The following is a 115,343-nucleotide window of genomic DNA, read 5'->3' as shown; positions in this document are numbered from 1 at the left end:
GCCCAGACTTGGCTTTTGCTCGGAATTTACAGCTTTACCATTCAGGACGGCATCCATTGCATTTTTAAGGTCCGTTCCTGTAAGTGGAATTCCGTTTCCCGGTCTGGAGTCGTCCAATTGGCCGCGGTAGACCAAGGACAAATTCGCATCAAAGAGATAGAAATCGGGAGTACAGGCCGCATCGTATGCCTTTGCTGTTTCTTGTGCTTCGTCATATAAATAGGGGAACGTATAGCCTTCCTTTTTGGCTTTCTCGGTCATTAAATGCGGGGCATCTTGTGGATAGTTTTCCACATCGTTGCTGGAAATGGCCACAAAGGCAATTCCTTTTTCCTGATATTCTTGAGCCAACTTTACGATCATCGGGTTTACATGAACCACAAAAGGGCAGTGGTTACAAATAAACATTACCAAGGTCCCTTTTTCTCCTTTCAGCTCGTCCAAAGAGCGTTTTTTATCGGAAACGGTGTCCAACAGTTCAAAGTTGGGAGCCTTGGTGCCCAAAGGGAGCATGTTACTGGGAGTCCTAGCCATTGTTCTTAAATTTTAGGATTGCACAAGGTCGTATATGGTAAAAATAAAAAAACGACCTGCAAAAAATACAGGTCGTTTAATTTTTTTTAAAGGAGATGTTTTTAGATATCGTCGAAACTTACATCGGTAAAGTTGCCCGATGCAGCCCCGTTTTCACTAAAACTGTTTTCTTCCTTTTTAAAATCTTTTTGATGGCGTTCGGAGATAACCTCGGTACCTTTTTCGTCAATAATGTAATCCATCATCTCTTCCATAATCTCACGGAAAGCACTAAAATCTTCTTTGTACAGATAAATCTTGTGCTTTTTGTAGTGGAAAGAACCATCGTCGTGGGTAAACTTTTTACTTTCGGTGATGGTAAGGTAGTAATCTCCGGCCTTGGTACTTCTTACGTCAAAAAAATAGGTTCTTCTTCCTGCTCTTAAGACTTTCGAATAAATCTCTTCCTGATCCATTGTATCTTTCTGGCCCATATGGTATAGTGTATTTAGTACTATGTTGAATTATGTCATCAAAAATGTAAAAAAAAAGCTAATTCAGCAACTTTTTTATGAATCTTTACCCGAGAGTTGGTTGATGTAGAGGTCTTTGTAATACCCTTCGGTATTGTTCAATTCCTCGTGGGTACCCTCTTGAATGATGCTGCCGTTGTCCAACACTATGATTTTATCGGCATTCTTGGCAGATGATACCCTGTGACTTACAATAAGCGTGGTTTTACTTTCCGATACTCTTTTTAAATTATTGAGAATCTCTTCCTCGGTCTCAGTATCCACAGCGGATAGGCAATCATCAAAAAGATAGATTTTGGGGTCTTTTAAAAGGGCACGGGCAATGGAAACCCGTTGTTTTTGGCCACCGCTCAATGTGATGCCCCTTTCGCCCAGAACCGTATTGTATTTTTTGGCAAAGCCTTGGATATTTTTGTGTACCACAGCTTTTTTGGCTACTTCCACAATATCGTTGTGCGTAGCATTTTCATTTCCAAAACGAATATTGTTCTCAATGGTATCCGAGAACAAGAAAGCATCTTGGGGTACGGCGCCAATGGAGCTGCGTAGGCTATCAAGGTTTAGTTGTTGAACAGGAATGCCATCAATCAATACTTCTCCAGAAGAGGTGTCGTACAAGCGGGCCACCAAATCCAATATCGTTGATTTCCCTGCACCTGTTTTTCCTAAAATAGCCACAGTTTGACCGGCTTCAACAGTAAATGAAACATTTTTGAGGGCAGTTATATTGGTGTCTTCGTAGGTAAAGGTCACATTTCTGAACTCAATTCCACCAATAATCGGGGTCGGTTTTTTTACTTGGTTTTTAATGGAAGGCTCTTCCTTTAAAAATTCGTTTATTCTTTTTTGCGAAGCCTCTGCCCTTTGTACTATGGATGTAAGCCACCCCACAACGGCAACGGGCCATGTAAGCATATTTACGTAAAGAATAAACTCGGCAATGATCCCAATGGTCTCAATTTCCCCATTTATATATTGGCGTCCACCTATGTATATCACAAACACATTGCTGATACCTATCAATAAAATCATTAAAGGAAAGAACCAAGCGTTCACTTTGGCTAGGGCCATACTGGTATCTTTTCCCTCTTGCGCCAATCCACGAAGCTCTGTATTTATTCGGGGCTCAATGCTGTATGCCTTTATTACTGAAATCCCCGAAAAGGATTCTTGCGTAAAAGTGGACAGGGTGGACAAATATTCTTGGACCTTGGTGCTTCTTTTGTGGATAATTTTACTGATCTGGTAAATCAAAACAGATAAAATAGGTAACGGAAGCAAGGTATAGGCTGCCAGGGTAGGGGCCTTTATAAACATTAGGGGGACCAAGCACACAAAAAGCGTTAAGGTTTGAATACCGTACATAATGGCAGGGCCGCCATACATACGAACTTGGTTGATGTCTTCACTGATTCGGTTCATTAAATCCCCAATCCTGTTTTTTTTGTAAAAATTGAGACTAAGTAACTGATAATGGTCAAAAACCTCGTTTTTTAGGTCGTATTCAATATAGCGCGACACGTTGATGATGGTCTGGCGCATCAAAAAAGTAAAAAGTCCTGAAAGAATAGCAGCTCCAACGATAATGAGAATGTACTGTAGCAATAATCCCTTGGCATCCGAAAGGCTGATCACATCCGATGCAAAATCTTCGACTGCCTGTATGGATTTGTTCACATACGAAGGCATTACCAAGGAAAAAACACGGGCAATTATGGTAATGAGAATCCCCAAAAAAAGTTTGAGCCAATATTTTTTAAAATATTTATTTAGGTGTTTCAGTTCCTTCATAAAAAGGTAAAAAAGTGATTTTTAGGGTAAATGTACAGCGACAATCCCGCAAATATATACCATACCAAACAAAGTAAACGTTATAAAACTGATAAGAAAGTAACTTTGGTAGGTAAGATTCAAATATAAGATTACTTTTGCGGAGTGAAAGCCAAACAATGACTTTAAAAGTTCTTTAAACATGCTTACCCGAAGGCACATCAGAGTAAAAGTAATGCAGTGCATCTATGCATTGGTGCAATCCAAGGATGAATCCTTGCAAAAACAAGAAAAGTTTTTGAGAGTTAGTATAGAAAACATGTACGTTCTATACCTTTTGATTTTAAGCCTTTTGGCCGAACTCCATCGTTTGGCGGAAAAACATGTGAGCCACGCTTCCAAAAAATATGTGGCCACCGAAGAAGACAACTACCCAAACCCCGAAAAGTTTATAAAAAATCGTTTGTTGCTGCAATTGGTGAACAACGAGGTCTTGAAAAACGAGATTTCCAAGCGAAAATTGGACAATTGGTACATGAATGATGAATATGTAAAAATCATTCATAAAGAAATTATTACCAGCGATATTTATAAGGAGTATATGTCCAATGGCGAAGACAGCTATGCGGACGACCGCAATATTGTTATTCAACTGTTCAAGGAAATTATAGCGCCCAACGAAAAAATTTACGATTACTTTGAGGATGATAAGTTAACTTGGGTGGATGACTTCCCCATTGTGAACACATTTTTGGTAAAGCGTTTAAAAAAGGCCAAACCGGATTCCGGGGACCGTTTCTTTTTACCAGCTTTACTAAAAGACCAACAGGACATGGATTTTGCCAACGAACTGTTAACCAAGACATTGCTCAACGATGCCAAATGGGAAAAGGAAATCGAAGGTAAAACACCCAATTGGGACAACGACCGTATCGCAGAGATAGATTCCATTATTTTAAAAATGGCCATTTGTGAGCTGCTCAACTTCCATTCCATACCAGAAAAAGTAACCTTGAACGAGTATTTGGAGATTGCCAAAGAATACTCCACACCAAAGAGCAGCATTTTTATTAATGGTGTTTTGGACAAGTTGGTAAAAGAGTATAAATCAGATGGTAGGCTTCAAAAAATAGGTAGAGGCTTACAATAAACAATTATTCCTTAATTTTGGAAAAACAAATTTTAATCATGAAAAGAATAACAACAATTTTAAGTTTGATCATGGTAGCCGCCATAATGGGCGTATCATGCAAGGACAAAGCATCAAAAAAAATAGTTGCTGACAACGTTGAGAGTGCTGTGGACAGGGATGAAGCAGCAAAAAATGTTCCCGTAATGACCTTTGAGAAAACTGAACACGATTTCGGTACGATCCAACGGGGAACTCCACAAGAAACAACTTTTGCATTTACCAATACCGGCAACGCCCCTTTGATCATTACAAATGCTAAAAGTAGCTGTGGTTGTACCGTGCCAAACCCTCCAAAAGACCCTATTGCACCAGGAGAAACAGGAGAGTTGTTGGTTAAGTTCAACGGATCTGGTCAAAACCAGGTCACCAAAACAATTACCGTAAACGCAAATACAGCTAAAGGTTCAGAAATATTGAGAATCAAGGCATTTGTTCAAGCACCGGGAGCTACACCAGCAGGCCCTATTAAATAATTAAAAGACCTAAATGGAAAATATAGGACAGTTTTTACCGCTGATATTGATTTTTGCCGTGGCGTATTTTTTTATGATTCGCCCGCAGATGAAACGTCAGAAGGATGAGAAAAAATTCGCTTCAGAATTAAAAAAAGGTGATAAAATCATTACCAAAAGTGGGCTGCACGGCAAAATCGTGGAATTGAACGACAATGATTTTTCCTGTGTCATCGAAACCATGGCAGGCCGTTTAAAGTTCGACCGCTCAGCCATTTCTATGGAAATGAGTAAAAAATTGAACGCTCCCGCCGAAAAGAAGTAAACGAAAGTACATACATTAAATTCAAAAACGTCCCTTGAAAATTAAACTTCAAGGGACGTTTTTTTGTATCTTTTTCCAAATTTTTACAGAATATGGGAACAAGAAGACAATTTGTAAAACGTGGTGGAATGTATGTGGCAGGTTTGGGAGCATCAATGGTATTTCCTACCGAGTTATTGGCATCAATTCGGAAAAACACAAGTCCTAACGATAAAGTACAGGTTGGTCTTATAGGTTGTAAGGGTATGGGCTTTTCCGATTTAAGTTCCATGCTCCAGAACAGCGAAGTGGAAATTGTTGCCCTCTGTGATGTAGATGAAAATGTACTTCGCGAAAAAACGGCAGAACTGGAAAAAGGAGGTATCAAAAAGCCAAAATGGTATTCCGATTACCGAAAACTGCTAGAGGACAAAGATATTCACATTGCCATTATCGGAACTCCGGACCATTGGCATTGTCTACAACTTACAGATGCCATTGATGCAGGCAAAGACGTGTATTGCGAAAAGCCCATTGCCAACTCAGTAGCAGAGAGCGATGCCATGCTTGCCAAAGTAAATGCAAGTGATAGAATGGTGCAAATAGGCCAGTGGCAGCGTAGCGAGCCCCATTTTGTAGATGCGATCAATTACGTACATTCCGGTAAATTGGGGCAGATTCGCTTGGTAAAAACTTGGGCCTACCAAGGGTGGATGCAATCCATACCTGTAGTGCCAAATAGTCCCGTACCGGAGGGAGTGGATTACGATATGTGGTTGGGCCCTGCGGAAAAAAGGACATTCAATAAAAATAGGTTCCATTTTAATTTTAGATGGTTCTGGGACTATGCTGGTGGATTAATGACGGATTGGGGCGTTCACTTGATCGATTATGCTCTTTACGGCATGAAAGCCTCCACACCAAAATCCGTAATGGCGATGGGGGGCAAATTTGCTTATCCCAATGATGCCGCAGAAACACCCGATACCTTACAGACCGTATACGATTTTGGTGACTTTTCCCTCTTATGGGAACACGCCACTGGTATTGATGGTGGCAATTACGGACGAAACCACGGTATCGCCTTTATTGGCAACAATGGTACCTTGGTGCTGGACCGTGGTGGATGGGAAGTGATCCCAGAGCACGACCGCCCTCATTGGAGCAAAGATTTAGGGCCTAAAATAGAAGCCGTATCGTTACAGCAAGGAGTTGGGGAAGGGTTAGGGCTGCACACACAGAATTTTTTGGAAGCCGTAAAAACCCGAGATAAATCAATTTTGAAGGCACCAATAAAAATTGGATACGATGCAGCCGTGGTTAGCCACTTGGGCAATATTGCCTATAAAACAGGGGATCGACTTTTCTGGGATGCTAAAAACGGCAAGTTTAACCACTCAGAAGCTGATACCATGTTGAAAAATGAATACCATAACGGTTGGGAGTTTCCGAGGACATAACTTCTAGGGAGTAATTTGGATTGAAAAAATTCCAAAAGATTTGATTACTCCTTGAAAAATTTTTAAGCGTGTATTTTGCGGACTTTATTAAAGTAGTTTTCTAAAAATTAGCGAAATTGAAAAAGGAGACACTTAACCAAATACCTATTCAGTGAATGTTGAGAAGTTTCTAAAACCGCTCAAAAACACCTAAGCCAAATAGGGCAAAGTCATATTTAACAGGGTCGGTGGCATCCAATTTTCGAAGATTAATGTCGAGCTCTTTTAATGCCTTGGCATCATTTTGTTTGCGTTTGAGCAGTTTTAGTTTTCGGGCCACATTCCCCGAATGTACATCTAACGGACAGGAGAGCTTACCGGGATCGATTTTTTCCCAAAGCCCAAAATCAACTCCCGTGTCATTGTCACGAACCATCCAACGTAAAAACATATTGATACGTTTGGCGGCAGAACCTTTATTAGGGTCGGAAACATGTTTTTGGGTTCTACTTTGGTGGGGCAACTCAAAAAACACTTCCTTGAACTTGGAAATGGCAGGCTGCATGGAGTCTTTGGTCTGATACTCTGTGAAAATCGCTTCCAAACCACCGTGGTTCTTATAAATATACTTCAAACTGTTTACAAAGTAAACAAGGTCTATCCCATTAAAGGTTCGGTGTACAAAAGGCCGGAGTTCTTCGAGATCATCATCGGTATGGTTTATTACAAAATCATAAGGTGTGTTGCCCATCAACTCCATTAATTTAGAGGCGTTGTTGATAATGCTTTTGCGATTGCCCCACGCAATGGTGGCCGTTAAAAAAGCACTGATTTCAATATCTTCTTTACTAGTAAATAGGTGCGGAATCTGTATGGGGTCATCTTCCAAAAACTTTGGGTGGTTATACTCCAATACCTTGGCGTCCAAAAATTCTTTGAGTTCCGTTTTGGTCATATCAATCTTTGGAAACGATCAAACCATCGACCATGGTGAGTTTTCGGTCTGCCATGTCGGCCAACTCTAGGTTGTGGGTCACCAACACAAAGGTCTGCCCAAACTCATCACGCAATTGAAAAAAAAGTTGATGTAGATTGTCCGCACTTTCGGAATCTAGGTTTCCGCTGGGTTCATCTGCCAAGACTACAGAGGGATTGTTCATTAACGAACGGGCGACGGCAACACGTTGTTGTTCACCCCCAGAGAGGGCATTGGGTTTGTGGTCGTAACGATCCTGCAATCCTAAAAAGTCCAACAGTTCCTTGGCTCGCTTTTCAGCTTCGGCCCGTGGCGTTTTTTTAATGAAAGCTGGAATGCAAACATTTTCTAAGGCTGTAAACTCGGGCAACAATTGGTGAAACTGAAAAATAAAACCGATATGCTCGTTCCGGAACTGTGCCAAGCTCTTATCGTTAAGTTGGTTTACTTCGGTGTCGCTGATAAGAAGTGTGCTCTCTCCTTTGTTGGTAGGGGTGTCCAAGGTGCCCAAAATTTGTAATAAAGTGGTTTTTCCTGCACCCGAGGCACCAACAATGGAAACCACTTCGCCTTTTTTTATTGCCAAATCGACCCCTTTTAAAACTTTGAGGTCTCCGTAACTTTTTTGAATATTAGTGGCCTTTATCATAAATACAACTTCGTTGGTCGAAGATAATGATTACTGCTGTATCGTAAAGAATGTATTTTCTTGATGAACACCTACCAAGTTAAGTTTTTTTGGCTCAAGCCAATAAAATTGTATTGATATTTGGTATGCTCAGATGTTAGTCCTTGATGTTTTTTTGAAACAGGTACTCTAAAATGTACAACAGGTATTTTTAATACACTTTTAACTGATTTTATGCGCAATACACAAATAATCTAGTAATTTTGTAGGGTACTAATTTTTCAAACTTTAAAATCAGAAAATATATGGCAACTTTACGATTGGGAGATACTGCTCCGGATTTTACTGCAGTTACTTCGGAAGGAACACTTAATTTTTATGAATACCTTGGCGATAGTTGGGGGATTCTATTTTCTCACCCTGCTGACTTTACTCCTGTTTGCACCACCGAACTGGGTACAGCTGCCAAGTTTAAGGATGAGTTCGACAAAAGAAACGTAAAGATGATGGCATTGAGTGTTGATGGGGCAGCATCGCACATGGAATGGATCAAGGACATCAACGAGACCCAAAACACCAAGGTCAACTTCCCCATAGTTGCCGATGTGGAAAGAAAGGTTTCGGATCTATACGATATGATTCACCCCAATGCAGACGATACACTTACTGTACGATCTGTGTTTATTGTGGGTCCCGATAAAAAAATCAAACTTACATTAACATATCCTGCCTCGACCGGACGTAATTTTTACGAATTGTTGCGTGTTGTGGATTCTTTGCAATTAACGGCCAACCATAAAGTGGCTACTCCCGCCAACTGGAAAAATGGAGAAAAAGTTGTGGTAAGCCCATCTATACCTACCGAAGAGGCCAAAGGAATCTTTACCAAAGGTGTGGAAGAAATCAAGCCATACTTGCGTTTAACCCCTGATCCAACCATATAATTATTTTATTTTTAAGAAAAAAACTGATTCCCAATAAATTAAACGTACCTTTGTCGCTCAATTAATTTTTTTCAATTTATATTATGAGTAAAGGAACAGTAAAATTCTTCAATGATTCTAAAGGTTATGGATTTATCACTGAAGATGGTTCAAACACAGATCACTTCGTACACATTTCTGGTTTAATCGATGAAATTAGAGAAGGTGACGTTGTAGAATTCGAACTACAACAAGGTAAAAAAGGATTAAACGCCGTTAATGTACAAGTTGCGGATTAAGTTATAACATACTTTTTTATAGACACAAAGCCTGGGCATTGCCCAGGCTTTTTTTATTCATTTTTTCCGATTCTCACGCAACCATTTATTTTTTTACTATCTAAGCTATAAACACACTGTTCCCCACAACCATTAAATCCAATATAAATGAACACTTTTTTTGGAGTACTCTCGTTCCTTTTAATCGTAAATGCACTGCTGCTGTTGTGGAGTGTAAACGGTTCTAAAAAGTAACTAAAAAAGATTTTGGGCAATAGGTAGGGTATTTTAACGTTTGGGTGTTACGTAATAAATACGTTACAACCATGACCACTTTTTTCAGCATTCTAATTACATTGCTTGCCCTTAATCTTTGTTTGCTTTTATTGAGTGTAAATAGGGCCAAATAAAAAACTCCCATAAATGGGAGCTTTTTATTTATTCTCGAGAGTCTTGTTATTTCACGTTCACCAGTTCCACATCAAAAATAAGTGTTGCGTTCGGGGGAATAACCCCTCCTGCGCCTGTGCTTCCGTAAGCCAAATGGGATGGAATTACAAAACGGGCCTTGTCACCTACCTGCAGTAGGCTAATTCCTTCGTCCCATCCCGGTATTACCTGTCCAATACCCAAAACAAAATCAATGGGTTGGTTTCTTTTATAGGAAGAGTCAAAAATTTGTCCGTTGGTCAATGCACCTTCATAATGAACGGAAACTGTTTTACCTTTTTCAGCTTTGGCACCACTTCCCTTCTGAATCATTTTATGACGCAGCCCGCTATCTGTCTTGTCAAACCCAGCAGCCAATTTTTCCATTTCTGCCTCTGCGGCAGCTTTTTGTTCGGCAATTCGCTTTTCCCTGGCTCCTTCAAAAGCCCTAAAGGCTTCTACGGCATTCCAGTTTTTGGCATCATCTCCAACCCTCACAATTTCTATAGTTTCTATAGCATCGCCTTGGGCAATGGAATCCACAATATCCTGACCTTCTTGTACACGACCAAATATAGTATGTTTGTTATCTAGCCAAGGAGTAGCTGCATGTGTAATAAAAAACTGGCTTCCATTGGTGCCGGGCCCGGCATTGGCCATGGACAACACTCCGGGACCATCGTGTGCCAGATCGGGGTGGAACTCATCATCAAACTTATAACCTGGGTCTCCGGTTCCGGTTCCGGTTGGGCACCCGCCTTGGATCATAAAATCGGCGATTACCCTATGGAATTTTAGGCCATCATAATATGGTTTACCCTGTGGTTTTACACTGTTTTCCATATTTCCTTCAGCCAAAGCAACAAAGTTGCCAACCGTTCCCGGTGTTTTATCGTGGGTAAGTTTTACCAATATCTCCCCTTTGGTGGTATTAAATTTTGCGTAGATTCCGTTTTGCATTGTATGTTGATTAATATGTTATTAAAAACTAAATTCTCGGATTTTTACAAGGATGCAAAGGTAGGTGTTTATGGTTAAAGGCAAAAGCAGGGACTATGGTGTAAAGGGTTTACTGTCAACTATAAATTCCCACCTATCCAATTACATGGGTAAAACCTGCAATGTTGTATCAATATTTTTGTAGAATGATTCGAATATGTACCGCCCTTTTAAGTAATTGGGCAGGGAACCACGCCTTAAGATGGAAGATAACATTTTTTATACCCGGTTTCTGCTTGTAAACAGCAAAAGATAATTTTATGATAATTTCGACCAAGGATTATATAAATATTTGCTAGAATTCATTTTCTCAATCAAATATTGTTTAACTTTGAATCAAAAGATATGAACAAAAATAATTTAAAATTGGAAACCGCAATATTTGCTGGAGGGTGTTTTTGGTGCACGGAAGCTGTTTTTCAGCGACTTAATGGAGTAGAGGAGGTGGTTTCCGGTTATACGGGTGGCACCATTAAAAACCCTGCGTACAGAGAGATTGCTACAGGAAGAACAGGACATGCCGAGGGAGTAAAAATAACATTTGATGCTTCACGAATATCATATAAAGAGTTATTGGAAATTTTTTTTGCCACTCACGACCCCACAACGTTAAACCGTCAAGGAAATGATGTGGGCACGCAATATCGCAGTGAAATTTTCTATACTACCGAGGAACAAAAGGAATTGGCAGAGGACTTTATCAAACTTTTGGAAAAAGAAGAAGTGTTCGATTCCCCAATTGTAACAGCAATATCTGCTGAAAAACCCTTTTATTTGGCAGAAGAAGACCATCATAATTATTACAACCAACATAGGAAACAACCGTATTGTCAAATTATAATTGATCCCAAGATCAAAAAACTGAACAACTATTTTTCAAAAAAACTTAAGCATGGCACCCTATAGAAACCTCGAAGAGTATAATATTGAAATTACCAATGAGGTAAAAGAGCATTTCTCAAAGATAGTGGAGGATATCGGAGAGGATGTAACCCGAGAGGGGCTTTTAAAAACACCTGAACGTGCCGCAAAAGCTATGCTTTTTTTAACGCAAGGTTACAAACAGGACGCCGAAGAAATTCTGAAAGGTGCCATGTTTGCAGAGGATTATGACGATATGGTCATAATAAAGGATATTGAGCTTTATTCGCTTTGTGAGCACCACATGCTGCCATTTTTTGGCAAAGCCCATGTAGCTTACATCCCCAACGGACATATTGTAGGTTTGAGCAAAATTCCCCGTGTTGTAGATGTTTTTGCCCGTAGGTTGCAGGTGCAGGAGCGGTTGACGCACGATATTCTGGAATGCATCAACAAAACATTAAAACCCAAAGGCGTTGCCGTTGTAATAGAGGCCGCCCATATGTGTATGATGATGCGTGGTGTGCAAAAACAAAACTCTGTGACGACAACCTCTGGTTTTAGAGGACAATTTGAAAAAATTGAGACCAGAAACGAGTTTTTAAAGCTCATCAGCTCCGATTTGTCCTAAACTGCTTTTTCAATTAAGTGGGAATTGCTATTTTTCCTTTATGGCAGAAGAAAAAGATAACAAGTATCGTAATCTACTATTGGGATTATTGTTCGATGGCATTGGTATGCTATCCTTTATGATTCCAGGAATTGGAGAGTTTTCCGATGTAATCTGGGCCCCCGTTGCGGGATGGCTCATGACCAGACTTTACAAGGGCAGGGTAGGACAGGCAGCAGGTTTGGTGACTTTTGCCGAGGAGCTGGTGCCTGGTATGGACGTAATCCCTACTTTTACCTTGACTTGGATCTATACTTATCTTTTGAGCAAGAAAAAAGGCCAACCTAAAAAGGATTGACCTTAAATTTATTCTAATTTGATTTAGAATGAACTTTATTCTCGATACAATTTTCTTCGCTATACTCGAAAATTACTCGAACTGACGATTTTCAATTTATAATTTCTACCGATTTGTTATCACAACGGAACATTCAAATTGAAAGAAATGTTTCTTCCAATATTGACAATACCATCAGCTTTTAACCTGGACAAATGTGAGATGTAGTTTTTATTAAAAATGTTGTTTCCTGTAATGGAATATCCCACTTTTTGGTTGAAGATTCGTAAATCGCCTCCCACACCAACATTGAATAGATTGTATCTGGGAGTAGGAGCTTCAAAATCTGCTACTTTATTTTGGTCAAAAAAGGTTTGAAGCGTTACAAACGCATAGCATTTATAATCTTGCTTACTTTTTTTCCATTCCACTCTAAAAGTGTTTGTCCAACGGTTGGCTGGAATCAAGGGGAGATCCGATTTATCTTCCAATTCACCAAAAACAATATCGTAGCTACTTTCCAAATGGAGCCAATCAATAGGGTGGGGGTGCAGGTGGAATCCGAACTCACCACCATACAAAATGGCGTTTTGCTGTTGAAAATCATAAATTGGGTCTAATTCTCGGAATTCTCCGGTTGGCTCCAAATAAATATAGTCATTTACAATATTATAAAATGAATTAATGTAGGCCTCCAGGTGCTTGTTACCATACTCCAAAGCCAAATCCACTTGAAAGTTCTGTTCGCTTTCCAAGTCAGCATTCCCGATTTCCACTCTATTCGCTCCACTGTGCAGGCCATTTGAGGTCAATTCCGATAGGTTAGGGGCCCTAAAGCCTGTTGCCAGGTTCAAACGGCCCATTACGTTTTGGGTCAAATCCATTCGGTAACCCACAGCAGCGTTGAAACTATTGAAGTCCTTGTTCAAAGTAGGAATGTACTCTTCATCCCCTTCGATACCACTTTCTTCACCATTGATAGATCTAAGGTCGTAACGCAATCCAATTTGTAAATCACTTTTGTTGAAATGAATGTGAGAAGTGGCCAAAACACCAAAATCGTTTGTTGTAGCATTGGGCACCAACACTTCTTCCCCGAAGTTTTCATTGGTTTGATGCATTCCCTGAACCCCAAAAATGGTTGTCATTTTTCCCCATTGCGGATTAAATTGGATGTTGTAGTTGAAGGTGCTCAAACGCATGTCCAAAGCAGCTCCTTCTCCTTCTTCATGCTCTTCCTCGGCATGCTCTTCGCCTTCGTGTTCCTCACCTTCGTGCTCATCGTGATGGTGCTCCTCGAACTCTTTTCTGTCGTTTACAGTAAACCCAAAAGTGGCCTCTAAACTCGATTTTTTAAAGAAAAGGTTGTTTTTAGAACTTATAATATGTGTGGAAAGCTCTTGATAAGGCTCCAACGGATAACGATCGTTGTTCTGAACCCCAATTTCTTCAGGAATACCAAGCTCCGAAGCATTGTAATTGTATCGGAGTTCCGTCTTAAATTTAGCCGCTTGGTAGGCAAGACCGGTTTTTAAATCCGCTTCGTTAAACCTAGAATTTGTAACGCTTGTTCCGTCGCCAGTTTCATAATCGGCGTTGGTAGCGTAAGCACCGCGTACCAAAAACTTTAATTTTTCCCCGGATGTCTTAAAACCTGCATTGGCATTATACCCCATGGTATTGGTAAAATATCTCATGTTTACATCTCCTGAAGTTTCGCCAGAGGCTTCAAACTTTTCCGGATTTAAATAGAGTACACCGCCCAAGGCGTCGGAACCATACAACAAGGATGCTGGGCCTTTAATAACTTCTACACTTGCAATTCCCGCATCATTGATGCCCAAACCATGTTCACCACCAAATTGCTGGTTTTCCAGACGAACACCTTGAGTGTAAACTAGAACACGGTTAAAACTTAAACCTCGGATAACGGGTTTTCCAATTCCCACACCCGTAGAGACAGAAGAAACCCCTGGGATATTCGAAATTCCTTCGGATAGGGTTATGCCGCCTTGTTGTTTCAGTTCTTCCATGGATTTTTGTTCCACCTTCATCACGTTTTCACGCTGTAATTTGTGGAATGGTGTAGACAGTACCACTTCATCCATTTCTATGGCAGATGGTACCATTTGATAATCAAATTGGTTGTTTCCAGAGTTGATTTCTACAGAAGTTGAATAGGTTTCAAATCCTAAGTAAGATATAACGAGCTTATAGTTTCCTTCTGGAAGGTTTTTGAGGGAATAGTTCCCATTTTGGTCAGTAACCGTTCCGTTTTCCAATTGAGGTATATAAACGGAAACCTGCTCCAAGGGTTCGCCAGTTTCAGCGTCCGAAACGTTTCCCGAAAGTGTATTTTGGGAATAGGTATAAATGGATGTCAATACCAAAAGCATTGAAATATAAAATTGTTTCATTGTAATAAATAAATGGTTTAAAAATTTAAATCAATCGGTAATTACTATGAAACTGTCGGGGGCCCTCGTAAAGCCCGAAAAGAAACTTCTCTGGGCTTGTAAATAAAGTTGTAAATGGAAGTCGTGTACCAAATTTCGGGTATGTCGACCGGAATGTAGGTAAAAGAAAAATTGAAGAGTACTTTATTGACTAGGGTAAAGTCATGAAAATCACAATCCAGATTGGCATCGTGAATGTGATTAGTGCCATACGCAATACATTGCTCTTCTTGGTTGTGTTCATATAAAGCGTGTCCCAATTTTATAAAGGAGGGAGCTAAAATTGCCGCCAACATTACAAGGGAAACAAAGATGAGTATACGTTTATGGAGGTTGGTAAACATACTTCACAAAAGTAACTAAGGCACTTACTCTTTTTATGTTAAAAGAATTATAAACTATGAAAAGAAAGCACCTAACCCCATACGCTTAAGCATCTTTTTCTCAAAATCCCAAAAAAATTGATACTGACCGAATAACCAGCCAATAAAAACAAGGAGAATTTGGTAGATGGGAAAAATCAATAGGATTCGGAGTGCCCAATATATTGTAGAGTGTACATTTTCACTATCCAATCCGATCCAATGCACCAAGGGATCGGCCAATTTACCGGAAAGACTGCCTGTAATCGCAAAAACAATGAAAATGGCGATCATTTCCCATTTATAGTCCACTTTCCATTTATTTTCAACTTTTTTAAAGCACCAAATAAAGAACTTTACCAAAAAATAATACAGTATTGGTGTAGCAACAAACAGAACGGGCCACTCGTAGTTATGACCCTCAAAACCGAATGCATTTACAAATCCCTGAACAATAGCATAGGCGGTAAATAGTGTCAACATTGCACCTAAAATCGGAAATAAAAGTTGCCAATTTTTTTGGATTTCCCAGCGCTGTTTTAGTTTCTGCATCGCAAAAATTTAGAATTGCAAAAATAACACATTAAATTCTTGGGAGAAAAGGCCCTAGCCGCTGATTGTATTTTCTTTGAAAATAAATGAAGTAGTTATAGAGCTTATAGTTGACTTCGTAACCATAATCGATACTTGGGTCGTAGTTAATTTGCATTTCGTATAGGTTGGGATTCCATCTTTGGGGTTGCAGCACTCTTTGATTCCAAGTAATAACCATGATTGCATTTCTATTCTCCAAAAATGATTGGGAATAGTAGCCCTCGGGCCGGGCAATGGAGTTTAACCAAGTGTAAAAACCCGGCTCTATAATGATGATTTCGTACTCGGTTTCATCATCGGCAATCTCTACGGGTTCTTCATCCTCCGAATCAAATAGTGCCTTTTCTTCGCTTGAAACATCCAAGGTTGATTTTTGCGTGGTACAAGAAACCAGACCAAAACAAAACATCAAACAAAATAATAATGTATGTATAAGCTTCTTTTCCATCTTATTAAGATACAAAAAAAGCCACTTGAAAATTCAAATGGCTTTGTTAAATACCGTTCGCTGAATTTTTATTTTCCGAAAAGCCCGCCCAGCATTCCACCAAGACCGCCTTTGTTTTGACCTCCTCCAAGGGCCAATCCAGCTAAATCATCTATAACACTGCCATCTCCATCACTATCCAAAAAGGCTTCCACAAGGGATTGTTGTTTGGCCGCTGTTTTTCCACCACCCATTAGTCCACCCAAAAGGCCATTTAATCCTTCGGGACTGCTTACATTTTGTTGCCTGGTCTGTTTTCCCAAATAGCCCAAAATAATAGGGGCAGCAATTTTTAATATTTGTGAGACTGTACCAGCATCGATACCTGACTTGCGGCTCAAGGCATTTTCTACTTGGGGTTGTTTGGAACCAAGGATATGGCCCAAGATTCCGGCACCATCATCCATTACATTTTGGTCCACACCACCTCCGAAAAGGCCTCCCAAATCGTCCAAAATACCGCCATCGTGTTTGGAAGAGAGCGCATCCATAAGTCCTTGCGCCCCTCCCGGGGTCGATGCATTCTTCTTCATGGCACCCATTAAAAGGGGCATGGCCATGCTCAAAACATCTGCTGTTTTGCCTTCTGGTTGTCCTGTTTGACCGGCGACACCGCTGACCAATTGTTTGCCCATTGGGCTATTTATCAAATCTAGTAATCCTGACATTGTGTTAGTGTTAAGGTTAAAAAGACAATGTACAAAAAAATGGGGTTAGAAAAGAGTTTACAACCAGAACCCCATCACTTTAGCAATTTGATAACCTTTTGGGCCAATTCAATCCCGATACGTTGTTGCGCTTCAATTGTGGAACCACCGACATGGGGACTGAGAGAAATCTTGGGATTCATCAATATTTTAATCTCTGGATTGGGTTCTGACTCAAACACATCGAGTCCTGCAAAGGCCAGATGGCCGGAATCCAAAGCCTCAACCAAGGCAACTTCATCCAAAACACCACCGCGTGAGGTGTTTACAATTCCAGAGCCTGGTTTCATGAGTGCCAATTCTTTTTTTCCAATCAGGTATTTTTCTTGTGATGGTACATGCAGGCTCACAAAATCAGAATTTGCGAGCACTTCTTTTAAATCCTTGTTTTTCAAATTGAAACTAACGGATTGTCCATCAAAAAAGGTAAGATCCAAAGTGGCTTCCTTTGTATTATGGTCTGTAAATAGCACCTCCAAACCCAAAGCAAGTGCCATTTTAGCGGTAGCTTGACCAATTCTGCCAAAACCTACTATTCCCAAGGTTTTTCCGCGAAGTTCAATACCAGTTGCGTAACTCTTTTTGAGTTGCTTAAATTGACTGTCGCCCTCCAAAGGCATATTTCTGTTGGAATCGTGCAAAAAGCGGACCCCATTGAGCAAATGCGCAAAAACCAGTTCAGCTACCGATTCTGAAGATGCCTCTGGCGTGTTGAATACATGTATGCCTTTGGATTTTGCATATTTTACATCAATATTGTCCAAACCAACACCACCGCGACCAATCAATTTTAATTTTGGGCAATCATCAATGAGTTTTTTATCTACTTTGGTGGCACTGCGCACCAAAAGCGCTTCAATGTTGTTTTTGTTGATATAATTTGCCAATTGCTCTTCGGCGACCCTTGTGTTTTTTACTTCGAAACCTTCTTTTTCAAGCAAGTCGATTCCTGATTGGGCCAAGCCGTCATTCGCTAAAATATTCGCCATTAAATTTATCCTTTCTTTTCGAGTTCACTCATTATATCTACCAACACGCCTACACTTTCCAAAGGAAGTGCGTTGTACATGGAAGCACGGTAACCACCAACGGAACGGTGGCCGTTTATTCCGTTTATTCCTGCTTCTTTGCACATTTCATCAAATACATCTTTTAATTCGTCATCGGTGATGTTAAAGGTGGCGTTCATATTGGAGCGGTCTTCCTTGGCGGCAATTCCAGAAAAAACGGGGTTGAGTTCAATTTCTGAATAAATCAAGTTCGCTTTGCGTTCATTGATTTCCTCGATAGCGGCGATTCCTCCCAAATCCTTCAACCATTGCATAGTAAGCATGGAAACGTAGACCGCAAAAACAGGCGGGGTATTGAACATACTGTCCTTGGCGATGTGAATTGAGTAATCCAGCATTGATGGTATTTTTCGGGATACTTCACCTAAAATATCCTCTTTTACAACCACAAGAGTTGTTCCGGCCGGGCCCATATTTTTTTGTGCTCCTGCATAGATCAGGTCAAACTGAGAAAAATCGAGTTGTCTGGAAAAGATATCGGAACTCATATCACATACTAAGGGCACATCGGTTTTTGGAAATTTCTTAAACTGCGTTCCGTAAATGGTATTGTTGGAAGTTAGGTGCAGATAATCCAAATCGGAGGGAATACCGAACCCCTTCGGAATATGGTTGAAATTATCCTTTTGGGAAGACGCTACTTCCACAATATCACCGAACAAGCGAGCTTCCTTAATGGCTTTTTGGCTCCATGTTCCCGTGTTTACATATCCTGCCTTTTTCTCCAAAAGGTTATAGGCGGTCATTAGAAATTGCATGCTTGCCCCCCCCTGTAGGAACAAAGCTTGGTACCCTTTGCCTTCGAGTCCCAAAAGTTCCAGAGCAAGGGCTCTAGCTTTTTCCATAATGTCCACAAACGCTTTGCTGCGGTGGGAGATTTCTATAAGTGAAAGACCAATGCCATCCAGTTCCAGGACGGCTTCGGATGCCTTTTGCATTACCTCTGAGGGCAAAATACAAGGGCCTGCGCTAAAATTGTGCTTTTTCATTACCTAGGGGTTTAAGGGGTAAAGGTCTTAAAAATTGTTGGATCTATAAACGGTTCAACAGGTTGGGATTTTCTTAAAGTTGAAGTAAGAATTCCATAGTGTCGACTCCATCCGCGTAGTCGTTAAGACTTGGCTTTTGCGTTTCTCCAAATTTCACCTCGTTTCCTGTTGATTTACTTGAAACCACACATTGGATTTGTTCTTCAAGTGCTTCCAATTCTTTTCTCAAACTTGTTTCATCATCATAATATGAGTAAAACACTACAGAAATAGGGGAGGAGAGGCCTTTGTCTTCCTTTAAGACCAAGAATCCATTATCCAAAATCTTGAATTGACTCATTAAATAAACCGCCTTGTTGTAATCGTAGTTATTGGCATATTTATGTTGGTGAATAATCTCATTGTAATCATAGAGCGCTTTGAACAATGCATCAAAATCATACTCTTTTGGCACATAGATTTTGGACACGTTGCGACAACCCAAGCCATAATACCTGAAAATATCCTCGCCAAGTGATTTTAGTTCTTCTTCGGTTTCATTTCCAGTAAGGACAGCGACCGAATTTCTGTTTTTTCTTATGATGTTGGGCTTATTTCCAAAATAATATTCAAAATAACGGCCCGTATTGTTGCTTCCCGTGGCGATAACGGCATCGAAGTTTTCGAGTTTTCCCTCAACGAACCCGATCCTATCTGCGAGTGAGGGTTCCTGTTGAATCAAATATTTTGACAGGTATGGTAGCAGCACTTTATCGTTGGACGACAGTTTGGCCAACACCTTGTTTCCAGAGAGCAATACGCATAAAAAATCATGAAAACCTACTAGCGGGATGTTGCCCGCCATTACAATGCCCACTGTTTTAGGCTCACTTGTTTTGTTAAAGGTATAATGGGAAAACCAGTCTTTGAGATTTTCTTCAGTAAGTAAATCGCCCCATTGCTTTAGGGAAAACAATATGTTGTCCTCGGTAAACCACCCGTTATGGTGTCCAACCTTGGATATGATTTCCTTGAATTCAGCATCAACTTGCGTGCTTTTGGAATAACATTTATCACAAAAATCCGTTAGGTATTTTCCAAGTTTAACAAAAGCTTCTATGGTTTTAATATACGGAGCCATTAAATTTGTACACTAATTTAGTAGGGTTTATTTTTGTCAAAAGTAAGCATGCTGATAAGAATCAACCCAAAAGGAAAAGAAAATTATGGCAATTATTATAACAGATGAGTGCATAAATTGTGGTGCTTGCGAGCCAGAATGCCCAAACACAGCAATTTATGAAGGTGCGGATGAATGGAGATATAGTGATGGAACTTCGCTGACCGGCGATGTAGTTTTGCCCAATGGCAAAGAGGTCAATGCCGATGAAGTTCAAGAACCTGTTAGCGATGAGCTTTATTATATAGTTCCGGATAAATGCACGGAATGTCAAGGATTTCATGAAGAACCCCAATGTGCAGCGGTATGCCCTGTGGATTGTTGTGTTCCCGATGAAGACCACGTAGAAAGTGAAGAAGAACTATTGGGCAAGCAAAAGTTTATGCACCCCAATGGCTAAGCAATAAAAAACATTTAATTTAGCCCCGAACCAAGGTTCGGGGTTTTTTTATGCAAGAAAAAGAGAAAGTATACAACGGTATTTGGAAACAAGCGGGATGCATATTGTCCTTGATCGCCATTTTTGGCATCATAGCCTTGGTAGTGATGGGTTTCTATTTACTCATTCAAGGTTATTAGGTTCCAGTACCAAAACTTCAACTTATATTTGCAGCCTCAAAACACAAGAATTTAGATGAAAGCAGGCATTGTAGGATTACCAAACGTAGGAAAATCAACACTTTTCAACTGTTTGTCCAACGCAAAGGCACAAAGTGCCAATTTCCCTTTTTGTACCATAGAACCCAATATTGGTGTGGTTAACGTGCCCGACCAACGCTTGGAGAAATTGGAGGAATTGGTAAATCCCGAGCGTGTGATTCCCGCAACGGTAGAAATTGTGGACATTGCCGGTTTGGTAAAAGGTGCCAGCAAAGGAGAGGGACTTGGAAACCAGTTTTTGGGAAATATCCGCGAAACCGATGCCATTCTGCACGTACTTCGCTGTTTTGATAACGATAATGTAGTGCACGTTGATGGTTCCGTAGACCCGATTCGGGACAAGGAGACCATTGATATGGAATTGCAGTTAAAAGATTTGGAAAGCGTTGAGAAAAAGCTCGACAAAGTAAAGCGTGCCGCCAAAACAGGCAATAAAGAAGCCCAAAAGGAAGAAGCCGTACTTTCTGCGTTAAAAGAAGGTTTGGAAGCTGGAAAATCGGTCAGAGCCATTGAAATTGGCGAAGATGGCCGAGAAGAATTTGTAAAACCATTGCAGTTGATTACGGACAAGCCCGTAATGTATGTTTGTAATGTAGATGAAGGCTCTGCCGTTGATGGCAATGCCTATGTTGAAAAAGTAAAAAAAGTAGTGGCTGACGAAAATGCAGAGGTTATTTTTTTAGCTGTGGGCACTGAGGCCGATATTACCGAATTGGAGACCTATGAAGAGCGCCAAATGTTTTTGGAAGACCTTGGACTCTCCGAGCCCGGTTCTGCCAAATTAATTCGTGGTGCTTATAAATTACTTGATCTGGAAACCTATTTTACTGCTGGGGAGAAAGAGGTCCGCGCATGGACCATTCCCGTAGGGGCAACCGCTCCACAGGCAGCAGGTGTTATCCATACCGATTTTGAAAAGGGCTTTATCCGCGCCGAGGTTATCGCTTACGACGATTACGTAAAATATGGGAGCGAAGCTAAAGTGAAAGAAGCAGGTCGTATGCGCGTGGAAGGCAAAGAATACATTGTTAAGGACGGTGATGTGATGCACTTTAGATTTAACGTTTAAGCACTGGGCATTGTAATTCACCAATCATGTGATTTTCCAATTTATGGGCATGGAATAGCTTTGCTATATGTCCAATAAAGGTTTAGGAATTTTATATGGTATTTTGGGAGTGGTGCTATTCTCTTCCAAAGCCGTAATGGTAAAATTGGCCTACCGTTACAATGTGGATACACTTGATTTACTGTTGTTTCGGATGCTATTTTCCTTGCCGTTTTATATTATTATTCTCTTTTTGATTCGGAAAAAATCCGCAAAACCTCAAATTGAAACCAAAGATTATGCGTGGCTCTTTCTTTTTGGTTTCGTTGGCTACTATTTGGCCAGTTATTTCGATTTTTTGGGGTTGAATTACATCAAAGCAGGATTGGAGCGTATTATTTTATTTGTGTACCCGACCATTGTAGTATTCCTGAGTTGGCTTATTTTTAAACAAAAAATTACCCGAGTTCAATTTATTGCCATTGCCATTACTTATATTGGAGTGTTGATAACCTTTTGGGATGAGTTGGACGTTTCGGGCAACGAAGTTTTATGGGGAGGATTTTTGGTATTGTTAAGCGCCATCACCTACGCCTCCTATTTAGTGGGCAGTGGTTGGTTGATACCAAAATTTGGAGTACTCCGATTCACTTGCTACGCCATGATCGTATCCACCATCTGCATTGTCGTCCATTATTTGGTATCTGGCAACGGAAACTTTATGGATTATCCTTGGCCCGTTTACGTGTATGGTCTAACCATGGCCATTTTTGCCACATTGATTCCATCCTTTTTGGTTTCAGCCGCCATCGAGAGGTTAGGTGCATCCAATTTTTCAATATTGGGAAGCCTGGGCCCCATTTCCACAATTTTACTTGCCTTTGTGTTTTTGAACGAAAAACTCACGTATTGGCAGCTCGTTGGAATGATGGTTGTTATTTTTGGAGTGACCTATCTATCAATCCAAGGAAAAAGGCGGGCTAAAGGCTGATATATATTAACAATTATTGTTTCCTATTGTTGATTACTTTCTACCTTACACCCTTTTATTTTTGCTCCTAAATTTTATATTGCAATGATTAACCCTTAACTAATGGCAGATACCCAATATACTGAGGATAATATCCGTTCGCTGGACTGGAAGGAGCATATTCGTATGCGTCCGGGGATGTATATCGGAAAATTGGGCGACGGTTCCTCCGCAGATGATGGTATTTATATTCTTCTAAAAGAAGTGCTCGATAACTCCATTGATGAATTTGTGATGGGGGCGGGAAAGACCATCGAAATCAACATTAAGGACAATACCGTTCACGTTCGCGACTACGGTCGTGGCATTCCACTGGGAAAAGTGGTGGACGTGGTTTCCAAAATGAATACAGGTGGTAAGTACGATACCCGGGCGTTTAAAAAATCCGTGGGACTGAACGGGGTAGGTACCAAAGCGGTGAATGCACTTTCCTCTTATTTTAGGGTAGAATCCAACCGAGACGGCCAATCCAAATCCGCTGAGTTTGAAACAGGGAATTTGGTCAACGAAGAACTTTTGGGAGAATCTTCCAGAAGAAAGGGGACAAAAGTAAGTTTCATCCCCGACGAATCCATCTTTAAAAAATACAAGTACAGGAACGAGTATGTAGAGCGCATGCTCAAAAACTACGTCTATCTAAATCCCGGTTTGACCATTGTTTTCAATGGTGAAAAATTCCATTCGGAAAATGGTTTAAAGGATTTGTTGGAAGACAATAACAATGACGAGGATTTCCTCTACCCCATCATTCACCTAAAAGGTGATGATATTGAGGTTGCCATGACCCATAGCAAAACCCAATACAGTGAGGAGTATCATTCCTTTGTAAACGGACAGCACACCACACAAGGGGGAACACATCAATCCGCATTTAGGGAAGCCATCGTAAAAACCATTCGTGATTTCTACGGTAAAAATTATGATGCTTCGGATGTTCGGAAATCCATCATTTCCGCAGTTTCCATTAAAGTGATGGAGCCTGTATTCGAGAGCCAGACCAAAACCAAGCTGGGCTCGACCGATATGGGAGGCGATTTGCCTACCGTCCGTACCTACATCAATGATTTTATAGGCACGCATTTGGACAATTACCTCCATAAGAACCAAGCAACTGCCGACGCTCTTCAAAAGAAAATTGTTCAGGCTGAGAAAGAACGTAAAGAACTCTCGGGCATTCGAAAATTGGCCAGGGACCGCGCCAAGAAAGCCAGTCTTCATAATAAAAAGCTAAGAGATTGCCGCATCCATCTGCAGGACATGAAAAAAGACCGCCGTTTGGAGACCACCCTGTTTATTACAGAGGGGGATTCCGCATCGGGTTCCATTACCAAATCCAGGGATGTGAATACGCAGGCGGTATTCAGTTTGCGAGGCAAACCATTGAATTCCTACGGAATGTCCAAAAAAATCGTTTACGAGAACGAAGAATTCAATTTATTGCAAGCGGCACTCAATATCGAGGATTCCATGGAAGACCTCAGATATAACAATATTGTAATTGCAACGGATGCCGATGTGGACGGAATGCACATTCGATTATTGTTGATTACCTTCTTTTTACAATTTTTTCCTGAATTGATCAAAGAAAACCACTTATATATTCTGCAAACCCCATTATTTAGGGTACGTAACAAAAAAGAAACCATTTATTGTTACAGTGATGAAGAGCGAAGAAATGCCATTGAAAAACTCAGCGGAAAACCAGAAATCACCCGATTTAAGGGATTGGGAGAAATTTCTCCGGATGAGTTCAAAAATTTTATCGGTGATGATATTCGCTTGGAACCCGTAATGCTGGACAAAGCTATGAGCATTGATGCACTGCTGAAGTTTTACATGGGAAAAAATACTCCCGACAGGCAAGAATTCATCATCAACAACCTTAAAGTGGAACTTGATTTAGTGGAAGAAAACCAACTACAACCCAAATAAATGCCGACTTTCTAAATGGAAGAAAATGAAGAACTGAACGATGAGAGTTTAGAAAACCATGACGAGTCCCAAGACAGCCTGATCAAGGTAACGGGGATGTACAAGGATTGGTTTTTGGATTATGCCTCGTATGTAATATTGGAGCGTGCCGTACCTGCTATTGAGGATGGGTTTAAGCCCGTGCAGCGCAGGATCATGCATGCGCTAAAGGAACTGGACGATGGCCGATACAACAAAGTGGCCAACGTAGTCGGGCACACCATGCAATACCACCCACATGGTGATGCGAGTATCGCCGATGCCATGGTGCAAATTGGCCAAAAGGATTTACTTATCGACACCCAAGGGAACTGGGGGAACATTTTAACAGGAGACGGAGCAGCGGCACCGCGTTATATCGAGGCCAGATTGTCCAAATTTGCTTTGGAAGTGGTTTATAGTCCAAAAATTACGGAGTGGCAACTTTCTTATGATGGCAGAAAAAAAGAACCTGTAAATCTGCCCGTTAAATTTCCACTTCTTTTGGCTCAAGGAGCCGAGGGCATTGCGGTAGGCCTTTCCACAAAAATACTCCCGCACAACTTTAACGAGTTGATAGATGCATCCATAAAACACCTAAAAGGAAAAAGGTTTACCATTTATCCTGATTTTCCAACGGCAGGGGTCATTGATGTGACCAATTATAATGATGGGATGCGAGGAGGAAAAATCAGGGTGAGGGCAAAAATATCGACCTTGGACAAGAATACCTTGGTCATCAATGAGATACCCTACGGTACCAACACTTCCTCTTTAATTGACTCTATCTTAAAGGCCAATGATAAAGGGAAAATCAAAATAAAAAAGATAGAGGACAACACGGCCGCCGAAGTAGAGATTTTGGTGCATTTGCCCAACGGCATCTCTCCTGATAAAACCATTGATGCCCTCTATGCGTTCACGGCATGCGAATCGTCCATATCCCCGCTTGGCTGTGTGATTGAAGACAACAAGCCCTTATTTATCGGTATTAAGGAGATGCTTGAAAGATCCACTGACAATACTGTGGAACTACTTAAAGCAGAACTTGAAATACAGTTGGACGAGTTGGAGGAGCAATGGCACTTTTCTTCCTTGGAACGAATTTTTATCGAAAACAGGATTTATCGCGAAATAGAAGAAGAGGAAACTTGGGAAGGTGTAATCGAAGCCATAGACAAAGGCTTGAAGCCACACATTTCACATTTAAAAAGAGAGGTGAACCGGGATGATATTGTTCGTTTGACTGAAATACGAATCAAACGAATTTCAAAGTTTGATTTGGACAAGGCACAACAACTTATTGAAAGTTTGGAAGATAGGATTGCCCAGACCAAGCATCACTTGGAGCATTTGGTCGAGTTCGCCATCGACTATTTTAAGGAATTAAAGAAAAAATATGGTGCTGGACGGGAACGTAAATCAGAAATAAAGATTTTTGATGATATTGAAGCCACCAAAGTGGTCATCAGAAACACCAAACTCTATGTAAACCGCAAAGAAGGCTTTATCGGCACCTCTTTAAAGCGGGATGAATACGTTACCGATTGTAGTGATATCGACGACATTATTGTGTTTACTGAGAAAGGGGAGATGATGGTGACCAAAGTGGACTCCAAGGTGTTTGTTGGAAAAAACATTATCCATGTGGCCGTTTTCAAAAAGAAGGACAAGCGCACCACTTACAATATGATCTACAAGCTCATGAAAGGTGGGCCAAGCTACATCAAAAGGTTTAATGTCACCAGTATGACAAGGGACAAAATTTATCAACTGGCTGGGGATAAGCCATCCGCAGAAGTACTTTATTTTTCAGCAAACCCAAATGGTGAAGCTGAGGTGGTCACGGTAATGTTACGCCAATCAGGCAGTATCAAAAAATTAAAATGGGATTTGGATTTTTCCGATGTTCTAATCAAGGGAAGGGGCTCCAAAGGAAATTTAGTCACCAAATATGCCGTAAAACGCATCGAACTAAAAGAAAAAGGCGTGTCTACACTTAAACCAAGAAAAATTTGGTTCGATGATGTGGTAAGTCGCCTTAATGTGGATGGACGAGGGGAGTTGCTCGGTGAGTTCCGGGGCGACGACCTATTGTTGGTGATAGACCAGAAGGGGATTGTAAAAACCATTCCGCCAGATTTACTGACAAGATTTAATGACGATATGATCGTGTTGGAAAAGTGGAATCCCGACAAACCTATTTCGGTAGTGCACTACGTAGGTGATAAGGAACGTTTTTACTTGAAAAGGTTTTTGGTGGAAAGCCCCAACAAAGAAGAGGTGGTGATCTCCGAAGATTCAAAATCGTATTTGGAGCTGGTATCTACCGACTGGAGACCCATGTTGGAAATTGAATTTGTTAAGCCCAGAGGCAAAGACCCTAAACCAAACCAAGAAATAAACGTGGAAGAATTTATTGCCGTAAAAGGCATAAAAGCACTTGGAAATCAGCTTACTCCAGAAAAAGTGAAAAATATAAATGTTTTGGATTCCTTACCTTACGAGGAACCCGAGGAACAAAAAACCGAAGACATTGAAGTAGTGGATGAAGAGCAAATAGACAACGATGATAATGATATTGGCACTAAGAATGACAGTTCTGACCAAACCACTTTGTTTTGATGTGATTTATGGCTAATTTTCACGCGAGTTACACACTTTACAAGCAGACCGATTAATACATCTATATGGATTTTACAAACCCACTGGTATATGGTGTACCAGTATTTATTGCCTTTATTTTATTAGAATTAACTTACAGTAAAACCCATGATCACGAACACCACGATCTTTATAACTGGAAAGATTTAGCGGCCAGTGGTTTTATGGGGATTGGCTCTGCTATCCTTGGGCCTTTGTTCAAGGTTGCCTTTGCCATACTCCTTTTTGAAGGGACCTATGAGTTGTTCAATCCAGTTGTTGGAGGAGTAAGAACCAACATTATGGGGTATGAATCCTTTGGATATGCATGGTACGTTTGGATTCTTTGTCAATTGGGAGACGATTTCACCTATTATTGGTTCCATAGGGCCAATCACGAGGTCCGTATTTTATGGGCTGCACATATAGTGCATCATTCTTCCGATAATTTTAATTTAGGTACGGCGATAAGAAACGGATGGTTCACTATTTTATACAAACCCTTCTTTTACTTATGGTTGCCTGCAATTGGTTTTCCACCGGAAATGGTACTGGTATGTTTAGGGATTGAAGCATTATGGCAATTTCAATTGCACACGGTTTACGTTCCCAAACTCGGATTTTTGGAAAAAATATTCAACACACACACCATGCACCAAGTACACCACGCACAAAATGTAGAGTACCTAGATAAAAACCACGGCGGTTTCTTGAATATTTTCGATAAAATATTTGGCACATGGAAGGAGCTTGATGATGATGTCGATGTTAAGTACGGCGTAATCCATGCTCCAGAATCATACAATCCCGTAGTTATCCTTACCCACGAATTCAAGGATATTTGGAACGATGTCAAAAAATCGAAAAAACTCTCCCATAAATTAATGTACATTTTTGGCCCTCCAGGATGGAGCCACGATGGTAGCACTTTAACAGTGAAGCAACAACAGCGATTGTTCAAAAAACAAAAGGAAGCCAGCCCAGAACTTGCTTACCAAAGACCCAACTGATTTTTATAAATCCAAATTATTGAATTTGCGACTCCCTAAATCAATCTATTTTATGGGCTGTCCCTTTAAACTTGCGATTATCGCCAACTACGCTGTACTCAAAAGTGTATGAAGACTCAGTAGTGGTCAATATTTTGATGTGAATCGGTTTTTCTTCTGCCTTGTTCTTGGGGTTCAAGTTTTTTAGCACATATTCACAATCGTTTATCCAGCGAACCGATGAAGAATCCGTTTCCCCTTCAAATTCATCCACTTCCAAATCTGTGGTTCTGTTGAATGTGGTTTTCTTCTCTTCACCATTTATGATTGCGGTGAACGAAAATTTACCAGTTTTAAAATCGTTACAATTACGTTGTGGCGGCTGCCCACAGGCCAAAAACAATAGTATCATTGACCCAAAAAGAAGATGTTTTGTCATACCTACAAAGTAACGGAAAGTAGTTGAAAGGGTCAATCCTTTTTTGTGTTGTAAACCTCAAAAGTACCATCGGAATAAAACATAACTATCTTATACGGGTTTTTGGACTGTAGCTCGTGCTTCTTTTCTTTAGAAAAGGGAATGACAAAATCATCTACATACGGTTCTTCTATCTTTTTAGTGATTTTAGTGTCATTGATTTCAGCCTGATCGGCGCTTTCCTTTGGAAATCGTCCCTCACCCTTTAACAGCCAATACAAATCCACTTCGGGGTAGGTGTTGACCAATTTCATCACAAAATCCAAGCTAGGCTTATTTCGTCCGTTCAACAAGTGGGAGATGCTCGAACGCTGCACACCAATCTCGTCGGCAAAGGCAGAAACAGATAACTCCAAATGCTCGATAACAGTTTCTATACGGGTTACAATCTCTTTGTTCACAATTGTAAATTTTTTAATATCTAAGATAGCACAATTCAAATTAAGATAGAGAATACACCATGAATTAAATTATTTTTTTTAAATTAAGAATTCAAATAACTAATTATAAATTACTGATATAATGTTATTTATGTAAAGATGTAAAATTATTGTTTACATTTATCACAAAAGGAAGGGGGGACACATCAATTTGAGTTACAAATGTGTCACGATGTGATTCAAAATTGATTACAATTGTAAAATTTAGGTTGGTTACTTTTGTAAACTTTAATTCCGAAACTTCATGCTTGATTATTCATTATATAAAGAGAAGTCCATTCAAGGTAGATACATTAACACAGCATCCATTCAGCCTTGTTTCTCCAAACTATCATCACCTTTAATCCATATCGGGGATTCCGTCAATGGCATTAAAATAAATGCTCTTAAAATGGGGACGGGAAAAAAGAAGGTGCTTATTTGGTCCCAAATGCATGGCAACGAATCAACCACGACCAAGGCGGTATGGGACATGGTCAATTTTATGCAATCGGAGGAAGCATTGGCCAGGTCAATTTTAAAGGAATGTACCTTAATGGTTATACCCATGCTAAACCCGGATGGGGCCAATGAGTATACCCGCGAGAATATAAATAAAGTTGATTTGAACCGCGATGCTAAAAATTTGACACAGCCCGAAAGCATAGCTTTCCGGAAACTGTTTGAATCGTTTCAGCCGGATTTTTGTTTTAACCTACATGATCAGCGCACCCTGTTTAGTGCCGGTAAAACGGACAAACCGGCGACGGTCTCTTTTTTATCCCCGGCAAGCAACCCAGAACGCCACATTACCCCCGCAAGGGAAGTGGCCATGAAACTGATTATTGGTATGGACGCCATGTTGCAAAAACATATTCCGGGGCAGGTGGGCAGGTACGATGACGGATTCAACGATAATTGCATTGGAGATACACTGCAAATGTTGGGGGTGCCGACCATTTTGTTTGAGTCCGGCCATTATCCCAAAGACTATGAGCGGGAGAAAACCCGAGAGTTAATTTTTTTATCGATTGTAGAAGCGTTGAAAATTATTGCCACAGATAAAATCGACGACTATAAAACAGGTGATTATTTTTCAATTCCAGGTAACCATAAGTTATTTTTTGATGTGCTGGTAAAGCATCCAGAGGCGGTAAATCCTGAATTTGATGCAGGACATTCGGTAGGAATTCGATATAAGGAAGTGTTGAAAAACGACAAAATCGTTTTTAAGCCGGAAATAGCGGAAATTGGCCCTCTTGAAGGTTTTTACGGACATCAAACCATAGAATGTGTTGATACCAAGGATTTTGGATTTGCAGCTTCCCAAAACGAAATTCTTGATTTACTCCTGAAAATCAATAAATAAAAATCATTTCTCAAAGGTTCTTGCATATTATTTAAAAAAGAACCATTTTTATTACGTAAATTTCCTTTTTTAACTATTTTTGCTGCAAAATTCAATGTAATGACCAAAGTAAAACTTGACGAGATAGATCACCAGATACTGGATATGTTAATCGATAATACTCGTACACCTTTTACGGACATCGCAAAAAAATTGTTGATTTCCGCAGGTACGGTTCATGTCCGTGTCAAAAAAATGGAGGAATCCGGGATTATTAAAGGTTCTTCCCTTACGCTGGACTATGTCAAATTGGGTTATTCCTTTATCGCCTATGTTGGTATATTCTTGGAAAAAACACACCAGACAAAATTTGTGCTGGAAAGGTTGAGCCAAATACCATACGTTACCGTGGCCCATATAACAACAGGCAAATTCAATATTTTTTGTAAAATAAGGGCCAGAGATACTACACATGCCAAAAATATTATTTTTAAGATAGATGATATCGAAGGTATCAGCAGAACTGAGACCATGATTTCTTTGGAAGAGAGCATTAACGATAAAAGACGTTTAATGCACACTATTTTCAACGAGTTATAATTCCATTATACATATTATGGTGCTTTCGGACCTGCCCTCTTCGGAATACAATCCATTTTACCAGACCTATATTATGGCACTGGGAAATGTAGATTTAATGAAAGAACTAAGAAAGGGAAAGGACGATTTTTTGACCTTACTGCAACAAACCCCAGAAGAAAAACTTAATTATGCTTATGCAGGGGACAAATGGTCCTTAGCGGAAGTATTAGTGCATGTTATAGACACGGAGCGAATATTCCAATACCGTGCACTTTGTATTGCAAGAAACGATAAAACCCCACTACCAGGGTTTGACCAAGATACTTATGTACCGTATTCCAACGCCGATAAAAGATCCCCAAAAAACTTGATGGAGGAATATAAAGCGGTTAGGGATTCCACAATTTTTCTTTTTAATTCCTTTGACGAAAAAACGATTAAAAGGGTTGGAGTGGCCAGTGGGTCCAAAATGAGTGTGCGGGCACTGGGCTTTATCATAAGCGGACATCAAGCACACCATATTCGGATTATAAAGGAACGCTATTTGGCCTAAATCAATATTGGTCTTCGCTTTCCAAATCATCTGAAGTAGGTTCCAAGCCTTCAAACGAGTCGTCTTCAAAATCAGAAACCACCAATTCTTTGTCAAGTTCCTTTTCAATGGTCTCTTCAAAATTTGAAATGAAGTTGGAAAGGCTCTTGCTGATTTTTACCAAGTAGATGATATCTGCCGTTTTTACTTCCACGGCCTCTATGACCTCCCCATTTGGTTTTTTAATGGTAATAACATCGTCATCACCATAACCATCAGGATAAGAATCAATCAATATGGCTACTACCTTGTTGTCCAGCTTTTTGTAGTCTATCAAAATCCGTTTCATAAGGGTTGGTTTTTAAATGTATTCCTAAACTAGGGATTTTTGAATTTGGTGGACCCAAAGAGTTGTAAACGAAAAAAATAAGTATGCGAAGTGTTTATTCCTTGTAGTAAGCAAAAGCTTTTTGGAATAATTCTTCGGGAACTTTAATATCCGTAACGGCTTTACCGATGGAATGTAGCAATACAAAATTTACGTTCCCATGAGAATTCTTTTTATCGTATTTAAGTAATTGAAGAATGGCATCAATATCGTCATCGGTAAAGTCCACTTTCTCAAAATGGGTCAAAAATATTTTTTTGATTTCATCCAACGATAATTTGGAAAGTCCCTGGAGCTCGTGCGACAAATACCCCTCCAAAATCATTCCTGCCGCAATGGCTTCACCGTGCAACAAGGTTTTCTTGTCATGATTGTCCAAACAATACGATTCAATGGCGTGCCCCAAGGTGTGTCCAAAATTTAAGATTTTACGCAACCCTTTTTCGGTAGGGTCTTGAAGAACAACCTCATTTTTAAGGGCAATGGATTTTTGAATGCATGCAGCATCTGTAAAATTACTTTTTTCAGCTAAACTGTTCCAGTACGCTTTATCCATTATAAGCCCGTGTTTCAGCATCTCTGCATATCCACTTTTTACCTGACGTGGGTCTAGGGTCTTTAAAAATTCTGGAAAAATCAGCACCATTTGGGGTTGGTTGATCACACCTATCTGGTTTTTTAAGGATCCCAAATCAACACCTGTTTTGCCACCGATGGACGCATCTACCATAGAAAGTAGAGTAGTGGGGATATTTATAAAATCAATCCCCCGCTTAAAAGTAGAAGCCACAAAGCCTCCCATATCGGTAAGCACCCCGCCACCAAGATTGATCAGTAGGCTTTTTCGGTCACCATCCAAATTGGAAAGATCTTCCCAAAGTTGCAAACAGGTATGAATATGTTTGTTTTCTTCCCCTGATCGGATTTCCAAGATAAAATCAACAGAGCCGTCAAACATTTTTTTAAAAAAAGGCAAGCAATGCTCCTTGGTGTTTTCATCCACCAAAACAAATATTTTGGAGTAACTACTTTTAGCAATGTGCTGGTTAAGAGCAGCTTTTGCCAATTCGCCAATATGTACCTCGTAAGACTGTGATTTAACCGATTCCATAATTTAAATTTCACTGCTAAATAAAGACTATTTTTATATAAATGGTTCTAATTTGCCTACTTATCTTTGAATCTTTAATGGATATCAAAGAATGCGACCTAATTTTGAGAATACTGCAATAGCTTTTGAGCTTAAGTCGGACTCCCAGCTGGAGCGAGCCTATTTCCTTTTTAAATTGATTTCCAACGAACCTTTGGTTCGTATTGGAACCGCTGTGACCAATTTTGCCATTAAGGCCCATTTACCTGTTGAGGGGTTGATCAGGGCTACCGTGTTCGACCATTTTTGTGGTGGGGTGAACGAGGAAGATTGTCTCCCTATTATTGATAATATGTATGGCAATGGGGTCTGTTCTATTTTGGATTATTCGGCCGAGGGCAAAGAGGTGGACAATCAATTTGATTTTGCCATGGAAAAGACCTTGGATATTCTGGATTTTGTGAAGGAAAAAGATGCGATGCCCTTTGCAGTTTTTAAGCCCACAGGATTTGGCCGCTTTAAATTGTTCGAAAAAATTTCTACACAAAGCGAATTGAATGAAGATGAAAAAGCGGAATGGGGAAGAATAGTGAACCGATTCGAAAAAGTTTGTCAAAAAGCACACAAACTGGATGTTGCGTTGTTGATAGACGCCGAGGAAAGTTGGATGCAAGATGCCGCAGATGATTTGGTCCTTGATATGATGCGCAAATACAACAAGGAAAAAACTATCGTTTTCAATACCTTTCAAATGTACCGTTGGGACCGAATGGATTACATTAAAAAACTCTATGGGCTGGCTTCTGATGAAGGGTTTAAGATAGGCGCCAAAGTGGTGCGGGGAGCCTATATGGAGAAGGAGAACGACCGAGCGAACGACAAGGGCTACGAAAGCCCGATTTGCAAGTCCAAACAAGAAACAGACGAAAACTTTGATGCCTCCATTACATACATGATGGAGCATTTAAACCAATTTACCATTTTCGCCGGCACCCATAATGAGCAAAGTACCCTCAAACTAATTGATTTGATGGAAAAGCAGGGTGTGCCTACCAACGACGAACGGATTTGGTTTGGTCAATTGTTTGGTATGAGCGACCATATCACCTATAATTTGGCCGCCCATGGCTATAATGCTGTAAAATATGTTCCGTATGGTCCTGTCAGGGATGTAATGCCCTACCTAATCAGAAGGGCAGAGGAGAATACTTCGGTCGCTGGGCAAACCTCAAGGGAACTGGCTTTGATAACCAAGGAGCGGAAGCGTAGGAGGTTGGGGGATTAATTTAGATGTTCTACTTTTTCAACAGTAACTTCCTCCTCACAACTCTTGGCCTTTAATTCCAACTCTTCACCATTGTATTCATGTGAGATAAAATACGTCTTGCACGGTTCGGATTTGGTGTCACTTTTACCAAAATCCACGTCTCCAACCTCTAAAAAGGACTGGATCAGCAAAGTGTCTCGATATTGCTCGGGCAGGGATTCGGAGAAAGTCAACGGTTTGGAGCGCATATCCTTGAGTACCCTGCAATTAGGGAAGTAGCAGAAATCCAACCCCTCTTCACCCGATTTTTTCTTCAAAATAAAAACCAAAAAAATCAATCCTATGGACAGTCCCACTAGGTACCATCCCAATCGTTTCAAAAATGCCATCTACATTAAAAAATAAGAAAATTAATATCGTTATAACTCAAGCCGAACCAATCGCCCACAGATTTGTTGGTCAATATACCGTGGTACATGTAAAGTCCGTTGCGCAAGCCTTTATCAAACCGAAGTGAATGTTCCAGACCGCCCTCCTCGCCAATTTTTAATAAATAGGGCGTAAAAATATTACTTATGGAAATAGACGATGTTCTCGGGTACCTCGATGGAATATTGGGAACACCATAATGGACCACCCCATATTTCTCAAAAGTGGGTTTTCTGTGTGTGGTCACTTCGGAGGTTTCAAAACAACCGCCCATGTCAATGCTCACATCAATGATTACCGCTCCTTTTTTCATGTTCTCCACCATGGAACTGGACACGACTACGGGAGAACGGTCCTTTCCGCGGGTGGCTCCAATGGCAACATCGCAACGTTTTAAGGACTTGATCAAATTTTTGGGTTGCACCGTAGAGGTGTACAATGTTTGGTTAAGGTTGGTTTGCAGGTTTCTGAGCTTACTGATGGAATTATCAAAAACCTTTACATTGGCCCCAAGCCCTAAGGCAGACCTGGCCGCAAACTCACCTACGGTTCCGGCTCCAATAATGACCACTTCAACGGGAGGTACTCCGCTAATATTTCCAAACATTAATCCGTTGCCCGTACTGGGGTTTGCCATCAATTCCGAGGCAATTAAAATGGAGGAAATTCCTGCAATCTCGCTCAACGACCGAACGGCTGGATAATTTCCATCATCATCCCGAATGTATTCAAAAGCGATAGCCGTCAGTCGTTTTTTGGCCATGATCTCAAAATACTCCTTGTTCTGGGTCTTGATCTGCAAGGCAGAAATAATGATGGTCTGTGGATTTAATATATCTATTTCCGAAAGGGTGGGGGGCTCCACTTTTAAAATTAAGGGGCAGGAGAACACTTTTTTGGTATCCCTTGTAATTTCCGCCCCTGCATTTGTATAGTCCAGATCCGAAAAATTGGCACCCTCTCCAGCTCCGGATTCCACCAATACCCGATGTCCGTGTGCCGTAATGGCGTTAACTGCGTCCGGGGTAAGGCATACCCGCTTTTCTTGATACTGGTTTTCTTTTGGAATGCCTATAAAAAGTTCTCCCTTTTGTTTTACAACCTCTAAGGTTTCTTCTTGGGGGAGCAATTGTTGTTTGCTAAATGGAGATGACGCTTGGCTCATAAACGGTAAATCTATTCATAATACCGCCAGGTATTAAAACAAATTTACATTTTTTTTGAAGCAGTCTTTTGACGCTGTTCCAGTTTCTCGCGTTCTTTACGCAATTCTTCTTTTTCCTTGAGTATTTGAAGTTCGGTATCCATGGCCTCCAAGTCAATACCATGTACGTGCTTGTCAACCAGTTTTACCCTAATAAAATAAACTATAGGCACTATAACCATGGTAACGGCAATCACATATAAAATTTCGTTTTCGTCTATTCGTTTACTATTGGAGTAATTCAATACAGTGAACAATTGAAAACTGTACATGGCAATCGGAATCAATATGGCATGGTACCACCAATCCTTTGACGTTATAAACCATATGATTAACAGAAACAAGGGAACCACTTTGGTTAGATAAAAATAAATTGCTGTACTCACATCTCCGAAATTATTCTCAGTAAATGTAATCCCTAAAAAGGTCCAAGAAACAGCTTCTTGCGGTAAATACTTGTAACTATAAAAAATTAGGGGAGAAATAGCTATGAATAAAGCTATGAATCCCTCTATAACAAAGCGCTTTTTTATGGTAGACTTTTTGCTCATTACTTTTGTAAACTCAAAAAACCCAAGATTATTGTAAAAAAAAATCCCTTTTCGAAAAAAGGGATTGTTGCTTGTGGATTAAAAGTCCGTCTAAACTTTAACGATTTTAGACTTTTCAATGCTTACTGTTTGATCTTTGTCAATTTTAACAACGCTTGTCGAAACAGCGGTCATTGCCAAAAATGCAACAGCTAGCAATCCAAAAAAAACTTTTTTAGTGTTCATCGTAAAAGAGTTTTTGGTTAATAAATGAATTCATTTCAGAACAAATGTAGGAAAATATTTCAGCCCACCATGCTTTTTGTCGGTAAAATTGGTTTTTAAACGAAAAAAACATACGCTTTATCGAAATAAGCTTGCTCTAAACAATAATTACGATGAAGATACCTAGATGGTTTCTTAAGAAATATTTAACTCGATTGAACGTGTGCTTTCCTCGACAAAGTGCAAGAATACCCCCACAGCATCCTCTGGAAGCAAAGACGAGATTTTATTTGGCCACTCGATAAACAACCAAACACCCGAATTCAAATAATCTTCCAAGCCCATGTCCAAGGCTTCCATTTCATCATTTAGTCTGTAAAAATCAAAATGGTAAGCTATAAGGGTGTCCTTATTATCATGGTATTCGTTCACCAAACCAAAGGTGGGGCTGCTGGCCACATCCACCGCTCCAAGTTCTTTTACCAAGGCTTTTACCAAAGTAGTCTTGCCAACTCCCATATCACCATACAAACAAAGCACCTTGTTCGGTGCTTTTTCCAGTAGCTCTTTGGCAACCTCACGGATTTCACTCAGTTCAAAATTTCTTTTCAAAATAGATTTATTTAGGATCCAAAACTACAAAAGGAACTATCATTTCTTCTAACGAAACACCTCCATGTTGATAGGTGTTTCTATAATAACCAACATAATGATTATAGTTGTTCGGATAGGCAAAAAAGAGATCGTTCTTGGCAAAAATGTAACTACTGCTCAAATTGATGTTCGGCAAGTGAATTTCTTGCGGATTTTTGGTGGCCAACACATCCTTGTCCTGATAGGTAAGACTTCGCCCAGTTTTATAGCGAAGGTTCAAGCTGGTTTCTCGATCACCGATTACCTTAGACGGCTGTTTTACATTGATGGTGCCGTGGTCCGTGGTCAAAATCAACTTCATTCCCAAATCCTGGGCCTGTTGGATAATTTCCAACAAGGGCGAATTTTTAAACCAGCTCAAGGTAAGGGACCGGTAGGCCTTGTCGTTGGCGGCAAGCTCCTTAACCACCTCCATTTCTGTTTTTGAATGGGAGAGCATATCCACAAAATTATAGACAACAACAGTTAGATCATTATCTTTTTGGGATTTAAAGTTTTGGGCCAGTTGCTTACCTTGTTTAAGGTTGCTTATTTTGTGGTATTCCCAATTCAGACTAAGCCCAAGCCTTTTTAATTGTTCTCCAAGAAATTCTGATTCGTGGAGGTTTTTTCCGCCTTCGTCAGTGTCATTTTTCCACCAATCAGGATACCTTTTCTCCATTTCATAAGGCATCAGGCCAGAAAAGAGTGCATTACGGGCATATTGCGTTGCCGTTGGCAAAATGCTGAAGTAGGCACACTCTTGCTTCTTTTTATAATATGCCGATAATGTTTTCTCAAATGCCAACCATTGATCGTACCGCAAATTATCGATCACCACCAAAAGGGTTTTGCTCTCTTCCAATTCGGGCTGAATCTTATTTTTGAATAAAGTGTGGGACATTATGGGGGCATCACCATCCCTAAACCAACCTTTATAATTCTTGTCCACAAACTTGCCAAACTGCGAATTGGCCTCAGTTTTCTGGGATTCCAATATCTCGAACATACCTGAGTCTTCGATTTGCTCCAGTTCCAGCTCCCAATAGATCAATTTTTTATAGAGGTCCACCCACTCTTCCTGTGTATTGATCATAGAGAGGTCCATGGCAATTTTTCGGAATTCCTGTTGATAGTTGGCGGTGGTTTTTTCAGAAACCAAACGGGAATTGTCCAAACTCTTTTTTAAGGAAAGTAAAATTTGATTGGGGTTTACAGGTTTAATAAGGTAATCGGCAATTTTGGAACCAATGGCTTCGTCCATTATATATTCCTCCTCGCTTTTGGTGATCATCACCACGGGGATGGAACCATCGTATTTTTTTATTTCTGTCAAGGTTTCCAAACCAGAAAGCCCTGGCATGTTTTCATCGAGGAAAACAATATCAAAAAAAGTTTCCTTGATCTCTTCAATGGCGTCTTGGCCACTTTGGCTGGTAACCACTTTGTAGCCTTTGCTCTCTAAAAATAATATGTGAGGTTTTAATAGGTCTATTTCATCATCGACCCAAAGAATTGTTATCTTGTTCATATAGTAGTTATCTTTGTGGGAATTAAAACAAAAAACTTTGGTAAAAACCAATAAGCTTCATGTTTTCAACGATCCAATTTACGGTTTTATTGGAACTCCCAACGAACTAATTTTTAGTCTGATTTCGCACCCTTACTTTCAAAGATTGAGGCGAATATCCCAAATGGGGCTATCTTATTTGGTATATCCCGGGGCCCACCATACCAGGTTCCACCATGCGCTGGGTAGCATGCATTTAATGACCAAGGCCATTCAGGTTTTAAAATTAAAGAATGTTGAGATTACAGAAGAGGAGGAGAAAGGGTTATTGTGTGCCATTTTGCTGCACGATATTGGACATGGCCCATTTTCCCATGCATTGGAAGGTTTTGTGGCAAAAGAAATAAGCCACGAACAGATTTCCTTGAGATTTATGATGGAACTGAACAAGGAGTTTGAAGGACAACTCGATATCGCCATTTCTATATTTAAGGGGGATTACCCCAAGCCGTTCTTAAATCAACTGGTATCCAGTCAGTTGGATATGGACCGGTTAGATTACCTGAAACGTGATAGTTTTTACTCTGGGGTTACCGAGGGGAACATCAATTCGGAACGGCTCATCTCCATGTTAAACGTAGTCAACGGAAATTTAGTGGTAGAGGAGAAGGCCATTTATGCCGTGGAAAAATTTTTGATGGCCCGTAGGTTTATGTATTGGCAAGTTTACTTGCACAAAACAGGATTGGTGGCCGAGCAATTGTTGATTCGGATTATGCAGCGGGCAAGACTGCTGTTGCTAAGAGGGGAAGATTTAATGGGAAGCCGGCCATTATTGTTTTTTCTGAAGAACAATAGGGCACAGGCATTTAATAAAGAGGTTCTGGAGACTTTTTCGGAACTGGACGATATTGATGTTCTGGGTGCTTTGAAAAATTGGCAATTCCATGATGATTTTGTGCTTTCCAAACTGTGCAAGATGATTTTGGACAGAAGACTTTTGCACGTTAAAATAAAAAAGAGACCCATGACTCCTGAAAAAATGAACGAAAAGTTGGATTGGATCATAGAAAAGCATGATCTTTCCGTTGAAGAAGCTTCCAATTTTGTGTTTCAAGGAGAAATATCCAATAAAGCATATAGTAAGGATGAGGCTATTCAAATTTTAAAAAAGAACGGGAAAATTTCGGATGTTTTAAAGGAGTCGGACCAGCTTAGCCTAAAAGCATTGGCCAAAACCGTCACCAAATATTACAGCTGTTATCCAAAGAAAGCCGTTTAACAAATTTTGTTACTTTTGCACCAATGAAATTTACAGCTACCCAAATTGCCGGAATCTTAGAAGGGGAAGTTGAGGGAAATCCTCAAATCGCTGTCCATAAATTGTCAAAGATAGAAGACGGTGAAAAAGGGTCTTTGACCTTTTTGGCCAACCCAAAATATACATCGTACATCTATTCCACCAAGGCATCGATAACCATAGTAAACAAGGATTTTATTCCAGAGCAGGAGATTTCTACCACACTTATTAAGGTAGATGATGCCTATAAATCCTTTTCCAAATTATTGGAGTACTACAATCAAGTCAAAAACAACAAGATAGGGGTTGAAAACCCTTGTTACATTTCCGAAAGTGCAAACTACGGCGAAGGTTTTTACTTGGGTGCTTTTGCCTATTTGGGAGATAATGTTAAAATCGGGGATAACGTTAAAATATATCCCAATGCTTATGTGGGCGACAATGTGGTTATTGGCGATAATGTTATTGTTTTTGCCGGGGCCAAGATCTATTCAGAAACCATTATAGGTAACAATTGTGTTATCCATGGTGGTGCAATCATTGGGGCAGATGGGTTTGGTTTTACACCAAACTCAAATGGAGAATACAGCAAAGTACCGCAGACTGGCAACGTAATAATTGAAGATAATGTGGATGTAGGTGCGGGAACCACTATAGACCGCGCCACTTTAGGATCCACTATTTTGAGAAAAGGTGTGAAACTGGATAATCAAATCCAGATAGCACATAATGTAGAAATTGGCGAAAATACCGCCATTGCCGCCCAAACCGGGGTGGCAGGTTCCACCAAAATAGGAAAAAACTGTTTAATTGGCGGTCAAGTGGGCATTGTGGGCCACATCATCATTGGTGATAGGGTGCGCATTCAGGCCCAATCCGGAATCGGAAGAAACGTAAAAGATGACGAAGTCCTCCAAGGGTCACCAGCATTGAACTATGGAGACTTCAACAAATCATATGTACACTTTAAGAATTTGCCGAAATTGGCAAATCAAATCTCCAACATAGAAAAAAAAGTTGAAGGTGAGCAAACCAAGTAACAAACAACGCACCATAGCTAAAAAAGTAACGCTACAAGGTGTAGGGCTACATACGGGCGAAAATGTAACCATGAGTTTTCTTCCTGCCGATGAGAACCATGGCTATGCATTTAAAAGAATTGATTTGGAAGGGGAACCCATAATTGAAGCCGATGCCAATTATGTGGTAAATACCCAGCGTGGCACCAATCTGGAAAAGAATGGCGTTAAAATCCACACCTCGGAGCATGTGCTTGCAGCCCTGGTCGGTTTGGATATCGACAACGTCCTAATTGAATTGGATGCCCCGGAGCCTCCCATCATGGACGGTTCCTCCAAATTTTTTGTTGAGGCGCTGGAAGAAGCAGGTATAGTGGAGCAAGAGGAGGAGCGTGAGGAATTTGTGGTAAAAGATGTTATTTCATATAGAGATGAAGCCACAGGAAGCGAAATTACCGTAATTCCTGCGAACGAATACCAAGTAACTACAATGGTGGATTTTGGAACCAAGGTTTTGGGCACACAAAATGCCACTTTGGAAAAAATGTCCGATTTTAAAGAGCAAATAGCAGACTCACGTACCTTTAGTTTTCTTCATGAACTGGAAATGTTACTGGAAAATGGCCTGATCAAGGGAGGTGATCTCAATAATGCCATTGTTTATGTGGACAAGGAGATATCGGAATCCACAATGAAGAAATTGGAGAAGGCCTTCAACAAAGAAAAACTATCCGTAAAGCCGAACGGTATTTTAGATAATCTTACCCTGCACCATCCAAATGAAGCGGCTCGGCACAAGCTGTTGGACGTGATTGGGGATTTGGCCTTGACAGGCACCCGGATCAGGGGTAAGGTAATCGCAAACAAACCTGGCCATTTTGTGAACACACAGTTCGCAAAAAAGTTATCCAAAATCATTAAAATAGAAAAAAGAAACAAAGTTCCCAGCTATGATTTGAATCAAGAGCCTTTGCTCAACGTGAATCAAATTATGGAGAGATTGCCTCACCGACCACCGTTTTTGTTGGTTGATAAGATTTTGGAACTGTCCGACACCCATGTGGTCGGAGTTAAGAATGTGACGATGAACGAACCGTTTTTTGTCGGTCACTTCCCCGGAGCTCCAGTAATGCCAGGGGTTTTGCAAGTAGAGGCGATGGCTCAAACTGGCGGAATACTTGTTTTGAGCACCGTTCCAGACCCAGAAAACTACCTAACGTTCTTCATGAAGATTGACAAGGTAAAGTTTAAACAACAAGTGGTACCGGGAGATACTTTAATATTTAAATGCGATTTGATTTCTCCCATCCGTAGAGGTATCTGTCACATGCAGGCCTATGCTTATGCCAATGGTAAATTGGTGTCCGAAGCCGAATTGATGGCCCAGATCGTAAAAACAAAAAATACAGATTCGTAGATGAACCAACCATTAGCATATGTACACCCCGGGGCCAAAATTGCCAAAAATGTGGTAATTGAACCCTTTACCACCATACATAATAATGTAACCATTGGGGAGGGGACGTGGATTGGTTCCAACGTTACCATAATGGAGGGGGCCAGAATCGGAAAAAATTGCAGCATTTTTCCAGGTGCCGTAATCTCCGCTATGCCCCAAGATTTAAAATACCAAGGAGAGGATACCACCGTTGTAATTGGGGACAATACCACAATCAGGGAGTGTGCCACCATAAACAAAGGAACTTCCGACCGAATGAAAACGGTTATCGGGAATGATTGTTTGATCATGGCCTATTGCCACGTAGCACACGATTGTTTTGTTGGCGATGGCTGCATTTTTAGTAACAATTCAACTTTGGCGGGACATGTTACCATAGGTCAAAATGTAGTTTTGGCGGGAATGGTTGCCGTACATCAGTTTGTTTCCATAGGCAACCATGCCTTTGTAACGGGTGGATCATTGGTCCGTAAGGATGTGCCCCCGTATGTAAAAGCGGCCAGAGAACCACTTTCTTATGTAGGTATCAATTCCATTGGATTGCGAAGGAGAGGTTTTGAATCTGACAAGATTCGCGAGATTCAAAATATTTACAGATTACTATATCAACAAAACTATAACAATTCCCAAGCGGCATCCATTATTGAGGCTGAGATGGAAGCAACTCCAGAAAGAGATGAAATTCTTCAGTTTATAAGAGATTCGCAACGAGGGATAATGAAAGGTTATTTCAGTTCAAATTAAAAATTTATGGCAAGTACTTCCGATATAAGAAAAGGGTTGTGCATCAGGTACAACAACGATATTTACAAAATAATCGAGTTTCTTCACGTAAAACCAGGTAAGGGACCCGCTTTTGTCCGCACCAAACTGAAAAGTGTAACTACTGGAAAAGTGGTGGACAATACATTTTCTGCCGGACATAAAATAGAGGATGTGCGTGTGGAAACACGTTCCTACCAGTTTTTGTACAATGATGGTGACACCTATCATTTTATGAACACGGACGATTACACCCAGATCGCTTTGCAAAAAGATGCTTTGGATGCATCCGATTTGCTAAAAGAAAGCGAAGTGGTGACCATCATTTTCAACGCAGAGGACAATATGCCGCTTTCCGTTGAAATGCCAGCAAGTGTTGTGTTGGAAGTAACCCATACCGAACCTGGCGTAAAAGGGAATACGGCAACCAATGCAACAAAGCCAGCCACTGTGGAAACGGGAGCTACGATCAATGTGCCGCTTTTTATCAACGAAGGCGACAAAATAAAGATCGATACGGAAAAAGCAGCCTATTTGGAACGTGCCAAAGAATAGCTTGAATGAAATTCCCTAAAACCTATACCTTAAAGGAAATATCGGAAATTATTGATGCCGACTTTGTGGGGCGTAATGATTTCCCTGTTTTGGGTATGAATGAAATCCATGTGGTAGAAGAGGGAGACATTGTATTTGTGGACCATCCCAAATATTATGATAAGGCCCTGCAATCCAAAGCTACGGTGGTACTCATCAACAAAAAGGTAGAGTGTCCCAAAGGCAAGGCTTTGCTAGTGTCCGATGACCCTTTCAGAGATTTCAATAAATTGACCCGACATTTTAAACCTTTTGAAAGCGCGGCTTCATCCGTTGCTGAAACAGCTGAGATAGGTGAGGGAACGGTGATTCAACCGAATGTTTTTATTGGAAACCATGTAAAGATTGGTAAGAATTGTGTGATTCACCCCAATGTTACCATTTATGATGGATGTATTTTGGGCGATAATGTTACCATCCACGCAGGAACCGTTTTGGGAGCCGATGCGTTCTACTACAAAAACAGGCCCGAAGGTTTTGATAAATTGCTTTCAGGCGGAAATGTAGTGATCGAGGACAATGTAGATATCGGAGCTGGGTGTACCATTGACCGCGGGGTAACAGGTTCAACAACCATAAAAGAAGGAGCCAAATTGGACAATCAGATTCAAGTGGGGCACGATACCGTTATTGGTAAGAAGTGCTTAATAGCCTCTCACGTTGGTATTGCAGGTTGTGTTGTTTTGGAAGATGAAGTAACCCTTTGGGGGCAGGTAGGCATCACTAGTGGCATCACCATAGGCAAAAAAGCTGTGATATTGGCTCAATCTGGCATTTCAAAATCACTAGAAGGCGGTAAAACCTATTTCGGATACCCAGCTGAAGAAGCACGTGAAAAATTGAAACAAATAGCATCCATCAAAAAGATTCCAGAAATCTTGCAAAAACTGAAAAAGATTTAAGAAATCAATAGATAAAAACTTTAGTAAACCATATTTTTGTATCTCTACATTAAGTTAAATATATGAGCGTCTTAGTAAACAAGGATTCAAACATAATTGTACAAGGATTTACCGGTAGTGAAGGAACCTTCCACGCCGAACAAATGATTGAATACGGAACCAACGTGGTTGGTGGTGTGACCCCCGGAAAAGGTGGTCAGGAACATTTGGGAAAACCAGTTTTTAATACAGTGGAAGATGCTGTAAAAGAAGTTGGTGCCGACACCACTATTATTTTTGTTCCGCCCGCATTTGCTGCGGATGCCATTATGGAAGCTGCAGATGCCGGAATCAAGGTGATCATTACTATTACCGAAGGAATTCCCGTAGCGGACATGGTAAAAGCCAACGATTACATTAAGGATATGGATTGCACATTGATCGGGCCAAACTGCCCAGGTGTAATTACTCCCGGTGAAGCCAAAGTTGGCATTATGCCAGGATTTGTCTTCAAAAAAGGAAAAGTGGGCATTGTTTCCAAATCAGGAACTCTGACTTACGAAGCTGCCGACCAAGTAGTTCGTCAAGGATTGGGAATCACTACGGCCATTGGTATTGGAGGTGACCCTATCATCGGAACCACTACAAAACAAGCTGTTGAGCTATTGATCAATGACCCAGAAACAGAATGTGTTGTAATGATCGGTGAAATTGGCGGTCAATTGGAAGCAGAAGCTGCAAGATGGTATAAGGAAAGTGGTAGCAAAAAACCAATTGTTGGTTTTATTGCCGGTGAAACCGCTCCTGCTGGACGTACCATGGGACATGCCGGAGCCATTGTAGGCGGTAGTGACGATACGGCCCAAGCCAAGAAAAAAATTATGCGCGATTGTGGTATCCACGTAGTGGATTCACCCGCTGAAATTGGTGTAAAAGTGAAAGAAGTGGTTGGGTAACCAACCGTTAAAACCATACTAAATCCCGTTTTATGCGGGATTTTTTTTCGTCTACGAGCATGTTTGAAAAGGATTGATTGAAGCGAAAAATCATCATTTTTAGCCAATTGAATTGTTTTTAAATATGCTCTAAACCTAAAACAACAACTATATTTGACTTGTTGTGTATTTTGAAAAATAAAAATTAGTTCTAGGCGTCAGTTCGAGTGATTGTGAGGGACGAAAAATCGTACCTGCCTGCCGGCAGGCAGGTCGAGAATTTTTTAGATGAAAATTCTTTTTCTCGATACAAATTTCACTCCTACTGTCGTGAAAACCACTCGAAATGACGAATTTTAGCAAAATGAACAACAACTATATTTGGTCAATAACCATTCAAACATAATTATCTATGCAACTTTTGGAAGGGAAAAACGTAATCATAACAGGAGCCAGTAGGGGGATTGGTAAAGGAATTGCCGAAGTATTTGCAAAACACGGTGCCAATGTGGCTTTTACCTACAGCTCCAGCGAAGCTCCAGCCTTGGAACTGGAAAAAGAACTGACCCAAATGGGCGTGAAGGCCAAGGCCTATAAAAGTAATGCCGCCAGTTTTGAGGAATCTGAGGCCCTTGTGGCCAAGGTTTTGGAAGATTTTGATGGCAGAATCGATGTACTCATCAATAACGCTGGTATTACAAAAGACAATTTATTGATGCGTATGGGCGAAGATGATTTTGATAAAGTAATCGAAATCAACCTAAAATCGGTATTCAATATGACCAAAGCGGTGCAACGTACCATGTTGAAGCAGCGTAAAGGTTCCATAATCAATATGAGTAGTGTGGTTGGTGTAAAAGGCAATGCCGGACAAACCAACTACGCAGCTTCCAAAGCGGGTATGATTGGTTTTACCAAATCCGTAGCATTGGAATTGGGATCAAGAAACATCCGTTGTAATGCCATCGCTCCTGGTTTTATCGAAACTGAAATGACCGAGAAATTGGACGAAAAAGTAGTTCAAGGTTGGAGAGAAGGCATTCCATTAAAACGTGGAGGTAGCCCTGAAGATGTGGCAAATGCCTGTGTGTTCTTGGCATCCGACTTATCGAGTTATGTTACAGGACAGGTATTGAACGTTGATGGTGGTATGTTAACATAGAATTGAATGGATTTACGCACGGTACTACTTATTGTTTTAGCAGTTACTGCCGCGCTTACCATAGTATTTTTTCAATACTTTTATAAGAACTCGAGAAAAGGTTCGCTTAAAATAATATTGGCCGCATTGAGGTTTGTTACCTTATTTTGCGGCCTTTTGCTTTTGATAAACCCAAAGTTTGTCAGCAAGGATTATTTTGTGGAAAAAGCGAATTTGATTCTCTTGGTGGACAATTCCACTTCCATGGAAGATGCTTCTACCACTTCGGAGATTTCCCAAGCCATAGCCCAAATTAAAGCCGATGATGATTTAAGTGAACGGTTTACCATCCATCAATACGGGTTTGGCAATACAATTACAGTAACGGACTCTGTAAATTTTAACCAAGGAAATACCGACGTCTCCAATGCCCTTTCAACCTTAAATGATGTTTTTGTGAACGGAAACAACGCCATTGTGCTGTTTTCTGATGGAAACCAAACCCTGGGCAGGGATTACGAATACATCAACCTGAATAAAAATTCAACAATATACCCTGTTGTGGTCGGGGACACCACGCAGTATGAAGATATTTCAGTTGGACTTATCAACGTAAATAAATACGCCTTTTTACGAAACAGCTTCCCTATTGAGACTTCCATTCGGTACCAAGGTTCTCAACCAGCTTCCAGTACGGTTACCATTTCCATAAATGGGAATAGGGTGCATCAAGAACGGGTAAACCTTAATAGCGCAAAAAACAGTCAAACCCTAAATACGGTGGTCGAGGCGCAAAGTGTGGGCATCAAAACCATCAAAATTGCGGTGGGTGCGTTGGAAAATGAACGCAATACGGTCAACAATTCCAAAGAGACCGCCATTGAAGTAATCGATGAAAAAACCAACGTAGCCATAGTTTCGGATATGCTCCATCCAGACATCGGCTCATTAAAAAAATCCATTGAATCCAATGAGCAACGTTCGGTTGCCCTGCTAAAACCAAATGCAAGTCAGTCTGTTCTAGAGGAATCCGACCTTATAATCCTGTATCAGCCGAATCGGAATTTTAGGAGTGTTTATGAATTTCTAAAAAACTCAGGTTCCAACTACTTTACAATAACAGGAAGCAAAACCGATTGGAACTTTTTGAACCGGGTACAAGAAAGTTTCACCGTTTCCGGCAGTAGGCAACCAGAAGAAATTTTACCCGTTTTAAACAATGCCTTTGGCCTGTTTGGTTTAGGTGAATTTTCGGTTGATGGATTTCCGCCCTTGAACGGAACTCTAGGGGACATCCAACTCAATAAGGACAACGAAACTGTTATATTCCAGCAATTACAGGGGGTTAATTTGGACAAGCCTTTGTTTGCCATTCTCACGGAATCCAATCAAAAGGAAGCTGTACTATTTGGTGAGAATCTTTGGCGCTGGCGCGCACAGGTATATCGTAACGACCAAAGTTTTCAAAAGTTTGATGAATTTATAGGCAATTTGATGGTATATCTGGGTTCCAACAGGCAGCGAAACCGTCTCGAACTCGATTATGAGTTGGTTTTTGATAATGCCAATATGGCCAAAATCAGGGCTTCCTATTTTGATGAAAGTTACCAGTTTGATGCCAATGCCGATATTTCCATCAAAGTGGAAGGTGTTGACAATGATTTTTCAAGAATTTCGCCCATGCTTTTAAAAGGTTCTTTTTACGAAGTGGATTTGAGCGATTTGGATGCTGGTGAATACAACTTTACTGTTACTGTTCAGGATGAAAATTTAAAACGTTCGGGAGCATTTAGAATATTGGATTTTAATCCCGAAAAGCAATTGGTCTCTGCCAACTACAAAAAATTGGGGCGTTTAGCAGCTAATAATAAGGGGCAACTGTACTTTTTGGATAAGCTTGAAGATTTACAATCCGATTTAACGTCCTCCAATGAACTTCTTCCTGTCCAAAAAAGCAGGGATAATGTTGTATCTTTGATAGATTTCCGTATTTTATTGGGGTTGATGATTCTTTCCCTAGCTGCGGAATGGTTCATCAGAAAATATAACGGATTAATATAAAACCATTTATACATGGATAAATTACCTAAAATTGCATTGCCTGCTTTAGCAGGAATTATTTTTCTTATCATTTTCGCGTCAAGGTCTACCGTAACTATTGGTTCTGGTGAGGCTGGGGTGCTGTACAAATATTTTGGTGGAGGTGTTGTTACCGACGAACCGCCTTTGGGAGAAGGTTTTCACTTGGTGGCCCCATGGAACAAAGTGTTTATCTATGAAGTACGCCAGCAAGAAAAACTGGAAAAAATGAACGTACTCTCTTCCAACGGGTTGGATATAAAACTGGAAGCTTCTGTTTGGTTTCAGCCAAAATCTGAAGATCTTGGAAAACTGCACCAAGAAAAAGGGGAACAGTATATAGAACGTGTGCTATTGCCTGCAATTCGTTCGGCTGCCCGTAGCGTGGTTGGGCGATATACACCGGAGCAATTGTACTCAAGCAAGCGAGATGCAATTCAACAGGAGATTTTTGAGGAAACGCAAAAAATTGTGGATGACCAATACGTTCAATTAAATGAAGTACTGGTGCGCGATGTTACATTACCTCCCACTATTAAAGATGCCATTGAACGTAAATTAAGGCAAGAACAAGAATCGCTGGAATATGAGTTTCGATTGGTGACAGCTTCGAAAGAAGCTGAAAAGGTTCGTATTGAAGCACAAGGAAAAGCAGATGCCAACCAAATACTGAGTGCTTCCTTGACGGATAAAATACTACAGGACAAGGGGATAGATGCAACCCTAAAACTCGCGGAATCCCCAAATGCAAAAGTGGTTGTAGTAGGGTCGGGAGATGATGGTTTGCCATTAATTTTGGGAAATAACTAATTTTCTCTTTTTTGATATAAAAATATATCCTACTTTTGGAGCGTAATGAGAAACAAAAACACACATCATCATTTTTATACTTGCCCTCAAGCGAGATAGAAATGTATTGTTGTTTTTAAAATATATTCTAACCCGTTTGAGAAATCAAACGGGTTTATTTTTTGTACCCCTTTGGTTTTTCGGACAAAACGATTGAAAAATGACAAAAATTAGAATTGCTGTTCAAAAAAGTGGCCGTTTAAACGAGGATTCCCTCAAAATTTTAAAGGATTGTGGAATTTCCATCGACAACGGAAAAGACCAGTTAAAAGCCACCTCCCGAAATTTTCCCTTGGAAGTATTTTATTTACGGAACGGGGACATCCCCCAATATTTGAGGGATGGAGTTGTGGACATTGCCATTATAGGTGAAAATGTGCTCATTGAAAAAGGAAAGGATATTTCCATTGCGGAGCGACTGGGTTTTTCCAAATGTCGTGTATCCCTGGCAGTCCCAAAAAATGAGACCTACAATTCCATTACGGATTTTGAAGGTAAAAAAATAGCAACATCCTACCCGAATACGGTAAAGGACTACTTGGCATCTAAAGGGGTTACGGCCGACCTGCACATTATCAATGGTTCTGTAGAAATTGCCCCAAATATTGGTTTGGCTTACGGTATCTGTGACATTGTTTCGAGCGGAAGCACACTTTTTAAAAACAATTTGAAAGAGGTGGAAGTAATGCTGAAAAGCGAGGCAGTTCTCGCAGTATCGCCCACCATCTCCGAAGAACGCAAAGAACTGTTGAAAAAAATCCAGTTCAGGATTAAATCGGTATTGCAGGCGCGCCAGAACAAATATGTGTTGATGAACGCACCGAATGATAAATTGGATGAAATTATCTCCATTCTCCCCGGAATGCGAAGCCCCACGGTTTTGCCCTTGGCCGAAGAAGGATGGAGCTCGGTGCATACGGTAATCAACCGGGAAACCTTTTGGGAAGTCATCGATGAATTGAAAGAGGCCGGAGCCGAAGGAATTTTGGTTTGTCCTATTGAAAAAATGGTACTATAATGCAGCGTATCAATTATCCACAGCAAAGTGATTGGGCCGAAATATTAAAACGTCCCACGCAAACTGTTGCCGATATTGAAGCAATTGTCAACAGCATTTTCAAAGAGGTGAAATCTGATGGCGATACCGTTATCAAAAAGTATACAGACCGGTTTGACCAAGTGAAATTGGATTCACTTCCGGTGTCTACTTCAGAAATTGAAAGAGCTGATGATGCTGTTTCCGATGCCCTAAAACAAGCCATTAACCTGGCTAAGGTCAATATCGAAAAATTTCATGCTGCCCAAAAAACTTTCAAAGTTGAAGTAGAAACCATGCCTGGCGTACAATGCTGGCAAGAAAAACGCCCCATACAAAAAGTGGGGTTGTACATTCCCAGCGGCACAGCTCCCTTATTTTCAACCATTTTAATGTTGGCAATTCCCGCTAAACTGGCAGGATGTAAAGAAATTGTGCTCTGCACCCCGCCCGATAAAAAAGGTGAAATCAATCCAGCGATTTTATACACGGCCCAACTTTGTGGTGTAACACGGATTTTTAAAGTTGGCGGTATTCAAGCCATTGCTGGAATGACCTTTGGTACGGAGAGCATTCCAAAAGTGTACAAAATTTTTGGACCAGGAAATCAATATGTCACGGTAGCGAAACAATTGGCCACCAGGCACAATGTTGCCATCGATATGCCTGCGGGACCAAGTGAGCTTTTGGTGGTTGCGGATGATTCAGCAAACGCTGCTTTTGTAGCTTCGGATTTGTTAAGCCAAGCCGAACACGGGGTGGATAGTCAGGTAATTTTGGTATCTACTTCAGAAAAATTGATCGAGGCCGTTGAAGAGGAGATTGAAAGTCAACTACAGCAATTGCCCAGAGCGGAAATAGCTCGCAAATCAATTGGCAACAGCAAATTGATTTTGGTGAAGAATGACCAAGAAGCTATGGATTTGATCAACGAATATGGCCCGGAACACTTTATTGTTTGTATGGAGAATGAAGCGTTTTACCTTGAAAAAATTCAGAATGCAGGCTCCGTTTTTATTGGCAATTATACGCCCGAGAGTGCAGGTGATTACGCTTCGGGCACCAATCATACGTTACCAACAAACGGTTATGCCAAACAATACAGCGGGGTGAATCTGGATAGTTTTATGAAGAGCATGACTTTTCAAAAAATATCCGAAAAGGGAATCCAAGGCATCGGAAGTGCCATAGAGCTTATGGCGGATGCCGAGGGATTACAGGCGCACAAAAATGCGGTAACCCTTAGGTTGAAAAGCTTAAAATGAAGAAAAAGATAGAATATTGGCTATACAAATTGACCATATACTTGCTTGTAGTATTTATTTTGGGTGATATTCTAATCCTTTTGAATTATTTGTTTACGGTGGCAGGAGTTATGGAAAGAAAATATGAAGATCTAAATCACACAGCTCTATGGGCAGGAGCAATCACATTTGTTTTAATTATTGTTGAGTATATCCTTAGAAAATTAAAGTGAAATTCAATTTAAATAACATAGTTAGAGAATCGGTTCGCAAGTTGCAACCCTATTCCTCCGCACGGGACGAATATGTCTCGGACGGTTCTGAAATGATTTTTCTGGATGCCAACGAAAACCCTTTTGATAATGGGGTCAACCGCTACCCAGACCCATACCAGCGAAGTTTAAAATCACTTTTGGCCGAACAAAAAGGGGTATCGGAAAGCCAAATTTTACTTGGAAACGGAAGTGACGAAGTTTTAGATTTGATTTACAGGGCTTTTTGTGAACCTAATCTGGATAACATTATCACTTTGCCACCCACTTACGGAATGTACAACGTGTTGGCGGGGATTAATTCCGTGGAGAACAAAGAAGTTTTGTTGACTACTGATTTTCAGCCGAATGTTAATGAAATTTTAAAAGTTACAGACTCCAATTCCAAGCTTCTTTTTATCTGCTCGCCCAACAACCCCACTGGAAACTCCTTCAAAAAAGAAAGAATTGAGAAGTTGTTGGAATCCTTTAATGGATTGGTGGTTATTGACGAAGCATATATTGATTTTTCAAAAGATGAAAGTTGGTTGTCACAACTTAAAACATATCCCAACTTGATTGTGACCCAAACGCTATCCAAAGCATATGGATTGGCAGGTATCCGATTGGGAATATGCTATGCATCGGAAGAAATCATCGCTGTCCTGAACAAAATCAAACCACCCTATAACGTAAATCAACTAACACAGCAACGAGCTTTACAGCGAGTATTGAATCAAGATTTGGTCGATCAAGAGGTACAGCAGATTCTTGATGAAAGAGATGGATTGATCAAAGCATTGGATAATCTGGATTTTGTAAAAGAATTATATCCAACCGATGCCAATTTTGTATTGGCCAAGGTGGATGATGCTAACAAACGTTACCAACAATTGCTTGAAAAGCAAGTGGTGGTGCGTAACCGAAGTACGCAACCGCTCTGTGAAAATACCTTGCGATTTACCGTGGGCACACCTCTGGAGAACAAAAAATTGATAGCCATTTTAAAAGAAATGAAGTAATGGGCAAAAAAGTACTATTTATTGATCGGGATGGGACGATGATCAAAGAAACTGCCGATGAGCAGATTGATGCCTTTGAGAAGCTAGATTTTTATCCCAAAGCCTTTACCTATTTGGGCAAAATTGCCAAGGAATTGGATTATGAATTGGTGATGATCACCAACCAAGATGGGTTGGGTACCGACATTTTCCCAGAAGATACGTTTTGGCCTGTGCAAAATTTTATCATCAAAGCTTTTGAAAATGAAGGGGTAGTTTTTGATAAGGTTTTTATAGACAGAACATTTCCAAAGGACAATGCAGATACCCGCAAACCAGGCACGGGAATGTTGACTTCCTATTTTTCTGAAGAGTATGATTTAGAGAATTCTTTCGTGATCGGTGACCGATTGACGGACATTGAATTGGCCAAAAATCTCGGAGCCAAAGGAATCTTTATCAATGATGAAACTCATCTGGGCACTGGAGAAATCACGGTAAAACGCGAAGAGTTGGATGAAAATATTGCATTGGAAAGCAATGATTGGGAAAAGATTTACGAATTCTTGAAACTGGAAAACCGGGTAGCCGAAATATCCCGAAAAACCAATGAAACCGACATTAAAATCAAGATAAACCTTGATGGAACCGGAAAGAGTGACATCAACACAGGTTTGGCATTTTTTGACCATATGTTGGACCAATTGGCCCGACATGGACAAATGGATTTAAACATTAAGGTAGATGGGGATTTGGAAGTAGATGAGCACCATACCATTGAAGATACTGCTATCGCACTTGGAGAATTGTTCTCCAAAGCGCTCGGAAACAAGCTTGGCATAGAACGCTACGGATTTTGCCTACCGATGGATGACTGCTTGGCACAGGTTGCCATAGATTTGGGGGGGCGGAACTGGCTGGTCTGGGACACCGAATTTAAACGTGAAAAAGTGGGGGATATGCCCACGGAAATGTTTATGCACTTTTTTAAATCGTTCACCGATGGCGCCAAGGCCAATTTGAACATTAAAGCCGAAGGCACCAACGAACATCATAAAATCGAAGCTATTTTCAAGGCTTTTGCCAAGTCCATTAAAATGGCGGTAAAGCGAGATGCAGAGAAAATGGTTTTGCCATCAACCAAAGGAATGCTGTAGATGAAACTAGTTATTATTGATTACGGAGCAGGAAATATCCAGAGCATCATGTTTGCTATTAAACGCCTTGGTTATGAGGCTGTTTTAAGCCATGATGCAGAAGAAATCCAAAATGCCAACAAGGTCATTTTTCCTGGAGTGGGAGAGGCTAGTTCGGCCATGGCAAAGTTGAAAGCCACAGGGTTGGACAAGTTGATTCCAACATTAAAACAACCCGTTCTGGGAATTTGTTTGGGTATGCAGTTGATGTGCCATTCATCCGAAGAGGGCAATACCAAAGGTTTGGGAATCTTTGATTTGGATGTGGTAAAATTTTCCAACAACGTTAAAGTCCCACAAATTGGGTGGAACCAAATTTCAGGTTTAAAAAGTAAGCTATTTACTAATATTCCAGAGAAATCATACATCTATTTGGTACACAGTTTTTATGCCCCGATCGGGAAAGAAACCATTGCAACTTCGGAATATGAACTAACTTACAGTGCCGCTTTGCAAAAGGATAATTTTTACGGAGTGCAATTTCACCCCGAAAAGAGCAGTGATGTGGGCAGTGAAATCCTGAAAAACTTTTTAACACTAACCTGATTATGGAATTCCAAATATCAACAGACAAGGATAGGTTGGATATCCAAAAGGTGCACAAAGAAGTTGCATTGACCTATTGGGGAAAGGGCAGGAGTATGGAAGAAACAATAATGACGATTGAAAAAAGTATCTGCTTTGGCATGTACGATGAAAAAGGGGAACAAATGGCTTATGCCCGAATAATAACCGACGGACTGGTTTTTGCCTACATTATGGATGTTGTTGTCTTTAACCCCAATAAAAGAAAGGGATTAGGAAAAAAATTGATACAACATATTTTGGACCGCTCAGATGTAAAAAAAGTCAATACTGTAGCACTCAAAACCATCGACGCACATCACTTTTATGAAAATTTGGGCTTTAAAAGGATAGGGGATTCGGAAATGTGGATGTCCATAGACCGAGTAAAATACGATTAGAAAATGAGATTGATTCCAGCAATAGACATCATTGAAGGGAAATGTGTACGCCTTTCCAAAGGAGATTACAAAACCAAAAAGGTGTATAACGAAAGTCCGTTAGAGGTGGCCAAGGCCTTTGAGGCCCATGGTATCCAATATTTACATTTGGTGGATTTGGATGGTGCAAAATCCAAGCATATCGTTAACCATAAAGTTTTGGAGACCATCGCATCAAAAACCAACTTACAAATAGATTTTGGGGGAGGATTAAAAACTGACAAAGATTTACGCATTGCTTTTGAAAGTGGTGCCCATCAAATTACTGGCGGAAGTATTGCCGTAAAAGACCAAGAAACTTTTTTAAGTTGGTTGCAAAATTTTGGTGCAAATAAAATCATTTTAGGCGCTGATGCAAATAACGAAAAAATTGCAGTTTCAGGTTGGCAAGAAGAATCTGAACAAGAATTGTTACCTTTTATTCAGTTTTACCAAAAAGCAGGTATTGTGTACGTAATCTGCACGGATATTAGCAAAGATGGTATGTTGCAAGGCCCTGCTTTTGAACTCTATAAAAAGATATTGGACAATACTTCCAATATTAAATTAATCGCTAGTGGAGGTATTTCTTCATTTGATGAGTTGCCAAAACTTGCTGAAATTGGTTGTGATGGCACCATTATAGGAAAGGCCATTTATGAAAACAGAATCAGTTTAAAACAATTGGAACATTACATTCTCCAAAATGGATAAGGAAAAACAACTCCAAGAAGAATTGGTTTGGAATGCGGGGTATCGTATGAACGAAAGTCTGCGCATGATCAAAATCTGCTTAGGGCAATTGACGGAAGACGAGATCTGGCAAAAACCCAACGAGTCTAGCAATAGTATTGGGAACCTCATACTTCACCTCTGCGGAAACATTACCCAATACGGTATTGCTTCCATTCAAAATTTGGAGGACAACCGCCAACGCGATGAAGAATTCTCAACAGTATCGGGATACACGAAAGCAGAGTTGGTCAAAAAACTTGAGGATACCATATCCGATGCAAAAAGGGCATTTTATGATGCTCCGCTCAACGAACTTTTACGTAAAAGAAACGTACAGGGCTTTAATTTTTCTGGTGTGGGAAACATTATTCATGTAACGGAGCATTTGTCTTATCACACAGGTCAAATAGCACTTTGGACAAAGATTTTACAGAATAAAGATTTGGGGTTTTATGGAGATGTAGACCTGAATATAAAGAATGAAACTAAAAATCAATAATTGATGAAAATTACGTCATGCTGAACTTGTTTCAGCAACTCGTAACCCTGTAAGTCAATCAGGATGGGACCCTGAAACGAGTTCAGGGTGACGGCAAACCATAATGAATCATTGAAGAAAAAATAAAAGTCAATTAAATCGTCATTCCGAACTTGTTTCGGAATCCCATATTGTATGCAACAAAGTTTTGTTTACATAATGACCAACAAGTACAGAACAACTTTTTATATTGGAGTGACCTCAAACCTTAGGAAAAGAGTTGCTGAGCATTATGAAGAAATTGGTTCAAAATTTACTAAAAGATATCGGCTAACTGATTTGGTATATTTTGAAACTTATTCTGACATCAATCAAGCAATTGCAAGAGAAAAACAATTGAAGAACTGGCATCATGACTGGAAGATCAATTTGATAAAAGAACAAAATCCAACTTTAAAAACGTTGGATCATGGATAACGTCATGCTGAACTTGTTTCAGCATCTCATCATTTGAGAGGAGCACAAAAAAGAAAAAATGCTTACAAAAAGAATCATACCCTGTCTCGATATTAAAAACGGGAGAACCGTAAAAGGCATCAACTTTGTGGACCTACGTGATGCGGGAGACCCCGTGGAACTGGCGTCCATTTATGCCAAAGAAGGCGCTGATGAATTGGTTTTTTTGGATATTTCCGCCACCGAAGAGAAGCGAAAGACCTTGGCCGAACTGGTTTATCATGTGGCTGAGACCATCAATATACCTTTTACCGTGGGGGGTGGGATTTCTTCCGTGGAAGATGTGGATATTTTGCTGAAAAATGGCGCAGATAAGGTTTCTATCAACTCATCAGCGGTAAAACGGCCCGAATTGATCAACGAATTGGTGGCCAAATTCGGCTCGCAATGTATCGTTGTGGCTATTGATGCCAAACAGATTGATGGAAAATGGAAAGTCCATTTGGTAGGAGGAAAGGTTCCCACCGAATTGGACCTTTTTGATTGGGCCAAGGAAGTGGAAAAACGTGGTGCAGGGGAAATATTGTTTACTTCCATGGACCATGATGGTACCAAAAATGGGTTTGCCAACAAAGCTTTGGCAAAACTCTCGGAATTGGTTAATATTCCTGTGATTGCATCAGGTGGAGCGGGTACCATTTCACACTTTACCGATACATTTAAGAATGGAAAAGCAGATGCCGCTTTGGCTGCCAGTGTTTTTCATTTTAAGGAAATTGAAATCAAAGATTTAAAAAACAAACTAAAGGAAGAGGGAATTCCTGTTAGGATTTAATCTATGGCAAGAATAATAGTTATTTTATTATCATTAATTTCTTTAACTGCTTATGCGCAAGACTCATTAGATATTAAGAGTGTTTATCTGGAAAATAATATCGCTTATAGAATTAAGAATGGAAATCCATATTCAGGAACCTTAGTTAAGAAGCGTAAAAATGGCCATATTGTTTATACCGAAAATTATTCTAAAGGAATAATTTTAACTAAAAACCTTTATTTCAACACCAAAACAAGAAAGTTGGCAAATAGGACTATTTATAATAAAAACAGACCTTTTGTTCCAAAAAAAGAGTTTGTCCTCAATTTGTCATCTGATACTATTGAAATTAAATATTTTACAGAAAAGGGATCAAAGGATTTTGTTGAACAATTTGAACAAGGGCAATTAATCTATAGCTGTGAATATAATGGTAAGAAAAAGCACGGTTTAGAAACTTGCCATAATGAAGATGGCACAAAACAAATTTTTGAATACAATATGGGCAAGAAAATAAAAAATAAAGTTGAATGAAAATAGACTTCAATAAAAATCCGGACGGACTAGTTCCAGCAATTATTCAAGATGCAACCACCAAAAATGTGTTGATGCTGGGCTATATGAACCAAGAGGCATTTGAAAAAACCCAAGAGACCAAAAAAGTGACATTCTTCAGCCGTTCCAAGCAACGATTATGGACCAAAGGCGAAGAAAGCGGCAACTTTTTGAACCTTGTGAGCATACAAGTGGATTGCGACAACGACACCTTACTGGTAAAGGTAAATCCTGTTGGTCCTACATGTCATAAAGGAACCGACACCTGCTGGGCCGAAGAAAATGTTCAAGATTATGGCTTTTTGTCCACTCTGGAAGGTGTAATAGAATCCAGGAAAAATGATCAAGAAAACCCAGATAGCTACGTGGCATCATTGTTTCGAAAGGGCATCAACAAAATAGCACAAAAAGTAGGGGAGGAAGCTGTGGAAACTGTAATCGAGGCCAAAGATGACAACGAAGAACTTTTCCTGAACGAGAGTGCCGATTTACTGTTTCACTACCTTATTTTGTTGCAGGCCAAAGGCTACACGTTGGACGATATTGCCCAAGTATTGGACAAACGGCATTAAACAAATCCGTTAAGTTTTTTCTAAAGCCCTAGTCGTTACAGCGAAATGCCGTAAATTTATGTAATGGCTATGAACACAAGAAAAGGGTTTCGTTTTACCAACTACGAAGCTCCGGACCAAACCCCGTTCGAAAAACTCTTTGAGATTTTTCAGGAACTCGTTACCCATACCTCAGGTGATGTGGAGGAGGCTTTGGACTGGCTTCGCGAACTCGACAAGGAATACGAACTTACCGACGACGACTACACCATTGACGATTTTATAGAAGACCTTAAGGCCAAGGGGTACATCCGTGAGGAATTTGATATGGATGGGCCACAAGGTGGCGAAGGTGAAGAGAGCGACGAAAGTGGTGGCGGGGGAAACCTCTCCATCACAGCTAAGCTGGAACGAATGCTTCGTCAAAGAGCCTTGGACCAAATTTTTGGCAAAATCAAACGAAGTGGCTCGGGAAACCATAAAACAGGCAAGTCAGGAAAAGGCGACGAACATACGGGTGAGTTTCGTGAATACCGTTTTGGGGACTCATTGGAACACATTAGCATGACGGAAAGTCTTAAAAATGCCCAAGTTAATCATGGGTTGGACAATTTTTCCTTGAGTGAAGAGGATTTGGTGGTAGAAGATACACAGCACAAAGCCCAAATGAGCACTGTACTTATGATTGACATCAGCCACAGCATGATTCTTTATGGTGAAGACCGCATTACTCCGGCAAAAAAAGTAGCGATGGCACTCGCAGAACTGATTACAACTCGTTACCCAAAGGATACACTTGACATTTTGGTGTTCGGAAACGATGCCTGGCCCATTCCCATCAAGGATTTGCCTTATTTACGAGTAGGGCCGTACCACACCAATACCGTTGCAGGGCTCCAATTAGCGATGGACATGCTCCGTAGAAAGCGGAACACCAATAAACAGATTTTTATGATAACCGACGGAAAACCATCTTGTTTGCGGCTTCCTAACGGCGATTATTATAAGAACAGTGTGGGATTGGACGATTACATTGTTGAAAAATGCTACGCCATGGCCCAACAGGCCAGAAAACTTCATATCCCCATAACCACTTTTATGATCGCCGAAGACCCTTATTTAATGCAGTTTGTGCGTGAATTTACCAAAGCCAACAAAGGGAAGGCCTTTTACACTGGCCTTAAAGGTTTGGGCGAAATGATTTTTGAAGATTACGAGCAAAACAGAAAAAGACGAATTAAAGGATAACACATCACATGAATTTGGACCATACCAACATTAAAACGCTAGGTGAATTAAAATCAGCGGGATATACAAGCAGAAGCATTAAGGATGAACTTCGAGAGAATCTTTTGGAGAAGATATCCAAGGGAGAGCAAGTGTTCGAAGGTGTCTGGGGCTACGAAAACTCGGTGATCCCAGAACTGGAAAGAGCCATTCTTTCCCGTCATAATATTAATTTATTGGGCTTGCGCGGACAGGCAAAAACACGTTTGGCCCGTTTGATGGTGCAGTTGTTGGATGAATGGATGCCGATAGTGGAAGGTTCCGAAATCCACGATGACCCATTGGAACCCATTTCTCGATACGCCACCGAGCTGATCAAAGAAAAAGGAGATGACACTCCCATAAGTTGGGTACACCGAAGCGAACGTTTTTACGAAAAATTGGCCACACCCGATGTTACCGTAGCGGATTTGATTGGTGATGTGGATCCCATAAAAGCAGCTAACCTTAAATTATCCTACGCGGATGATCGTGTGATACATTTTGGAATGATCCCCAGGTCCAACCGCTGTATTTTTGTAATCAATGAGCTTCCAGACCTTCAAGCAAGAATTCAAGTAGCCCTATTTAATATATTGCAAGAAGGGGATATACAGATTCGAGGATTTAAACTTCGGTTGCATTTGGATATTCAATTTGTGTTTACCGCCAACCCTGAAGACTACACCAATAGAGGAAGCATTGTAACGCCATTAAAGGATAGAATCGGTTCTCAAATTTTGACCCATTATCCTGAAAATATTGAGATTGCAAAGAAAATCACCAAACAAGAAGCGAAACTCGATAAACGGCAATCTGATTTTGTTTATGTACCTGAAATCGCAATGGATTTATTGGAGCAAATCAGTTTTGAAGCCAGAAAAAGTGAGTATGTGGATGCCAAAAGTGGGGTAAGTGCACGTATGAGCATCACCGCATTTGAAAATTTGTTGAGTACCGCAGAGCGCAGAGCGATTGTTGCAGGAGATAAAAAAACCGCCGTACGTTTAAGCGATTTTATGGGTGTTATTCCATCCATCACCGGAAAAATAGAATTGGTGTACGAAGGAGAGCAAGAGGGAGCGGGTTCCGTGGCGGAAAACTTAATTGAGGATGCAGCAAAGTCATTGTTCCCGAATTACTTCCCTAAAATTGATAAGCTTCAGCGCAAAGAGGAGGAAAATGAATACGATGAATTGGTCAGTTGGTTCTTTGATGGTGAGGGTTTCGACCTTCTGGATGATGAAAAAGAAGAAGATTACAAATCAAAATTGGATTCCATTGGTCCTTTGAACAATCTTTTAAAGGAATATCAACCCGATGCACCCAAAGAAGATTCTTATTTTTTGAAAGAACTGCTGCTCTGGGGATTGGTTGCCTATAAAAAATTGAGCAAGCATCGTTTTCAGCAAGGATATCAGTTTAAAGATTTGTATGGAAGTTACATTCGAGGACTGTAACTATTGCCAAATATTTAGGTTGTCGTTATAATTTTCAAAATTGTAAACTCCCACATAGTGCTTTCTCAACCAAAATGAGTAAAGCGTTAAAATCGGCAGAATACTATAAAGCAATACAGAAAGAGTTGCCATGGGTTTAAATGTGGCGGGTATTACATGTTCACCATACGTTTTGATGGAATTCAGAACAGTAATACTGTCATATACCTTAAAGACGTACACAATCATGATGGCATAGAGCACATACTCTATATTTCGCATTTTCGGGTCTGGCAGCTCATCCTCGGTGATTTTAAACCAAATAACGTACAGGTAAAGAAAATGTACAGACGTGAGTATGGGAAAAATATAGTTGTCTGCTTTTAAAAAGTAGAATTGATTGGTATAAACACCATAAAAACTCAATACAATCAAGGTGAATAGCACAACCGTACTAGCCAGTATATTTCTTTTCCAGGTAATGATTTTTGACAGGGTATTCATATCGATCACAAGATTTTGGGACTTTATCTAACATAAAGAACAGACTTTTTGGGATATTATTTTAAAGAAATCGACAGACCGTAAATAATGTTGGATAATGCGAAAAATCTGACATAAAAGCCATAAAAACCTATATAAATACCCTTACCTAATCAAATAAATCAGAGGACAAATAACGATCGCCACGGTCACAAACAATAGAAACGATAACCCCGCTTTCCAAAGTTTCTGCAAGACGTAATGCCACTGTAGCGGCTCCACCACTGCTCATTCCTGCAAAAATGCCTTCTTCTTTTGCCAGCTTTTTAGCCATTTCGGTGGCATCCTGTTCACTGACCTCCATTACCGTATCAACCTTTTTAGGGTTAAAAATCTTCGGAAGGTATTCTTGGGGCCACTTGCGTATGCCGGGAATTTTGGAATCATCGGTAGGTTGCACGCCCACAATTTGGATGTAGGGATTCTGCTCCTTTAAATAAGTGGAGGTTCCCATAATGGTTCCGGTAGTTCCCATGCTGGACACAAAATGTGTTATTTCTCCTTTGGTATCCCTCCAAATCTCAGGGCCTGTTGTTTTGTAGTGCGCCTTCCAGTTGTCATCATTGGAAAACTGGTTCAACATTTGGAAACCTTCATCCTTTACTTTAGCCTCTGCATAATCCCTAGCACCTTCTATGCCCACATCGGCAGGGGTCAGCGTCACTTTTGCCCCGTATGCACGCATGGTTTGCACACGCTCTTTTGTTGAGTTCTCGGGCATGACCAATTCAATATCAAGACCAAAAAGACCTGCTATCATGGCCAATCCAATACCAGTGTTTCCACTAGTGGCCTCGATCAATTTGGTTTCTTTGGTAAAATCACCACGTTCAAGCCCACTTTTTATCATATTGTATGCTGGGCGGTCCTTTACACTTCCTCCAGGGTTGTTTCCTTCGAGCTTAAATAGGATTTTTACATTAGGATTTGTATTCAAAACTTTGGATTCCACCAAAGGGGTGTTTCCAATAAGGTCGAGTATGCTGTTAGACATTTGGGGTTGTCTTTATTTTAATTTCTGGTTTATGATAAACGGTTGAATTCGCAGGAACGGACGACGTAATCCAAGCATTACCACCGATGACAGAGTTGGCGCCAACAACGGTTTCTCCTCCTAAAATAGTTGCATTGGCATAGATGGTCACATTGTTTTCAATGGTGGGGTGTCGTTTTGTTTTTTCTAAATTTTTGGCAACGTAAAGCGCCCCAAGCGTAACTCCTTGGTATATTTTTACATTGTCGTGGATTACTGCGGTTTCGCCAATTACGACTCCCGTGGCGTGATCTATAAAAAAAGATTTTCCGATTTTAGCTCCCGGATTAATGTCCACTCCAGTTTGTCGGTGCGCATATTCGGTCATCATTCTGGGGATTAACGGAACCCCTTCTTCATACAGTTCGTGCGCCAATCTGTAAATGGCAATGGCATAAAAACCCGGGTAGGCCATATAAATTTCCTGAATGGAAAGTGAGGCAGGGTCGCAATTCAATATGGCCTCAGCATCCAAATTCAAATTTTCTAAAATTTGCGGCAAATGGGAAATGTAATTATTCCAAAGCTCTTCACTTGGTTTCTCCAAATCCCAACAGGCCATATCCATTAATTGGTTGAATTTTTTCTCTAACAACTCCAGATTAACGGCCACAGGGGTATTGGCATCAAATAAAGTATAAAAAAGCGTATCGGTAAAATCCTCGGTTTCCTGCTTTAACCTATAGTCCAGATATGGCAATTTTTTATGCCTATTGAGTTCAGCTATTATTTTTTCTTTATCCATACTGCTCATTATTGTCTTAAAATTAGACAAATCCTTACCATACCCATGATAAAAAGTTAACTTTAGTTTAAAAATAACATTTTAAACAATTATGTCCGATAATACCACGATTACCAATGGGGTTTTTGAATTTCTGACCGAGTTAAAAAATAACAATAATAGAGATTGGTTCGAAACCAATAAGCCCACTTTTAAAAAGCATCAATCCAAGGTTAAGTTATTTTTTGAAATGGTGAAGGAAAACTTGAACCACCATGATGAAATTGAAAAGATGAAATTGTTCCGTATTTATAGGGATGTTCGTTTTTCCAAGGACAAAACACCTTACAAAAGTCATTTTGCCGGTTCGTTTTCTCGATTGGGCGCCCATTTGCGGGGAGGCTATTACCTTCATTTAAAACCAGGGGAGTCGTTTTTGGCAACAGGATTTTGGGCTCCGAACAAGGAGGACCTCTTCCGAATTAGAAAGGAACTGGAGATGGATGCCTCCAAATTTAGGGAGGTCATCAATAAAAAAGAATTGAAAACAATTTGGGGCGAACTAACTGGCGATGAAGTGAAAACTGCTCCTAAAGGTTTTGACAAAGAACACCCTGATATTGATTTGATCAGAAAGAAACAGTTTGTATTCGTGCGGAAACTTTCCGATAAAGAAGTCCTTTCCCCATCATTTATTGACGAAGTGGATAAGTCGTACAAGGCTATTCGGCCTTATTTTGACCTAATGAGCGACATTCTCACTACCAACCTAAATGGAGAATCCATTTTGTAATAAAGCTTCTTCTTCCAAAAGTTGAATCTGGTCCTTTAATCGTTCCACCACCATGTTCATCATTCTTTTGTTCAATGCAGAAGAATTGGTAATGTAATCCCTATATTCATCCACGGTGAACTGGCCAATGATCATTCCCTTAAGGGAATTTCTGAACTTAACATCCTTTTGGATGGCCCGTTCAACATATTGGAACTTTTTTTCCAAGGAAAGTTCGTAGAAAACACCCTTATGTTTGTTCGCATAGTTCTTGAAAGCCTCTACCAACAAATAGTTTTGAAGTTTGATCACGGGCCTCAGGGTCTTGTTCTGAAAATGTTCATCGAAACCCATTTGGCTGTTAAAATGTGACTCTGGAATGGTTGGACGAATGTCCAATCGACGGTCGGATTGTGAATCCATGGTTGTGATTTTTAATAAAATTACAGAATGATCAACCGCACACTTTTAAATATTGCAATAGTTGTCAACGATGTTATGAACAACTTAAAAATAAGGGCGAATTATAATAGTTTAGAAATCCAATAAATGATTAGGCATAGCACACAGATGGAGAATTCGAGCATCACCCAATATCTGAATAGCTTGGAGAATTTAATAAATCTGTTGAAGAGTAACATGAACCAAATATATCAAAAATATTGTTCATGCCCTCTAAAAATCACAGGTGTCATATTACTGTTAACATTAGCAATCTAAAAGATTCATTATCTTCGTTTCTACAAAATATTGATTATGAATATTCAAGCGGAAAAAATAGAACTGGTAAAAATGTTGTTGAATACTAATGACCCCAAGATTATTCAATCAATCAAACGAATTTTCAAAAAGGAAGGTTCAACTGATTTTTGGGATGAATTGACTACCGAGCAACAAGCTGAAATAAATCAAGGAATTTCTGAAATTGAAAATGGAGATGTTGTAGACTTTGACTCGTTTATGGCAAAGCATAGATAAGAATGAGCAGAAAGGTCAAGATTTCTAAAACAGCAGAAAAGAAAATCTCAGAACTCTTAGACTACTTACAGGAAAATTGGTCATTGAAAGTTAAGTTGGATTTTGTCAAGAAATTGGATAAATCCATTGACTTGATTAAGAGCGACCCTAATATCTTTCCAGAATCTGATAAAAAGCTTGGACTGTATAAATGTGTAATCTCCAAACAGACCACTATGTATTACCGTTTTAATTCCAAAACGATATTTATAGTTACAATCTTTGATAACAGGCAAAATCCCTCTAAACTAAATAAGGAGATAAAATAAAAGGTTAATAACTTTTTGAAAACTATTGACCTGATTCCATGATGGTTGAAAAGGAAATTTCTATTTTAGTTTTGTGGAAGTAACAACCTGGATAGAGTTTTTTACTAGCCTTCTGGAATTTGGCAAAGCACTTTTGGAATTCTTCAAAGATTATCCTTTAGCTATTGCATTATTCAAAAATCCTATATCCTTTTTAAAAAAACCTATTCGGTCAACATGCGAAAAAATCATTAATAAAAAAAATAATTTTTCACGGTACCATATAAAAAAAGCCCTTTTTCAATTTCAGATATCACATCTTAAAAAAAAATCTTGTTATCGATGAAATACAGATTCCTCATCATTAACAACACCATATAAGTTGAAAAAAGCCCCTCCAAAATGGTAGGGGTTTTTATTTGGAGTCACCTTTCCTAAACTTTACCTTTATTAAATAAAAAGATGTCTTAATGAAATTCGGAAAAGTAGACCACCCAGAAAACATAGATTTCACCATACCACCCGACCACCCCGATACTCCCGTGGTGCTATCCAATAACAAAACTGGTTCAGAAACAAAAGTTTATGTGGGCTGTGCCAAATGGAACAGGCAAGATCTAAAGAATTTCTACCCGAGAGGAACAAAAGACGAATTGGAATATTATGCTTCGCAATTCAACAGTATTGAGCTAAATGCTACGTTCTACCGTATTTTTCCTGCAGAACAATATGAAAAATGGCGGGACAAAACACCGGAAGGTTTTAAATTTTTTCCAAAAATGACCAACGAGGTGAGCCATCTTCGCCGCTTGAACGATAAAGCACTTGAATCCGTGGATCGCTATTTGGAAGTGACCGCTTTGCTAGGGGAAAAGTTGGGAACCATCTTTTTGCAAATGCACAACAATTTTGGACCCAAAAACTGGGATAGGGTAGTGCGCTTTGTGGAATATTGGTCCAAAGAGTTTCCATTGGCCATGGAGTTTCGTCACACCGACTGGTTCAACGATGAAAAAGTAGCGCAGGAATTGTATCACTTGCTTGAAGAAAACAACATTGCCAATATTTTGGTGGATACAGCAGGAAGGCGAGATCTTATGCACATGCGCCTGACCAAAAACGAGGCCTTTATTCGATATGTGGGTGCCAATCACAAATCGGATTACCCTCGTTTGGATGATTGGGTTGAACGCCTGTCTTCTTGGATGTCCATGGGATTGGAAAACATCCATTTCTTTGTACATCAGAACCTTGAGTTGGAGTCTCCTTTGTTATCTGCATACTTTATAAAACAGTTAAACGACAAAATGGGCTTTGATCTGCACATTCCCAAGACCACTTTGCCCCCACAAAAGGATTTGTTCAGTTAAAACACTTCAAATTGATCAAGTTCAAAATCTTGGGCATTTAAAATTATTCACTTAGTATTTGGTCTGTAGTAAATATTTTAAATTCATAATTCGCATCAATTAAAGGGATTAACAGGAAAAACCTTCAAAGGATTCCGCTAACTTTGCACTTGAATTCTAAAAGTTTCAATTATGCGATTTCATACAAGAAAATGGGTGAAGCCAGAGGATTTGAACGCCAATGGAACGCTGTTTGGAGGTAAGGTCCTTGCTTGGATAGATGAAGAAGCTGCATTGTACAGCATCATTCAGCTCGAGAACAAAAAAATTGTAACCAAATACATGTCCGAAATCAATTTTATGAGTACTGCCAAAGAAGGCGATATCATAGAAATTGGTATTGAGGTCATAAAATTTGGGACTACCTCAATTTCCTTAAACTGCGAAGTTAGAAATAAGATGACCCACGAGAGCATTGTTACGGTGGACAATATTATTATGGTCAATCTAGATGAGCATGGCAATCCCAAGGCCCACGGGAAAACGAAAATAGAATACGTTAAAGACCGTTTGGCCAAAAAAGAAAAAGAAGAAGAAAGGTCCGCTTCTTAGTTCAAAGTTTTGGCCACGGCTTGAACCTCGTCCAACACTCTTAACAGGTTACCGCCCCACAATTTTGCTATTTCTTCTTCGGTATAGCCCCGTTTCACCAGTTCCAAGGTTACGTTGAAGGTTTCAGAAGCATCTGACCAGCCTTCGATGCCACCACCTCCATCAAAATCGGAGCTGATGCCCACGTGGTCAATTCCGATTAAATCAACCATATAGTCAATGTGGTCCACGAAGTCGGATACATTTACCGCGGGTGGCACATTGGGGTCGGTTTCGGCCAATTCTTCACCAATGTTTCGGATTTTACCGTAGTTAGCAAAAAATTCCTCACGTTGCTCATCGGTCAAAGAAGAGAACTGGGAACGCTCATACCAAGCAACATCCAATGAATCGGCTACTTTTTTATATACTTCGGTCATATAGGCAGAACGGGCTTCGTGCTTTTCGGTGTTCAAATAAGAGCTAAAGGCAACGGTTTGCACCACGCCTCCATTTTCTTTCATCAACATCAATTGTTCATCATCCAAATTACGGCTGTGGTCGCAAAGTGCCCTAGCCGAAGAATGCGAAGCGATAATGGGAGTTTTGGTCAACTCGATTATTTGTTTCATGGCTTCTTTGGATGGGTGCGAAACATCGATCATTATTCCAACACGGTTCATTTCGGCAACAGCTTCTTTACCCAGGTCACTTAAGCCATTATGCAGCCAAACGCTGTCTTTTTCTCCTGTATTGGAATCACTGAATTGGCTATGGCCATTGTGCGATAGGGACATATAGCGGGCACCTCGTTTTTGATATTCTTCAATTTTGGAAAGATCTTCACCGATCGGATACGCATTTTCCACACCAATCATGGCCACTTTTTTGCCTGACGCCACAATTCTTCTCACGTCATCGGAGGTCAATGCCAATTCAATCTGATCTGGCGCAATCTCCTCACAAAGCCTGTGGATGGCCTCAAATTTTGAAATGGCATTTTCGGAAGCCTTGGCATAACCTTCGGCGGTTAATGTGTCCTGACCTGTATAAACAATAAGCCAAGCTACATCCAATCCACCTTCCTCCATTTTCGGAATATTGATTTGGGTTTCCAGTCGTTGGGTGTAATTGATGCTGTCCGTAAAATTCTGCACGTTGATATCGTCGTGAGTATCAATCGTAATTACGGAATCGTGGATCCTTTGGGCTTTTTCTTCCAAGGTTTCTGAGTTTTCAGTTTTTTTTTCTCCGCAAGAAATCAATAGGGTAAGGCTAAAGAATAGATAAAAATATTTCATGGTTGGTTTTTTTACACATACAAATAACGCAATTTGACAACAAAATCCGAATGCTACGGAACAATAAATTGTAATCCCTTAGTATAATCAACATTTTTAGTTAGTGATAATTGATTAAAGCAAAGAATTGGGAACACGCGAATTGTTGACATATCTGGAAAAACTGGAAATAGGATTAAGTTCATTTTCTTATGAGGAATTGGGCGTTGTGGAGGCAGGAGAGCTTAAAAAATCTTTTGAAGTTTTTAAGATGGGACTGGAGAACAAGGTTTTTGGTGTCTCAGAAATGAGACAACTTGAAAATATATACCAAAAAATAGGTGTACAAAGCCTGGACAACAAACAATTAACCGAATCCGATAACACCAAGTTTTTAGCTCTTATCAGAGCAATGGAAGATACCCCTCTATCCAATGAACAAAGTGCTATTATGACGGAACTTAAAAAACTGGTGCAGAATCCGCAGGGTGATAAAGCTCAACATTCTGATAAAAATACCGACAGCATGTCTACCGATTTTGAATTTATAGAAAAAAGCTTGCAAGCTGGTTTAGTTGGACAAAAGATTGACCTTAAACCTGTTTTGGAAGATTGCATGGGGCAGATGGACCTATTGGAAGAATTGGTCTGCATGTTCAAACAGAACGTTTGGGAATTTATAGGTAGTGCCAAGGTTAATCTAATGAGTGAAAACTTTGCTGAACTGGAGCTTGCGTGCCAAAAAATAATGCCATCGTTGCGCATGATGAAAACCTTCGGCCTTTTGGAAGTGACCCAACAAGTTTCCAGGCTCTGCAAAACAGACAAGGACGTAAAACACCTTACTTTTTTATATGACCAATTTCTTCAAGAATATCCGCGTGTACAAGAGCAGATAGATTTTGAAATGGAAATGTTCCGAACAATGTAAAATACCTACAACATGCTGAACAACGAACTTCCTGCGTATCTACAAAGTATATTTTACCCCTTGTTTCAACACACCAAGGATGTTGATTGCCAATTAATGTTGTTGGATGAAATGTTAGAAGTAGGGGATAGGAAAGAAATTCCTTTTCTTTCTGAGTTGGAATCCCATGAAAACCCAAAAATCAGTAATAAAGCATTTCAAATCAAAAATGAATTACAATCCAAATTGGGTGTAATGTCCGATACCGAACGACGAAGGTTACCGATGAACCTGTGTTTTATTTATGATGAATTCAACATAAGGCCAAGCAAAGTGGACAAAGACCTTGATTTTGAGGTAGAACTGGATATTTTAAACACAAAGTAGGGGTTTTACCACATTTTATAAGAACAATATAATCTTTAAAATAAAATTACGTTATACCTAAAACCCCGAACAAAAACCGAAGATTACCATGTTATACGATACCTACGGCGAAGAATACTTGGCATTTTTACAAGAACTGAACGAAATTTTGGCAGTAAACGAACTTGCCGAACTTGATTACCTATAGTTGACAGACAACCCAAAATTTGTTACCATGAAAAACCATAACAAAGAAAACACGGCCTACTTAAATTTTATTCAAGATTTGAAAGACATGCTCACCGATTTTGATATTAGTCTTTTGAGCAAATCGTGATGTTTTTTAAGTGAATATCATGGAAAAGGGGATGTTGAATTGATTACAACATCCCCTTTTTTATTTTCTAGTTAAAAGGTTAAAACCCCGCAATTTTATTGCAGTTATTTTAGTTTCTATAATTTTTTTGGAGATTCCCTCTCCAATCTCCCCAAAGGGGAGAAGTTTCCCTCCTTGGAGGGATTAAGGGAGGACTTCAAGATGACAAAGAATTTAATTCTTTTCCTTAAAACTATGGATTTCAAATCCATAGCAGTTCATTTATAACCATTTAGCATCTTATCCCAAATAAGATTTTAATATCTTACTTTTTGAGGTATGCCTTAATTTTCTGATTGCTTTTTCACGGATTTGACGCACACGCTCCCTGGTCAGGTCAAAGGTGCTGCCAATTTCTTCCAAGGTCATAGAGGGTTGGTCGCCAATGCCATAATACAATCTTACCACATCGGCTTCTCTTGGGGATAGTGTATCCAAAGCCCTGTTTATTTCGGTGTTCAAAGACTGGTGCATCAAACCTTTGTCCGGTTTTGGGGAATCTCCAGCGTTTAGCACATCATACAAATTGGATGTTTCTCCCTCTTTTAAAGGAGCATCCATAGATACGTGCCTGCCAGTATTCTTCAAAGATTGTTTTACCTCGGAAACCGTCATGTCCAATTCCTTGGCAATTTCTTCGGGAGACGGTGGACGCTCGTGCGCTTGTTCCAAGTAAGAGAATGTTTTTTTTATCTTGTTTATGGACCCGATCTTGTTTAAAGGCAATCGAACCACACGGGATTGTTCTGCCAAGGCTTGCAGAATGGATTGGCGAATCCACCAAACCGCGTAGGAAATAAATTTAAATCCTCGGGTTTCATCAAATCGTTTGGCAGCTTTTACCAAGCCAACGTTCCCCTCGTTGATCAAATCGGGCAATTTTAAGCCCTGATTTTGGTATTGCTTTGCCACAGAGACCACAAACCTTAGGTTTGCGTTCGTCAGTTTTTCCAAGGCAGCTTGGTCTCCGGCCCTAATCTTCTGTGCTAGCTCAACTTCCTCCTGCGCGGTGATCAGATCAATTTTACTAATGTCCTGCAAGTATTTATCAAGTGATTTGGATTCCCGGTTCGTGACCTGTTTAATGATTTTTAGCTGCCTCATTCTTATATCTGGTTTAACAAGTGTTATAAGCTAACATTATACATTATAATCTCCATTTTTCCAAGTCCAAAATGTTATTGTTATCAAAATGTTATAAGCAAATACATCAATCACGAAAAAAAGGATTCAACAAGGGTTGTTGATACTATTTTAATATAAAAGCCTCCGAGTATTGGTCTCAAGCGCAAAAAACCTCTAATTTTGTAGGGTTTTTTATTTAAGAACCCTTAACGCAATTTCCCTTTGGAGGTAAACAAAGAAATCAAGAAGAAAACATTATACGATTATCAGGAAGAAGACCTGAACAAAATCTTCAAACACTTGGAAAAACTTCCTAAGGGCACCAATATTTTGTACCAATTGCCCACTGGAGGTGGTAAAACCGTGGTTTTTTCCGAGATAACCCGAAGGTTTATTGAGCAGACCGGTAAAAAGGTGATGGTGCTTACCCACCGTATTGAGCTCAGCAAACAAACCTCCAAAATGCTCAAAGGATTTGGAGTGGCCAATAAGGTAATTAACAGCGAGGTCAAGGAACTTTACGACCAGGACAACTATATGTGCTTTGTGGCCATGGTGGAAACACTGAACAATCGGTTACAGGAAGAAAAAGTAAAAATCAACAATATTGGTCTGGTTATTATTGATGAGGCCCACTACAATTCCTTTAGGAAACTTTTTAAATATTTTGAGGATTCCACAATTTTGGGCGTAACGGCAACACCGTTGAGTTCCAACATTAAACTTCCCATGAAGGACAACTATAAGCATTTGATCATTGGGGAGTCCATAAAATCGTTGATAGACAAACAGTTCTTGGCCAAGGCCAACCTTTATAATTACGATGTTAGTTTACGGACCTTGAAACTTGGCATCAATGGAGATTATACCGTAAAGTCTTCCGATGAGTTTTACAGTGCTCACAGTATGTTGGGCAAATTGCTCACCGCTTACGAAGAAATTGCGAAGGGCACCAAAACACTGATCTTCAATAACGGTATCAACACCTCCTTGTATGTGTACGAGACCTTTAAAAAGGCCGGTTACAACGTTAGGCACTTGGATAACAAGAATACAGCTACCGAGCGAAAAGAAATTCTGGATTGGTTTGCCAAAACACCAGACGCTATTTTAACCTCGGTAAGTATCTTAACCACAGGTTTTGATGAGCCCACCGTGGAGAGTATTATCCTGAATAGGGCTACACGTTCGCTTACTTTATATTTTCAAATGATAGGACGGGGCTCCAGGGTGTTGCCTAACAAAGATGAGTTCAACGTTATTGATATGGGTAACAACATTGCCCGTTTTGGCCCTTGGGATGCACCGGTGGATTGGCAGGAAATATTTTACTTTCCAGACTTTTATCTGGAAAACATTAAAAATGATGAGGAGATTGAGCGTGATTTTGTGTACGAGATGCCCAATGAGCTCCGTGCCAAATTTAGTAAGTCCGACAACATTACGTTTGATGTAAAAGCGGAGTACAAAAAAATATTCGCGCAAGGTAAAAAATCCAAGGTTGTACTGGAAAAAAGTATAGAACAACACGCCCAAATATGTGTGGAAAATAGCGAAGATGTATTCGATGCCCGTATTTTGGCCAAGGAACTCAAAGATGAGATTTCCTATCGTGTAAAGCAGTATTCGTATTGCATTATGAACAACACCAAAAACTACAAGGAGTGGTTGGAAGAAGATTATGAACGAAAACTCCGTTCCAGTATCTCCAAAATGTTTGCAGCACGGATGTAGTTGGTTTTGAGTTTGGAAGTTTGATGCTCGGTGCTCGATGTCAGGAGTTCTGTTATTTGGTTATTGAGTTATTGGTGTTTCGGGTTTCTGTTCCCTGTCTCTTGTCTATTTTTTATGGTCTGGTTTCAGGTTTAATTATTTGGAACTTGTCTGCCAGAAAGAAGAGTGTCGTGTATCTTGGTTCCTAAATCCTTATTCTTGTACTTGACACTTGTTGACTACCAACTGCCCACTGCCAACTGCTTACTGCTTACTGCATTTTTGAACTTGTACTTGATGCTTGAACTTGATCCTTGTCACATCGAGCGCAGTCAAAATGTCTTCTAAAATTGGTGTCATTCGCGTCAAATACAAATGCTGCTTTTTTACATTTTGCTTTTTATTTTAGGTTTGCCTACCAGTAAAAAAGAGCGTCCTGTATCTTTGCTCCTAAATCCTTGTTCTTGTACTTGACACTTGTTGGCTGCCAACTTGCCCACTGCTTACTGCGTTCTTGAACTTGAATTTGATCCTTGTCACATCGAGCGCAGTCGAGATGTCTTTGATTATTGTATTCACACTTACTACTTTTACCCATTAAAACATAGTCTTTTATCCAATTACCCTTAACCCAACATGCAAAAAAAACTCCTCGTAATCGGTTATGTATGGCCCGAGCCCACCACCACGGCTGCCGGCAGCCGAATGCAACAATTGCTGGAAACCTTTATAACCTTTGGTTATAAAATTACGTTTGCCAGTACCGCCAGTACAACCGAGTACAGTTTAGACTTGCAACAAATGGGGATTCGGGAGGTTCCCATACAGCTTAACCATTCCAGTTTTGATGAATTTGTAAAAAAACTATCTCCCGATATAGTGTTGTTTGATCGTTTTATGATGGAAGAACAATTTGGATGGCGCGTAGCGGATTTTACCCCGAATGCCATCTGCATACTGAATACCGAAGATTTACACTCGCTGCGAAAGGCTAGGGAAGAGGCCCATAAAAAGAAGGGATCCTTTACATTACAACATTGGAAAAACCACCCGATGACTTTGCGGGAAGTGGCCAGTATTTACCGTTGTGACCTAAGTTTGATGATTTCCACCTACGAAACGGAAATTCTACAACAAGAACTTAAGATTCCTGCTGAATTGTTGTTCTACTTACCATTTATGGTTGATATTTCCAGTAAGTCCACGGAGAATTTGGTTCCTTTTGATGCTCGAAGAGGTTTTGTAAGCATTGGCAACGGAAAACATGCACCCAATGTGGATGCCGTTCACATCTTGAAGCAAGAGATTTGGCCCAGGATACGCAAACAACTACCGGAAGCCGAAATGCACATCTATGGAGCATACTTACCCCAACAATTAAACGAAATGGACAACCCCAAAACCCGTTTTTATGTACACGGATGGGCAGAAGACGTAGATGCAGTACTCCAAAATGCCCGAGTACTACTGGCACCGCTTCAATTTGGTGCGGGAATCAAAGGAAAATTATTGGATGCCATGAAAACGGGCACCCCAAACGTGACCACATCCGTTGGCGCGGAGGGTATGCACGGCGACCTGCCTTGGAACGGTACAATTACTAATGATTGGGACAGGTTTGCCCAAGCCGCAGTGGATTTGCACCAAAACCCGACCGCTTGGGAAAACGCCCAACGGCGAGGAAGTGAATTGCTCAAAACCTTTTATGACAAAGAAAGCATGCAAACCCGATTAAAAGAACGGTTACAACAACTAAGCAAAGCTTTGCAAACCCATCGTACACAAAATTTTATAGGGAAATTACTACAGCATCAAACCATGGCCAGCACCAAGTATATGGCGAAATGGATTGAAGCAAAGAAGAAGGAGTAGTGCGGTATGGCTTTAAAAAGTTGTATGGACATGCCATTAACCTATCACCCAGGGAGCAGCTACAACAAACAACTAATGATTGTAGTAGGTTTTCAGAAGTAGGGCTGGCTATCAAATTTTCGACAATGAATCGTTATAAAAGTTCCCTTGCAAGAATCTCAAGAATTTAAAGATTAGCTCTTAAGGGATGTTTTTTATGATTGTCCAAGTCCAAAGTTTCCAAATCTTGAAAGCTTCCGCAAGAAACCTGCCTCTTAATAAGTGATTGTGACTTTTTTCGTTTGGTACGCGATTCTATTTCCTTATTTAAAAAATTCACGGGAAAATATTTTATCCAAAAACGAGTTCAGAGTTGTTTTATTATTTAATACACAATTAAATTACTGAAATTCAGTATGATTAATCCAATTTATTTAAAAAAGCATATTGGATAATTTAAGTTCTGCTTTTTATCCTGTTGAAGAACACAACGTAGGAATAAATCTGTTACTTCTTAGCCTCTACCAATTCCAATTGGTCCACGCTTACGTTGGTGGTAAACATACCGTAATTCACCACGGCCTTGCCTTTCTCCAACGTGTCAATGCTGCCCACGGCCTTGCCGTCCATTAAACGAACACGGTCACCGATTTTAAATACGGGACGGGGTTTGTTCTTTTCAGCCTGGATTTCTTTCTTTTTTTTGATTTTTTTCTCTACCCGTACTTTTTTGATCTTTTGTTCCAGCTCCTCGGCCACCTGTTTTTTCTCTTGTTGCTTGGCCTTTGCTTTTTTAGCTGTGGTTTTTTTGCGTTTGCTGTTCTCCGTTTCCACAATGCGGAGCATCTCGGAAATTAACGGGCGCTTCTTTTTGTCAATGAAGTATTTCTCGGCAGCGGTATTCAATTTATTGCCCAACTGAATCATACGCTGGTTGTGATCGTACATTTCTTGGTAGCTCTCCAACTTGGACTTGATCTTGGAGTTGAGCTTCTCCAAGCGTTCCGATTCTTCACGGGCCTTGGACTCCTCTTCCTTGAGCTTGGAGCCTGTTTCCACCATTTTGCTGCGCTCTTTTTGGAGTTTGGCAATAGTGGCATCAAACCGTACCTTTCCGCGTTCGATTTTCTTCTTTGCCTTATTGATCAAGGAGTAGGGGATGCCGTTCTTTTGGGCTACCTCAAATGTAAAGGAGCTTCCCGCTTCGCCCAAAACCAACTGAAAGGTAGGCTCCAAGGTTTTGGAGTTGAACAGCATATTGGCGTTGGTGGCATGTGGCAGTTCGTTGGCCAAAGCCTTTAAATTGGCATAGTGAGTAGTGATCACCCCATAAGCTTCTCGCTCGTAGAACACTTCCAAAAAAGCTTCCGCCAAAGCACCGCCCAATTCGGGGTCACTGCCCGTACCAAATTCATCGATCAAGAACAGGGTTTTATCGTTGCACTTTCTTAAAAAGCGGTTCATGTTTTTGAGTCGATAACTGTATGTGCTCAAATGATTTTCAATGGATTGATTGTCTCCGATATCCGTCAAAATTTGATCAAAAAAGCAAACGGAGCTACGCTCGTGCACGGGAATCAACATACCACTTTGAAGCATTACTTGAAGCAGTCCAATTGTTTTTAATGTGATACTTTTCCCCCCTGCGTTAGGCCCGGAAATTACTATAATGCGGTTCTCTTGGTGCAGTTTTATGGTCTGTGGCCAGGTTTTCTCATTCTTTCGTTTGTTGGAAAGATAAAGTAACGGGTGGTAGGCATCCCGAAGATACAGTTCCCGCTCTTCATTGATTTCCGGCAATAAACCGTTCATTTCGCTCGCGTACCTTGCTTTGGCTGCGGTAATATCTGTATCGGAAAGATGCTTTTGATATTCCTGTAACAACTCCAAATAAGGTCGAATCTCGTCGGTGAGCTTATTTAGGATGCGCTGGATTTCTTCTTTCTCCTCAAACTCAAAATTGTTAAGCTCTCTGGTGTAGGACAGGGTGGCCTCTGGCACAATGTACACAATACTTCCTGTTTTGGATGTGCCCATTACCGTGCCTTTCACCTTTTTGCGGTGCATGGCCTTTACGGCCAATACCCTACGGTTTTCCACAACGGACTCACGGATTTCATCCAAAAAATCCGAGGATTGGTAACGCCCAAGGGCCGCACTAAAACTTTGGTTGATTTTGCTGCGCACTTCATTGATCTGACTGCGGATGTATCTCAGCTCATCCGACGCGGAGTCTTTGATCTCCCCAAACTTGTCAATAACATCATCAATGGCATTGGGTATTTCCGGGTGAAGCTCCAAGGTATTCACTTTATCAAAAAGTAATGGGTAATATTCCTTGAACTTTTTAAAGAATTTTTGATGGATAGCGACGGTCTTGCAGATGCCGCCAATCTTTCTAAAGCCAGAAATCTCCAAAGTGCTGTTGTCAATCTTGAGCAGCCCCAGTTCGCTGTTGATGTGGTCAAAACCATGGTTGGGAATGCGGTTGTCGTTGGAGAAAGAGGCCAAATACTCGGAAGTCTGCCCTAAAATAGCCATCAATTCTTCCTTATTTTGGAACGGTTTTATGGCCAGGGCTTCCTCTTTGCCCAATTCGGTATTGCATCGCGCAGCGATTTGTGTCAATACCGTTGGGAACTCTAGATCTTGAAGTGTTTTGGGGTGAATGTTTCGCATCTTTTTCTACTAGCAGCGCAAATATAGGATTTTGAAGGGTTTTTGAAGGTGGGCATCTGGTAAAAACAATTCGCTTTGCGTACTTTTGATTCCATACTCAAATTTGTACTAAAGTGAGGACTGACAATACCGTGATCTACATTATTGCAGGCGTTATCTTGCTGCATTTTTTGGTGGGCATAGGGTATTTGATCTATAAATTGACCAAAAAGAAGTAAAGTGATTATATGGAGGTAAACATTGAGCCTAGTTGGAAAGCACAATTGAACAACGAGTTTGAACAACCTTACTTTCAGCAATTGGCTGCTTTTGTGAAGCAGGAATACCAGCAGAATACTTGTTACCCAAAGGGTAAGGACATTTTTTCTGCCTTTGATCATTGTCCATTCCAAGAAACCAAAGTGGTCATCATTGGTCAAGATCCCTACCATGGGCCGAACCAAGCGAATGGGTTGTGCTTTTCCGTAAAAGATGGTATTCCGCATCCGCCATCCTTGGTCAATATTTTTAAGGAAATTAAAACCGATGTTGAAAAACCTTATCCCGAAAGCGGTAACTTGGAGCGTTGGGCAGACCAAGGGGTACTTTTGTTGAACGCTACGCTAACGGTAAGGGCGCATCAGGCGGCGAGCCACCAAAATAAGGGTTGGGAACAATTTACCGATGCGGTGATAAAAACGGTTTCCACCGAACTGGAAGGTGTTGTTTTTCTGCTTTGGGGCGGATTTGCCAAGAAGAAATCATCTTTGATCGATAAAAGCAAGCACCACATCTTAACGTCGGGGCATCCATCTCCTTTGAGTGCCAATCGTGGATTGTGGTTTGGTAACCAGCATTTCAGCAAAACAAACAAACTACTGGCCCAAATGGGCAAAGAGCCGATTGATTGGTGAAAATGCCTGGTTATTTCCAAAGGAATTTTGAAGCGTCTTTGACTTCCTCAATCAAATTAAGGTCAAATAGTCTGGAATGCACCTTGTTCACGGTTGCTTCAGAAAGTTGTTCTTGTCCCCACGTAGTTTTGGATAGCCATTCTTTTATGTCCTCCAGTTTTTGTTCGTACCGGTTGGATAGTGTCCTATCAATACTCGGGATTTGTTTAAATTCCGAGGTGTAGGTGTTGATCACCTCCAAAATGTGTTTGAGGGCTCCCTCATTTTCTTTTAGAAATGCATCCGAAGCAGCAATCACAAAACAAGGCCAAGGGGTAGGGCAGTCGCCCACTCGTTTAAAGGTTCCGTTGTCCACGAGCGGTTTGGTGGTAAAGTGCTCCCACATAAAATAGGCATTGGAGCCATTTGTGAGGTTTTCTACGGCGCCATCAAGGTTGTTTACGATTTCAAATTCGAGGTTTTCGGTGTTCCATCCCTGGTTTTGTGCGTTGATGTAGGCCATTAAATGACTCCCACTGCCCATACGGCTGATGGCAATCTTGTCATCTTTTAATGAGCTGATGGATTGGCGGTCGCTGTTTGCGTCTACATGGATGCCCCAGAGCAGGGGAGAAGAGACGTATACCTGAACAATTTTACTTGGATTGCCCTGCGAAATACTTTTTATAATGCCCTCCGTAAGAATGATACCCATGTCCGCTTCACCATCTTGAAGCATTTGGGTCATTTTTCCCGTTCCTTCGGGAATATCCGTCCATTCCAATTGAATACCTCGGTCTTCAAAGGCATTATCTTCCATGGCAAGGTGCCAAGGCAGGTTAAAATGCTCGGGGACCCCAATAATTTTTACTTTTTTCATGCGTCTTTTTCTTTGCAGTTTAAAGTTATGATTCCGTTCGGTATCTTTCAAGAAAATAAGAATGGAAAAATTATATCAGATGACTTTTGGCAATACGTTCCAAGGTATACTGAATCAATTCATGAACTGCTTTATGACCTTGCTTGGAGAACTCCCCCGTGGCCCTATTGGCCAATATGGCATTAAGGGAAACAGCTCGGTGTCCATGTAGTTTTGCAATGCCGTAAATGGCCGCTGTTTCCATTTCTAGGTTGGTTATCCTCAAATCTCCAAATGAAAAACCCGCTAACTTTTCATTGAAATCGGCAATGGCCGGGTTTAAGCGTAACACCCTTCCTTGTGGCCCATAAAATCCTGAATTTGTAGCAGTTAAACCTAATCGTATACGATTTGAAGTGAAAATATCTGCTAAATCCTTATCAAAATCGACCGCATAGGGGTGGATATTGTACTTACTCCAATTTAAGTAGGCTGCAAGTGCTTGTTCCATCTCTTTGTTTTTGATGTGCCCGCAATCATAGAAATGCAAAAGATTGTCAAGGCCAATACCAGTGGAGCTCATCAAAAAGGAATCAACAGGGATATCTGGTTGCAAAGAGCCAGATGTACCGACCCGTATAAAACTGAGCTGTTTTTTTTGGGACTTTATTTGTCGAGATTGAAAATCTATGTTCGCCAAGGCATCCAACTCATTAAAAACAATATCAATATTGTCCGTTCCGATGCCTGTAGAGATAACAGAAATACGTTTACCTGAATAATAACCGGTATGGGTGACAAATTCTCGCTTACTTTTCTTCATTTCGATGGAATCAAAGTATTTGGATACCTCGCGCACCCGTTCTGGGTCACCAACCGTAATAATGGTGGTGGCAATGTCATCTGGAAGAAGATTTAGATGGTAAATGCTCCCATCAGGATTCAGAATAAGCTCTGAACTGCCCAAAGATGAGCCCATTTTATTATAATTTAAGGATTCGGTCCGTATCGCTATTATATAGGAAGTTATACTTTAAAGAACCTCCGAGATACATTTGATTATCACGTAGTTCCGAATAGTAATTTGCTTCTTGCTTTAATACGTGCAATCCTTTTTTGGTCAATTTTACAGGGTCAAAAGAACTGAACAAAGGTTTTAAGGAAGAAATCATGCGTTCGTATTGTGTATCCCCAAAACCATAAAAACCTTGGTTGGTCAATAAATTCTCCAATAGCTCTTTTTTGGATTTAGGTTTTTCTTGTTTAGCCACTTCCAAAATATGGTTTTCCAAATCGTTAAGTCCATTTTTAATGGTCGGGAAGCGTTTTAGATGTGTTTTAAGCGCATCCGATAGGTATTCGAACTGGAAATCATTGTTGGCTATCTGGTTTTCCAAGCGAATCGGGTTGTCGCTACAGTACAGTTGCCAAATATAATCCGCGTACTCTATATCGTCTTGTGACAGGACTTTTCTACCGTCATAAAGTGCCAACAACCTTTCGTCGCTAAGTTCATTGAGCCCATAAAGTTTATTGGAGCCTTCAACTTTGCCACTGCAGACCAAAGAGATTTCGGCATGTCTTCTGTGTTGTTTTAGCCAACTAAGTACGGCAAGCATGTTGATTTGGCAAAAGAGGTCATACTCAAACCACAGTACAATATGGTCTTGCTGCTTGTGGTTGCAGAGTGACCGATATTCCTTGAGGGTTTTTTCTATGAACCAGGACTTGGAGACTTTGTAATTTTTGTTTAGGAACTCGAACCTTGTTTTCCAAAACGATTCGCTTCCTACCGTGGAGAGGGTTTTGCCTTCGCAAAGCATTTCTCTCCAGGTAATTACATCCCCTTTTAAATCTAAAGACTGTAATCTGGACGTGAAACTGTCCCCGTTGGTTATATGCAACAGTGATTTCATTTTCAGCTCAGTTTTCGTTGGTTAGGAAGAATAAAAGTAAGGTTTAAAGCAAGAACACAAAAATTTTTTCACAAAACATTGGTATTCCGATCAAGTTTTTAACATGAAATAAAAAGTAAATCAATTTTTTGTTGATTTATCGAGTCATCCACCGACACGCTTTACGGAAAAGCCGTTTTTTTTGAGATAGTCCATAATTTTATCCCTGTAATCACCTTGGATGATGATGGTTTCGTTTTTAAAGCTTCCGCCCACGCCCAAGAGTGTTTTTAGGTCTTTGGTCAATTTCTTAAAATCGCTATCGGCTCCGTTGTACCCATCAAGAATGGTTACAGGTTTCCCTTTTCTCTTTTCGTATTTGCAGATAATGGGGTCGTCTTGTAGCCAATAAGAGGGCTTTTCTTTGTCATTATCGGGCTCTTCTTCTGGTTCGTGGTCTGGAAATAAATTTTTAAGCTGATCTCCTAAGTCCATTATTGTTGTTTTTGTATATCAGTAATTGTACCAGCGACCTTGAAGGTTTGTGCCGATGCTTTGTTTTTGTCCTCTTGAGCGCAGTCGAAAGGCAGACAAAAACATCTCGACTGCGCTCGATATGACATTTGGATTGACCACTGGTACAATTGTGTATAATCGATTATTTTTTTATCAATCCTAGTTCTATCAATCTTTCGTGTAGATACGCTCCTGCGGTAATGTCCTCAAAAGCCTTGGGATGCTCATCATCAATACAGTTTTCCAGGCAGTTTAACGGCATATCGCTAACAGGGTGCATAAAAAACGGAATGGAATAGCGGGAAGTGCCCCAAAGTTCCTTTGGTGGATTGACCACTTGATGTATGGTTGATTTTAACTTGTTATTGGATAGTCTGGAGAGCATATCCCCAACATTGATCATCAGTTGGTCAGGTCTTGCAATGGCATCCACCCAGTTTCCTTCGTGATCTTTTACCTGAAGTCCTTTACCGTGAGCACCCATCAATAAAGTAATAAGGTTAATGTCCCCATGTGCCGCTGCTCTTACCGCATTTTTGGGCTCTTCAGTGATTGGTGGATAGTGGATGGGCCTTAAGATGGAGTTCCCGTTCTTTATGTAGTCATCAAAATAGGTTTCTTCCAAATCAAGGTGCAAAGCCAAAGCGCGAAGCACATACTTTGCGGTTTTCTCCAGCATTTTATACGTTTCCTTTCCAACATTGTTAAAGTCGGGAAGCTCCTTTACGGTAACATTGTCAGGGTATTCAGCTTCCAGTTCGGGATTGTCTTCCACATATTGACCGAAATGCCAAAATTCCTTCAGGTCGCCTTCTTTTTTGCCTTTCGCATGCTCTTTTCCAAAGGAAGTGTATCCTCTTTGTCCTCCAATGCCTTCAATTTCATACTTATCCTTAACCTCTTGTGGTAGATTAAAGAACTTTTTTATTTCGGCATAAAGATTTTCCACTAACTCATCCGATAAAAAATGTCCGCTCAGTGCCACAAAACCGATATCCTCAAAAGCAGCCCCGATTTCTTTGACAAACTTTTCTTTTCTTTTTGGGTCACCCGAAACAAAATCTTTCAGGTCCACACTTGGAATAGCACTCATATTGTCATCTTTGAAATAATGTCAAAAATAGGGAATAATGCTGAAGGTTTTAGAATTTTAAAGCGTTTTGAAAGGCTTTTTACTACATTTAACCAATAGAATTTTATTGTATGAGGTATCATATTGGCAGCTTGGAACATGAAAAGTTGTTGGATTTGTACAAAGGCATGCTTAAGCCGAGAATGATAGAGGAGAAGATGCTGATTCTTCTGCGGCAAGGCAAGATTTCCAAATGGTTTAGTGGAATAGGGCAGGAGGCGATTTCCGTTGGCGTTACCAAAGCGCTCAAGGAGAGTGAGTATATTCTGCCCATGCATCGAAATCTAGGTGTTTTTACCTCCAGAAATATTCCTTTGAACCGACTTTTTGCGCAATGGCAAGGAAAACAAAGCGGTTTTACCCAAGGTAGGGATCGTAGTTTCCATTTTGGAACTCAGGAATACAAGATTGTTGGCATGATTTCGCATCTGGGCCCTCAACTCGGGGTGGCCGATGGTATTGCTTTGGCCGATATGTTACGGAGAAAGAAACGGGTAACGGCCGTTTTTACAGGTGAAGGCGCGACCAGTGAAGGGGATTTTCATGAAGCCTTGAACGTGGCCTCTGTTTGGAACCTACCCGTGTTGTTCTGTATTGAGAACAATGGTTATGGGCTTTCCACACCAACCAACGAGCAATACAATTGTGAACATTTGGCGGATAGGGCCAAAGGGTATGGCATTGAGTCCAGAATTATTGATGGCAACAACATCTTAGAAGTGTACGCCAAAGTGGATCAATTGTGCAAAGCCATTCGGAGGAGGCCGCGACCAGTGCTTTTGGAATTCAAAACGTTTCGGATGCGAGGGCACGAAGAGGCGAGCGGAACCAAATATGTTCCGGATAAGTTGATGAAGGAATGGGAAAAGAAAGACCCTATTTCCAATTATGAAAATTTTCTGTTGGAAGAAGGAGTGCTTACCGAGGAAATAATAGATGAACTTAAAGCTGAAATTGCAGAAGAAATCAATTCCAATTTACAGTTGGCTTTTGATGAACCCGAAGTTTCCGTTAATGAAACTAAAGAATTAAACGAGGTTCATCAAGAATTTAATTATCAGCATGTTGAATCTAAATCAAATGAATCTGAAAACATTCGATTTGTTGATGCCATTTCGCAAGGATTAGAGCAATCCATGTACCGCCACAACGAGCTCATTATTATGGGGCAAGATGTCGCGGATTACGGGGGTGTTTTCAAAATTACCGAAGGTTTTGTGCCCAAATTTGGAAAAAGTCGGGTACGAAATACACCCATTTGTGAGTCGGTGATTGTTTCCGCGGCCATGGGGTTGTCCATCAACGGAATGAAAGCTATGGTTGAAATGCAGTTTGCCGATTTTGTCAGTTCTGGGTTCAACCCTATTGTCAACTATTTGGCAAAAGTGCATTACCGTTGGAACGAAAAAGCCGATGTAGTCATCCGAATGCCCTGCGGCGGCGGTGTAGGGGCGGGGCCTTTCCATTCCCAGACCAATGAAGCTTGGTTCACCAAAACCCCTGGACTCAAAGTGGTATATCCCGCATTTCCTTATGACGCCAAAGGATTGTTGGCCACAGCGGTTAACGACCCCAATCCCGTGCTGTTTTTTGAGCACAAAGGGTTGTATCGAAGTGTTAAAGGTGATGTTCCTAAAGATTACTACACCTTGCCGTTTGGCAAGGCCAAACTTTTAAGGGAAGGGAACTCCCTAACGGTGGTTACCTATGGTGCAGGCGTACATTGGGCTTTGGAAATTCTCGAAGAACACCCTGAAATTGATACAGATTTGATTGATTTGCGAACGCTTCAACCATTGGACACCGAAATTATTTTCAATTCGGTAAAAAAGACCGGGAAATTGATCGTGCTTCATGAAGATACCTTATTTGGAGGTATTGCCAGCGATATATCGGCCTTGGTCATGGAAAACTGTTTTGAGTTTCTGGACGCTCCCATAAAAAGAGTCGGCAGTTTGGAAACCCCGGTACCCTTTGCAAAACCACTTGAAGCCAATTATTTACCAAAAAACCGATTCGAATCAGCATTAATTGAACTATATCAATATTAAAATCAGTTGTTTAACTTTTTTTTGATAATTTAACAACTATAAATACGTCCCCAAACGTATATTTTTTGAACATTAACTTAATACTTATGATAAAACGATCACTTTTACTTTTCACGGTGATGGGATTTTTATTCTCATCGTGTTCCATTTCCAAAAGCGCTAGAGCACAGCGAAATTTGTTTAGTGGAACCTGGAACTTGGACAATGTTTACTACGAAAACAATACCGGAAACTTTAAATCCGTCATTTTCAACGATGCAGAGGACATCTGCTTTGAGGATAGCGAATGGTTTTTTAGAGACAACAATAGTACTGGGAGATACACTATAGCCCAAAGCTCGCTTTGTCAAGGAGGCGACCGTTTTTTTAGATGGTCCGTAGTGGAGCCGCAACAGAGTTACCAAAGCCAGCTTCAATTTAAGTTTATTGACGATAAGCGAAAGGATATTTCCGGTGGGTACGGATACCGTTTGAACATCGTTAACCTGTCCGAACAATCCATGACCCTTAAATCCAATGTGTCGGTTGACGGTACACCCGTTACTGTTGTTTATGAATTCTCAAAAAAATAATTCAATGAAAAATATAGTTTTAAAAGGGGCAACGGCTTTTTTGGCGTTGACCATGATTATTGGTTGTGATGCCATCAAAAATGCGAACAATACCCAAAAAGGTGCCGCAATTGGTGCCGGTGGCGGTGCCGTTATTGGTGGTGTAATTGGCAACAACGTAGGAAAAGGAAATACAGCTCTTGGCGCCATTATCGGAGCTGTGGTCGGCGGTGCTGCCGGTGGTTACATTGGTAATCGCATGGACAGGCAAGCCGAAAGAATTGAACAGGAAATCCCAGGTGCAGAAGTGCAAAGGGTAGGAGAGGGCATCAATGTTACCTTTAGTGGTGAGAACGGTGTTTATTTTGACACCAATAAGTCTGATATTAAAGGAGCTTCCGCTACCACATTGGACAAATTGGCCGGAATTTTTATGGAATATCCTAAAACCAATATTTTGGTGGAAGGACATACCGATAGCGATGGTGCCGCCGATTACAACATGGGGCTTTCCCAACGTAGGGCACAGGCCGTAACCGGGTATTTAGTGGCCAAAGGCATTTCCAGTGGACGTTTTACCACCAAATGGTATGGCGAAGAACAACCTGTGGAAAGCAACGATACCGCTTCAGGTAAAGCAGCAAACAGACGAGTGGAATTAGCCATTATTGCCTCTGACGAATTGAAAGAGGAGGCTTACGAGCAGACCGAAAATTAATTTTTTCCGCACCTAAATTGTATAAGACCCGGTTTTTATCGGGTCTTTTTTTATTTAAATTAAATAAATCATTAAAAGATAGTTAACTATATCAGTATTTGTAAGTATTTGCTTAACTTAAAGGGTGTCAAATAATTAATACTAAAAATTCTTGCGAGCCAATGGAGCATATCACCCAAAATAGTATCGAATATGAACAAGATGTACTGATGCGGGTGGAACGAAACCAGAGAATGGTACAACGCCTGTCCGAAAAACTGAATTCGTACATTTATGAACCTAAGTGTCCAAGGCGGTTCGAAAAATTTTACGAACTGAACAAACACATCCAGAGTTATAGAGCTCACGAAAAGCAGGTAATGTCTAAAATTAGAGAGCGAAAGATAAATTTTGATTCAAAAAACAACGAAATTGAAGAGCATTTAAATCGCTTTAAAAAATTGGAAAGCGAGTTTGCATCCTACATATTTGATTTAAACAAACCGCTATAATCCATTCAAGCAGAAAAATCAGCTAAAATTTAACTTCACGGTTACATACTCCAATAAACATACGTAATATTGCAGGGCGGTTAAACTGTCCTTAAAATGGCAAAATCCTCCAAATCTGCTCTCGTCATCCTGGCTTTTTTTGCCATTTATGTGATCTGGGGCTCTACCTATTTGTTGAACAAGATAGCTGTATTGGAACTGGAACCCTTTATGCTGGCCAGTTTCAGGTTCACCTTGGCAGGTCTTTGTATTTTTCTCCTGGCCAAAATTATGGGAACCTCCTTGCTAATCACCAAAAAACAACTTTTGAACACCCTGATTGCGGGAGTGCTTTTCTTGAGCATTGGCAATGGTTTGGTGGTTTGGGCCCTGCGTTATGTGGATACGGGCTTCGCAGCTCTGGAAATTTCTTCCCAGCCCCTCATTATTCTTTTGTTGATGCGCGTACTGCAAGGCAAAAAAATTCAGCCCATGTCCGTTGTCGGTGTTGTTTTAGGAATAATCGGAATCTATTTGTTGGTAAGCCAAAAGCAGATCATTGCCCAAGAAGAGTCCATTGTGGGTATGATCATGATCTTTTTCTGCATGCTCTGCTGGGCCTACGCCAGTCTTTTTGTGGCCAAGGCGGATCTGCCCACCAATTATTTTGTGAACACGGGCTACCAAATGCTCTTTGCCGGCCTTGTTTTAAGTTTGATGAGCCTTGGATTCGGGGAAGAATGGACTTCGCCTTTGGCTTGGGGCGGTGAGGTACAGTTGGCCATGGTATTGCTGATCTTTTTGGGAAGTATTGTGGCCTTTACCTCGTTCAATTACCTGCTCAAGGCCGTTTCTCCGGAAAAAGTGGCAACCTCTACCTATGTAAATCCGATTGTTGCCCTTTTGTTGGGATGGTATTTTTTGGATGAACAGATTACACTGCAATCCATAATAGCCGCGGCCATTCTTTTAACAGGAGTATATTTTATCAATACCAAAAAGACATTGGCCATTTTTGAACGCTTTAAACGTTAACACACCGTTATTTGTCTCGGAATTGGTTTGACTATTTTGTACTTTGTAAGAAGTTAATAATCAAAACAATGGAATCTATTTTAAAAGTTGGAGCTTTCCTCTTGCTATTGATCATGTTTGCATGTGCATCGAGTAAAAACCAAGCAACACCCGAGGAAATTGCGGCTTTGGACAGGATGATTTCCGACCAACAGTTCGAAATTGAAGCCAATTGGGCACAACCCATGGCCAGTCAAGGATTAAATAGCATTGCCAATGCTGGGTTGTTGCCGTATGGTAGTACAGCAAGCCGCATAGATATTTCGGGTACTGGAGGATATTTACGCATGGTGGGCGATAGCGTTAAAGCAGACCTTCCTTTTTTTGGTGAGCGCCAAATGGGAGGGTATTACGATCAAGACAAAGCAGGTATCAAATTTGATGGAATTCCAAAGGATCTTTCTTTCTCTGCCAACAAAAAGGATACTGGAAAAACCATGCGGTTTACTATTAGCCAAGAATCCGAGAATTTTCAGGTAATTGCACAGCTCTATCCCAATGGAAAGGCTAGGCTTGCTGTTTCCAGTTCCCATCGAACCAATATTTGGTATCAAGGCAATCTCTCCGAATATAAGGAGGAGTAGGGAAAGTTAGGTTGAAGTGTAGGTTCAAACTCAAATAACAAGTTCCAACAACTGAATAACACAGTATGCAGTGGACAGTTGACAGTCACCTGAAGCCTGAAACTTGAAACCGTAAACCAGAAACGAGCATCGGACAAGTTCAAGTTCAAACTCAAGCATCAAGTGCAAGGAATGAAAAATCTGTGATCATTCGTGAAATTTGTGTCAAAAAGAAAGGATAGAGCCAAAAGCCAAGTTCAGGGTTATGAGTTAGGAATTACTAAGTTATTGGGTTATTGAGTACTGAACACCGCAACTGACCTCCGACATCCGACATCAAGCCCAAACTCAATCATCAAGTGCAAGTTCAAACTCAAATTCCAACAACCCAACAACAAAATAACTTAATAACACAGTAAGCAGGGCAGTAACCAGAAACCAGATCAAACCCGAAACTTCTTCCTCTTTCCAGCATTTTGTTATAGCTTTATTGACTCAGAAACCAAAAAACTAAAAAACCAAGATGAAAATATATACTTTGCCCCTTAGGTCAATAGTTATGTTGATCCTTTCCGTAAGTTTTCTTGCCTGTAATGGAAAAAAAGAAAGCAATGATGAAGAATCAACCGAAGAAAAAGTAGTAGATGCTACGGAAGAATCTTCACAGGATTCACTCCAATTGAATATGAACCACCTTAACCTTCCCGAAGGCTTTAGTATTGAACTTTATGCGAAAAACATTGAGGGAGCACGCTCCATGGCCATGGGATCGGACGGCACCTTGTTCGTGGGTACTCGAAACGAAGGTAAAGTATACGCCCTAAAAGATACGGACGGCGATTACAAGGTAGATAAAACCTACACCATTGCTTCCGATTTGGAGCAGCCCAACGGCGTAGCGTTTAAAGATGGAGCTTTGTATGTGGCCGCAGTGAGCCGAATGTTCAAGTACACCAATATTGAATCGCAGTTGGAAAACCCACAAGAACCGGAATTGATCTATGACGATTACCCGACTGAATTTCACCATGGCTGGAAATACATTGCCTTTGGCCCTGACGATAAATTGTATGTGCCCGTGGGAGCCCCGTGCAATATTTGCGATAGCGCTACGGTAGATAAACGTTATGCCTCCATCACTAGAATGAATCCCGATGGCAGTAATCGGGAGATTGTAGCCCATGGAGTGCGCAACACTGTTGGTTTTACGTGGCACCCGGACACCAACGAGTTGTGGTTTACGGACAACGGTAGGGACATGATGGGAGACGATGTGCCACCGGGGGAACTGAACAAACTTACCGAGGCGGGTCAGCATTTTGGTTACCCCTATTGCCACGGGGGAACAGTTAAAGACCCTGAATATGGAGACCAACGCCCCTGTTCCGATTTTGTGCCACCGGTACAGCCCTTGGGTGCACACGTAGCGGCCCTTGGTGTTAAATTTGGTAAAGGCCCCATGTTCCCGGAAGCCTATCAAAAGCATGCATTTTTGGCTGAGCACGGTTCTTGGAACCGTTCCTCAAAAGTGGGGTACAGGGTAACCTTGGTAAAACTCGAAAATGGGGAAGCCGTAAGTTACGAACCCTTTATTGATGGTTGGTTGGACGAGGAGTCACAAGAAGCCTTTGGTAGGCCTGTAGATTTGCTTTTCTTGGAAGATGGTTCTTTATTGATTTCCGATGATGAAGGGGACGCTATTTATAGGGTCACCTACAAGGGTTAACCCAGTTTCAAGTCGCTTGGGAATGGGTATTTACTCTATTTGCCTAATGGACCAAAAAATAAATAGCAGTAAAAAATTGGACGACCAAGAAAAGGTGGATCTATAACAATACATTACCCGCATTTACGGCAGTTTAACCAGTCTTATGTGCTGTTTTAAAAGCAAAAGCGACCATTTTGTGGGGGAGAGGGGGTAGGGGGATAATCAAACCGCCTCTCTCTTCTCACCCAAATACTTCCAATTTCGTTTCGGTATATGCTGTGTGTGTAATTTTGGATTGATGCACGATGCGACGTTGGTACTTTTAAAATAATCGTTCCAAAGGGTTTGGTTGGGAGCAAATGCATCACTTTTTACTGTTTTATTGTGGTGAATATCTTTTAAATTGAGAGATACCATTTCCACATGATCTAAATTGTAAAAGATGCCGTATTTGCGTTTCACATCGTAGATCAACCATTGCTGATCAGCATAACAGCCGCGGAAATGTTTGGAGATTAAAGGCAGCACATCAAAATCAGGTTCAATGTTTGCAAAATAAATATCGTCCTTGCTCAACTGAAACTGGACAAAGGTTTCCATACGGTGTTTTTCCCTCCCCACTTTTTTGGCCAATTGGCCAATGTACACCACAGTACTATCCGAATAGTCCAAATATTTACCGTTTTGGGCGCGCATTAGTTTTTGAATATAGGTGTAAAGCATGAGTTCAACGCCTTCGGCTTCACTCAAAAAAGCGAAATAGATATTGGATATGGCATTATGACTTTTGTTTCGGATGCCGTTCCATACCCGTTTGGCCTTTTCTACATTGGTAAAAACGGTTTCTGTATCGGAAAACAATCCGCTTTGGCTTTGATTGTTTTTTTGAATGTCGGCCACATCAATTTTCTCATCAAAAGCTATAAAGATTGCGGTCAGAAATCCATTAAAACTGCCATCGTAAATAAGGGTTGTTGTGGGTTCCATAATTGTCATTTTAATAAATTAAAAACATCGACTATTGGAAATAATCCAATCAAATATATGGAAATAATCCAAATAATGGAAATAATCCATAAAATTTTTTGGAAATAATCCAAATGTTATATATTTGGTACGAGATGTCAGGTTGAGCCTTTCGACTCTGCTCCAGATAAGCTTAAGTCGAGACCTGTTCTTTGCTAAATGGTTAGGAGGCTTCTCGATTATTCCTTCGACTGCGCTCAGGATGACAGCTCGAAGTGACACCAAAAATGAAGAAATGGAAAACGAATCAACCCTGAAACGATTTACCGATATCCGTAGGGAGCTCGGTTACACCCAAACCGAATTTGCCAAATTATTGGGGGTGAAGAACACCACAGCAGATATTGAAAGGGGAAGGACTAAATTATCGGGAAAGGTGGTTGCAGAACTCTTGCGCCAGTTTAAAATAAATCCACTTTGGTTGTTCGGGGAAAGTGATCAGAAACATTTGGACACTTCCAGAACCAGTGTTATCCCCAAAGTGGTTACAGTGGACAATTCCGATAACGATAACATGGTGATGGTAAACGCAAAAGCGGCTGCGGGATATCCCCAGAATATTTCAGATACAAGTTGGTACAGGCAATTGCCCGCTTTTGATATGCCCATTCCCGAGTTCAGGAACGCCACTTATCGAGGTTTTCAGGTCGAGGGAGATAGCATGTTGCCCAATTTAAGGCCCAACGATTGGGTCTTGGCAAAAGCCATTGAGCATATTGATCATGTGAGCCCCAATAAAATGTACGTGGTGGTGCTTCAGGATTCTGTAATGGTGAAGAAAATAGAACGAAAGCCAAATTCCAATAACATAACCCTTGTGTCCTTAAACGAAACTTATCCGCCATACGAAATCAAACCTTTTCAAATCCAAGAAATTTGGGAGGTGAGCAGTAAACTTACCTTTAATGTGGATGCCACTACAGAAACAGGTTTATTGAAACAGCTTCAGGAGTCGATGGAAGAATTGAAAAGGCAGATTGCCAAGTAAACTACCTCGGCAAGCCCGCGAGGCATTGGTAGTAAAACATATTAAAATCCAGTCCCCATAGTTTGGGTTTGAATTCGCATCAGGTAATTATGGGCGGTCATATAAAGTACCGAGCCATCATTGCCCCAAGCACAATTGGCTGTGCGCTGCCCCGTTTCAATGCGTCCCAAAAGCTTTCCTTTGGGAGTAATTATCAAAATTCCGCTTGGTCCCGTTGAAAAAATAGTACCGTCTTGGGCTACTTTAATGCCGTCCAACGAACCCACAAGCCCAGATTCCATTAAGGAAGTTGCATCAAAAAAGATACGTCCTTTATCCAAGGAGCCATCAGGCTGGATGTTGTAGGCCATAATGTAGGGTGCTTTTGAATCGGATTGGTTCACATAGAGGATTTTTTCATCGGGGGACAGTGCCACACCATTGGGCCGTGTAAGATTACTGATTACCATATCCACCTTGCCCGCCGTATCTATTTTATATACCCCAAAAGCATCAATTTCGCGTGTTTTGGAATTTTCCTGTTCCGGTAGGCCGTAGGGAGGGTCTGTAAAATAATAGATGCCATTGGAAGCTTGTACAATATCATTTGGGCTATTAAAACGTTTTCCTTGCCATCTATCGGCCACCGTAACTTTTCCACCACCCGATAAAGGCATACGGGAAATTCTTCGGTCGCCATGCTCACAGGCCACCAATTTACCATTGCTGTTTATGATAAGTCCATTGCTGCCGGGTTCCCTACTATATGGAAGTATTCCCGTGTAGCCCGAAGGCTCTAAAAATGTCGTGATCCCTTCATCCTCTTGCCATTTAAAAATGGTGTTCTGGGGAGCATCGGAAAACAGAAGAAATCCACCTTCTTTTACCCATACAGGTCCTTCCGACCATATAAAATCTTCGGCCAAAACCTCAATTTTTGCATCTTTATCCACGTAGTTATAAAAAGCATCATCCAAGGCGACTAGATTGCCCGTGTTTTTTTGCTGGGCAAAACATCCGAAGGTTATACTTAATAGGAGGAGAGGTAAGTTTTTCATTTTAAAATATTTATTAAATATAAAAATATAGAACAACCCAAATTGGGTTTAATAAGCAATGCAAGTTTCTTTGATGGCTTTTGCCAAAAAATCTGCCGCTTTAGGGTTTAAACGAAACCAAAGTTCCGGCTCAAAAATTTCCAGTTCGGTCAAGGCCCAATTGCCATTATTGTCCTTAAAAATATCTACTCTGGCATAAATGGGTAAATCCGGTGCAGCATTTACCACACTTTTGGCGAATGCTATTTGTTCTTTAGTGGGATTGTACTCATGAACAGTTCCTCCAAAATCATCTTGAACCCTAAAATCCCCAGGTTTTGCAATTTTCAGTACCGCATGGGTAAATTCACCGTTAAAAACCATCATAGATATTTCTCCCTCCGAAACAATATTTTGCTGAAATTCTTGAAGCATCATGGCTTCTTCCACCACTAATTCTTGGAAAATGGCCTCATGTTTTTCAATTTCATTTTTCTGGATTTTGTATGTGTGCCGTGCCGCGCCCGAAACACAAGGTTTTAAAATATAGGTGTCCGTCGTAAAGCCATGGTCTGATTTTGCATTTGCAATGGCATCGGCAAGGGTAGCTTTTGTGCCTTTTTCCACAAAAACCGTTTTGGGAATGGTCACGCCAGCGTTTGATAAATCTTGCAGGTAATGCTTGTCAATATTCCAATAGATGAGTGCTTTGGAATTGATGAACTGCGTTTGTTTTGAAGCTGTCTCCAACCATTTTGAAAATTCTGAATAACGGTCAAAATAGTCCCAAGTAGTTCTAAACAAGGCGTATTTGGTGGTTGACCAATCAAAATTGGGGTCGTCCCAAGATTTGCGAATGGCCCGTAAGCCTTGTTTTTGCAATGCTTCAAGAACTAGGCGGTCTTCTTGCAATACATTTTCAATATAGGGTGTCTTCTTTTTTGGAGCCACATAACGATGGTCCGTTAAAACAACAACATCAAACTTCATATTTGGGAAAATTAATATCCAACTGCGGTATCGTCGCCACGTTTGTCCGCTCCACCTTCGAGCTTTCCATCGGGCAAAACACGAATGGCATCTACTTTGCCGATAATGGGCGTGCGCTCTTCGTTAATAATGTATCCTTTGGATTTTAACTCGGTTTTGAGTTCTTCAGAAAAGCCTTCGGGTTCAAAAATCACCATATCGGGCAACCATTGGTGGTGGAATCGTGGCGCATTGACTGCTTCTTGCATGCTCAAATTAAACTCATATACGTTTAAAATAGTCTGTGCCACCGCTGTAATGATGGTGGAACCTCCGGGAGTGCCGACCACCATGTACAACTTGCCGTCCTTCTCCACAATAGTAGGCGTCATACTGCTCAACATACGTTTTTCCGGTTCAATGCTATTGGCTTCGGCGCCTATAAGTCCAAACATGTTGGGGACACCGGGTTTGGCACTGAAATCGTCCATTTCGTTGTTCAAAAAGAAACCGAGTTCATCGCAATATAGCTTGGAACCATACCCGCCGTTAAGTGTGGAGGTTACAGAAACGGCATTTCCCTCACTGTCCACTATGGAAAAATGGGTGGTTTGGGCACTTTCAATAATCTCTACTTCACCGTGGCTTACTTCTGATGATAGTGTGGCCTTATCAAAAGAGAAATTGGCCATTCTTTCTTGAAGATAGTCATCATTCAGCAGCATATCATAAGGAATGTCCACAAAATCGGGGTCGCCCAAATAGTAGTTCCTGTCCGCATACGCTCTTCGTGAAGCTTCGGTGAACAACTGAATGGTTTTGGTGGAGTTGTGTCCAAATTTTGAAACATCGTAGGGTTCCATCATTTTAAATATTTGGTTGATGGTAACCCCGCCGCTACTGGGCGGGCTCATGGAAATAATCTTGATGCCCTTGTAATCAAAAACTATGGGGTCTCTCCAAACAGCTTCATACTTTTCCAAATCTTCTTCGGTGATGTAACCGCCATTTTCCTGTACAAAAGCAGCCAGTTTTTGGGCAACCTCACCTCTGTAAAAACCATCCCTGCCTTCTTCCATAATTTTTTGAAGTGTTTTGGCGTAGGCGGGGTATTTTATAGTATCGCCCGTAACAAAAGGACCTGCAAATTTGGTGCTGTCCCCATTGGCTTCAATAAAATCCTCCCGATAGCCTTCCAATCGGTTAGCTTGTTTTTTGGTGACAACAACGCCTTTTTTTGCAAGTGCTATAATTGGCTCTATAATCTCTTTGAGTGGAAGTTTCCCGAATTTCTTGTGGACTTCCAGTACCCCGGCCACCGTTCCTGGCACACCTACTGCGGTCCCGCCCGAGGTGCTCATTCCTGGAATTACATTGCCCAAGGAATCCAAATACATATCCTTGTGGGCTGCCAAAGGGGCTTTTTCTCTATAATCGATTCCTCCGACCTCGCCATTGCTCTTGCGGTAAACCATAAATCCGCCTCCGCCAACGCTACCCGCAAAAGGGTATGCGACCACCAAAGAAAGTTCTGTTGCGACCATGGCATCAAAAGCATTTCCACCTTTTTTCATAATGTCCGCCGCCAATTGTGAAGCTTCTTCGCGTGCGGATACCACCATCGCCTTTTCGGCGACCAGTCCGGTTGGTTTTGCAGGTTGTTGTTTACAATGGATAAATAAGATTAGGGGCAAGAGGAGTATTAGTCTTTGCATAGAGAAATAAATTTTTGGTTGGAAAAGGTAATCAATTCTTTAAAAAATGAGGTGAATTCATTTTCAAAATCAGTATAGTGCTCTTCAAGGTCTAAAATGGCAAAATTCATCTTGGATTTGTTTTTGGTGCGTCGGTTCATTCCGTTCAAAACACGGTCAATTCCAGCTAAATTGGCATAATTGAGCAACCAATTGTCCGTAATCATGTAGGGCATCATGCGTTTGGTGGCCATGGGGAGGATGTCGTAGTTGTCTTCCAATAAATCATAGAAGTCCTCCACAAATTCATCCAAAGGTGTTTTGGAATAATCACTCCAGTTTTTGGCTAAAAAGTGGTCGTAATAAATGTCTACAATAACTCGGCTGTAATGGCTGTAATTTTTATGGAGGCGTTTGCTACTTTGCCTCACGATGGGATGAGAATCGGTAAAGGTGTCGATTTCCCGATGGAGGAGTATGCCCTTCTGGATTTTATCCGGCAGGTGTTTGTACTTGTTTCCACGGATATGATCCGCAAAGAAATTACCCAAAGTGATTTCCTTATCATCAAAAGATAGATAAATATGAGCCAAGAAGTTCATCGGGGCAAATTCTTTTTCTGTCGAAATTTACAAATTCAAAACATGGAATCGGATATGCCCGATTATATTTGCAAAAACTTTTTTAACAATTATGACACTGATTAAATCAATTTCTGGAATACGAGGAACCATCGGGGGCAACACTAACGATAACTTAACGCCCGTTGACGCGGTAAAATTTGCTGCTGCTTATGGGACTTGGTTAAAGTCATATTCCAACAAACAAAAATTGAAGGTCGTAATTGGACGGGATGCCCGTTTGTCGGGCGAGATGATCCAGAACTTGGTGGTTTCCACCTTGGTCGGGTTGGGGATCGATGTGATTGATTTGGGATTGTCCACCACGCCAACGGTAGAAATTGCCGTTCCTTTGGAAAAGGCTGATGGAGGAATCATTTTAACGGCCAGCCATAACCCCAAGCAATGGAATGCACTTAAATTGTTGAACGAACGTGGTGAGTTTTTGGATGCCGAGCAAGGGGCCAAAATTTTGGAATTGGCCGAAGAAGAGGATTTTGAGTTCGCTGAAGTGGATGATCTGGGAGAAATCATTAAAAATGATTCCTATATCGATATCCATATTGATGAAGTTTTGGAACTTTCCTTGGTAGATGCCGATGTGATCAGGGGCAAGGGATTCAAAGTGGTGGTTGATGGCGTAAACTCCACAGGAGGTATTGCCATTCCCAAGTTGTTGGAAGAATTGGGCGTGGAGGTCGTAAAGCTTTATTGTGACCCAACGGGCCATTTTCCGCACAATCCTGAACCTTTGAAGGAACATTTGGGGGACATCTGCAAGAAAGTAGTGGAAGAAAAGGCCGATTTTGGTATTGTGGTAGACCCCGATGTTGACCGTTTGGCATTCATCAGCAACGATGGTGAAATGTTCGGGGAGGAATACACTTTGGTGGCCTGTGCCGATTATGTCTTGGGCAAGACCAAGGGGAATACCGTTTCCAATCTTTCATCCTCCAGGGCATTGCGCGATGTTACCGAAAAACACGGTGGCACATACGAAGCTGCTGCGGTCGGTGAGGTCAATGTAGTGACCAAAATGAAAGAAAACAACGCCATTATTGGTGGAGAGGGGAACGGAGGAATTATTTACCCAGAAAGTCATTATGGTCGTGATGCTTTGGTAGGAACGGCTTTGTTCTTGATGTTGATGGCAGAAAGAGGTGGAACCGTGGCTGAGCTACGTGCCAGTTACCCCAGCTATTTTATGAGCAAGAAAAAAATACAATTGACCCCCGACTTGGATGTTGATGCGCTTTTGGATGCCATGCACAACAAGTACAAGGATGAAGAGGTATCAACCATTGATGGGGTAAAGATTGATTTCCCTGAAAACTGGGTGCATCTTCGCAAATCGAATACGGAACCTATTATCCGAATTTATACCGAGGCTAAATCACAAAATGAAGCTGATAGTTTGGCCGACCGCATTATTGGTGAGATTAAGGAAGTTGCTGGAATCTAGGAGCTGACCGCTTTTGAGGTATCTTTTTGGAACTCTTTTGGTACTTTGTCCTTGTGTTTCCAGCGTTTATGGGTCCAGAAATAATATTCCGGAGCCTCACGAATGGATTTTTCTGTTTCTTTCATAAAAGCTTCAGAAATCTCATAATTTGCTATCACGCTAGGATTTTCGGTCAAAATTTTAAACGTGGCTTGATAGTATCCTCGTCCTACTTTTTTTACCTTAAGATAAACAGGAATCATCCCGTGGCTTTTACAGAGTTCTTCCGCGCCTACGTGTATGGGCACCAAAACATCCATGAATTTTGTCCAATGCCGAGCTCTTTGCAGCATAGGGGATTGATCACTAATGATACCAACCGTAATTAATTCGTTCGTTTCTTTTGCCGCTGCAATAATATTTCGACTCTCATAGGTTTTAATCAGTGTGGTTCCATATTTGCTTCGGATGTTGCGCACCAATCTGTCAAAATATTTATTCTGTATGGGTTGATAAATCGCGTACGCCTTTGATTTGACCATTGAGTTTAATGAAAACACCCATTCCCAACTAGCATAATGGGGCATCATTATCATAATGTTTTTGCCTTCATTTTCCAGTTTTTGCATTACCTCAACATTTGTGAAAACATATCTTTTTTTCATTTGCTTATTGGTAATGCCCAAAGTCTTAATCATCTCCAGAAACATATCGCAGAAATGTTTGTAGAATTCTTTTTCGATCAACAATCGTTCTTCATCCGACTTTTCAGGAAAAGCAAGGACCAAGTTGTTGCGTACCACTTTTTTACGATACCCGATTACATGGTACAAGAGTACATAGACACCATCAGAAATAAAATAAATGATTTTAAAGGGAAGTCTGGAAATCAACCAGAGCAAAGGATAAACAAGGATATAAACTACCAGCTGCATAGACTATTCTTGTGTACAAATATAGCTATATTTGAACCCAAACCTTTATTTACATGCTTAATTTACATATTGCCACTATTGCTATTATGGCCGCCAATGTCTTGGTTTCCTTACGCGGATTCAACAACATGGTTTTTTTTGACAGGTACAAGTTCAATATCAGCGCCATACAGGCCGGGCAGCGTGAAAGAATGGTGACTTCGGGCTTCTTGCACGTGGATATTTCCCATTTGTTCCTGAACATGTTCACGCTCTACTTTTTTGCTCCCGTGGTGATCAGCTGGTTTGGTTCCATCAAGTTTCTGATTATTTACCTAGTTAGTTTGATTGCTGGCAGTCTTCTGGCTTTGTTTTTCCATAAAGATGAGCCTTATTATAGTGCCGTTGGCGCCAGTGGTGCAGTGATGGGGGTTCTGTATGCGGCCATATTGTTGAATCCTGATATGCAATTGGGCATTATGTTTATCCCGATTCCCTTACCTGCGTATGTGTTGGGAATTGCTTATTTGTTGTATTCCATATGGGGTATGAAGAGTAGAATGGGCAACATTGGACATACCGCTCACTTTGGTGGGGCCATTGGGGGCTATGCAACCACTTTGTTGTTTAAGCCAGAACTTTTTGTGACGGATACACTAATTGTGGTGTTACTGGCCATTCCCATAATCATCCTGTTTGTTTTGGGGAAAATGGGAAAGATTTAGGTTCAAGACTCAAGTTAGGAGTTAGGAGTTCAGAGTTAGGAGTTATTGGGTTATTCAGTTACTGCCGACTACGGTACTGCAAACTGTTTACTGCCTAGAGCATCAATCTCCTATAATCCCTACCCACGGCAGACACGAATTGCACAAATGACCATCAATTATTCCATTTTCATTACGAACCGACCAATGGGAGGGTGAGAAATCTACTTTGTGATATGTTCCCAGGTTTCTTTAAAAAATGGATTCCTGCCTTCGCAGGAATGACATACTCAGGCATCAAGTTCAAGAGCAAAGAAAAGAGAACCAAGACTTCGTGCATCTTGCATCCGACTAGGTTATTGAGTTACTGCTTACCGCCAACTGACTTCCGACTTCGTGCATTAAACTCAAACGTCAAGTTTAAGAGCCAAGAATCAAGACTTAAGAACCAAGACTCAAGTTCAGAGTTAGGAGTTATTGGCTTACTGCCTAACTGTTGACTGCAAATTCAAATATCAAGTTCCAAAACTCCCGACTTCGGACATGGGGCTTCCGACCACTGGATCAAGTTATTGAGTTACTGCGGACTGCCAACTGCCACTGCTTACTGCAAACTGTATTACTGGACCGCATCAATCCCAAAGCTCGGCGACTTCTTTTTTTACAAAGGCCAAAGCGGCGTTGGAAGGAGATTCCTTTTCCATAGTCTGATTGAGAATATCTTCCCGAAGCTTATCCGGAGAATCGGTTTCGCTCATTCCAGCGGAACGGATGATTTGAATGGTTGTATTTTTAGCCGTTTTGATAATGTTCCAGCAAGAATCGGACATATATATCTGCTGTGATAGATTATGCTCGAATTCCGTTTCAATCTGTTTGATCAACAGGTTTTCGTAATCGCTTTTCTTTTTACCTGTTGGTGCTACTCGAACCACAAGACTGTTCAGGGCAATACGCTCCAAAAAGAGCGCCATACGCTCGTATGCTTGTAAACGAATGGGCAAAGTTTCTTTTTGAGAATCTTTGTGCAGTAAAAAGCGTCTGCGACCATCTTCATTCCGGGTGTGCAATCTAAAAAAATAGAAAGCAACTGCTCCGGTAACAACGGCTGGTAATAAATAAGCAAATAACTGAAGTATTTGATCTCCACTCATAAGGTAGTCAGGTTTTTATTGATTTTACTCTACCAAGAACGCATCAAAACCTCAAAAAGTATTTTAAGCCAAAAGGTTATTAGTTACCTTTCGTACTTTCTTTGGCTTTGGCGTAAAATCCTTTATAGTCCGGCTGTAATTTGATGTTGATTCCCTCCTTAAAATTACCATCTTTAGCGGTAACATTGATGCTTTCGGCAGGAACTTCCAAAGTAGTCACCAATGCTGAGGCAACAGCCGCCACTTGATTGTAGGTTGGACCATATTCCCCGGTAATGTTAAGTCCTTCAACTTCTGCTTTAAAATTAGGATTGGTTTTGATTACACTGGCTACGCCGGCCAACCATGTTTTGCCTTCCTCTGTCAATTCTGATGAAGTATCCGAATCAAAAAGTGCGGTGATACTATTACTGATAACAACAATACCTCCTTCAACACCCACTTTCGCGTTTTCTCCTAAAGTTTGTTTGATTCTGGTCAAGGAAACAATGGCGGTGGAATCGTTTGCGGAAATCATATCGTTGATACCGCTCAATTGTCTTTCCTTTCTGGCCAAAGCTTCCATGGCACGATCTACGTTATCCGAATTTTGTTTGGAAAGTTCCGAGAAGTTGCTCATATTGCTTAAAAGCGTAGCATTGGCATCACGAAGGGTTATGTTTTCTGCTTTAAGGGTTTCTGCCTCGGCATTGGCTGATGATATTTCTCGTCTTGCCTTTGCTAATTCCTGCTCCACTTCGGAAATCCTGGTTTTCAAAGTATCTATTTCAGCAAAAAGTTCGCTTTTTCGTTGAGAAAAAGCACTTGAAGCTATCACTAAAAACAGGATTAGGGGTAATTTTTTTTTCATAAGTAGTACTATAGTTTATTTAAATATCTGGGTCTAAATTATAATGTTTTTTGTAATGCTGGTTTTCCGCCCAAGTGTTCACAATCCAAAAGATTTTGCATAGAATCAAATTTCACCTTTTCTTTTTGGTAACCATAAACGGATTTTAAATCGCTGCTAAGATAATCATCATCTACGTTTACTTGCACATCATCCATATTAAATTGACAAGGATGCTCGTAACCCGCAGCATGGGTGATTTCCAATAACTCTTTTCTGAATGTTTTAAAGTATTGCGCCAATCTATCGGATTTTAAAGGCACATTAATTCCGCTTTGACGCCACTTACTTTGGGTGGCGACACCAGCAGGACATCGGTTGGTGTGACAAACCTGTGCTTGGATACAACCGATGCTCATCATGGCCTCCCGGGCCACATTGATACAGTCCACGCCCATGGCAAATGCCATAGCAGCTTTTCCGGGGAAGCCCAGTTTACCACTGCCGATAAATACGATTCGCTCCGAAAGTCCACGCTCCATAAACAAGCTGTATACCTTGGAAAAACCGTAAGTCCAAGGCAGGGAAACATGGTCGGCAAAACTAGGGGGAGCTGCACCAGTACCGCCTTCACCACCATCAATGGTGATAAAATCGGGGCCTTTTCCAGTCTTTTTCATTAAATCGGCAAGTTCTTCCCATTGATCAATCTTTCCAATGGCTCCTTTAATGCCCACGGGCAATCCAGTTTCCTCAGCAATGGATTCGATAAACTCCAAAAGTTCTGGAATTGTAGAGAAGGCTTTGTGGGTGGGAGGGGAGATCACATCTTTTCCTACCTCAACACCTCGTATTTCAGCAAGTTCCGGTGTTATTTTGGAACCGGGAAGTACTCCGCCCTTACCTGGTTTGGCCCCTTGTGAAAGTTTGATTTCAATAGCTTTAATGCATGGATTTTCATCCACTAGGACTTTTAATTTGTCCATGGAAAACCCACCATCACGAGACCTTACGCCAAAATAACCTGTTCCAAAATGGAAAATAACATCCCCGCCCTTTTTATGATAAGGGGATAGTCCACCCTCACCTGTGTTGTGGTAAGCGCCACATTTTTCTACACCCTGGTTCAAAGATGCTATGGCAGCAGCGGACAAAGAACCAAAACTCATGGCAGAAACGTTGATGATGGATGCAGGACGATAGGGCTTTTTACGTTTGTTGTAAGTTCCCATTACTTTGGCACAGGGCAAAAAATAGGGGTGTTCGTTGTTCGGGTGATTTTTGGGTACTTGAAACCCGATCATCGCATTTTTTATGAAGATGTGTTGATGCTTGTAAATATCTCTGTCCGTTCCAAAGCCCTCATAATTGTTCTCTTTTTTTGCAGATGCGTAAATCCAGCTTCGTTCAATACGGTTAAAGGGAAGCTCTTCTCGATTGTTGGCCACAAAATACTGCCGCATTTCCGGACCAATACTTTCCAACCAATACCGAAGGTGACCTACAATGGGATAGTTATGACTGATGGTATGCGCTTTTTGGAAAAAGATGTCGCGAATGGCAACCAAGAATAGGAAAATCAGAAGCCAAGACCACCAAGGAATATCAGCTAGAAAATCAAGGAATGCTTCCATATTTTTTAATTTGACGTAGTAGCTACAAATATCAAGCCCCAATATTCAAATTCCAAATGCTGGAGGATATTGGGGCTAAAGTATTATTTTTAGTTAAAGGTTAAAAACCCTACAAACTTGCTTGACGGCAGTCAGGTTTTATTGCAGTTACTTTGGTTGCTATAATTTTTTTTGGATAATCCCCTCTCCGGTCTCCCCAAAGGGGAGAAGTTTCCCTCCTTGGAGGGATTAAGGGAGGACCTGATACCAGATGGCAAAGAATTTCATTCTTTTCTTTAAAACTATGGATTTCAAATCCATAGCGGTTTATTTACTTCTATCCAAATAATCCAAAGCAATCTCGGTCATCGCTTTTACACCCAATTGCAGGCCGCTGTCATCAATTTTGAAATCTGGTGTGTGGTGCGGAAAATGCTCGTCGGGACCCGCGTTGGGGTCTTTACCGCCCAAAATGTAAAAGAAACCAGGGATTTTTTCTTGATAGAACGAAAAATCCTCCGCTCCGGTAATGGCTTTGATCAAATGCACATTTTCGGCACCGGCCACTTCTTGAAGACTTGGAAGCGATGCTGCGGTCAAGTCGGTATCATTATAGGTGATTGGCACCCCTTTGGCAATTTCCACGGTAGCTTCGGCACGATAGGCCTTGGCAATGGTTTCTGCCATTTCTATCATTCTATCGTTCACTTGTTTTTGCATATCGTAATCCAATGTACGGATGGTTCCAATAAGTTCTGCGCTCTCTGGAATAATGTTGTTACGCACACCACCACTGATTTTTCCAACGGTGATGACAGCAGCTTCCTTGGTCAATTCCAATTCACGGCTGATGATGGACTGGTAGCCATCCACAATTTTGGAGGCTACAAAAATAGGGTCGATTCCACCCCAAGGCTGTGAACCGTGAGATTGCTTTCCTTTGATTTTGACGACAAAGCGTTGCGCTGCGGCCAAAGCTCCACCTGGTTTATACGCAATGTGTCCCACAGGTAGGTAGGAACCAATATGAAGGCCATAAATGGCATCTACCTTGGGGTTTTCCAGTACGCCTTCTTTCACCATAAGTTCGGCACCGCCTTCCTCTCCTGGAGGAGCTCCTTCTTCGGCAGGCTGGAAAATGAATTTGATGGTTCCGTGGATTTTATCCTTGTTTTTGGCCAAAACCTCTGCGGTTCCCATCATAATGGCAATATGGGTATCGTGTCCGCAAGCGTGCATTACACCAACTTCTTCGCCTAAATATTCAGATTTGACTTCAGATTTAAATGGAAGGTCGTTTCTTTCGGTAACCGGTAGGGCATCAATATCGGCTCTAAGGGCAACCACTTTTCCGGGATGGTCCCCTTTTAAAACTCCGACTACACCTGTGTGGGCAACCCCTGTTTGTACTTCGATGCCCAAAGATTTTAAATGGGCGGCAATTTTTTCTGCCGTTTTAAACTCTCTGTTACTGAGTTCCGGGTTTTGGTGCATATCGCGTCGCCATTCTATTACTTTGGATTCGACAGCGGCGATGTCTTTTTCCAGCCCATGGTCTTGGGCATACATGGATAAACTTGCGAAACAAAGGGCAAGTGCTAAAATTTTCTTCATAATCAGGTTGAGTTAGTTTATAAATTGATTGGACGGTAGCCTTGGTTTTGCAATTGAATATTGGCCGTCATAGCGGAGAGCGCGATTTTTATGCCGGGAATCAAATCTTCTTTAGGAAGGTCCCTAGTTTTAGAGGATTGTCCGCACATAATTATTTCCACACCGGCCTCTAAAAGTTTTTCAACGAGTTCTCTATTTGGATTTTCCACCTTATATCGGGCTTTATGTGCATCGTCGGACAGTAAATTTCTTGCTGCGGTGCCATGCACGATAAGTGCAGCTTTTAATTGCGAAGCAGGGATGCCGCTTTGGGCGTGCATATTTAAAAAACGCGCTACTGTATTCAGGTTTTTATTGATTTCGGTGTCGGATTTTGGTCCATCTTTAACATCAAAAACCACTTTAAACGCTTGTGATTTGTCCGTTTTAAAGTCTGGGTTGTCTATTTCCCAAACGGCACCATAGTTTTCTACAATGGGACCTGATTTAGTTTCTTGTGAAATTCCAGAAAATGCAACAATAATTAAAAGGAATAGGGGGAAGTGGTGAAAATTCATCAGCTATTTTAATTAAGATGTTAAATATATTTAAAAATAAGACCAAATCCGAAAACAGTGTTTATAAAAATTGAAAGCTTGATTTCAGCAAGAGATCAATAATGGCTAATTTCACGCCTACGTTTAAAAGCTTCTGGCCCTTGAGTAATTTTATAGATGAATTGAATGATGCGCAGCGCGCCCCTGTGCTGCATAAGGATGGACCTCTAATGGTAATTGCGGGTGCAGGCTCTGGTAAAACCCGGGTGCTCACCTACAGAATAGCCCACTTGATGGAGCAGGGGGTGGACTCTTTTAATATTTTGGCCCTTACCTTTACCAATAAGGCAGCGCGCGAAATGAAGAAACGTATCGCCACCATTGTTGGTAACTCCGAAGCAAAGAATCTTTGGATGGGTACGTTCCACTCCGTATTTGCCAAATTGCTTCGGTACGATGGCGATAAACTGGGGTATCCAAGTAACTTTACCATTTACGATACACAGGATTCCCAACGTTTGATTGCTTCCATCATTAAGGAGATGGGGCTCGACAAGGATATTTACAAGTACAAACAAGTACAAAACCGGATTTCATCCTATAAAAACAGTTTAATTACTGTTAAGGCCTATTTTCAGAATCCTGAATTGATGGAGGCAGATGCCATGGCAAAACGCCCAAGATTGGGAGAAATTTATCAGAATTATGTAGATCGATGCTTTAAGGCGGGCGCTATGGATTTTGATGACCTTTTGTTGCGGACCAACGAACTGTTGACCCGTTTTCCGGAGGTGTTGATGAAGTATCAAGACCGTTTCCGATACATTTTGGTGGATGAGTACCAAGATACCAACCACTCCCAGTATTTGATTGTGAAAGCACTGTCGGACCGATACCAGAACATTTGCGTGGTAGGGGACGATGCACAGAGTATTTATTCCTTCCGTGGGGCCAACATCAGTAACATCTTAAATTTCCAAAGGGATTATGACGATGTTGCCGTTTATCGTTTGGAACAGAATTACCGTTCTACCAAAAACATTGTCAGTGCAGCAAATTCCATCATAGCAAATAATAAAAACCAGTTGGAGAAGAATGTTTGGACCTCCAATGATGATGGTGGGCTTATAAAAATACACCGCAGTGTCACCGATGCCGAAGAAGGACGCTACGTAGCGGGCTCCATTTTTGAGAGCAAGATGCAAAATCAGATGCAAAATGGTGATTTTGCCGTGCTCTATCGGACCAATTCACAATCAAGAGCTATTGAGGATGCGCTTCGTAAACGTGAAATTCCTTATCGGATTTATGGCGGATTATCCTTCTATCAGCGTAAAGAGATCAAGGACGTGCTCGCCTACCTGCGATTGATCATCAATCCAAAGGATGAGGAGGCGCTAAAGCGGGTCATTAATTTTCCGACGAGGGGAATAGGGCAGACTACTGTGGATAAGCTGGTGGTGGCTGCCAATCACTACAACCGTTCCATTTATGAGGTAATGGAGCACCTGGATAAGCTCAATTTGAACATTAATGCCGGAACCAAGCGCAAGTTGGCAGATTTCGTCACAATGATCAAGAGTTTCCAGGTTATGAACGAGGGTTCCGATGCGTTTACCCTGGCGGAACATGTGGCCAAAAAAACAGGATTGCTGTTGGAGTTCAAAAAAGATGGTACGCCCGAAGGTATTGCCAAGATGGAGAACATCGAGGAACTTTTGAACGGTATTAAAGATTTTGTTGAAGGTCAAAAAGAAATTGCCGATGCCACGGGAAGTCTCACCGAGTTTTTGGAAGATGTTGCCCTTGCCACCGATATGGATAAGGATATCGAAGATGACGATAGAGTGGCTTTAATGACCATCCACTTGGCAAAAGGTCTTGAATTTCCCTACGTGTACATTGTTGGAATGGAAGAGGATTTGTTTCCATCGGCCATGAGTATGAACACCAGAAGTGAACTGGAGGAGGAGCGAAGGTTATTCTACGTAGCGCTAACACGGGCTGAAAAGCAAGCGTTTCTTACCTATACCCAAAACAGATACAGATGGGGTAAACTCATTGATGCCGAACCCAGTCGGTTTTTGGAAGAAATTGAAGAGAAGTATGTGGAAAACTTAACCCCTGTGAATGACGGCTATCGTTATAAATCCACAATCGACAAGAATATTTTTGGGGAGGTGGACAAGAGCAAACTAAGGCAGGTGAAACCGAAAAACGGGACGCCACCGAGTGTGCAAAAGCCCAGCGAAAACCAGTTGCGTAAATTAAGGAAGCTCAAACCTGAAATTTCTGCCCCGACCCAACCCATGGATTTAGACCCAGGGCTGGTTACAGGGGCACGAGTAAACCATACCCGTTTTGGGCGAGGGAAAATACTAAATATAGAAGGTGTGGGGAATGATAGAAAGGCTGAAATCCATTTTGACCAAGGTGGCATCAAAAAACTGTTGCTACGTTTCGCCAAACTTGAGGTGTTGGACAGTGCCTAATAAATTTTCGCTATCTGATGATTAAACCATCTCTGGTTTAGAGATTTTCTAATTAATTATTTAGAGGCTGTTTGGGTGGGCAAAAATGCTTAAATTCAAAGCTATTATTTTCAATTAATAGACCAAACCAACCAACATCCCCCTATGAAAAATCTCTTTCTCAAACCCACATTTGTTGCTGTAGCCATTCTTGTTATTACACTTTTTGGAGTGGCGGGCTATCATTATGCCATTGGATACCCAGCTTGGGTGACAATGCTGGCAGGAATCCTAATTGGCATTGTATTGCTCATCATCTTAAAATTAGTGCTGACTTGGGTTTCCCCTTTCGCCAAAAAAATCCCAACCACTCTGGTAACTACCATTCTTGGTGGTTTTTTAGCACTTTATATTATGCGGATGTATGCCTTTGGATGGCCTTCTATATTATTTTACGGATTGACATTATTTGGCTTTGTCTGTTTCATCTTGCTCACTTTGGGTGTTTGGCAAATCATCAAAAAAAAGAATGCTAAAAAAGGGGCAGTTCTTGTTGTTATAGGTGTTGCTCTGGGAGTTTTAGGCTTTTATGGCTTCACTGCTTTGGATGGTGATCCTTATGTAGATGAATCATCATCAGAAGAAACGATTGATGTTGCCTTTTTGAGTGAAATGGGTATTGAAGACCCTTCCCAAAAAGGGGATTTTGAGGTAGAGGTTTTTACCTACGGAAGCGGAACGGATGAAAAACGACCTGAATATGCAGCAGATATTAAGATAAAAACCCCAACGGTCGATGCTTCACGATTGCTTCCTGAGTGGAAAGGGAAAAAGAAAAAATGGCGTGAAAAATATTGGGGCTTTGGTGTGGACAGCTTTCCTTTGAATGCCCGTGTGTACATGCCCAAAGGAGAAGGTCCCTTCCCCATGGTAATGATGGTACACGGCAACCATAGTATGCTCGATTATTCCGATGGAGGTTATGCCTATCTCGGAGAGCTTTTGGCCAGTAGGGGGATCATAGGCGTCTCTGTTGATGAAAATTTCATCAATGGGCATTGGTCCGGAGATTTTATGGGGAAAGAAATGCCCACCCGTGCTTGGTTGTTGCTAAAGCACTTGGAGCAATGGAAAAAATGGAATGATGGGACTGACCCGGATATCAAAGGTAAGGTGGACATGGACAATATTGTGCTTGTGGGGCACTCCAGAGGTGGAGAAGCGGTATCCATCGCAGCAGCTTTTAATAAATTGGATAGGTTTCCCGATAATGGCAACGAGAAGTTCAATTTTAATTTTGGCATACAAGGAATCATCACTATTGCACCAACAGATTACCGCTATGATCGTGAAATCAGTCTTGAGGATATCAATTATTTGTCAATTCAAGGAGCTTACGACTCGGATGAGACCAGTTTTTGGGGGATGCGGCCTTTTCGTCGGTTACAATTTTCAGAAGATTTTGATGGTTTTAAAGCAGGTCTGTATATGAATCATGCAAACCACGGTCAGTTTAACTCCACTTGGGGACGGTCGGATTTTGGTGCGCCCATGAAATGGTTACTTAACCTTAAACCTTTGATTTCGGGCGAAGAACAGCGCCAAGCTGCCAAAGTTTATGTGAGCGCTTTTGCGGAGGCGGTTCTAAAAGGAAACAAGGATTATCAGCCTATGTTCCAAAATGTGGACTTGGTAAGCGATTGGTTGCCCAAGGAAGATTACAGGAGCCAATACAGTGACATTCATAAAAATGTACTGGTCAATTTTGAAGGCGATTTGGATGTAACCAGTGCTTCAAACGATATAAAATTGTCCGCCGAAAATTTTAAGGTGTGGCGTGAAACAGAATTGTTGGCCAGGGATGGCGGGAGCCAACATAACAATGCCTTGGTGCTCGGTTGGAGCCATGGCTCGGATGTTGATAGTGATTCCATCCCAATTTATAGTATAGCTCTTACTGATACTTTAAAGAACTTTGGCCCTATAGATACTTTGGCCTTTTCCATGGCCATTGGGGATGTTTCCGAATTAAAAATGGAGGATAAAGAAAAACCTGAAATGCCAGATACAGGTTTCAATTTTAGCATTATGCTCAAGGATAGTTTGGGCAATTCCGCTTCAGTGGAGTTGACTGAATATAACAGGCTTCCCAAAAAAATAAAAACCAAGTTTACCAAGTTTGATTTTTTAGACGAGAAAATGATAGGCAAGGATTCTGAGACCCAATTGAAAAGTTGTTATGTTCCTATTTCATCTTTTTTAGCAAAGAATGATAGCCTGAAATTGACCAAACTGCAAAGCATTAACTTGGTATTTGACAAAGATACTTTGGGGGTTGTTGTTTTGGATGATATTGAGTTTTATAGAAAAAATAACTAAAAATAAAGTTTATCAACGGGAAATATTATTGGGTTATTCAGTTATTGGGTTACTGCCACTGCAAACTGACTTCCGACAAGTTCAAGTTCAAGAGCAAATAACAAGTGCCAAATTCCAAACTTTCGACAAGTTCAAGAACAAAGGGCAAAGAACAAAGAAGAAAGAAAAGAGAGCCAAGACACAAGTTCAGAGTTCGGAGTTACAAAGTTATTGGGTTGTTGAGTTACTGCGTACTGCAACTGCCAACTGGCATCGTGCTTCGGACAAGTTCAAGTATCAAGTTCAAGTATCAAGTTCAAGTTCAAGTTCAAATGCAGAAAGAAGATAAACAAAAGCAAAGAACCTCCTTGCCTTGAACTCGCCTGTCTACCAGCAAAGGAGGTTTCGGGGTCTCCTCTTATGGGATTCCGAAACCAGTTCGGAATGACGATTGGCTAGGTTGATGAATTTTACGGATTTGCACGAACATATTTACACTTTTATGATGATAGGTTCAGGCATCGAGCAACCAGCATCGGGCATCAAAATTAAGTTCAAGCTCAAACACAAAGGCAAGGGTTGCTGTATACGCGGTACATTGCCGAATATGAATGCGTATTATTGTTCAAACCCAGTTGCCGCATACCCTTCGTGGGGTTTTCCCGATAATGGAATTTTCGATTCTGCCAAGCTCCCATTGGTTATAGTGTAGGCTTTGGTAGTTGTATTAAAATGTCCTTTTTCCGAAGAAAATCTACCATTGAGAAGGTATACGGTCTTACCGTTGCTCTGATTTGTGGATGTTACCCCATAATAGATCATAGGTTTTCCATAAAGGGAAGACGCTACAATCTTACTTTTGGATTTATAAAGGGCAATGTTTTTAATGTTGTGACCCATGCAATCCATTTTGGTCTCCCATGAAAAAACACCGAATTGTTGATCGTCCGAGATCACAAAGCCAATCTGGTGTTCATCTTCGTCATAAGCAGCTACCAAATCTTCAAATTTTCTGCTGGACCGTATGTTTTCAACTATTTTCCGCATTTTTTCGTTTATGGTCACTATTTCATCCAAGTTTTTACAATCAGTAGTGTCCAACCCATTAAGCTGAATTAATAAATTATCCAATTGGGCAAGTGTGTTTTTTGCATCAAATTGTTCTTCTTCCATAAAATTGGAATTGTTACAGCTTGTGAAAGGTATCAAAAATCCAAAAGTGATGCATGCGATAATTAGTGTATTCAATTTCATAAGAATGCGATTTTTATCTAAAGGTGGGGTATAAATTTTAATGTTTAGGGTCAAAATCAACCAATGGCCTATATGAATTGATGAATGGCCCATTTCCCTTTATAAAGATTCGATTCTGGTGATAGGTTGTGTGTATTATCAAACATTTAACATGCCTAACAGAACACCTTATATTTGGTTGCATAAGTGTTATCTTTGTTGTTTATTCCTTAACAAAATGGCAGAGTTGATAAGACTTTACGAAGAAAACCCTAATCCCAAGCAAGTTGAAAAAGTTGTGAACGTGCTTAGGAAAGGAGGGCTTGTGATCTATCCCACGGATACTGTTTACGGTCTTGGTTGCGATATTACCAACTCAAAGGCCCTACAGCGCATAGCTAGGATAAAAGGGGTAAAGTTGGAAAAGGCCAATTGGTCCTTTATTTGTGCAGATTTAAGCAATCTGTCCGATTATGTTCGGCAGATAGATGGTCCAACATTTAAGATATTAAAGCGTACCCTTCCAGGGCCTTATACTTTTATACTTCCGGGGAACAACAATCTTCCGAAAGATTTTAAAAAGAAAAAGACGGTGGGTATCCGTGTGCCCGACAATGCAATTGCAAGGGCATTGGTGTCCGAATTGGGCCACCCAATTGTTTCTACATCCATCCGGGATGACGACGACATTCTGGAATACACCACAGATCCTGAACTTATTTATGAGAAATGGCAAAACTTAGTGGATATTGTAATTGACGGTGGTTATGGGGATAATGTTGCTTCCACGGTCATAGACCTCTCTGGCGATGAACCCGTAGTAATTCGGGAAGGCAAGGGCAGCCTTGAGATTTATTAAATAAAAAAAGCGGCCAATTGGCCGCTTTTTTATTATTGTAAGCTAAAACTTATTTCTTATTTGCCTGTACCGCCTATAGCTGGGTCTTTCATTCCTTCTTCGATCATGTTGTAGAACTGATCGATTTTTGGAAGTACAACAATTCTTGTTCTTCTGTTCTTAGCTCTATTGGCAGAAGTATCGTTATCAACAAGAGGTACATAGTAGCTACGTCCTGCAGCTGTCATTCTAGCAGGGTCTACACCAAAGTCGTTTTGAAGGATACGAACAACAGAGGTTGCTCTCTTCACACTCAAGTCCCAGTTATCTGCAAGTTCCGAAGTTCTAATTGGTACATTATCCGTGTGTCCTTCGACCATAAATTCAAAATCGGGCTTGTTGTTCACCACTTTGGCTACTTTGCCAAGTACTTCTTTTGCTGCATTTGTTACGTTGTAGCTTCCGCTTCTAAACAACAATTTATCGGAAATGGATACGAATACAACACCTTTTTCAACGCTGATTTCGATGTCTTCGTCATCCAAGTTGCCCAATACGCCTTTTAGGCTCTGTACCAAAGCAAGGTTAACGGAGTCTCTACGTGTAACGGCATTTTGAAGTTTTCTGATGGTAAGGTCTTTTTCCTGAAGGCTTTCCAAGGACTTCTCAAGGTTTTCGGCACCTTTTGTAGTAAGCGTTGTCAAGTTGCCCATGTTGTTGATGAGCTCTTGGTTATTTGCTTTTAGGAATGCGTTTTGGTCTTCAAGTGTTTTCAACCTGGAATCTGCAGTTGCTTTTTCTTCCAAACAATCGTTGAGCTTAACGGTTGCAGAATTCAATAGGTCTTGGGCTTCTTTGTGTTTGGCTTCAAGATCGGCATATTTCTTTTGCGATACGCAAGAAGATAAAAGAACTGTCATCGCCAATGTTCCTAGAAAAATTTTTTTCATAGTTCAGAATATAATTTAAGGATTGTTAGATTTATCAAATGTCGAAAAACAACACCAAAATTAGATAAAAAGCAAGGTATCTATATTTAGGCATCGTTAATCTTTTACTAAAATGTTAAAATTATTTACTTGATGTACGAAATAGGACCATACTATGGATGTCGTAATATGGTACTTTAATAAAAAATTAGCTTTTTCGCGCTTTCTGTACATTTTTATAAAGTTAACATAAAAACTGAGATGAGCCTTTAAAATAGCAAAACAGTGGTCAAACTTTAATTGAAAAATGAATCGTACGGCAGCAATGCCATCCAGTAGTAAACGGACAAAAATTATGGGAAGCGCTTTTTTTCTTGGAAGGTTTTTTGTGATGGAGTAGAGGGAGTTCCTGAAATTCAGATACGTTTTTTTGGGATTCATGTTGGATAATGTACTGCCCCCTAAATGATACACATGGCTTTGGCCAACGTAATACACTTTGTGCCCGGCATTTTTGGCCCGCCAACACAGGTCAATTTCTTCTTGATGGGCAAAATAGTCTTCGTCAAAACCTTCTAACTCACTAAAAACCTCACTTTTTATGAACATACATGCACCTGTGGCCCAAAATACTTCTTTTATATCGTCGTATTGTCCCTCGTCCTTTTCTATGGTCTGGAATATACGTCCCCTACAAAAAGGATAACCGAACATATCTATAAACCCTCCAGCTGCACCGGCATATTCAAAATAATCCTTTTGGTTAAGATCCAATATTTTGGGTTGGATTATGGAGGCATCGGGAAGGTTGTTAAAGGCTTCTTTTATGGGTTTAAGCCAGTTTGGAGTTACCTCAACATCAGAATTCAACAAACAGAACACATCTGCCTCAATGTTTTTTAACCCATCGTTGTAACCTTTGGCAAAACCTCCGTTCGAAGCGTTTTGAACAATGCCGATAGTAGGGTAGTGTTGCTTTAAAAAATAGACAGAACCATCGGTGCTGGCATTGTCCACAACATAAATGTCAGCTCCTTCGGAATATTCCATAACCGAGGGCAGAAACCTTTCGAGTAAGGCTTCCCCATTCCAATTAAGTATGACGACGGCAATTTTCAAAACGGAGGCAAATTAACGGCTAAAATCAGGAATTTCCTCTAAAAACCTGTATTTTTCATTCCCGTGGTCCATTTCACAATAATAATGTTCCAAGCCGTTGGTCACCATTAGGTGGTCGGCTTTTAGTTGATAGTTGTACCTCGCAATCTGGTCGAAGGTGGATTGGGTTATTTTAATTTCTGGTGCTTTGCACTCCACAAGCAGAAAAATGGAACCATCCGAATTAAAAACAACAACATCG

Annotated in this window: 118 protein-coding genes (2 of these 118 cut by a window edge); 68 read left to right on the top strand and 50 right to left on the bottom strand. The window is 40.7% G+C overall.

The features are described 5' to 3' along the window. From VM932_RS04235 to VM932_RS04225, 3 genes are all read right to left on the bottom strand, one after another. Positions 1 to 534, bottom strand: partial view of a thioredoxin family protein gene (locus VM932_RS04235; RefSeq protein WP_326277315.1) — the 5' portion only. It extends 27 nt beyond the left edge of the window; 534 of the gene's 561 nt are visible here — the first part of the coding sequence; the start codon lies at positions 532 to 534; its stop codon lies beyond the left edge, outside the window. Positions 535 to 635: 101 nt separating this feature from the next. After that, a complete protein-coding gene (locus tag VM932_RS04230; protein ID WP_163624780.1) occupies positions 636 to 1,007 on the bottom strand; it encodes a PUR family DNA/RNA-binding protein in 372 nt (123 codons plus the stop codon). 75 nt (positions 1,008 to 1,082) lie between these two features. Then, positions 1,083 to 2,837 carry an ABC transporter ATP-binding protein gene (locus tag VM932_RS04225; protein WP_326277314.1) on the bottom strand — a complete coding sequence of 585 codons (1,755 nt, stop codon included), beginning with the start codon at positions 2,835 to 2,837 and terminating at the stop codon, positions 1,083 to 1,085. A gap of 181 nt (positions 2,838 to 3,018) precedes the next feature. Between VM932_RS04225 and nusB the strand changes: the two genes are divergently transcribed. The 4 genes from nusB (at position 3,019) to VM932_RS04205 (ending at position 6,224) form a co-directional block, all read left to right on the top strand. Next, positions 3,019 to 3,966 (top strand): transcription antitermination factor NusB, encoded by a 948-nt coding sequence (gene nusB / locus VM932_RS04220; RefSeq protein ID WP_326277313.1) that lies wholly within the window; start codon positions 3,019 to 3,021, stop codon positions 3,964 to 3,966. Positions 3,967 to 4,004: 38 nt separating this feature from the next. Beyond that, positions 4,005 to 4,481 (top strand): DUF1573 domain-containing protein, encoded by a 477-nt coding sequence (locus tag VM932_RS04215; protein ID WP_326277312.1) that lies wholly within the window; start codon positions 4,005 to 4,007, stop codon positions 4,479 to 4,481. Between the two features lie 13 nt (positions 4,482 to 4,494). Beyond that, on the top strand, positions 4,495 to 4,785 hold the full coding sequence (gene yajC, locus VM932_RS04210; protein WP_326277311.1) for a preprotein translocase subunit YajC: 291 nt from the start codon (positions 4,495 to 4,497) through the stop codon (positions 4,783 to 4,785). Positions 4,786 to 4,877: 92 nt separating this feature from the next. Further along, positions 4,878 to 6,224 carry a Gfo/Idh/MocA family protein gene (locus VM932_RS04205; RefSeq protein ID WP_326277310.1) on the top strand — a complete coding sequence of 449 codons (1,347 nt, stop codon included), beginning with the start codon at positions 4,878 to 4,880 and terminating at the stop codon, positions 6,222 to 6,224. A 169-nt stretch (positions 6,225 to 6,393) separates the two neighbouring features. Here VM932_RS04205 and VM932_RS04200 read toward each other — a convergent pair whose 3' ends face one another. Both VM932_RS04200 and VM932_RS04195 read right to left on the bottom strand, forming a co-directional pair. Then, positions 6,394 to 7,158, bottom strand: a complete 765-nt coding sequence (locus tag VM932_RS04200) for a TIGR02757 family protein (protein WP_326277309.1) — start codon at positions 7,156 to 7,158, stop codon at positions 6,394 to 6,396. Between the two features lies 1 nt (position 7,159). Next, entirely contained in the window at positions 7,160 to 7,828 is a 669-nt protein-coding gene (locus VM932_RS04195) for an ABC transporter ATP-binding protein (protein ID WP_326277308.1), read from the bottom strand. Positions 7,829 to 8,112: 284 nt separating this feature from the next. Between VM932_RS04195 and VM932_RS04190 the strand changes: the two genes are divergently transcribed. Together VM932_RS04190 and VM932_RS04185 are read left to right on the top strand one after the other, a co-directional pair. Then, positions 8,113 to 8,751, top strand: coding sequence for a peroxiredoxin (locus tag VM932_RS04190; RefSeq protein ID WP_326277307.1), 639 nt, complete (start codon positions 8,113 to 8,115; stop codon positions 8,749 to 8,751). A gap of 83 nt (positions 8,752 to 8,834) precedes the next feature. Next, positions 8,835 to 9,029: a cold-shock protein gene (locus VM932_RS04185; protein ID WP_014034358.1), complete on the top strand. Its 195-nt coding sequence runs from the start codon at positions 8,835 to 8,837 to the stop codon at positions 9,027 to 9,029. A gap of 435 nt (positions 9,030 to 9,464) precedes the next feature. Here the strand turns inward: VM932_RS04185 and VM932_RS04180 are convergent, their stop codons facing one another. Then, positions 9,465 to 10,397 carry a peptidylprolyl isomerase gene (locus tag VM932_RS04180; RefSeq protein WP_326277306.1) on the bottom strand — a complete coding sequence of 311 codons (933 nt, stop codon included), beginning with the start codon at positions 10,395 to 10,397 and terminating at the stop codon, positions 9,465 to 9,467. Between the two features lie 384 nt (positions 10,398 to 10,781). Here VM932_RS04180 and msrA point away from each other — a divergent pair, with 384 nt between their 5' ends. The 3 genes from msrA to VM932_RS04165 are packed head-to-tail and all read left to right on the top strand — an operon-like array spanning position 10,782 to position 12,265. Then, complete coding sequence (msrA, locus tag VM932_RS04175; protein ID WP_326277305.1) at positions 10,782 to 11,342, top strand: peptide-methionine (S)-S-oxide reductase MsrA; 561 nt, start codon at positions 10,782 to 10,784, stop codon at positions 11,340 to 11,342. Beyond that, positions 11,329 to 11,928: a GTP cyclohydrolase I FolE gene (gene folE / locus VM932_RS04170; RefSeq protein WP_293163011.1), complete on the top strand. Its 600-nt coding sequence runs from the start codon at positions 11,329 to 11,331 to the stop codon at positions 11,926 to 11,928. Before msrA ends, folE begins: the two co-directional genes overlap by 14 nt. A 40-nt stretch (positions 11,929 to 11,968) precedes the next feature. Beyond that, positions 11,969 to 12,265 (top strand): hypothetical protein, encoded by a 297-nt coding sequence (locus VM932_RS04165; RefSeq protein WP_163624769.1) that lies wholly within the window; start codon positions 11,969 to 11,971, stop codon positions 12,263 to 12,265. Positions 12,266 to 12,384: 119 nt separating this feature from the next. Here VM932_RS04165 and VM932_RS04160 read toward each other — a convergent pair whose 3' ends face one another. The 7 genes from VM932_RS04160 to VM932_RS04130 form a co-directional block, all read right to left on the bottom strand. Continuing rightward, complete coding sequence (locus VM932_RS04160) at positions 12,385 to 14,661, bottom strand: TonB-dependent receptor (RefSeq protein WP_326277304.1); 2,277 nt, start codon at positions 14,659 to 14,661, stop codon at positions 12,385 to 12,387. A gap of 437 nt (positions 14,662 to 15,098) precedes the next feature. Beyond that, on the bottom strand, positions 15,099 to 15,614 hold the full coding sequence (locus VM932_RS04155) for a DUF6787 family protein (protein WP_326277303.1): 516 nt from the start codon (positions 15,612 to 15,614) through the stop codon (positions 15,099 to 15,101). A 31-nt stretch (positions 15,615 to 15,645) separates the two neighbouring features. Continuing rightward, positions 15,646 to 16,104: a DUF6146 family protein gene (locus VM932_RS04150; RefSeq protein ID WP_428979718.1), complete on the bottom strand. Its 459-nt coding sequence runs from the start codon at positions 16,102 to 16,104 to the stop codon at positions 15,646 to 15,648. Between the two features lie 68 nt (positions 16,105 to 16,172). Further along, complete coding sequence (locus tag VM932_RS04145; RefSeq protein ID WP_326277302.1) at positions 16,173 to 16,811, bottom strand: DUF937 domain-containing protein; 639 nt, start codon at positions 16,809 to 16,811, stop codon at positions 16,173 to 16,175. Between the two features lie 74 nt (positions 16,812 to 16,885). Beyond that, complete coding sequence (locus VM932_RS04140) at positions 16,886 to 17,839, bottom strand: D-2-hydroxyacid dehydrogenase (RefSeq protein ID WP_326277301.1); 954 nt, start codon at positions 17,837 to 17,839, stop codon at positions 16,886 to 16,888. A gap of 5 nt (positions 17,840 to 17,844) precedes the next feature. Further along, positions 17,845 to 18,909, bottom strand: coding sequence for a 3-phosphoserine/phosphohydroxythreonine transaminase (gene serC / locus VM932_RS04135; protein WP_326277300.1), 1,065 nt, complete (start codon positions 18,907 to 18,909; stop codon positions 17,845 to 17,847). Positions 18,910 to 18,982: 73 nt separating this feature from the next. Then, on the bottom strand, positions 18,983 to 20,029 hold the full coding sequence (locus VM932_RS04130; RefSeq protein ID WP_326277299.1) for an acyl-CoA reductase: 1,047 nt from the start codon (positions 20,027 to 20,029) through the stop codon (positions 18,983 to 18,985). A gap of 85 nt (positions 20,030 to 20,114) precedes the next feature. Here VM932_RS04130 and VM932_RS04125 point away from each other — a divergent pair, with 85 nt between their 5' ends. The 6 genes from VM932_RS04125 to VM932_RS04100 all read left to right on the top strand — a co-directional run bounded on the left by VM932_RS04125 (position 20,115) and on the right by VM932_RS04100 (position 28,409). After that, entirely contained in the window at positions 20,115 to 20,468 is a 354-nt protein-coding gene (locus VM932_RS04125) for a 4Fe-4S dicluster domain-containing protein (RefSeq protein ID WP_326277298.1), read from the top strand. Positions 20,469 to 20,702: 234 nt separating this feature from the next. Next, entirely contained in the window at positions 20,703 to 21,797 is a 1,095-nt protein-coding gene (gene ychF / locus VM932_RS04120; protein ID WP_326277297.1) for a redox-regulated ATPase YchF, read from the top strand. Between the two features lie 67 nt (positions 21,798 to 21,864). Continuing rightward, positions 21,865 to 22,767, top strand: coding sequence for a DMT family transporter (locus VM932_RS04115; RefSeq protein WP_326277296.1), 903 nt, complete (start codon positions 21,865 to 21,867; stop codon positions 22,765 to 22,767). A gap of 102 nt (positions 22,768 to 22,869) precedes the next feature. Continuing rightward, positions 22,870 to 24,738 (top strand): DNA topoisomerase IV subunit B, encoded by a 1,869-nt coding sequence (locus VM932_RS04110; RefSeq protein WP_326277295.1) that lies wholly within the window; start codon positions 22,870 to 22,872, stop codon positions 24,736 to 24,738. 15 nt (positions 24,739 to 24,753) lie between these two features. Further along, positions 24,754 to 27,381: a DNA gyrase/topoisomerase IV subunit A gene (locus tag VM932_RS04105; protein ID WP_293163040.1), complete on the top strand. Its 2,628-nt coding sequence runs from the start codon at positions 24,754 to 24,756 to the stop codon at positions 27,379 to 27,381. A gap of 65 nt (positions 27,382 to 27,446) precedes the next feature. Then, positions 27,447 to 28,409, top strand: a complete 963-nt coding sequence (locus VM932_RS04100; RefSeq protein ID WP_293163043.1) for a sterol desaturase family protein — start codon at positions 27,447 to 27,449, stop codon at positions 28,407 to 28,409. Positions 28,410 to 28,449: 40 nt separating this feature from the next. Here the strand turns inward: VM932_RS04100 and VM932_RS04095 are convergent, their stop codons facing one another. Both VM932_RS04095 and VM932_RS04090 read right to left on the bottom strand, forming a co-directional pair. Then, the gene (locus VM932_RS04095) at positions 28,450 to 28,800 is read right to left on the bottom strand and encodes a DNA topoisomerase IV (protein ID WP_326277294.1); all 351 of its coding nucleotides are present in this window, start codon (positions 28,798 to 28,800) and stop codon (positions 28,450 to 28,452) included. A 59-nt stretch (positions 28,801 to 28,859) separates the two neighbouring features. After that, complete coding sequence (locus VM932_RS04090; protein ID WP_326277293.1) at positions 28,860 to 29,267, bottom strand: helix-turn-helix transcriptional regulator; 408 nt, start codon at positions 29,265 to 29,267, stop codon at positions 28,860 to 28,862. A gap of 283 nt (positions 29,268 to 29,550) precedes the next feature. Between VM932_RS04090 and VM932_RS04085 the strand changes: the two genes are divergently transcribed. The 3 genes from VM932_RS04085 (at position 29,551) to VM932_RS04075 (ending at position 31,768) form a co-directional block, all read left to right on the top strand. After that, positions 29,551 to 30,654 carry a M14 family metallopeptidase gene (locus VM932_RS04085; RefSeq protein WP_326277292.1) on the top strand — a complete coding sequence of 368 codons (1,104 nt, stop codon included), beginning with the start codon at positions 29,551 to 29,553 and terminating at the stop codon, positions 30,652 to 30,654. 99 nt (positions 30,655 to 30,753) lie between these two features. Next, positions 30,754 to 31,233, top strand: coding sequence for an Lrp/AsnC family transcriptional regulator (locus VM932_RS04080; protein ID WP_293163054.1), 480 nt, complete (start codon positions 30,754 to 30,756; stop codon positions 31,231 to 31,233). A gap of 16 nt (positions 31,234 to 31,249) precedes the next feature. Then, positions 31,250 to 31,768, top strand: coding sequence for a DinB family protein (locus VM932_RS04075; RefSeq protein ID WP_326277291.1), 519 nt, complete (start codon positions 31,250 to 31,252; stop codon positions 31,766 to 31,768). Position 31,769: 1 nt separating this feature from the next. On the opposite strand, the gene VM932_RS04070 is transcribed toward VM932_RS04075, so the two are convergent. Further along, on the bottom strand, positions 31,770 to 32,096 hold the full coding sequence (locus tag VM932_RS04070) for a hypothetical protein (RefSeq protein ID WP_326277290.1): 327 nt from the start codon (positions 32,094 to 32,096) through the stop codon (positions 31,770 to 31,772). A gap of 94 nt (positions 32,097 to 32,190) precedes the next feature. Then, positions 32,191 to 33,246 carry a 3-dehydroquinate synthase gene (aroB, locus tag VM932_RS04065; RefSeq protein ID WP_326277289.1) on the bottom strand — a complete coding sequence of 352 codons (1,056 nt, stop codon included), beginning with the start codon at positions 33,244 to 33,246 and terminating at the stop codon, positions 32,191 to 32,193. A gap of 91 nt (positions 33,247 to 33,337) precedes the next feature. Here aroB and VM932_RS04060 point away from each other — a divergent pair, with 91 nt between their 5' ends. Then, positions 33,338 to 34,510 (top strand): proline dehydrogenase family protein, encoded by a 1,173-nt coding sequence (locus VM932_RS04060; protein ID WP_326277288.1) that lies wholly within the window; start codon positions 33,338 to 33,340, stop codon positions 34,508 to 34,510. Here VM932_RS04060 and VM932_RS04055 read toward each other — a convergent pair. The 6 genes from VM932_RS04055 to porX form a co-directional block, all read right to left on the bottom strand. Beyond that, complete coding sequence (locus VM932_RS04055; protein WP_326277287.1) at positions 34,507 to 34,881, bottom strand: DUF4258 domain-containing protein; 375 nt, start codon at positions 34,879 to 34,881, stop codon at positions 34,507 to 34,509. The genes VM932_RS04060 and VM932_RS04055 overlap by 4 nt on opposite strands. A 5-nt stretch (positions 34,882 to 34,886) precedes the next feature. Further along, positions 34,887 to 36,086: an alanine dehydrogenase gene (locus tag VM932_RS04050; protein WP_326277286.1), complete on the bottom strand. Its 1,200-nt coding sequence runs from the start codon at positions 36,084 to 36,086 to the stop codon at positions 34,887 to 34,889. Between the two features lie 44 nt (positions 36,087 to 36,130). Beyond that, positions 36,131 to 36,676 carry a hypothetical protein gene (locus VM932_RS04045; protein ID WP_326277285.1) on the bottom strand — a complete coding sequence of 182 codons (546 nt, stop codon included), beginning with the start codon at positions 36,674 to 36,676 and terminating at the stop codon, positions 36,131 to 36,133. A 90-nt stretch (positions 36,677 to 36,766) separates the two neighbouring features. Then, on the bottom strand, positions 36,767 to 36,901 hold the full coding sequence (locus tag VM932_RS04040) for a hypothetical protein (RefSeq protein WP_326277284.1): 135 nt from the start codon (positions 36,899 to 36,901) through the stop codon (positions 36,767 to 36,769). Between the two features lie 174 nt (positions 36,902 to 37,075). Then, complete coding sequence (gene tsaE / locus VM932_RS04035) at positions 37,076 to 37,492, bottom strand: tRNA (adenosine(37)-N6)-threonylcarbamoyltransferase complex ATPase subunit type 1 TsaE (RefSeq protein WP_326277283.1); 417 nt, start codon at positions 37,490 to 37,492, stop codon at positions 37,076 to 37,078. A gap of 7 nt (positions 37,493 to 37,499) precedes the next feature. After that, positions 37,500 to 39,044, bottom strand: a complete 1,545-nt coding sequence (gene porX / locus VM932_RS04030; protein WP_326277282.1) for a T9SS response regulator signal transducer PorX — start codon at positions 39,042 to 39,044, stop codon at positions 37,500 to 37,502. A 37-nt stretch (positions 39,045 to 39,081) separates the two neighbouring features. On the opposite strand from porX, the gene VM932_RS04025 reads away from it, so the two are divergent. The 25 genes from VM932_RS04025 to VM932_RS03905 all read left to right on the top strand — a co-directional run bounded on the left by VM932_RS04025 (position 39,082) and on the right by VM932_RS03905 (position 62,071). Beyond that, on the top strand, positions 39,082 to 40,305 hold the full coding sequence (locus VM932_RS04025; RefSeq protein WP_326277281.1) for an HD domain-containing protein: 1,224 nt from the start codon (positions 39,082 to 39,084) through the stop codon (positions 40,303 to 40,305). Between the two features lie 23 nt (positions 40,306 to 40,328). After that, positions 40,329 to 41,363, top strand: coding sequence for a UDP-3-O-(3-hydroxymyristoyl)glucosamine N-acyltransferase (gene lpxD, locus VM932_RS04020; protein ID WP_326277280.1), 1,035 nt, complete (start codon positions 40,329 to 40,331; stop codon positions 41,361 to 41,363). Beyond that, positions 41,347 to 42,759, top strand: coding sequence for a bifunctional UDP-3-O-[3-hydroxymyristoyl] N-acetylglucosamine deacetylase/3-hydroxyacyl-ACP dehydratase (locus VM932_RS04015; RefSeq protein ID WP_163624739.1), 1,413 nt, complete (start codon positions 41,347 to 41,349; stop codon positions 42,757 to 42,759). The genes lpxD and VM932_RS04015 overlap by 17 nt, the downstream gene beginning before the upstream one ends. Next, a complete protein-coding gene (gene lpxA / locus VM932_RS04010; protein ID WP_293163112.1) occupies positions 42,760 to 43,545 on the top strand; it encodes an acyl-ACP--UDP-N-acetylglucosamine O-acyltransferase in 786 nt (261 codons plus the stop codon). A gap of 6 nt (positions 43,546 to 43,551) precedes the next feature. Then, complete coding sequence (gene efp, locus VM932_RS04005; RefSeq protein ID WP_326277279.1) at positions 43,552 to 44,118, top strand: elongation factor P; 567 nt, start codon at positions 43,552 to 43,554, stop codon at positions 44,116 to 44,118. 5 nt (positions 44,119 to 44,123) lie between these two features. After that, on the top strand, positions 44,124 to 45,059 hold the full coding sequence (locus tag VM932_RS04000) for a UDP-3-O-(3-hydroxymyristoyl)glucosamine N-acyltransferase (RefSeq protein ID WP_326277278.1): 936 nt from the start codon (positions 44,124 to 44,126) through the stop codon (positions 45,057 to 45,059). A 62-nt stretch (positions 45,060 to 45,121) separates the two neighbouring features. Beyond that, on the top strand, positions 45,122 to 45,994 hold the full coding sequence (gene sucD / locus VM932_RS03995; protein ID WP_326277277.1) for a succinate--CoA ligase subunit alpha: 873 nt from the start codon (positions 45,122 to 45,124) through the stop codon (positions 45,992 to 45,994). A 391-nt stretch (positions 45,995 to 46,385) separates the two neighbouring features. Further along, entirely contained in the window at positions 46,386 to 47,135 is a 750-nt protein-coding gene (fabG, locus tag VM932_RS03990) for a 3-oxoacyl-[acyl-carrier-protein] reductase (RefSeq protein WP_326277276.1), read from the top strand. A 6-nt stretch (positions 47,136 to 47,141) separates the two neighbouring features. Further along, positions 47,142 to 49,175 (top strand): VWA domain-containing protein, encoded by a 2,034-nt coding sequence (locus VM932_RS03985; RefSeq protein WP_326277275.1) that lies wholly within the window; start codon positions 47,142 to 47,144, stop codon positions 49,173 to 49,175. A gap of 12 nt (positions 49,176 to 49,187) precedes the next feature. Next, the gene (locus VM932_RS03980) at positions 49,188 to 50,003 is read left to right on the top strand and encodes a prohibitin family protein (protein ID WP_326277274.1); all 816 of its coding nucleotides are present in this window, start codon (positions 49,188 to 49,190) and stop codon (positions 50,001 to 50,003) included. 199 nt (positions 50,004 to 50,202) lie between these two features. Beyond that, positions 50,203 to 51,060, top strand: coding sequence for an ATP phosphoribosyltransferase (gene hisG, locus VM932_RS03975; RefSeq protein ID WP_293163129.1), 858 nt, complete (start codon positions 50,203 to 50,205; stop codon positions 51,058 to 51,060). Next, positions 51,060 to 52,343, top strand: a complete 1,284-nt coding sequence (gene hisD, locus VM932_RS03970; protein ID WP_326277273.1) for a histidinol dehydrogenase — start codon at positions 51,060 to 51,062, stop codon at positions 52,341 to 52,343. Before hisG ends, hisD begins: the two co-directional genes overlap by 1 nt. Next, entirely contained in the window at positions 52,340 to 52,555 is a 216-nt protein-coding gene (locus tag VM932_RS03965; RefSeq protein ID WP_326277272.1) for a hypothetical protein, read from the top strand. Before hisD ends, VM932_RS03965 begins: the two co-directional genes overlap by 4 nt. Continuing rightward, positions 52,552 to 53,595 carry a histidinol-phosphate transaminase gene (gene hisC, locus VM932_RS03960; RefSeq protein WP_326277271.1) on the top strand — a complete coding sequence of 348 codons (1,044 nt, stop codon included), beginning with the start codon at positions 52,552 to 52,554 and terminating at the stop codon, positions 53,593 to 53,595. The genes VM932_RS03965 and hisC overlap by 4 nt, the downstream gene beginning before the upstream one ends. Beyond that, the gene (gene hisB, locus VM932_RS03955; RefSeq protein WP_326277270.1) at positions 53,595 to 54,731 is read left to right on the top strand and encodes a bifunctional histidinol-phosphatase/imidazoleglycerol-phosphate dehydratase HisB; all 1,137 of its coding nucleotides are present in this window, start codon (positions 53,595 to 53,597) and stop codon (positions 54,729 to 54,731) included. Before hisC ends, hisB begins: the two co-directional genes overlap by 1 nt. Continuing rightward, positions 54,732 to 55,316 (top strand): imidazole glycerol phosphate synthase subunit HisH, encoded by a 585-nt coding sequence (hisH, locus tag VM932_RS03950; protein WP_326277269.1) that lies wholly within the window; start codon positions 54,732 to 54,734, stop codon positions 55,314 to 55,316. Between the two features lie 2 nt (positions 55,317 to 55,318). Further along, entirely contained in the window at positions 55,319 to 55,735 is a 417-nt protein-coding gene (locus VM932_RS03945) for a GNAT family N-acetyltransferase (protein WP_326277268.1), read from the top strand. A gap of 3 nt (positions 55,736 to 55,738) precedes the next feature. After that, complete coding sequence (gene hisA, locus VM932_RS03940; RefSeq protein WP_326277267.1) at positions 55,739 to 56,467, top strand: 1-(5-phosphoribosyl)-5-[(5-phosphoribosylamino)methylideneamino]imidazole-4-carboxamide isomerase; 729 nt, start codon at positions 55,739 to 55,741, stop codon at positions 56,465 to 56,467. Further along, positions 56,460 to 56,987: a DinB family protein gene (locus VM932_RS03935; protein WP_326277266.1), complete on the top strand. Its 528-nt coding sequence runs from the start codon at positions 56,460 to 56,462 to the stop codon at positions 56,985 to 56,987. The genes hisA and VM932_RS03935 overlap by 8 nt, the downstream gene beginning before the upstream one ends. Before the next feature lie 174 nt (positions 56,988 to 57,161). After that, the gene (locus tag VM932_RS03930) at positions 57,162 to 57,443 is read left to right on the top strand and encodes a GIY-YIG nuclease family protein (protein ID WP_326277265.1); all 282 of its coding nucleotides are present in this window, start codon (positions 57,162 to 57,164) and stop codon (positions 57,441 to 57,443) included. Positions 57,444 to 57,501: 58 nt separating this feature from the next. Next, positions 57,502 to 58,257, top strand: a complete 756-nt coding sequence (hisF, locus tag VM932_RS03925) for an imidazole glycerol phosphate synthase subunit HisF (RefSeq protein ID WP_326277264.1) — start codon at positions 57,502 to 57,504, stop codon at positions 58,255 to 58,257. A gap of 3 nt (positions 58,258 to 58,260) precedes the next feature. Further along, entirely contained in the window at positions 58,261 to 58,773 is a 513-nt protein-coding gene (locus VM932_RS03920; RefSeq protein ID WP_326277263.1) for a hypothetical protein, read from the top strand. Then, on the top strand, positions 58,770 to 59,366 hold the full coding sequence (gene hisIE, locus VM932_RS03915; protein WP_326277262.1) for a bifunctional phosphoribosyl-AMP cyclohydrolase/phosphoribosyl-ATP diphosphatase HisIE: 597 nt from the start codon (positions 58,770 to 58,772) through the stop codon (positions 59,364 to 59,366). Before VM932_RS03920 ends, hisIE begins: the two co-directional genes overlap by 4 nt. A 63-nt stretch (positions 59,367 to 59,429) precedes the next feature. Next, a complete protein-coding gene (locus tag VM932_RS03910; protein ID WP_326277261.1) occupies positions 59,430 to 60,593 on the top strand; it encodes a vWA domain-containing protein in 1,164 nt (387 codons plus the stop codon). 8 nt (positions 60,594 to 60,601) lie between these two features. Continuing rightward, on the top strand, positions 60,602 to 62,071 hold the full coding sequence (locus VM932_RS03905; RefSeq protein WP_326277260.1) for a magnesium chelatase: 1,470 nt from the start codon (positions 60,602 to 60,604) through the stop codon (positions 62,069 to 62,071). Here VM932_RS03905 and VM932_RS03900 read toward each other — a convergent pair whose 3' ends face one another. From VM932_RS03900 to epsC, 3 genes are all read right to left on the bottom strand, one after another. Continuing rightward, positions 62,072 to 62,554: a hypothetical protein gene (locus VM932_RS03900; RefSeq protein WP_326277259.1), complete on the bottom strand. Its 483-nt coding sequence runs from the start codon at positions 62,552 to 62,554 to the stop codon at positions 62,072 to 62,074. 148 nt (positions 62,555 to 62,702) lie between these two features. Further along, positions 62,703 to 63,587, bottom strand: coding sequence for a cysteine synthase CysM (cysM, locus tag VM932_RS03895; RefSeq protein WP_326277258.1), 885 nt, complete (start codon positions 63,585 to 63,587; stop codon positions 62,703 to 62,705). Continuing rightward, positions 63,580 to 64,371: a serine O-acetyltransferase EpsC gene (epsC, locus tag VM932_RS03890; protein ID WP_326277257.1), complete on the bottom strand. Its 792-nt coding sequence runs from the start codon at positions 64,369 to 64,371 to the stop codon at positions 63,580 to 63,582. The genes cysM and epsC overlap by 8 nt, the downstream gene beginning before the upstream one ends. Before the next feature lie 91 nt (positions 64,372 to 64,462). Between epsC and VM932_RS03885 the strand changes: the two genes are divergently transcribed. Beyond that, positions 64,463 to 65,143 carry a DUF2461 domain-containing protein gene (locus VM932_RS03885; protein ID WP_326277256.1) on the top strand — a complete coding sequence of 227 codons (681 nt, stop codon included), beginning with the start codon at positions 64,463 to 64,465 and terminating at the stop codon, positions 65,141 to 65,143. On the opposite strand, the gene VM932_RS03880 is transcribed toward VM932_RS03885, so the two are convergent. After that, the gene (locus VM932_RS03880) at positions 65,120 to 65,545 is read right to left on the bottom strand and encodes a glyoxalase (protein ID WP_326277255.1); all 426 of its coding nucleotides are present in this window, start codon (positions 65,543 to 65,545) and stop codon (positions 65,120 to 65,122) included. The genes VM932_RS03885 and VM932_RS03880 overlap by 24 nt on opposite strands. 333 nt (positions 65,546 to 65,878) lie before the next feature. Here VM932_RS03880 and VM932_RS03875 point away from each other — a divergent pair, with 333 nt between their 5' ends. From VM932_RS03875 to VM932_RS03860, 4 genes are all read left to right on the top strand, one after another. Next, the gene (locus VM932_RS03875; protein ID WP_293163163.1) at positions 65,879 to 66,100 is read left to right on the top strand and encodes a hypothetical protein; all 222 of its coding nucleotides are present in this window, start codon (positions 65,879 to 65,881) and stop codon (positions 66,098 to 66,100) included. A 2-nt stretch (positions 66,101 to 66,102) separates the two neighbouring features. Continuing rightward, a complete protein-coding gene (locus tag VM932_RS03870; protein ID WP_326277254.1) occupies positions 66,103 to 66,408 on the top strand; it encodes a type II toxin-antitoxin system RelE/ParE family toxin in 306 nt (101 codons plus the stop codon). Between the two features lie 449 nt (positions 66,409 to 66,857). Beyond that, positions 66,858 to 67,757 (top strand): DUF72 domain-containing protein, encoded by a 900-nt coding sequence (locus VM932_RS03865; RefSeq protein WP_326277253.1) that lies wholly within the window; start codon positions 66,858 to 66,860, stop codon positions 67,755 to 67,757. A gap of 171 nt (positions 67,758 to 67,928) precedes the next feature. Next, positions 67,929 to 68,348, top strand: coding sequence for an acyl-CoA thioesterase (locus VM932_RS03860; protein ID WP_326277252.1), 420 nt, complete (start codon positions 67,929 to 67,931; stop codon positions 68,346 to 68,348). Here VM932_RS03860 and VM932_RS03855 read toward each other — a convergent pair. Continuing rightward, entirely contained in the window at positions 68,345 to 69,628 is a 1,284-nt protein-coding gene (locus VM932_RS03855; protein ID WP_326277251.1) for a dipeptidase, read from the bottom strand. The genes VM932_RS03860 and VM932_RS03855 overlap by 4 nt on opposite strands. A 127-nt stretch (positions 69,629 to 69,755) precedes the next feature. Between VM932_RS03855 and VM932_RS03850 the strand changes: the two genes are divergently transcribed. After that, entirely contained in the window at positions 69,756 to 70,538 is a 783-nt protein-coding gene (locus VM932_RS03850) for a hypothetical protein (RefSeq protein ID WP_326277250.1), read from the top strand. Between the two features lie 12 nt (positions 70,539 to 70,550). Further along, positions 70,551 to 70,904 (top strand): hypothetical protein, encoded by a 354-nt coding sequence (locus tag VM932_RS03845; RefSeq protein ID WP_326277249.1) that lies wholly within the window; start codon positions 70,551 to 70,553, stop codon positions 70,902 to 70,904. A gap of 595 nt (positions 70,905 to 71,499) precedes the next feature. On the opposite strand, the gene VM932_RS03840 is transcribed toward VM932_RS03845, so the two are convergent. Then, on the bottom strand, positions 71,500 to 72,363 hold the full coding sequence (locus VM932_RS03840) for a sigma-70 family RNA polymerase sigma factor (RefSeq protein ID WP_100818963.1): 864 nt from the start codon (positions 72,361 to 72,363) through the stop codon (positions 71,500 to 71,502). Between the two features lie 243 nt (positions 72,364 to 72,606). Between VM932_RS03840 and VM932_RS03835 the strand changes: the two genes are divergently transcribed. Together VM932_RS03835 and VM932_RS03830 are read left to right on the top strand one after the other, a co-directional pair. Then, a complete protein-coding gene (locus VM932_RS03835) occupies positions 72,607 to 74,118 on the top strand; it encodes a DEAD/DEAH box helicase (protein ID WP_326277248.1) in 1,512 nt (503 codons plus the stop codon). 615 nt (positions 74,119 to 74,733) lie between these two features. Beyond that, entirely contained in the window at positions 74,734 to 75,969 is a 1,236-nt protein-coding gene (locus VM932_RS03830; RefSeq protein WP_326277247.1) for a glycosyltransferase, read from the top strand. Positions 75,970 to 76,455: 486 nt separating this feature from the next. On the opposite strand, the gene VM932_RS03825 is transcribed toward VM932_RS03830, so the two are convergent. After that, complete coding sequence (locus tag VM932_RS03825; protein ID WP_326277246.1) at positions 76,456 to 78,627, bottom strand: endonuclease MutS2; 2,172 nt, start codon at positions 78,625 to 78,627, stop codon at positions 76,456 to 76,458. A 227-nt stretch (positions 78,628 to 78,854) separates the two neighbouring features. Between VM932_RS03825 and VM932_RS03820 the strand changes: the two genes are divergently transcribed. Further along, positions 78,855 to 79,520 carry a uracil-DNA glycosylase gene (locus tag VM932_RS03820; protein WP_326277245.1) on the top strand — a complete coding sequence of 222 codons (666 nt, stop codon included), beginning with the start codon at positions 78,855 to 78,857 and terminating at the stop codon, positions 79,518 to 79,520. A 10-nt stretch (positions 79,521 to 79,530) separates the two neighbouring features. Here VM932_RS03820 and VM932_RS03815 read toward each other — a convergent pair whose 3' ends face one another. The 5 genes from VM932_RS03815 to VM932_RS03795 all read right to left on the bottom strand — a co-directional run bounded on the left by VM932_RS03815 (position 79,531) and on the right by VM932_RS03795 (position 83,862). Further along, positions 79,531 to 80,379, bottom strand: coding sequence for a substrate-binding domain-containing protein (locus VM932_RS03815; RefSeq protein ID WP_326277244.1), 849 nt, complete (start codon positions 80,377 to 80,379; stop codon positions 79,531 to 79,533). 70 nt (positions 80,380 to 80,449) lie between these two features. Next, complete coding sequence (locus VM932_RS03810) at positions 80,450 to 81,337, bottom strand: nucleoside phosphorylase (protein ID WP_326277243.1); 888 nt, start codon at positions 81,335 to 81,337, stop codon at positions 80,450 to 80,452. A gap of 4 nt (positions 81,338 to 81,341) precedes the next feature. After that, positions 81,342 to 82,274, bottom strand: a complete 933-nt coding sequence (locus VM932_RS03805) for a DUF1835 domain-containing protein (RefSeq protein WP_326277242.1) — start codon at positions 82,272 to 82,274, stop codon at positions 81,342 to 81,344. Between the two features lie 144 nt (positions 82,275 to 82,418). Next, positions 82,419 to 82,748: a translation initiation factor gene (locus VM932_RS03800; protein ID WP_326277241.1), complete on the bottom strand. Its 330-nt coding sequence runs from the start codon at positions 82,746 to 82,748 to the stop codon at positions 82,419 to 82,421. Between the two features lie 163 nt (positions 82,749 to 82,911). Continuing rightward, positions 82,912 to 83,862, bottom strand: a complete 951-nt coding sequence (locus VM932_RS03795; RefSeq protein ID WP_326277240.1) for an isopenicillin N synthase family dioxygenase — start codon at positions 83,860 to 83,862, stop codon at positions 82,912 to 82,914. 110 nt (positions 83,863 to 83,972) lie between these two features. On the opposite strand from VM932_RS03795, the gene VM932_RS03790 reads away from it, so the two are divergent. The 7 genes from VM932_RS03790 (at position 83,973) to VM932_RS03760 (ending at position 91,054) form a co-directional block, all read left to right on the top strand. Continuing rightward, a complete protein-coding gene (locus VM932_RS03790; RefSeq protein WP_326277239.1) occupies positions 83,973 to 85,952 on the top strand; it encodes an alpha-ketoacid dehydrogenase subunit alpha/beta in 1,980 nt (659 codons plus the stop codon). Positions 85,953 to 86,038: 86 nt separating this feature from the next. Further along, a complete protein-coding gene (locus VM932_RS03785; protein ID WP_293163211.1) occupies positions 86,039 to 86,524 on the top strand; it encodes a lipocalin-like domain-containing protein in 486 nt (161 codons plus the stop codon). A 4-nt stretch (positions 86,525 to 86,528) separates the two neighbouring features. After that, positions 86,529 to 87,221: a YiaD family glycine zipper/OmpA-like lipoprotein gene (locus VM932_RS03780; protein WP_293163214.1), complete on the top strand. Its 693-nt coding sequence runs from the start codon at positions 86,529 to 86,531 to the stop codon at positions 87,219 to 87,221. 161 nt (positions 87,222 to 87,382) lie between these two features. Continuing rightward, positions 87,383 to 87,712, top strand: coding sequence for a hypothetical protein (locus VM932_RS03775; protein ID WP_326277238.1), 330 nt, complete (start codon positions 87,383 to 87,385; stop codon positions 87,710 to 87,712). Positions 87,713 to 87,808: 96 nt separating this feature from the next. Then, entirely contained in the window at positions 87,809 to 88,726 is a 918-nt protein-coding gene (locus tag VM932_RS03770; RefSeq protein ID WP_326277237.1) for an EamA family transporter, read from the top strand. Between the two features lie 68 nt (positions 88,727 to 88,794). Next, a complete protein-coding gene (locus tag VM932_RS03765) occupies positions 88,795 to 89,349 on the top strand; it encodes a DUF4251 domain-containing protein (protein WP_326277236.1) in 555 nt (184 codons plus the stop codon). 502 nt (positions 89,350 to 89,851) lie between these two features. Further along, positions 89,852 to 91,054: a PQQ-dependent sugar dehydrogenase gene (locus tag VM932_RS03760; protein ID WP_326277235.1), complete on the top strand. Its 1,203-nt coding sequence runs from the start codon at positions 89,852 to 89,854 to the stop codon at positions 91,052 to 91,054. Positions 91,055 to 91,258: 204 nt separating this feature from the next. On the opposite strand, the gene VM932_RS03755 is transcribed toward VM932_RS03760, so the two are convergent. Then, complete coding sequence (locus VM932_RS03755; RefSeq protein WP_326277234.1) at positions 91,259 to 92,023, bottom strand: TIGR03915 family putative DNA repair protein; 765 nt, start codon at positions 92,021 to 92,023, stop codon at positions 91,259 to 91,261. A gap of 274 nt (positions 92,024 to 92,297) precedes the next feature. Here VM932_RS03755 and VM932_RS03750 point away from each other — a divergent pair, with 274 nt between their 5' ends. After that, the gene (locus VM932_RS03750; protein WP_326277233.1) at positions 92,298 to 93,050 is read left to right on the top strand and encodes an XRE family transcriptional regulator; all 753 of its coding nucleotides are present in this window, start codon (positions 92,298 to 92,300) and stop codon (positions 93,048 to 93,050) included. 41 nt (positions 93,051 to 93,091) lie between these two features. On the opposite strand, the gene VM932_RS03745 is transcribed toward VM932_RS03750, so the two are convergent. From VM932_RS03745 to VM932_RS03730, 4 genes are read right to left on the bottom strand one after another with little or no spacing between them, the layout of a single operon-like run. After that, positions 93,092 to 94,087 (bottom strand): SMP-30/gluconolactonase/LRE family protein, encoded by a 996-nt coding sequence (locus VM932_RS03745; RefSeq protein ID WP_326277232.1) that lies wholly within the window; start codon positions 94,085 to 94,087, stop codon positions 93,092 to 93,094. Positions 94,088 to 94,135: 48 nt separating this feature from the next. Then, positions 94,136 to 95,056 carry an ATP-grasp domain-containing protein gene (locus tag VM932_RS03740; RefSeq protein ID WP_326277231.1) on the bottom strand — a complete coding sequence of 307 codons (921 nt, stop codon included), beginning with the start codon at positions 95,054 to 95,056 and terminating at the stop codon, positions 94,136 to 94,138. A gap of 11 nt (positions 95,057 to 95,067) precedes the next feature. Further along, positions 95,068 to 96,750: a gamma-glutamyltransferase gene (gene ggt, locus VM932_RS03735; protein ID WP_326277230.1), complete on the bottom strand. Its 1,683-nt coding sequence runs from the start codon at positions 96,748 to 96,750 to the stop codon at positions 95,068 to 95,070. Next, on the bottom strand, positions 96,738 to 97,331 hold the full coding sequence (locus VM932_RS03730) for an acyl carrier protein phosphodiesterase (protein ID WP_326277229.1): 594 nt from the start codon (positions 97,329 to 97,331) through the stop codon (positions 96,738 to 96,740). The genes ggt and VM932_RS03730 overlap by 13 nt, the downstream gene beginning before the upstream one ends. Positions 97,332 to 97,422: 91 nt before the next feature. Here VM932_RS03730 and glmM point away from each other — a divergent pair, with 91 nt between their 5' ends. Further along, entirely contained in the window at positions 97,423 to 98,811 is a 1,389-nt protein-coding gene (glmM, locus tag VM932_RS03725) for a phosphoglucosamine mutase (RefSeq protein ID WP_326277228.1), read from the top strand. Here the strand turns inward: glmM and VM932_RS03720 are convergent. Further along, complete coding sequence (locus tag VM932_RS03720; RefSeq protein ID WP_326277227.1) at positions 98,808 to 99,725, bottom strand: lysophospholipid acyltransferase family protein; 918 nt, start codon at positions 99,723 to 99,725, stop codon at positions 98,808 to 98,810. The genes glmM and VM932_RS03720 overlap by 4 nt on opposite strands. A 53-nt stretch (positions 99,726 to 99,778) precedes the next feature. Here VM932_RS03720 and VM932_RS03715 point away from each other — a divergent pair, with 53 nt between their 5' ends. Next, positions 99,779 to 100,429 (top strand): rhomboid family intramembrane serine protease, encoded by a 651-nt coding sequence (locus VM932_RS03715; protein WP_326277226.1) that lies wholly within the window; start codon positions 99,779 to 99,781, stop codon positions 100,427 to 100,429. A gap of 611 nt (positions 100,430 to 101,040) precedes the next feature. Here the strand turns inward: VM932_RS03715 and VM932_RS03710 are convergent. The 5 genes from VM932_RS03710 to VM932_RS03690 all read right to left on the bottom strand — a co-directional run bounded on the left by VM932_RS03710 (position 101,041) and on the right by VM932_RS03690 (position 106,175). Further along, entirely contained in the window at positions 101,041 to 101,562 is a 522-nt protein-coding gene (locus tag VM932_RS03710; protein WP_326277225.1) for a DUF7935 family protein, read from the bottom strand. A gap of 79 nt (positions 101,563 to 101,641) precedes the next feature. Beyond that, on the bottom strand, positions 101,642 to 102,412 hold the full coding sequence (locus VM932_RS03705) for a hypothetical protein (RefSeq protein ID WP_326277224.1): 771 nt from the start codon (positions 102,410 to 102,412) through the stop codon (positions 101,642 to 101,644). A gap of 38 nt (positions 102,413 to 102,450) precedes the next feature. Then, positions 102,451 to 104,025, bottom strand: a complete 1,575-nt coding sequence (locus VM932_RS03700) for an FMN-binding glutamate synthase family protein (protein ID WP_326277223.1) — start codon at positions 104,023 to 104,025, stop codon at positions 102,451 to 102,453. A gap of 306 nt (positions 104,026 to 104,331) precedes the next feature. Beyond that, positions 104,332 to 105,618, bottom strand: coding sequence for an amidohydrolase (locus VM932_RS03695; protein WP_326277222.1), 1,287 nt, complete (start codon positions 105,616 to 105,618; stop codon positions 104,332 to 104,334). Between the two features lie 17 nt (positions 105,619 to 105,635). Continuing rightward, the gene (locus tag VM932_RS03690; protein WP_326277221.1) at positions 105,636 to 106,175 is read right to left on the bottom strand and encodes a DsrE family protein; all 540 of its coding nucleotides are present in this window, start codon (positions 106,173 to 106,175) and stop codon (positions 105,636 to 105,638) included. 101 nt (positions 106,176 to 106,276) lie between these two features. Here VM932_RS03690 and VM932_RS03685 point away from each other — a divergent pair, with 101 nt between their 5' ends. The 3 genes from VM932_RS03685 to VM932_RS03675 all read left to right on the top strand — a co-directional run bounded on the left by VM932_RS03685 (position 106,277) and on the right by VM932_RS03675 (position 111,332). After that, positions 106,277 to 108,646 (top strand): ATP-dependent helicase, encoded by a 2,370-nt coding sequence (locus VM932_RS03685; RefSeq protein WP_428979717.1) that lies wholly within the window; start codon positions 106,277 to 106,279, stop codon positions 108,644 to 108,646. A 144-nt stretch (positions 108,647 to 108,790) separates the two neighbouring features. Beyond that, positions 108,791 to 111,004 (top strand): alpha/beta hydrolase, encoded by a 2,214-nt coding sequence (locus VM932_RS03680; RefSeq protein ID WP_326277219.1) that lies wholly within the window; start codon positions 108,791 to 108,793, stop codon positions 111,002 to 111,004. Beyond that, positions 110,979 to 111,332: a hypothetical protein gene (locus VM932_RS03675; protein ID WP_326277218.1), complete on the top strand. Its 354-nt coding sequence runs from the start codon at positions 110,979 to 110,981 to the stop codon at positions 111,330 to 111,332. Before VM932_RS03680 ends, VM932_RS03675 begins: the two co-directional genes overlap by 26 nt. Before the next feature lie 269 nt (positions 111,333 to 111,601). Here the strand turns inward: VM932_RS03675 and VM932_RS03670 are convergent, their stop codons facing one another. Continuing rightward, positions 111,602 to 112,237 (bottom strand): hypothetical protein, encoded by a 636-nt coding sequence (locus tag VM932_RS03670; RefSeq protein WP_326277217.1) that lies wholly within the window; start codon positions 112,235 to 112,237, stop codon positions 111,602 to 111,604. A gap of 217 nt (positions 112,238 to 112,454) precedes the next feature. Here VM932_RS03670 and VM932_RS03665 point away from each other — a divergent pair, with 217 nt between their 5' ends. Next, the gene (locus VM932_RS03665) at positions 112,455 to 113,075 is read left to right on the top strand and encodes an L-threonylcarbamoyladenylate synthase (RefSeq protein WP_326277216.1); all 621 of its coding nucleotides are present in this window, start codon (positions 112,455 to 112,457) and stop codon (positions 113,073 to 113,075) included. A 56-nt stretch (positions 113,076 to 113,131) separates the two neighbouring features. On the opposite strand, the gene VM932_RS03660 is transcribed toward VM932_RS03665, so the two are convergent. From VM932_RS03660 to VM932_RS03650, 3 genes are all read right to left on the bottom strand, one after another. Beyond that, the gene (locus VM932_RS03660; protein ID WP_326277215.1) at positions 113,132 to 114,004 is read right to left on the bottom strand and encodes an OmpA/MotB family protein; all 873 of its coding nucleotides are present in this window, start codon (positions 114,002 to 114,004) and stop codon (positions 113,132 to 113,134) included. A 96-nt stretch (positions 114,005 to 114,100) separates the two neighbouring features. Next, on the bottom strand, positions 114,101 to 115,102 hold the full coding sequence (locus VM932_RS03655) for a glycosyltransferase family 2 protein (protein ID WP_326277214.1): 1,002 nt from the start codon (positions 115,100 to 115,102) through the stop codon (positions 114,101 to 114,103). Positions 115,103 to 115,114: 12 nt separating this feature from the next. Next, on the bottom strand, positions 115,115 to 115,343 hold the 3' portion of the coding sequence (locus VM932_RS03650) for a type I restriction enzyme HsdR N-terminal domain-containing protein (protein ID WP_293163291.1). 218 nt of this gene lie beyond the right edge of the window; only the last 229 of its 447 coding nucleotides appear in the window; its start codon lies off the right edge, out of view — the gene reads right to left on this strand; its stop codon occupies positions 115,115 to 115,117.

Source organism: Flagellimonas halotolerans, from assembly GCF_035818535.1.
Classification (GTDB): domain Bacteria; phylum Bacteroidota; class Bacteroidia; order Flavobacteriales; family Flavobacteriaceae; genus Flagellimonas; species Flagellimonas halotolerans.
This window is presented reverse-complemented; position numbering and strand designations above follow the sequence as displayed.

Coding starts and splice junctions, on each gene's coding strand:
- VM932_RS04230 (WP_163624780.1), bottom strand. CDS start 1,007: ATGGGCCAGAAAGATACAATGGATCAGGAAGAGATTTATTCGAAAGTC.
- VM932_RS04225 (WP_326277314.1), bottom strand. CDS start 2,837: ATGAAGGAACTGAAACACCTAAATAAATATTTTAAAAAATATTGGCTC.
- nusB (WP_326277313.1), top strand. CDS start 3,019: ATGCTTACCCGAAGGCACATCAGAGTAAAAGTAATGCAGTGCATCTAT.
- VM932_RS04215 (WP_326277312.1), top strand. CDS start 4,005: ATGAAAAGAATAACAACAATTTTAAGTTTGATCATGGTAGCCGCCATA.
- yajC (WP_326277311.1), top strand. CDS start 4,495: ATGGAAAATATAGGACAGTTTTTACCGCTGATATTGATTTTTGCCGTG.
- VM932_RS04205 (WP_326277310.1), top strand. CDS start 4,878: ATGGGAACAAGAAGACAATTTGTAAAACGTGGTGGAATGTATGTGGCA.
- VM932_RS04200 (WP_326277309.1), bottom strand. CDS start 7,158: ATGACCAAAACGGAACTCAAAGAATTTTTGGACGCCAAGGTATTGGAG.
- VM932_RS04195 (WP_326277308.1), bottom strand. CDS start 7,828: ATGATAAAGGCCACTAATATTCAAAAAAGTTACGGAGACCTCAAAGTT.
- VM932_RS04190 (WP_326277307.1), top strand. CDS start 8,113: ATGGCAACTTTACGATTGGGAGATACTGCTCCGGATTTTACTGCAGTT.
- VM932_RS04185 (WP_014034358.1), top strand. CDS start 8,835: ATGAGTAAAGGAACAGTAAAATTCTTCAATGATTCTAAAGGTTATGGA.
- VM932_RS04180 (WP_326277306.1), bottom strand. CDS start 10,397: ATGCAAAACGGAATCTACGCAAAATTTAATACCACCAAAGGGGAGATA.
- msrA (WP_326277305.1), top strand. CDS start 10,782: ATGAACAAAAATAATTTAAAATTGGAAACCGCAATATTTGCTGGAGGG.
- folE (WP_293163011.1), top strand. CDS start 11,329: ATGGCACCCTATAGAAACCTCGAAGAGTATAATATTGAAATTACCAAT.
- VM932_RS04165 (WP_163624769.1), top strand. CDS start 11,969: ATGGCAGAAGAAAAAGATAACAAGTATCGTAATCTACTATTGGGATTA.
- VM932_RS04160 (WP_326277304.1), bottom strand. CDS start 14,661: ATGAAACAATTTTATATTTCAATGCTTTTGGTATTGACATCCATTTAT.
- VM932_RS04155 (WP_326277303.1), bottom strand. CDS start 15,614: ATGCAGAAACTAAAACAGCGCTGGGAAATCCAAAAAAATTGGCAACTT.
- VM932_RS04150 (WP_428979718.1), bottom strand. CDS start 16,104: ATGGAAAAGAAGCTTATACATACATTATTATTTTGTTTGATGTTTTGT.
- VM932_RS04145 (WP_326277302.1), bottom strand. CDS start 16,811: ATGTCAGGATTACTAGATTTGATAAATAGCCCAATGGGCAAACAATTG.
- VM932_RS04140 (WP_326277301.1), bottom strand. CDS start 17,839: ATGGCGAATATTTTAGCGAATGACGGCTTGGCCCAATCAGGAATCGAC.
- serC (WP_326277300.1), bottom strand. CDS start 18,909: ATGAAAAAGCACAATTTTAGCGCAGGCCCTTGTATTTTGCCCTCAGAG.
- VM932_RS04130 (WP_326277299.1), bottom strand. CDS start 20,029: ATGGCTCCGTATATTAAAACCATAGAAGCTTTTGTTAAACTTGGAAAA.
- VM932_RS04125 (WP_326277298.1), top strand. CDS start 20,115: ATGGCAATTATTATAACAGATGAGTGCATAAATTGTGGTGCTTGCGAG.
- ychF (WP_326277297.1), top strand. CDS start 20,703: ATGAAAGCAGGCATTGTAGGATTACCAAACGTAGGAAAATCAACACTT.
- VM932_RS04115 (WP_326277296.1), top strand. CDS start 21,865: ATGTCCAATAAAGGTTTAGGAATTTTATATGGTATTTTGGGAGTGGTG.
- VM932_RS04110 (WP_326277295.1), top strand. CDS start 22,870: ATGGCAGATACCCAATATACTGAGGATAATATCCGTTCGCTGGACTGG.
- VM932_RS04105 (WP_293163040.1), top strand. CDS start 24,754: ATGGAAGAAAATGAAGAACTGAACGATGAGAGTTTAGAAAACCATGAC.
- VM932_RS04100 (WP_293163043.1), top strand. CDS start 27,447: ATGGATTTTACAAACCCACTGGTATATGGTGTACCAGTATTTATTGCC.
- VM932_RS04095 (WP_326277294.1), bottom strand. CDS start 28,800: ATGATACTATTGTTTTTGGCCTGTGGGCAGCCGCCACAACGTAATTGT.
- VM932_RS04085 (WP_326277292.1), top strand. CDS start 29,551: ATGCTTGATTATTCATTATATAAAGAGAAGTCCATTCAAGGTAGATAC.
- VM932_RS04080 (WP_293163054.1), top strand. CDS start 30,754: ATGACCAAAGTAAAACTTGACGAGATAGATCACCAGATACTGGATATG.
- VM932_RS04075 (WP_326277291.1), top strand. CDS start 31,250: ATGGTGCTTTCGGACCTGCCCTCTTCGGAATACAATCCATTTTACCAG.
- VM932_RS04070 (WP_326277290.1), bottom strand. CDS start 32,096: ATGAAACGGATTTTGATAGACTACAAAAAGCTGGACAACAAGGTAGTA.
- aroB (WP_326277289.1), bottom strand. CDS start 33,246: ATGGAATCGGTTAAATCACAGTCTTACGAGGTACATATTGGCGAATTG.
- VM932_RS04060 (WP_326277288.1), top strand. CDS start 33,338: ATGCGACCTAATTTTGAGAATACTGCAATAGCTTTTGAGCTTAAGTCG.
- VM932_RS04055 (WP_326277287.1), bottom strand. CDS start 34,881: ATGGCATTTTTGAAACGATTGGGATGGTACCTAGTGGGACTGTCCATA.
- VM932_RS04050 (WP_326277286.1), bottom strand. CDS start 36,086: ATGAGCCAAGCGTCATCTCCATTTAGCAAACAACAATTGCTCCCCCAA.
- VM932_RS04045 (WP_326277285.1), bottom strand. CDS start 36,676: ATGAGCAAAAAGTCTACCATAAAAAAGCGCTTTGTTATAGAGGGATTC.
- VM932_RS04040 (WP_326277284.1), bottom strand. CDS start 36,901: ATGAACACTAAAAAAGTTTTTTTTGGATTGCTAGCTGTTGCATTTTTG.
- porX (WP_326277282.1), bottom strand. CDS start 39,044: ATGAACAAGATAACAATTCTTTGGGTCGATGATGAAATAGACCTATTA.
- lpxD (WP_326277280.1), top strand. CDS start 40,329: ATGAAATTTACAGCTACCCAAATTGCCGGAATCTTAGAAGGGGAAGTT.
- lpxA (WP_293163112.1), top strand. CDS start 42,760: ATGAACCAACCATTAGCATATGTACACCCCGGGGCCAAAATTGCCAAA.
- efp (WP_326277279.1), top strand. CDS start 43,552: ATGGCAAGTACTTCCGATATAAGAAAAGGGTTGTGCATCAGGTACAAC.
- VM932_RS04000 (WP_326277278.1), top strand. CDS start 44,124: ATGAAATTCCCTAAAACCTATACCTTAAAGGAAATATCGGAAATTATT.
- sucD (WP_326277277.1), top strand. CDS start 45,122: ATGAGCGTCTTAGTAAACAAGGATTCAAACATAATTGTACAAGGATTT.
- fabG (WP_326277276.1), top strand. CDS start 46,386: ATGCAACTTTTGGAAGGGAAAAACGTAATCATAACAGGAGCCAGTAGG.
- VM932_RS03985 (WP_326277275.1), top strand. CDS start 47,142: ATGGATTTACGCACGGTACTACTTATTGTTTTAGCAGTTACTGCCGCG.
- VM932_RS03980 (WP_326277274.1), top strand. CDS start 49,188: ATGGATAAATTACCTAAAATTGCATTGCCTGCTTTAGCAGGAATTATT.
- hisG (WP_293163129.1), top strand. CDS start 50,203: ATGACAAAAATTAGAATTGCTGTTCAAAAAAGTGGCCGTTTAAACGAG.
- hisD (WP_326277273.1), top strand. CDS start 51,060: ATGCAGCGTATCAATTATCCACAGCAAAGTGATTGGGCCGAAATATTA.
- VM932_RS03965 (WP_326277272.1), top strand. CDS start 52,340: ATGAAGAAAAAGATAGAATATTGGCTATACAAATTGACCATATACTTG.
- hisB (WP_326277270.1), top strand. CDS start 53,595: ATGGGCAAAAAAGTACTATTTATTGATCGGGATGGGACGATGATCAAA.
- hisH (WP_326277269.1), top strand. CDS start 54,732: ATGAAACTAGTTATTATTGATTACGGAGCAGGAAATATCCAGAGCATC.
- VM932_RS03945 (WP_326277268.1), top strand. CDS start 55,319: ATGGAATTCCAAATATCAACAGACAAGGATAGGTTGGATATCCAAAAG.
- hisA (WP_326277267.1), top strand. CDS start 55,739: ATGAGATTGATTCCAGCAATAGACATCATTGAAGGGAAATGTGTACGC.
- VM932_RS03935 (WP_326277266.1), top strand. CDS start 56,460: ATGGATAAGGAAAAACAACTCCAAGAAGAATTGGTTTGGAATGCGGGG.
- VM932_RS03930 (WP_326277265.1), top strand. CDS start 57,162: ATGCAACAAAGTTTTGTTTACATAATGACCAACAAGTACAGAACAACT.
- hisF (WP_326277264.1), top strand. CDS start 57,502: ATGCTTACAAAAAGAATCATACCCTGTCTCGATATTAAAAACGGGAGA.
- VM932_RS03920 (WP_326277263.1), top strand. CDS start 58,261: ATGGCAAGAATAATAGTTATTTTATTATCATTAATTTCTTTAACTGCT.
- hisIE (WP_326277262.1), top strand. CDS start 58,770: ATGAAAATAGACTTCAATAAAAATCCGGACGGACTAGTTCCAGCAATT.
- VM932_RS03910 (WP_326277261.1), top strand. CDS start 59,430: ATGGCTATGAACACAAGAAAAGGGTTTCGTTTTACCAACTACGAAGCT.
- VM932_RS03905 (WP_326277260.1), top strand. CDS start 60,602: ATGAATTTGGACCATACCAACATTAAAACGCTAGGTGAATTAAAATCA.
- VM932_RS03900 (WP_326277259.1), bottom strand. CDS start 62,554: ATGAATACCCTGTCAAAAATCATTACCTGGAAAAGAAATATACTGGCT.
- cysM (WP_326277258.1), bottom strand. CDS start 63,587: ATGTCTAACAGCATACTCGACCTTATTGGAAACACCCCTTTGGTGGAA.
- epsC (WP_326277257.1), bottom strand. CDS start 64,371: ATGGATAAAGAAAAAATAATAGCTGAACTCAATAGGCATAAAAAATTG.
- VM932_RS03885 (WP_326277256.1), top strand. CDS start 64,463: ATGTCCGATAATACCACGATTACCAATGGGGTTTTTGAATTTCTGACC.
- VM932_RS03880 (WP_326277255.1), bottom strand. CDS start 65,545: ATGGATTCACAATCCGACCGTCGATTGGACATTCGTCCAACCATTCCA.
- VM932_RS03875 (WP_293163163.1), top strand. CDS start 65,879: ATGAATATTCAAGCGGAAAAAATAGAACTGGTAAAAATGTTGTTGAAT.
- VM932_RS03870 (WP_326277254.1), top strand. CDS start 66,103: ATGAGCAGAAAGGTCAAGATTTCTAAAACAGCAGAAAAGAAAATCTCA.
- VM932_RS03865 (WP_326277253.1), top strand. CDS start 66,858: ATGAAATTCGGAAAAGTAGACCACCCAGAAAACATAGATTTCACCATA.
- VM932_RS03860 (WP_326277252.1), top strand. CDS start 67,929: ATGCGATTTCATACAAGAAAATGGGTGAAGCCAGAGGATTTGAACGCC.
- VM932_RS03855 (WP_326277251.1), bottom strand. CDS start 69,628: ATGAAATATTTTTATCTATTCTTTAGCCTTACCCTATTGATTTCTTGC.
- VM932_RS03845 (WP_326277249.1), top strand. CDS start 70,551: ATGCTGAACAACGAACTTCCTGCGTATCTACAAAGTATATTTTACCCC.
- VM932_RS03840 (WP_100818963.1), bottom strand. CDS start 72,363: ATGAGGCAGCTAAAAATCATTAAACAGGTCACGAACCGGGAATCCAAA.
- VM932_RS03830 (WP_326277247.1), top strand. CDS start 74,734: ATGCAAAAAAAACTCCTCGTAATCGGTTATGTATGGCCCGAGCCCACC.
- VM932_RS03825 (WP_326277246.1), bottom strand. CDS start 78,627: ATGCGAAACATTCACCCCAAAACACTTCAAGATCTAGAGTTCCCAACG.
- VM932_RS03820 (WP_326277245.1), top strand. CDS start 78,855: ATGGAGGTAAACATTGAGCCTAGTTGGAAAGCACAATTGAACAACGAG.
- VM932_RS03815 (WP_326277244.1), bottom strand. CDS start 80,379: ATGAAAAAAGTAAAAATTATTGGGGTCCCCGAGCATTTTAACCTGCCT.
- VM932_RS03810 (WP_326277243.1), bottom strand. CDS start 81,337: ATGGGCTCATCTTTGGGCAGTTCAGAGCTTATTCTGAATCCTGATGGG.
- VM932_RS03805 (WP_326277242.1), bottom strand. CDS start 82,274: ATGAAATCACTGTTGCATATAACCAACGGGGACAGTTTCACGTCCAGA.
- VM932_RS03800 (WP_326277241.1), bottom strand. CDS start 82,748: ATGGACTTAGGAGATCAGCTTAAAAATTTATTTCCAGACCACGAACCA.
- VM932_RS03795 (WP_326277240.1), bottom strand. CDS start 83,862: ATGAGTGCTATTCCAAGTGTGGACCTGAAAGATTTTGTTTCGGGTGAC.
- VM932_RS03790 (WP_326277239.1), top strand. CDS start 83,973: ATGAGGTATCATATTGGCAGCTTGGAACATGAAAAGTTGTTGGATTTG.
- VM932_RS03785 (WP_293163211.1), top strand. CDS start 86,039: ATGATAAAACGATCACTTTTACTTTTCACGGTGATGGGATTTTTATTC.
- VM932_RS03780 (WP_293163214.1), top strand. CDS start 86,529: ATGAAAAATATAGTTTTAAAAGGGGCAACGGCTTTTTTGGCGTTGACC.
- VM932_RS03775 (WP_326277238.1), top strand. CDS start 87,383: ATGGAGCATATCACCCAAAATAGTATCGAATATGAACAAGATGTACTG.
- VM932_RS03770 (WP_326277237.1), top strand. CDS start 87,809: ATGGCAAAATCCTCCAAATCTGCTCTCGTCATCCTGGCTTTTTTTGCC.
- VM932_RS03765 (WP_326277236.1), top strand. CDS start 88,795: ATGGAATCTATTTTAAAAGTTGGAGCTTTCCTCTTGCTATTGATCATG.
- VM932_RS03760 (WP_326277235.1), top strand. CDS start 89,852: ATGAAAATATATACTTTGCCCCTTAGGTCAATAGTTATGTTGATCCTT.
- VM932_RS03755 (WP_326277234.1), bottom strand. CDS start 92,023: ATGGAACCCACAACAACCCTTATTTACGATGGCAGTTTTAATGGATTT.
- VM932_RS03750 (WP_326277233.1), top strand. CDS start 92,298: ATGGAAAACGAATCAACCCTGAAACGATTTACCGATATCCGTAGGGAG.
- VM932_RS03745 (WP_326277232.1), bottom strand. CDS start 94,087: ATGAAAAACTTACCTCTCCTCCTATTAAGTATAACCTTCGGATGTTTT.
- VM932_RS03740 (WP_326277231.1), bottom strand. CDS start 95,056: ATGAAGTTTGATGTTGTTGTTTTAACGGACCATCGTTATGTGGCTCCA.
- ggt (WP_326277230.1), bottom strand. CDS start 96,750: ATGCAAAGACTAATACTCCTCTTGCCCCTAATCTTATTTATCCATTGT.
- VM932_RS03730 (WP_326277229.1), bottom strand. CDS start 97,331: ATGAACTTCTTGGCTCATATTTATCTATCTTTTGATGATAAGGAAATC.
- glmM (WP_326277228.1), top strand. CDS start 97,423: ATGACACTGATTAAATCAATTTCTGGAATACGAGGAACCATCGGGGGC.
- VM932_RS03720 (WP_326277227.1), bottom strand. CDS start 99,725: ATGCAGCTGGTAGTTTATATCCTTGTTTATCCTTTGCTCTGGTTGATT.
- VM932_RS03715 (WP_326277226.1), top strand. CDS start 99,779: ATGCTTAATTTACATATTGCCACTATTGCTATTATGGCCGCCAATGTC.
- VM932_RS03710 (WP_326277225.1), bottom strand. CDS start 101,562: ATGAGTGGAGATCAAATACTTCAGTTATTTGCTTATTTATTACCAGCC.
- VM932_RS03705 (WP_326277224.1), bottom strand. CDS start 102,412: ATGAAAAAAAAATTACCCCTAATCCTGTTTTTAGTGATAGCTTCAAGT.
- VM932_RS03700 (WP_326277223.1), bottom strand. CDS start 104,025: ATGGAAGCATTCCTTGATTTTCTAGCTGATATTCCTTGGTGGTCTTGG.
- VM932_RS03695 (WP_326277222.1), bottom strand. CDS start 105,618: ATGAAGAAAATTTTAGCACTTGCCCTTTGTTTCGCAAGTTTATCCATG.
- VM932_RS03690 (WP_326277221.1), bottom strand. CDS start 106,175: ATGAATTTTCACCACTTCCCCCTATTCCTTTTAATTATTGTTGCATTT.
- VM932_RS03685 (WP_428979717.1), top strand. CDS start 106,277: ATGGCTAATTTCACGCCTACGTTTAAAAGCTTCTGGCCCTTGAGTAAT.
- VM932_RS03680 (WP_326277219.1), top strand. CDS start 108,791: ATGAAAAATCTCTTTCTCAAACCCACATTTGTTGCTGTAGCCATTCTT.
- VM932_RS03670 (WP_326277217.1), bottom strand. CDS start 112,237: ATGAAATTGAATACACTAATTATCGCATGCATCACTTTTGGATTTTTG.
- VM932_RS03665 (WP_326277216.1), top strand. CDS start 112,455: ATGGCAGAGTTGATAAGACTTTACGAAGAAAACCCTAATCCCAAGCAA.
- VM932_RS03660 (WP_326277215.1), bottom strand. CDS start 114,004: ATGAAAAAAATTTTTCTAGGAACATTGGCGATGACAGTTCTTTTATCT.